82 protein-coding genes, 10 tRNA genes, 3 rRNA genes, 1 other RNA gene, 4 pseudogenes and 1 riboswitch (2 of these 101 cut by a window edge) are annotated in these 115,343 nt (G+C 69.9%); of the genes and pseudogenes, 50 read left to right on the forward strand and 50 right to left on the reverse strand.

Annotation, left to right across the window (positions count from 1 at the left end):
- From ACSMXV_RS20675 to pstB, 9 genes are all read left to right on the forward strand, one after another.
- Positions 1–507, forward strand: the 3' portion of a protein-coding gene (locus ACSMXV_RS20675) for an ABC transporter ATP-binding protein (protein WP_473172849.1). Its footprint begins 429 nt before the window's first position; 507 of the gene's 936 nt are visible here — the last part of the coding sequence; its start codon lies off the left edge, out of view; the stop codon is at positions 505–507.
- A complete protein-coding gene (locus ACSMXV_RS20680; protein ID WP_473172850.1) occupies positions 504–1,502 on the forward strand; it encodes an ABC transporter permease in 999 nt (332 codons plus the stop codon). Before ACSMXV_RS20675 ends, ACSMXV_RS20680 begins: the two co-directional genes overlap by 4 nt.
- 274 nt (positions 1,503–1,776) lie before the next feature.
- The gene (locus ACSMXV_RS20685; RefSeq protein WP_473172851.1) at positions 1,777–4,020 is read left to right on the forward strand and encodes an RNA degradosome polyphosphate kinase; all 2,244 of its coding nucleotides are present in this window, start codon (positions 1,777–1,779) and stop codon (positions 4,018–4,020) included.
- Complete coding sequence (locus ACSMXV_RS20690) at positions 3,998–5,227, forward strand: CHAD domain-containing protein (RefSeq protein ID WP_473172852.1); 1,230 nt, start codon at positions 3,998–4,000, stop codon at positions 5,225–5,227. The genes ACSMXV_RS20685 and ACSMXV_RS20690 overlap by 23 nt, the downstream gene beginning before the upstream one ends.
- Complete coding sequence (locus tag ACSMXV_RS20695; protein WP_473172853.1) at positions 5,224–5,637, forward strand: NUDIX hydrolase; 414 nt, start codon at positions 5,224–5,226, stop codon at positions 5,635–5,637. The genes ACSMXV_RS20690 and ACSMXV_RS20695 overlap by 4 nt, the downstream gene beginning before the upstream one ends.
- A 491-nt stretch (positions 5,638–6,128) precedes the next feature.
- On the forward strand, positions 6,129–7,262 hold the full coding sequence (gene pstS / locus ACSMXV_RS20700) for a phosphate ABC transporter substrate-binding protein PstS (RefSeq protein ID WP_473172854.1): 1,134 nt from the start codon (positions 6,129–6,131) through the stop codon (positions 7,260–7,262).
- A gap of 131 nt (positions 7,263–7,393) precedes the next feature.
- The gene (gene pstC / locus ACSMXV_RS20705) at positions 7,394–8,401 is read left to right on the forward strand and encodes a phosphate ABC transporter permease subunit PstC (protein ID WP_473172855.1); all 1,008 of its coding nucleotides are present in this window, start codon (positions 7,394–7,396) and stop codon (positions 8,399–8,401) included.
- Positions 8,398–9,456: a phosphate ABC transporter permease PstA gene (gene pstA / locus ACSMXV_RS20710; protein WP_473172856.1), complete on the forward strand. Its 1,059-nt coding sequence runs from the start codon at positions 8,398–8,400 to the stop codon at positions 9,454–9,456. Before pstC ends, pstA begins: the two co-directional genes overlap by 4 nt.
- A gap of 38 nt (positions 9,457–9,494) precedes the next feature.
- The gene (gene pstB / locus ACSMXV_RS20715; protein WP_181658273.1) at positions 9,495–10,271 is read left to right on the forward strand and encodes a phosphate ABC transporter ATP-binding protein PstB; all 777 of its coding nucleotides are present in this window, start codon (positions 9,495–9,497) and stop codon (positions 10,269–10,271) included.
- A gap of 102 nt (positions 10,272–10,373) precedes the next feature.
- Here the strand turns inward: pstB and ACSMXV_RS20720 are convergent, their stop codons facing one another.
- Entirely contained in the window at positions 10,374–11,372 is a 999-nt protein-coding gene (locus ACSMXV_RS20720; protein WP_181867055.1) for an inorganic phosphate transporter, read from the reverse strand.
- A gap of 6 nt (positions 11,373–11,378) precedes the next feature.
- A complete protein-coding gene (locus ACSMXV_RS20725; protein ID WP_181658275.1) occupies positions 11,379–11,999 on the reverse strand; it encodes a DUF47 domain-containing protein in 621 nt (206 codons plus the stop codon).
- Positions 12,000–12,220: 221 nt separating this feature from the next.
- On the opposite strand from ACSMXV_RS20725, the gene ACSMXV_RS20730 reads away from it, so the two are divergent.
- Entirely contained in the window at positions 12,221–12,631 is a 411-nt protein-coding gene (locus ACSMXV_RS20730; RefSeq protein ID WP_220136766.1) for a metal-sensitive transcriptional regulator, read from the forward strand.
- 68 nt (positions 12,632–12,699) lie between these two features.
- Here ACSMXV_RS20730 and ACSMXV_RS20735 read toward each other — a convergent pair whose 3' ends face one another.
- Positions 12,700–12,894 carry a hypothetical protein gene (locus tag ACSMXV_RS20735; RefSeq protein WP_473172857.1) on the reverse strand — a complete coding sequence of 65 codons (195 nt, stop codon included), beginning with the start codon at positions 12,892–12,894 and terminating at the stop codon, positions 12,700–12,702.
- A 180-nt stretch (positions 12,895–13,074) separates the two neighbouring features.
- A complete protein-coding gene (locus ACSMXV_RS20740; RefSeq protein WP_181867054.1) occupies positions 13,075–13,926 on the reverse strand; it encodes an SCO4651 family lipoprotein in 852 nt (283 codons plus the stop codon).
- 381 nt (positions 13,927–14,307) lie between these two features.
- Between ACSMXV_RS20740 and ACSMXV_RS20745 the strand changes: the two genes are divergently transcribed.
- Positions 14,308–15,885 carry an FAD-binding oxidoreductase gene (locus ACSMXV_RS20745; RefSeq protein WP_473172858.1) on the forward strand — a complete coding sequence of 526 codons (1,578 nt, stop codon included), beginning with the start codon at positions 14,308–14,310 and terminating at the stop codon, positions 15,883–15,885.
- A 39-nt stretch (positions 15,886–15,924) separates the two neighbouring features.
- Here ACSMXV_RS20745 and ACSMXV_RS20750 read toward each other — a convergent pair whose 3' ends face one another.
- From ACSMXV_RS20750 to ACSMXV_RS20775, 6 genes are all read right to left on the reverse strand, one after another.
- The gene (locus ACSMXV_RS20750) at positions 15,925–17,409 is read right to left on the reverse strand and encodes an FG-GAP-like repeat-containing protein (RefSeq protein ID WP_473172859.1); all 1,485 of its coding nucleotides are present in this window, start codon (positions 17,407–17,409) and stop codon (positions 15,925–15,927) included.
- A 103-nt stretch (positions 17,410–17,512) separates the two neighbouring features.
- Entirely contained in the window at positions 17,513–18,922 is a 1,410-nt protein-coding gene (locus tag ACSMXV_RS20755) for an FG-GAP-like repeat-containing protein (RefSeq protein WP_473172860.1), read from the reverse strand.
- Positions 18,923–19,405: 483 nt separating this feature from the next.
- On the reverse strand, positions 19,406–20,146 hold the full coding sequence (locus ACSMXV_RS20760; RefSeq protein WP_473172861.1) for a phosphatase PAP2 family protein: 741 nt from the start codon (positions 20,144–20,146) through the stop codon (positions 19,406–19,408).
- Positions 20,147–20,367: 221 nt separating this feature from the next.
- Entirely contained in the window at positions 20,368–21,378 is a 1,011-nt protein-coding gene (locus tag ACSMXV_RS20765) for a bifunctional lytic transglycosylase/C40 family peptidase (protein ID WP_473172862.1), read from the reverse strand.
- A 78-nt stretch (positions 21,379–21,456) separates the two neighbouring features.
- Complete coding sequence (locus tag ACSMXV_RS20770) at positions 21,457–22,092, reverse strand: Uma2 family endonuclease (protein ID WP_181867048.1); 636 nt, start codon at positions 22,090–22,092, stop codon at positions 21,457–21,459.
- Positions 22,093–22,250: 158 nt separating this feature from the next.
- Entirely contained in the window at positions 22,251–22,799 is a 549-nt protein-coding gene (locus tag ACSMXV_RS20775; protein WP_473172863.1) for an ATP-binding protein, read from the reverse strand.
- A 206-nt stretch (positions 22,800–23,005) separates the two neighbouring features.
- On the opposite strand from ACSMXV_RS20775, the gene ACSMXV_RS20780 reads away from it, so the two are divergent.
- The 9 genes from ACSMXV_RS20780 (at position 23,006) to ACSMXV_RS20820 (ending at position 32,035) form a co-directional block, all read left to right on the forward strand.
- Entirely contained in the window at positions 23,006–23,854 is an 849-nt protein-coding gene (locus ACSMXV_RS20780; protein WP_473172864.1) for a helix-turn-helix domain-containing protein, read from the forward strand.
- 10 nt (positions 23,855–23,864) lie between these two features.
- Positions 23,865–24,059, forward strand: a complete 195-nt coding sequence (locus ACSMXV_RS20785) for a DUF397 domain-containing protein (RefSeq protein WP_473172865.1) — start codon at positions 23,865–23,867, stop codon at positions 24,057–24,059.
- Positions 24,052–24,282 carry a DUF397 domain-containing protein gene (locus ACSMXV_RS20790; RefSeq protein ID WP_473172866.1) on the forward strand — a complete coding sequence of 77 codons (231 nt, stop codon included), beginning with the start codon at positions 24,052–24,054 and terminating at the stop codon, positions 24,280–24,282. The genes ACSMXV_RS20785 and ACSMXV_RS20790 overlap by 8 nt, the downstream gene beginning before the upstream one ends.
- Before the next feature lie 406 nt (positions 24,283–24,688).
- Entirely contained in the window at positions 24,689–24,997 is a 309-nt protein-coding gene (locus ACSMXV_RS20795) for a hypothetical protein (RefSeq protein ID WP_030689133.1), read from the forward strand.
- A gap of 247 nt (positions 24,998–25,244) precedes the next feature.
- Complete coding sequence (locus ACSMXV_RS20800) at positions 25,245–26,102, forward strand: DUF8175 domain-containg protein (RefSeq protein ID WP_473172867.1); 858 nt, start codon at positions 25,245–25,247, stop codon at positions 26,100–26,102.
- Entirely contained in the window at positions 26,092–27,444 is a 1,353-nt protein-coding gene (locus tag ACSMXV_RS20805; protein ID WP_473172868.1) for a hypothetical protein, read from the forward strand. The genes ACSMXV_RS20800 and ACSMXV_RS20805 overlap by 11 nt, the downstream gene beginning before the upstream one ends.
- Entirely contained in the window at positions 27,441–29,000 is a 1,560-nt protein-coding gene (locus tag ACSMXV_RS20810; protein ID WP_473172869.1) for an SCO6880 family protein, read from the forward strand. Before ACSMXV_RS20805 ends, ACSMXV_RS20810 begins: the two co-directional genes overlap by 4 nt.
- A gap of 10 nt (positions 29,001–29,010) precedes the next feature.
- The gene (locus ACSMXV_RS20815; protein WP_181658291.1) at positions 29,011–30,423 is read left to right on the forward strand and encodes an ATP-binding protein; all 1,413 of its coding nucleotides are present in this window, start codon (positions 29,011–29,013) and stop codon (positions 30,421–30,423) included.
- 118 nt (positions 30,424–30,541) lie between these two features.
- On the forward strand, positions 30,542–32,035 hold the full coding sequence (locus tag ACSMXV_RS20820) for a type IV secretory system conjugative DNA transfer family protein (RefSeq protein ID WP_473179010.1): 1,494 nt from the start codon (positions 30,542–30,544) through the stop codon (positions 32,033–32,035).
- A gap of 146 nt (positions 32,036–32,181) precedes the next feature.
- Here ACSMXV_RS20820 and ACSMXV_RS20825 read toward each other — a convergent pair whose 3' ends face one another.
- From ACSMXV_RS20825 to ACSMXV_RS20845, 5 genes are all read right to left on the reverse strand, one after another.
- Positions 32,182–32,724, reverse strand: coding sequence for a GNAT family N-acetyltransferase (locus ACSMXV_RS20825; RefSeq protein WP_473172870.1), 543 nt, complete (start codon positions 32,722–32,724; stop codon positions 32,182–32,184).
- A gap of 131 nt (positions 32,725–32,855) precedes the next feature.
- Positions 32,856–32,972: ribosomal RNA gene (rrf, locus tag ACSMXV_RS20830) — 5S ribosomal RNA — on the reverse strand.
- A gap of 91 nt (positions 32,973–33,063) precedes the next feature.
- Positions 33,064–36,186: ribosomal RNA gene (locus ACSMXV_RS20835) — 23S ribosomal RNA — on the reverse strand.
- A 319-nt stretch (positions 36,187–36,505) separates the two neighbouring features.
- A 16S ribosomal RNA gene (locus ACSMXV_RS20840) occupies positions 36,506–38,031 on the reverse strand.
- Together the 16S, 23S and 5S rRNA genes form the textbook arrangement of a ribosomal RNA operon.
- A 668-nt stretch (positions 38,032–38,699) precedes the next feature.
- Complete coding sequence (locus tag ACSMXV_RS20845) at positions 38,700–39,248, reverse strand: MarR family winged helix-turn-helix transcriptional regulator (RefSeq protein ID WP_181660959.1); 549 nt, start codon at positions 39,246–39,248, stop codon at positions 38,700–38,702.
- Positions 39,249–39,360: 112 nt separating this feature from the next.
- Between ACSMXV_RS20845 and ACSMXV_RS20850 the strand changes: the two genes are divergently transcribed.
- A complete protein-coding gene (locus ACSMXV_RS20850; protein WP_473179011.1) occupies positions 39,361–40,647 on the forward strand; it encodes an MFS transporter in 1,287 nt (428 codons plus the stop codon).
- 49 nt (positions 40,648–40,696) lie between these two features.
- Here the strand turns inward: ACSMXV_RS20850 and ACSMXV_RS20855 are convergent, their stop codons facing one another.
- The gene (locus tag ACSMXV_RS20855; RefSeq protein ID WP_473172871.1) at positions 40,697–42,352 is read right to left on the reverse strand and encodes an ATP-binding SpoIIE family protein phosphatase; all 1,656 of its coding nucleotides are present in this window, start codon (positions 42,350–42,352) and stop codon (positions 40,697–40,699) included.
- A 275-nt stretch (positions 42,353–42,627) separates the two neighbouring features.
- Positions 42,628–44,055, reverse strand: a complete 1,428-nt coding sequence (locus ACSMXV_RS20860; RefSeq protein ID WP_181660961.1) for an NAD(P)/FAD-dependent oxidoreductase — start codon at positions 44,053–44,055, stop codon at positions 42,628–42,630.
- A gap of 376 nt (positions 44,056–44,431) precedes the next feature.
- Between ACSMXV_RS20860 and ACSMXV_RS20865 the strand changes: the two genes are divergently transcribed.
- Positions 44,432–45,256: a TetR/AcrR family transcriptional regulator gene (locus tag ACSMXV_RS20865; RefSeq protein WP_473172872.1), complete on the forward strand. Its 825-nt coding sequence runs from the start codon at positions 44,432–44,434 to the stop codon at positions 45,254–45,256.
- 206 nt (positions 45,257–45,462) lie between these two features.
- On the opposite strand, the gene ACSMXV_RS20870 is transcribed toward ACSMXV_RS20865, so the two are convergent.
- Both ACSMXV_RS20870 and ACSMXV_RS20875 read right to left on the reverse strand, forming a co-directional pair.
- Entirely contained in the window at positions 45,463–49,680 is a 4,218-nt protein-coding gene (locus tag ACSMXV_RS20870; protein WP_473172873.1) for an AfsR/SARP family transcriptional regulator, read from the reverse strand.
- Positions 49,681–49,839: 159 nt separating this feature from the next.
- A complete protein-coding gene (locus tag ACSMXV_RS20875; protein ID WP_473172874.1) occupies positions 49,840–51,933 on the reverse strand; it encodes an asparagine synthase-related protein in 2,094 nt (697 codons plus the stop codon).
- A gap of 914 nt (positions 51,934–52,847) precedes the next feature.
- Between ACSMXV_RS20875 and ACSMXV_RS20880 the strand changes: the two genes are divergently transcribed.
- The 4 genes from ACSMXV_RS20880 to ACSMXV_RS20895 all read left to right on the forward strand — a co-directional run bounded on the left by ACSMXV_RS20880 (position 52,848) and on the right by ACSMXV_RS20895 (position 58,005).
- Positions 52,848–54,281, forward strand: coding sequence for an MFS transporter (locus ACSMXV_RS20880; RefSeq protein ID WP_181660965.1), 1,434 nt, complete (start codon positions 52,848–52,850; stop codon positions 54,279–54,281).
- Between the two features lie 90 nt (positions 54,282–54,371).
- Entirely contained in the window at positions 54,372–55,601 is a 1,230-nt protein-coding gene (lhgO, locus tag ACSMXV_RS20885) for an L-2-hydroxyglutarate oxidase (RefSeq protein WP_473172875.1), read from the forward strand.
- 131 nt (positions 55,602–55,732) lie between these two features.
- Positions 55,733–56,554 (forward strand): tRNA (guanosine(46)-N7)-methyltransferase TrmB, encoded by an 822-nt coding sequence (trmB, locus tag ACSMXV_RS20890; RefSeq protein ID WP_473179012.1) that lies wholly within the window; start codon positions 55,733–55,735, stop codon positions 56,552–56,554.
- A 101-nt stretch (positions 56,555–56,655) separates the two neighbouring features.
- The gene (locus ACSMXV_RS20895; protein ID WP_473172876.1) at positions 56,656–58,005 is read left to right on the forward strand and encodes a PrsW family intramembrane metalloprotease; all 1,350 of its coding nucleotides are present in this window, start codon (positions 56,656–56,658) and stop codon (positions 58,003–58,005) included.
- 86 nt (positions 58,006–58,091) lie between these two features.
- Here the strand turns inward: ACSMXV_RS20895 and ACSMXV_RS20900 are convergent, their stop codons facing one another.
- Complete coding sequence (locus ACSMXV_RS20900) at positions 58,092–59,231, reverse strand: M23 family metallopeptidase (RefSeq protein WP_473172877.1); 1,140 nt, start codon at positions 59,229–59,231, stop codon at positions 58,092–58,094.
- An 11-nt stretch (positions 59,232–59,242) separates the two neighbouring features.
- A riboswitch (cyclic di-AMP (ydaO/yuaA leader) is annotated at positions 59,243–59,387 on the reverse strand.
- Between the two features lie 942 nt (positions 59,388–60,329).
- Positions 60,330–60,403: transfer RNA gene (locus ACSMXV_RS20905), tRNA-Met, on the reverse strand.
- A 393-nt stretch (positions 60,404–60,796) separates the two neighbouring features.
- Here ACSMXV_RS20905 and ACSMXV_RS20910 point away from each other — a divergent pair.
- On the forward strand, positions 60,797–61,162 hold the full coding sequence (locus tag ACSMXV_RS20910) for a nuclear transport factor 2 family protein (protein WP_473172878.1): 366 nt from the start codon (positions 60,797–60,799) through the stop codon (positions 61,160–61,162).
- Here the strand turns inward: ACSMXV_RS20910 and ACSMXV_RS20915 are convergent.
- The 7 genes and pseudogenes from ACSMXV_RS20915 to ACSMXV_RS20945 form a co-directional block, all read right to left on the reverse strand.
- A pseudogene (locus tag ACSMXV_RS20915) lies at positions 61,155–61,291 on the reverse strand (subtype B tannase); the annotation flags it as partial. The gene ACSMXV_RS20910 and the pseudogene ACSMXV_RS20915 overlap by 8 nt on opposite strands.
- Before the next feature lie 90 nt (positions 61,292–61,381).
- Positions 61,382–61,660, reverse strand: coding sequence for a hypothetical protein (locus ACSMXV_RS20920; protein WP_473172879.1), 279 nt, complete (start codon positions 61,658–61,660; stop codon positions 61,382–61,384).
- Between the two features lie 306 nt (positions 61,661–61,966).
- Positions 61,967–62,039: transfer RNA gene (locus ACSMXV_RS20925), tRNA-Lys, on the reverse strand.
- Positions 62,040–62,265: 226 nt separating this feature from the next.
- Entirely contained in the window at positions 62,266–63,849 is a 1,584-nt protein-coding gene (locus tag ACSMXV_RS20930) for an amino acid permease (protein WP_473172880.1), read from the reverse strand.
- Between the two features lie 102 nt (positions 63,850–63,951).
- On the reverse strand, positions 63,952–64,419 hold the full coding sequence (locus ACSMXV_RS20935) for an FG-GAP repeat domain-containing protein (RefSeq protein ID WP_473172881.1): 468 nt from the start codon (positions 64,417–64,419) through the stop codon (positions 63,952–63,954).
- Complete coding sequence (locus ACSMXV_RS20940) at positions 64,346–66,091, reverse strand: FlgD immunoglobulin-like domain containing protein (RefSeq protein ID WP_473172882.1); 1,746 nt, start codon at positions 66,089–66,091, stop codon at positions 64,346–64,348. Before ACSMXV_RS20940 ends, ACSMXV_RS20935 begins: the two co-directional genes overlap by 74 nt.
- A gap of 223 nt (positions 66,092–66,314) precedes the next feature.
- Entirely contained in the window at positions 66,315–68,630 is a 2,316-nt protein-coding gene (locus tag ACSMXV_RS20945; protein ID WP_473172883.1) for a DEAD/DEAH box helicase, read from the reverse strand.
- A 476-nt stretch (positions 68,631–69,106) separates the two neighbouring features.
- Here ACSMXV_RS20945 and ACSMXV_RS20950 point away from each other — a divergent pair, with 476 nt between their 5' ends.
- Positions 69,107–69,433, forward strand: coding sequence for a hypothetical protein (locus tag ACSMXV_RS20950; protein ID WP_473172884.1), 327 nt, complete (start codon positions 69,107–69,109; stop codon positions 69,431–69,433).
- 362 nt (positions 69,434–69,795) lie between these two features.
- Here ACSMXV_RS20950 and ACSMXV_RS20955 read toward each other — a convergent pair whose 3' ends face one another.
- Positions 69,796–70,146 carry a metallopeptidase family protein gene (locus tag ACSMXV_RS20955; RefSeq protein WP_181660974.1) on the reverse strand — a complete coding sequence of 117 codons (351 nt, stop codon included), beginning with the start codon at positions 70,144–70,146 and terminating at the stop codon, positions 69,796–69,798.
- A gap of 112 nt (positions 70,147–70,258) precedes the next feature.
- Here ACSMXV_RS20955 and ACSMXV_RS20960 point away from each other — a divergent pair, with 112 nt between their 5' ends.
- The 4 genes from ACSMXV_RS20960 to ACSMXV_RS20975 all read left to right on the forward strand — a co-directional run bounded on the left by ACSMXV_RS20960 (position 70,259) and on the right by ACSMXV_RS20975 (position 72,422).
- Entirely contained in the window at positions 70,259–71,992 is a 1,734-nt protein-coding gene (locus ACSMXV_RS20960) for a metallophosphoesterase family protein (RefSeq protein WP_473172885.1), read from the forward strand.
- Between the two features lie 145 nt (positions 71,993–72,137).
- Positions 72,138–72,210: transfer RNA gene (locus tag ACSMXV_RS20965), tRNA-Glu, on the forward strand.
- 39 nt (positions 72,211–72,249) lie between these two features.
- Positions 72,250–72,324, forward strand: a tRNA-Asp gene (locus ACSMXV_RS20970).
- Between the two features lie 24 nt (positions 72,325–72,348).
- Positions 72,349–72,422: transfer RNA gene (locus ACSMXV_RS20975), tRNA-Phe, on the forward strand.
- Between the two features lie 205 nt (positions 72,423–72,627).
- Here ACSMXV_RS20975 and ACSMXV_RS20980 read toward each other — a convergent pair.
- The gene (locus ACSMXV_RS20980; protein ID WP_473172886.1) at positions 72,628–72,993 is read right to left on the reverse strand and encodes a hypothetical protein; all 366 of its coding nucleotides are present in this window, start codon (positions 72,991–72,993) and stop codon (positions 72,628–72,630) included.
- 549 nt (positions 72,994–73,542) lie between these two features.
- On the opposite strand from ACSMXV_RS20980, the gene ACSMXV_RS20985 reads away from it, so the two are divergent.
- From ACSMXV_RS20985 to ACSMXV_RS21005, 5 genes and pseudogenes are all read left to right on the forward strand, one after another.
- Complete coding sequence (locus ACSMXV_RS20985; protein WP_473172887.1) at positions 73,543–74,094, forward strand: hypothetical protein; 552 nt, start codon at positions 73,543–73,545, stop codon at positions 74,092–74,094.
- A 139-nt stretch (positions 74,095–74,233) separates the two neighbouring features.
- A complete protein-coding gene (locus ACSMXV_RS20990) occupies positions 74,234–74,524 on the forward strand; it encodes a hypothetical protein (RefSeq protein ID WP_473172888.1) in 291 nt (96 codons plus the stop codon).
- A gap of 312 nt (positions 74,525–74,836) precedes the next feature.
- Positions 74,837–78,816 (forward strand): annotated as a pseudogene (gene hrpA / locus ACSMXV_RS20995) (ATP-dependent RNA helicase HrpA).
- Positions 78,817–78,936: 120 nt separating this feature from the next.
- Positions 78,937–79,011 (forward strand) — tRNA-Asp (locus ACSMXV_RS21000).
- A gap of 311 nt (positions 79,012–79,322) precedes the next feature.
- Complete coding sequence (locus ACSMXV_RS21005; RefSeq protein WP_473172889.1) at positions 79,323–79,589, forward strand: DUF6274 family protein; 267 nt, start codon at positions 79,323–79,325, stop codon at positions 79,587–79,589.
- Positions 79,590–80,179: 590 nt separating this feature from the next.
- Here the strand turns inward: ACSMXV_RS21005 and bldC are convergent.
- Complete coding sequence (bldC, locus tag ACSMXV_RS21010; protein WP_003949541.1) at positions 80,180–80,386, reverse strand: developmental transcriptional regulator BldC; 207 nt, start codon at positions 80,384–80,386, stop codon at positions 80,180–80,182.
- 608 nt (positions 80,387–80,994) lie between these two features.
- A complete protein-coding gene (locus tag ACSMXV_RS21015) occupies positions 80,995–81,837 on the reverse strand; it encodes a DUF8083 family protein (protein WP_473172890.1) in 843 nt (280 codons plus the stop codon).
- Positions 81,838–82,025: 188 nt separating this feature from the next.
- On the opposite strand from ACSMXV_RS21015, the gene ACSMXV_RS21020 reads away from it, so the two are divergent.
- On the forward strand, positions 82,026–83,117 hold the full coding sequence (locus ACSMXV_RS21020) for a Leu/Phe/Val dehydrogenase (protein ID WP_473172891.1): 1,092 nt from the start codon (positions 82,026–82,028) through the stop codon (positions 83,115–83,117).
- A gap of 437 nt (positions 83,118–83,554) precedes the next feature.
- Positions 83,555–83,818, forward strand: coding sequence for a DUF3073 domain-containing protein (locus ACSMXV_RS21025; protein ID WP_181660988.1), 264 nt, complete (start codon positions 83,555–83,557; stop codon positions 83,816–83,818).
- Between the two features lie 224 nt (positions 83,819–84,042).
- Here the strand turns inward: ACSMXV_RS21025 and purM are convergent, their stop codons facing one another.
- The 7 genes from purM to purS all read right to left on the reverse strand — a co-directional run bounded on the left by purM (position 84,043) and on the right by purS (position 91,876).
- Positions 84,043–85,110: a phosphoribosylformylglycinamidine cyclo-ligase gene (gene purM, locus ACSMXV_RS21030; RefSeq protein WP_473172892.1), complete on the reverse strand. Its 1,068-nt coding sequence runs from the start codon at positions 85,108–85,110 to the stop codon at positions 84,043–84,045.
- 47 nt (positions 85,111–85,157) lie between these two features.
- Entirely contained in the window at positions 85,158–86,684 is a 1,527-nt protein-coding gene (purF, locus tag ACSMXV_RS21035; RefSeq protein WP_473172893.1) for an amidophosphoribosyltransferase, read from the reverse strand.
- Between the two features lie 80 nt (positions 86,685–86,764).
- On the reverse strand, positions 86,765–87,631 hold the full coding sequence (locus tag ACSMXV_RS21040; protein ID WP_473172894.1) for an META domain-containing protein: 867 nt from the start codon (positions 87,629–87,631) through the stop codon (positions 86,765–86,767).
- A gap of 56 nt (positions 87,632–87,687) precedes the next feature.
- The gene (locus tag ACSMXV_RS21045) at positions 87,688–88,488 is read right to left on the reverse strand and encodes a maleylpyruvate isomerase family mycothiol-dependent enzyme (RefSeq protein ID WP_473172895.1); all 801 of its coding nucleotides are present in this window, start codon (positions 88,486–88,488) and stop codon (positions 87,688–87,690) included.
- Positions 88,489–88,638: 150 nt separating this feature from the next.
- Complete coding sequence (gene purL, locus ACSMXV_RS21050; RefSeq protein WP_473172896.1) at positions 88,639–90,906, reverse strand: phosphoribosylformylglycinamidine synthase subunit PurL; 2,268 nt, start codon at positions 90,904–90,906, stop codon at positions 88,639–88,641.
- Positions 90,906–91,610, reverse strand: coding sequence for a phosphoribosylformylglycinamidine synthase subunit PurQ (gene purQ, locus ACSMXV_RS21055; protein ID WP_473172897.1), 705 nt, complete (start codon positions 91,608–91,610; stop codon positions 90,906–90,908). Before purQ ends, purL begins: the two co-directional genes overlap by 1 nt.
- Complete coding sequence (gene purS / locus ACSMXV_RS21060) at positions 91,607–91,876, reverse strand: phosphoribosylformylglycinamidine synthase subunit PurS (RefSeq protein WP_067273899.1); 270 nt, start codon at positions 91,874–91,876, stop codon at positions 91,607–91,609. Before purS ends, purQ begins: the two co-directional genes overlap by 4 nt.
- A gap of 363 nt (positions 91,877–92,239) precedes the next feature.
- Here purS and ACSMXV_RS21065 point away from each other — a divergent pair, with 363 nt between their 5' ends.
- The 8 genes from ACSMXV_RS21065 to ACSMXV_RS21100 all read left to right on the forward strand — a co-directional run bounded on the left by ACSMXV_RS21065 (position 92,240) and on the right by ACSMXV_RS21100 (position 97,126).
- On the forward strand, positions 92,240–92,590 hold the full coding sequence (locus tag ACSMXV_RS21065) for a histone-like nucleoid-structuring protein Lsr2 (protein WP_473179013.1): 351 nt from the start codon (positions 92,240–92,242) through the stop codon (positions 92,588–92,590).
- A 355-nt stretch (positions 92,591–92,945) separates the two neighbouring features.
- A tRNA-Gly gene (locus ACSMXV_RS21070) sits at positions 92,946–93,017 on the forward strand.
- Between the two features lie 106 nt (positions 93,018–93,123).
- Positions 93,124–93,199: transfer RNA gene (locus tag ACSMXV_RS21075), tRNA-Gly, on the forward strand.
- A gap of 158 nt (positions 93,200–93,357) precedes the next feature.
- Entirely contained in the window at positions 93,358–94,374 is a 1,017-nt protein-coding gene (locus ACSMXV_RS21080) for an ABC transporter ATP-binding protein (protein WP_473172898.1), read from the forward strand.
- The gene (locus ACSMXV_RS21085) at positions 94,371–95,141 is read left to right on the forward strand and encodes an ABC transporter permease (protein WP_473172899.1); all 771 of its coding nucleotides are present in this window, start codon (positions 94,371–94,373) and stop codon (positions 95,139–95,141) included. The genes ACSMXV_RS21080 and ACSMXV_RS21085 overlap by 4 nt, the downstream gene beginning before the upstream one ends.
- 45 nt (positions 95,142–95,186) lie before the next feature.
- Positions 95,187–96,413 carry a sensor histidine kinase gene (locus ACSMXV_RS21090; RefSeq protein ID WP_473172900.1) on the forward strand — a complete coding sequence of 409 codons (1,227 nt, stop codon included), beginning with the start codon at positions 95,187–95,189 and terminating at the stop codon, positions 96,411–96,413.
- Entirely contained in the window at positions 96,410–97,027 is a 618-nt protein-coding gene (locus tag ACSMXV_RS21095; protein WP_473172901.1) for a response regulator, read from the forward strand. The genes ACSMXV_RS21090 and ACSMXV_RS21095 overlap by 4 nt, the downstream gene beginning before the upstream one ends.
- Before the next feature lie 23 nt (positions 97,028–97,050).
- A tRNA-Gly gene (locus tag ACSMXV_RS21100) sits at positions 97,051–97,126 on the forward strand.
- Positions 97,127–97,202: 76 nt separating this feature from the next.
- Here the strand turns inward: ACSMXV_RS21100 and ACSMXV_RS21105 are convergent.
- The 6 genes from ACSMXV_RS21105 to ffs all read right to left on the reverse strand — a co-directional run bounded on the left by ACSMXV_RS21105 (position 97,203) and on the right by ffs (position 107,476).
- Entirely contained in the window at positions 97,203–98,102 is a 900-nt protein-coding gene (locus ACSMXV_RS21105) for a phosphoribosylaminoimidazolesuccinocarboxamide synthase (protein ID WP_473172902.1), read from the reverse strand.
- 156 nt (positions 98,103–98,258) lie between these two features.
- Entirely contained in the window at positions 98,259–99,728 is a 1,470-nt protein-coding gene (locus ACSMXV_RS21110; protein WP_181867471.1) for a N,N-dimethylformamidase beta subunit family domain-containing protein, read from the reverse strand.
- A gap of 795 nt (positions 99,729–100,523) precedes the next feature.
- A complete protein-coding gene (locus ACSMXV_RS21115) occupies positions 100,524–102,611 on the reverse strand; it encodes a hypothetical protein (RefSeq protein ID WP_473179014.1) in 2,088 nt (695 codons plus the stop codon).
- Positions 102,612–103,327: 716 nt separating this feature from the next.
- Complete coding sequence (purD, locus tag ACSMXV_RS21120) at positions 103,328–104,587, reverse strand: phosphoribosylamine--glycine ligase (RefSeq protein ID WP_473172903.1); 1,260 nt, start codon at positions 104,585–104,587, stop codon at positions 103,328–103,330.
- Positions 104,588–104,774: 187 nt separating this feature from the next.
- Positions 104,775–107,234 (reverse strand): DNA polymerase III subunit gamma and tau, encoded by a 2,460-nt coding sequence (locus ACSMXV_RS21125; RefSeq protein WP_473172904.1) that lies wholly within the window; start codon positions 107,232–107,234, stop codon positions 104,775–104,777.
- A gap of 147 nt (positions 107,235–107,381) precedes the next feature.
- An RNA gene (gene ffs, locus ACSMXV_RS21130) (signal recognition particle sRNA small type) lies at positions 107,382–107,476 on the reverse strand.
- Between the two features lie 72 nt (positions 107,477–107,548).
- Here ffs and ACSMXV_RS21135 point away from each other — a divergent pair.
- Positions 107,549–107,636, forward strand: a tRNA-Ser gene (locus ACSMXV_RS21135).
- A 109-nt stretch (positions 107,637–107,745) separates the two neighbouring features.
- On the opposite strand, the gene ACSMXV_RS21140 is transcribed toward ACSMXV_RS21135, so the two are convergent.
- The 3 genes and pseudogenes from ACSMXV_RS21140 to ACSMXV_RS21150 all read right to left on the reverse strand — a co-directional run bounded on the left by ACSMXV_RS21140 (position 107,746) and on the right by ACSMXV_RS21150 (position 111,405).
- Positions 107,746–108,723 (reverse strand): SMP-30/gluconolactonase/LRE family protein, encoded by a 978-nt coding sequence (locus ACSMXV_RS21140; protein WP_473172905.1) that lies wholly within the window; start codon positions 108,721–108,723, stop codon positions 107,746–107,748.
- A 622-nt stretch (positions 108,724–109,345) separates the two neighbouring features.
- A pseudogene (locus tag ACSMXV_RS21145) lies at positions 109,346–110,485 on the reverse strand (PP2C family protein-serine/threonine phosphatase); the annotation flags it as partial.
- Positions 110,486–110,646: 161 nt separating this feature from the next.
- Complete coding sequence (locus ACSMXV_RS21150; protein ID WP_473172906.1) at positions 110,647–111,405, reverse strand: IclR family transcriptional regulator; 759 nt, start codon at positions 111,403–111,405, stop codon at positions 110,647–110,649.
- Positions 111,406–111,971: 566 nt separating this feature from the next.
- Between ACSMXV_RS21150 and ACSMXV_RS21155 the strand changes: the two genes are divergently transcribed.
- Both ACSMXV_RS21155 and ACSMXV_RS21160 read left to right on the forward strand, forming a co-directional pair.
- Complete coding sequence (locus ACSMXV_RS21155; RefSeq protein ID WP_473172907.1) at positions 111,972–112,820, forward strand: CAP domain-containing protein; 849 nt, start codon at positions 111,972–111,974, stop codon at positions 112,818–112,820.
- A 129-nt stretch (positions 112,821–112,949) separates the two neighbouring features.
- Positions 112,950–113,921 carry a class I SAM-dependent methyltransferase gene (locus tag ACSMXV_RS21160; protein WP_473172908.1) on the forward strand — a complete coding sequence of 324 codons (972 nt, stop codon included), beginning with the start codon at positions 112,950–112,952 and terminating at the stop codon, positions 113,919–113,921.
- Between the two features lie 80 nt (positions 113,922–114,001).
- On the opposite strand, the gene ACSMXV_RS21165 is transcribed toward ACSMXV_RS21160, so the two are convergent.
- Together ACSMXV_RS21165 and ACSMXV_RS21170 are read right to left on the reverse strand one after the other, a co-directional pair.
- The gene (locus tag ACSMXV_RS21165; protein ID WP_473172909.1) at positions 114,002–114,889 is read right to left on the reverse strand and encodes an Fpg/Nei family DNA glycosylase; all 888 of its coding nucleotides are present in this window, start codon (positions 114,887–114,889) and stop codon (positions 114,002–114,004) included.
- Positions 114,890–114,978: 89 nt separating this feature from the next.
- Positions 114,979–115,343 (reverse strand): annotated as a pseudogene (locus ACSMXV_RS21170) (beta-galactosidase) (its annotated part continues 684 nt past the right edge of the window); the annotation flags it as partial.

A 115,343-nucleotide genomic window follows, 5' to 3' on the forward strand; every position in this document is an offset into this window, starting at 1 on the left:
CTCGCCCTGGCCCTCGGCAAACGGCCCGAACTCCTCCTGCTCGACGAGCCGATGGCCGACCTCGACCCCCTGGCCCGCCACCAGCTGATGGGCACACTCCTGGCGGAGGCCGCCGAGCACGGCACGACGGTGGTGATGTCGTCGCACATCCTCGGCGAGCTCGCGCACGCCTGCGACTTCCTGCTCCTCGTCGGCGACGGCCGCATCCGCCTCGGCGGCGCCATCGACGACCTGGTCGACGCGCACAGGCTGGTCACCGGCCGCGGTCCGCTCACCGACGCGCTCGCCCCGCACACCGTCATCGAGTCCCGGGCCACCGGCCGCGGCCTCACCGCCCTGATCCGCCCCGCGGGCCCGGTCGCCCCCGGCTGGGACACCGCGGAGCCATCCCTGGAGGACATCTTGCTCGCCCATCTGCGCTCACCGGACGCACCGGCCCTGCTCACGCCGAGCGCTTCCGTCCAGTCGTCCGCCTCTTCTGACATGTCCGCGGCGGTGGCCGGATGAGCGCGTCGGCAACCCTGCGGCGGAGCTCGGGTGGCCGCCTGCGCGGCCCGTACTGGACGACGGTCCGCCTCCACCGCGCCATCCTCTGGACGGCGCTCGGACTGGTGATCGCGGCGGCGGCCGTCGCGGTCTTCCTGCGCGTCTCGGCGGAGGTGTTCCCCGACCAGGATCAGGAGTGCATCGGCGCCTGCACCGACACATTCCTGGGATTCTCCAGCGCCCGGGACCTGCTGGGGATCACCGCCGATGAGTCCGCCACAGCCCTGCTGTTCCTGCCGTTCCTCATCGGCGCCGTCGTGGCCGGCCCGGTGATCGCCCGCGAGCTGGAGAGCGGCACGCACCGGCTCGCCTGGACCCAGTCGGTCTCCCCGGCGCGCTGGCTCGCCTCGAAACTGACGGTGGCCGCCGTCGCGACGACAGCCCTGGTACTCGCCCTGGTGGGGATCTTCCAGTTCCTCAGGGCACCCTTCACGGGCCCCGCAAACCCATACTGGGTGCGCCGGGGCGTCTTCGAGGCGTACGGCCCCGTCCTCATCGCGTACTGCCTGCTCGCCGTCGCCATAGGAGCGCTCGTCGGCCTGCTGGTGCGTCGCACGCTCCCTGCGATGGCGATCGCCGGAGTGGTCTCGCTGTCCATGCCGATGGCTGTCGGCACCGTGCGCTGGGACGTGTTCCCGGTACGCACGGTCACGGGCGCGGGCTCGGGCCTCTTCACAGGCCCGGGCCGGGCGGTCGACATCGGGCAGGGCTCCTTCCTCATGCAGTCCGGCTACGTCACCGCCTCCGGCAAGCGCCTCCCGTACAACGCCTGCTGGCAGCGCACCCACGACTTGGAAACGTGCCCCGCCGACCTCAACATCACCAGCTGGTACATCGACTTCCACCCCCACTCCCACTTCTGGTGGGTCACGTTCGCCGAGACCGCGATCATGCTCGCGCTGGCCGCCGCGGCCGCCTGGGCGGCCTTCCGCCTGCTGCGCCGCAGCGTCGTCTGACGTACTGCGCCGTACGGCCCCTGACGGGGCCGTCGGCACCCGGCCCGCACCCGGCCCCCGGCGCCCCAAGTCGCTCGGGGGCCTCCCGCCGCTAGCCCGCACGTCATGTCGCCGTAACCGACGATTCAGACGGGCTTGCGACGCTCGGTGAATGACGCCCGAGGTGCCCGACCCGCCCCCGAGCTCCCGGAACGGGAGGCTTCGCCTCACCTCCCCATTGGAGCCCGCACTCTCTGACGCGCCCGTAATGCTCTCGGCGCGGAACAATGGTTCCATGAACGAGCCCAACACACAGGTCGAGGTCCAGCACGCGCAGCCCTCCGTGGGCTCGATCGCCGCGCACCGTCCGCACACGCTCGCGGCTGCCGTCTCCGAACTGGAGCCGGACATCGACTCGGTCGACGCGGACCTGGATGCGTACATGCAGAAGGGTTTCGACGGCGCTGATCTGCCGGAGGGCCGGTTCCTCGACCGCGAACGCAGCTGGCTCGCGTTCAACGAACGCGTGCTGGAGCTCGCCGAGGACCCCCGCACGCCCCTCCTGGAGCGCGCCAACTTCCTCGCGATCTTCGCCAGCAACCTGGACGAGTTCTTCATGGTCCGGGTCGCCGGCCTGAAGCGCCGTATCGCGACCGGTGTCGCCACGCGGTCGGCCTCCGGCCTGCAGCCGCGCGAGGTGCTGGAGATGATCTGGGCCCGCTCGCGCGAGCTCATGGCCCGGCACGCCGCCTGCTACCAGGAGGACGTCGCCCCGGCGCTGGCCGAGGAGGGCATCCACCTGGTCCGCTGGAACGAGCTGACCGAGAAGGAGCAGGCCCGCCTGTTCACGCTCTTCCGGCACCAGATCTTCCCCGTGCTCACGCCGCTGGCCGTGGACCCTGCGCACCCGTTCCCCTATATCTCAGGTCTGTCGCTCAACCTCGCGGTCGTCGTGCGGAACCCGGTCTCGGGCCACCGCCACTTCGCGCGCGTCAAGGTGCCGCCGCTGCTGTCCCGCTTCCTGGAGGCGTCGCCGAACCGGTACGTCCCCATCGAGGACGTCATCGCCGCGCACCTCGAGGAGCTGTTCCCGGGCATGGAGGTGCTGGAGCACCACATGTTCCGCCTCACCAGGAACGAGGACCTCGAGGTCGAGGAGGACGACGCCGAGAACCTGCTCCAGGCCCTGGAGAAGGAGCTCATGCGGCGCCGCTTCGGGCCTCCGGTGCGCCTGGAGGTCGAGGAGTCGATCGACCGCTACGTACTGGACCTGCTCGTGCGCGAGCTGAAGATCAGCGAGGCCGAGGTGTACCCGCTGCCGGGGCCGCTCGACCTCACCGGCCTCTTCGGCATCGCCAAGCTCGACCGGTCCGAGCTGAAGTACCCGAAGTTCATCGCGGGCACCCACCGCGACCTCTCCGAGGTCGAGTCCGCGTCGGCGCCCGACATCTTCGCGGCGCTGCGCGACCGGGACGTGCTGCTGCACCACCCTTACGACTCGTTCTCCACCTCCGTCCAGGCGTTCCTGGAGCAGGCCGCGGGCGACCCGGACGTCCTCGCGATCAAGCAGACGCTGTACCGCACCTCCGGCGACTCGCCGATCGTCGACGCGCTGATAGACGCAGCCGAGTCGGGCAAGCAGGTGCTGGTCCTCGTCGAGATCAAGGCACGCTTCGACGAGCAGGCCAACATCAAGTGGGCCCGCAAGCTGGAGGAGGCGGGCTGCCATGTCGTGTACGGCCTGGTCGGCCTGAAGACCCACTGCAAGCTGTCGCTGGTGGTGCGCCAGGAGGGCGAGTCCCTCGTGCGCTACAGCCATGTCGGTACGGGCAACTACCACCCGAAGACCGCCCGGCTCTACGAGGACCTGGGGCTGCTCACCGCGGACCCGCAGGTAGGCGCGGACCTGTCGGACCTCTTCAACCGGCTGTCGGGCTACTCGCGCAGGGAGACATACCGCCGCCTCCTCGTCGCTCCGAAGTCGCTGCGCGACGGCCTGATCTCGCGGATCAACAAGGAGGCCCAGCACCACCGTGCCGGGCGCCCCGCCTACGTCCGCATCAAGGTCAACTCGATGGTCGACGAAGCGGTCATCGACGCCCTGTACCGCGCCTCACAGGCGGGTGTGCCGGTGGACGTGTGGGTGCGCGGCATCTGCGCGGTGCGGCCCGGAGTGCCCGGTCTGTCGGAGAACATCCGCGTACGGTCCATCCTCGGCCGCTTCCTCGAGCACTCCCGTGTCTTCGCCTTCGGCAACGGCGGCGAACCGGAGGTGTGGATCGGCAGCGCCGACATGATGCACCGCAACCTCGACCGCCGGATCGAGGCACTGGTCAGGGTCTCCGACCCGGCCCACCGGGCGGCCCTCAGCCGCCTGCTCGAAACCGGAATGTCCGACACCACGTCCTCCTGGCACCTCGGGCCCGAGGGTGACTGGGCCCGGCACTCGACCGACGGCGACGGTCAGGCCCTGCGGAACGTCCAGGAGATGCTCATAGACGCCCGGAGGCGCCGGCGTGGCACAGCAGCAACACCATGAGGGTGAGGCAGGGCCTGCGGGAGAGGTCCTTACGGCCTATCTGCAGGGCCAGGCAACCGAGTTCCTACGCTCCCTGCGGCTGCACAGGGAGAGCGGAGGCTCCAACGGGGGCTCCCATGGAGGCTCGAGCGGGGGATCCGGCGGGGTCTCGAAGGGGGGCGAGGAAACGGTCGACGCGGTGCGCGCACTGCGCCGCTCGGCCCGTCGCATCAGCGGCACCCTGCACACTTTCCGCCCGCTGCTCGACGTGGAATGGTCCGACGCCCTGCGCCCCGAACTGGCGTGGCTGTCAGGCACGCTGGCCCACGAACACGCCTACGCCTCCCGCCTGAACCGCTTGCTGGGCGCGCTGCAGCGCCTGTCGGGAGCATCACTCACAGCCACGGTGGTGGGCACCCGCGCCGCCGCTCCCGCTGTGGGCAGTCGACACGCGGGGGTGATCGGGATCCCCCCTGAACCGGAGGCTGTCGGCGGTTCTCGGGGGAGGGTGGGCACTGGGGGCACCACCCAGGCCCGTAAGGCACTGGGGCAGGAACCCGACGGCGTCGGCCCACGTATCCCACCTCCGAGCAGCCCGGACCGCGGAACGATGACCGTGGGCGCGGCCAAGGCAGGCGCCCTCCTGGAGCGCCAGCTCACGCTCGCCCGGACAAGGGCCCACTCGGCGGCCCTGGAAGCGCTGGGCTCCTCCCGCTTCCACGCGGTGGCGGACAGCGTCGCCGTACTGGCCAGCGAGGTGCCCCTCGCCCCCAGCGCGACCCGGACCGGCGCCCTCGAGTCGCTCGCCGGGGACGCGGAGGACCGCCTGCTCGAGGCGGTGAAGGGCCTGCCCCTGTACCGGGCCGGCCACCCCTACAACGCGGAGGCCCTGGTCCACGGCCTCGCGGCCGACCCGTCGCCGCAGCCCCAGGACGGCCCCTGGCACCAGGTCCGGCTGCTGCTGCGCCTGCACCGCTACGCACTCGAGGTGCTGCACGGCGAGGAGTGCGTCGACGTACGCCTCAGTGACGCCGGGCAGGCCCTGGACCAGCACCGGGACGCGGCGGAGGCGGCGGCGGCCGCGGCCGCGGCGGCACGGACTCCCCGGATCGCCCCGACGACGGCGTACGCGCTCGGGGTACTGCACGCAGATCAGCGACACGAGGTCGAGGCGGCCCGGTTCGCGTTCCAGCGGGTCTGGCTGCGGGAGGCGGTGAGCACCACGTGAGCAACGATGTCGTACAGGCGGCGGGCTGCGTCCTGTGGCGGCGCTCCCCCACCGACGGGGAGCCGGAGATCTGCCTGGTGCACAGGCCGAAGTACGACGACTGGTCGCATCCCAAGGGCAAGGTGAAGCGCGGCGAGGATCTGGCGGCGTGCGCGGTGCGGGAGGTCGCGGAGGAGACCGGCCACGAGTGCACCCTCGGCCCCCGCCTCGCCACCGTCCACTACATCGCAAACGGCCGCCCCAAGCAGGTCTCCTACTGGGCCGCAGAGGCGGGCCCCGGCCACTTCACCCCCACCCAAGAGGTGGACCAACTCCTCTGGCTCCCCCCACAACAGGCCCGCCCCCACCTCACCCAACCCCGCGACCAACAGCTACTGGACGACCTGCTGTCCGCACTACACCTGACCTAGCACGGACTGCCGGCACACCGCCGTCCCCGCTGTGGGCAATCGTTCCGCTGGGGCGGAAGGGGCGGGCACACCGCCGCTACTGCTGTGGGCAATCGTTCCGCTGGGGCGGAACGGGTGGGCACAGCCCACGACGCACGGCACCCTTCACACCGCGGTACGCACATCCCCTGGGGCGCCCTGAACACCAGGGCGCCCCAGACCCGCGGAGGCGCCCACGCCAGAAGCCGTAAGCATTCCGTGACCTCACCGCCCCGCCCACCGAGGTTCACCCTCCGTTCACTTACGCCCATCGGCCACGTCACCTCTTCTGCCTAATTTCGGCCGTACGCCGGTGCTTGCCGCTCATGCAAGCGGCAACCCGCACCGCAAAGCTGAACAGGACACTGCGCAGCACCCCGCTGCCGGCCCCACCGGGCCCCACCCCGGACCAGCCGCACACCCATATCGCACGCCGCCCCGGACGGGCGGCTCCTGGAAGGAACTCACCCAAAGTGAAGCTTCAGCGCAAGAACCGGCTTCGCGCCCTCTCCCTCGGTGCCGTCGCCGTCTCCGGCGCCCTGACCCTCACGGCGTGCGGCTCCGATGACACGGGCAACACCAGTGGCGGCAGCGGCTCGGAGACCACCGCAGCCAGCTCCAACATCAAGTGCGATGACGCCAAGGGCCAGCTGCTGGCCGACGGCTCCTCCGCGCAGAAGAACGCGATCGACGCCTGGGTCAAGGAGTTCACGGCCGCCTGCTCGGGCGTGCAGATCAACTACAAGGGTGGCGGCTCGGGCGCCGGTATCACGGCGTTCACCCAGGGCCAGGTGGCCTTCGCCGGTTCCGACTCCGCGCTGAAGCCCGAAGAGGTCACCGCCTCCAAGGAGGTCTGCTCCGGCGGCCAGGGCATCGACCTCCCGATGGTCGGCGGCCCGATCGCGGTCGGCTACAACGTCCCGGGTGTCGACAGCCTCGTCCTGGACGCCCCGACCCTCGCCAAGATCTTCGACAGCAAGATCACCAACTGGAACGACAAGGCGATCGCGAAGCTCAACCCCGAGGCCAAGCTGCCCGACCTCAAGATCCAGGCGTTCCACCGCTCGGACGAGTCCGGCACCACGGACAACTTCACCAAGTACCTGATCGCCGCGACCCCGGAGAACTGGAAGTACGAGGGCGGCAAGGCCTGGCAGGCCAAGGGCGGCCAGTCCGCCTCGGGCTCCTCCGGTGTCGCCCAGCAGGTCAAGCAGACCTCCGGCGCCATCAGCTACATGGAGCTGTCGTACGCCAAGGACGGCATCAACGCGGCCAGCCTCGACACGGGCGCCTCCGCCCCGGTCGAGGCCACCGTCGAGAACGCCACCAAGGCCATCGCGGACGCCAAGGTCGTCGGCACCGGCAAGGACCTGGCGCTGAAGCTGAACTACGAGACCAAGGCCGAGGGCGCCTATCCGCTCACCCTGGTCACGTACGAGATCGTCTGCGACAAGGGCAACAAGGCGGACACCCTGGCCACCACCAAGGCGTTCCTGACCTACATCGCCTCCGAGGAGGGTCAGAAGATCCTCACGGAGAACGACTACGCCCCGATGCCGGAAGACATCATCACCAAGGTCCGCACCACCATCGAGGGCCTGAGCTGACCTGAGTGTGCGGTCCGGTCCCACCGCGGGACCGGACCGCACCGTCCGGTGCACCGCCGCCATGAGCCGCACACCACGTACGGCTCCGCCGAGCCGCACTCCGCGTGCGGCTTCGCAGACCGGAGAACCCGATGGACATATCGACACAGAACACTCAAGCACCTCCCCCCACCACGCAGCCGACCGTCGCCGAGCAGAAGCGTGCGGCCCGCGGCGCCACCCGGCCCGGTGACCGGATCTTCCTCGGTCTCTCCCGCGGGTCGGGCATCTTCCTGCTGGTGATCATGGCCGCGATCGCGGTCTTCCTCACCTACCGCGCCTCCCTCGCCATCAGCAAGGACGAGGGCAACTTCCTCACCACCTTCGAGTGGAACACCAACCTCAACCCGCCGGTCTTCGGCATCGCCGTTCTGGCCTTCGGCACGGTGGTCTCCTCGATCGTCGCCATGGCCATCGCGGTCCCGATCGCGGTCGCCATCGCGCTGTTCCTCACGCACTACGCCCCGCGCAAGCTCAGCGGCCCCATCGCGTACGTGATCGACCTGCTCGCCGCCGTGCCGTCCATCGTCTACGGCCTGTGGGGCGCCCTCATCCTCGTACCGAACATGAACGGCCTCTTCGGCTGGCTGAACGAGTACCTCGGCTGGACGGGGATCTTCTCCTGGGAGGGTGGCCCCGCGCGCTCCATGCTCACCGTGGGCATCCTGCTCGCGATCATGATCCTGCCGATCATCACCAACGTGAGCCGCGAGGTCTTCCGCCAGGTCCCGCAGATGCACGAGGAGGCGGCCCTGGCCCTCGGCGCCACGCGCTGGGAGGTCATCCGCATGGCCGTGCTGCCCTTCGGCCGCTCCGGTGTGATCTCCGCGTCGATGCTCGGCCTCGGCCGCGCCCTCGGCGAGACGATGGCCGTCGCCACCGTGCTCTCGCCGACCTTCGACATCCAGGCCAGCCTCCTCAACCCGGGCGGCGGCACTTTCGCCCAGAACATCGCCAGCAAGTTCGGCGAGGCGGCGGAGTTCGGCCGTGACGCGCTCATCGCCTCCGGTCTGGTCCTGTTCATCATCACCCTGCTGGTCAACGGCGCGGCCCGCGCGATCATCGCCCGCCGCAAGGAGTACTCGGGGGCCAACGCATGAGCCACGCCGTCATCGCCGACAAGCGCCCCAGCACCCTGCGCGGCGCCCGCCTGCCGAAGTGGTCCCCGTGGGCCATCGCCGTGGGCTCCGTCGCCATCGCGGTCGCGATCGGCCTGGGCGCCGGCCTCGACAGCCGCATCCAGTGGGGCCTGATCGCCGCGATCGTCTTCGTCCTCGGTACGTACGGCGTCGCCGCCCGTGTGGAGGGCCGCCGCCAGGCCAAGGACCGGATCGCGACCTCCCTCGTCTGGGTCGCCTTCCTGCTCGCCGTGGTGCCGCTGGCCTCACTGGTCTGGGCGACCGTCCAGCGCGGTGTGAAGGTCCTCGACGTCTACTTCCTGACCCACTCGATGGGTGTGGTCGCCGACTCCGAGCCGGGCGGCGGCATCTACCACGCCATCCTCGGCAGCCTGGAGCAGGTCGGTCTCGCCACGGTGATCGCCGCTCCGATCGGTGTGCTCACCGCGATCTACCTCGTCGAGTACGGGCGCGGCAACCTCGCCCGCTCCGTCACCTTCTTCGTCGACGTGATGACCGGTATCCCGTCGATCGTCGCCGGTCTGTTCATCCTCAGCCTCATGCTGATGTTCGACATGCAGCCCTTCGGTTTCGCCGGCTCGCTCGCCCTGGCGATCCTGATGATGCCTGTGGTCGTCCGCTCCACGGAGGAGATGCTGAAGCTCGTTCCGAACGAGCTGCGCGAGGCCTCCCTGGCGCTCGGCGTGCCCAAGTGGCGCACGATCATGAAGGTGGTTCTGCCGACCTCGATCGGCGGCATCACGACCGGCATCATGCTGTCGGTCGCCCGTATCGCGGGTGAGACCGCGCCGGTGCTGCTGCTGGTGTTCGGCAACCCCTTCATCAACGCCAACCCGTTCGAGGGCGCGCAGTCATCGCTGCCGCTGTACATCTATCAGCAGTACCAGCAGAGTCAGTCCGAGGCGGCGTACGACCGCGCCTGGGCGGCGTCGCTCACGCTGATCGCCTTCGTGATGATCCTCAACCTGGTGGCCCGCGGCATCGCCCGCTGGAAGGCCCCGAAGACCGGTCGCTGACGCGACCCCACAGCGACTGATCTGGAAGTGAAGTAGTCATGGCCAAGCGAATCGACGTAAGCGGTCTCACCGCCTACTACGGGTCCCACAAGGCGATCGAGGACATCTCGATGACGGTCGAGCCCCGCTCGGTGACGGCCTTCATCGGCCCCTCCGGCTGCGGCAAGTCGACGTTCCTGCGCACGCTCAACCGCATGCACGAGGTGACGCCGGGCGGACGCGTCGAGGGCAAGGTGCTCCTGGACGACGAGGACCTGTACGGCACCGGCATAGACCCGGTGGCCGTGCGCCGCACGGTCGGCATGGTCTTCCAGCGCCCCAACCCGTTCCCGACGATGTCGATCTTCGACAACGTGGCGGCGGGCCTGCGCCTCAACGGCTCGTACAAGAAGAGCGAGCTGAACGACGTCGTCGAGAAGTCCCTGAAGGGCGCCAACCTCTGGAACGAGGTCAAGGACCGCCTGAACAAGCCCGGCTCGGGCCTCTCCGGCGGTCAGCAGCAGCGTCTCTGCATCGCCCGCGCGATCGCCGTCGAGCCGGACGTCCTGCTGATGGACGAGCCCTGCTCGGCTCTCGACCCGATCTCGACCCTCGCCATCGAGGACCTGATCGGCGAGCTGAAGGAGCGCTTCACGATCGTCATCGTGACGCACAACATGCAGCAGGCGGCCCGCGTCTCGGACCGCACCGCGTTCTTCAACCTCTCGGCGGTCGGCCAGCCCGGCAAGCTCATCGAGATCGACGACACGGAGCGGATCTTCTCCAACCCGTCCGTCCAGGCGACCGAGGACTACATCTCGGGCCGCTTCGGATAACCGACCCCTTGCGGTGCTGCATGGCGGTGCCACCGCAAGGAAAAGGGCCCGCCCCCTGGCTCCCGGGGGGCGGGCCCATTTACGTGCAAGCCGGCAGGGGGCTCACCCGAAGGCCAGCAGCACAACCCAATAGCTGAGCGCAGCGACAAGCGCAGCCGCAGGCATGGTGATGAACCACCCAAGAACGATGTTCTTGGCAACCCCCCACCGCACGGCATTGACCCGCTTCGTCGCCCCCACACCCATGATCGCCGACGTGATCACATGCGTGGTCGAAATAGGCGCATGAAAGAGGAACGCGGAGCCGAACATGATCGACGCCCCCGTCGTCTCCGCGGCAAACCCCTGCGGCGGATCCAGCTCGATGATCTTCCGCCCCAGCGTCCGCATGATGCGCCACCCACCCGCGTACGTCCCGAGCGAAAGCATCACCGCGCAGACGATCTTCACCCAGACCGGAATCGGGTCGCCGTAGTCCTCGACATCGGCGATGACCAGCGCCATCACCACGATGCCCATGGTCTTCTGCGCGTCCTGCAGACCGTGACCGAGCGCCATGCCGGCCGCCGAGACCGTCTGCGCTATACGGAACCCGCGCTTGGCCTTGCTCGGATTGGCCCTGCGGAAGATCCACATGATCGCGCACATCACGAGATAACCGGCAGTGAGCCCGACGAGCGGCGACACGAACATCGGAATGATGACCTTGTCGAGCACCCCGTTCCAGTACACGGTGATGCCACCCGCGAGCGCGGCGCCCACCATGCCGCCGAAGAGCGCATGCGACGAGGACGACGGCAGCCCGAAGTACCAGGTGATCAGGTTCCAGATGATCGCGCCGACGAGCGCGGCGAAGAGGATGCCCATCCCCTTGCTGCCCTCGGGCGTCGAGATCAGCCCCTCGCTGACGGTCTTGGCGACGCCGCTACCGAGGAACGCACCGGCAAGGTTCATGACAGCGGCCATCGCGAGCGCCGCCCGCGGGGTCAGCGCCCGCGTGGACACGGAGGTCGCGATCGCGTTGGCCGAGTCGTGGAAACCGTTCGTATACGTGAAAAAAAGCGCGACCCCAATGGTCACGACCAGCGCAAACGTCTCCACGAAGCCTCAGGACTCCTTGACCGCGATGGTCTCCACCGTGTTGGCCACATGCTCGAACGCGTCCGCCGCCTCTTCCAGCACATCCACGATCTGCTTGAGCTTCAGCACCTCGATGGCGTCGTACTTGCCGTTGAAGAGGTGGGCCAGCAGCTTGCGGTGGATCTGGTCGGCCTGGTTCTCGAGACGGTTGACCTCGATCCAGTACTCGGTGAGGTTCTCCAACGTCCGCAGGTGGGGCATGGCCTCCGCGGTGAGCTCCGCGGCACGCGCCAGGACCTCGATCTGCTGCTCGACACCCTTGGGGAGCTCCTCGACCTGGTACAGCACGACCAGGTCGACGGCCTCCTCCATGAAGTCCATGATGTCGTCGAGGGACGAAGCCAGGGTGTAGATGTCCTCCCGATCGAAAGGCGTGATGAAGGAGGAGTTCAGCTGGTGGAAGATCGCGTGAGTAGCGTCGTCTCCCGCGTGCTCCGCGGCCCTCATCCGCTCCGCGATCTCGGCCCGGGCGGAGGCGTCCGCCCCGAGCAGTTCCATCAGGAGCTTCGAGCCCGTGACGATGTTGTCCGCGGACGCGGCAAACATGTCATAGAAGCTCGTCTCCCTGGGGGTCAGACGAAAGCGCACGTGGGATCCTCGGGGTGCTTTGGTTTCGGGTCGGTGCTCTGTTGTCGGTCAGGGTGATGCTAGGCGCATCATCCGGCCACGGCGAACCGGCGTTTCCCAGTGTCGCCCATGAAGCACAGTGGTCAGCACGGGGTCCCGTCAACCGTTCAGTACCCATGAAAATTCGGTACCATATACCCAGTAGGGGTATACAGAACAAGCCGGACCAGCAGGAGGACGCGATGACGACCACCGACGCCGACGCGACGACCGGCGAAGCGGCCTCTGCGACCACCGCAGCCACTGGTGACCCGACCGTGACGGACGCGACAACGGCACCTGGCGAGATCGTGACGGATCACGACCGCGGCATCCACGGCTACCACAAGCAGAAGGAAGAGCACCTCAAGCGCCTGCGCCGCATCGAGGGCCAGATCCGCGGCCTGCAGCGCATGGTCGACGAGGACGTCTACTGCATCGACATACTCACCCAGGTCTCGGCGTCCACCAAGGCCCTGCAGTCCTTCGCCCTCCAGCTCCTCGAGGAACACCTCCGCCACTGCGTGGCCGACGCGGCCCTCAAGGGCGGCGAAGAAATCGACGCAAAGGTAGAAGAAGCCACAAAGGCAATCGCCCGCCTACTGCGGACCTGACCCGCTGCGCCCACGGCGCGCAGCGCCCTCAGACATTACGGCGCCCAGCAAAGAGCAGCGCCCGTGAGCTAGCAGCAATACTCAGTGGCGCCGAAGTCGGCATCCCGCTCAGCAACCCGCAAAACCTCATCAATGAGGTCAGAACTGAGCCGCTCCTCCCGAGAAGCGGACGCCGCGATGATGAGCTCGCCGCACAACTCGATCTCGGCAAGGGCAACGTGGTCCTGAACAGCCGTACCGCCCCGCACCGGAGCCACGTTCATCACCTCTTCCTGCGGCCCGCCGTCACCAACTCCCAAGAGTAGGGAGAGCCCTACGCACCGCGCATGGCACGGACGGACCATTTCCAGCCGCCCGGTCGGGGCCCCAGGGCCCCTCGGCCTGGACTGGCAGGCGCCGACGCCGTTCTCCGAGGACGGCCCCGCATCGCACCGCGGCCGACCCTACTCCTCGGCGATCTTCCCCGCGAAGATGTCCTCCGCGTCCGGCAACTCCACCCGCACAGGCGCCCCGAAGTCGTACAGCAGCGTGGTCGACGCCACATCGACGTCGCTTTTCCGCCCGCTGTCGCCCCCCTTGTTGGCGAAGCTGAACTGGTGCCGGACCTTCCGGACACGCCCCTGGTCATCGAGGTACGCATCGAACGGCACCTCGCCCTTGGGGAACCCTTTCGCCGCCGCCCGAAGCGCGTCACGGTGGCCGGCGGATGCCCGCTTCGCGGCCCGCGCCAGGTCAGCCGTGCCCCGGTAGTGCCGGACGGGAGTCCCGGCGACCTCCGACTCGCCCACATACGTCACGTCCTCCGCGCCACGCAGAAGTTCGGCGGCGGCAAGGGGATCGGTGGCACCGCCGGTGACAAGATTGCCGTCGGACAAAGTCGTGGTGTCCACGCGCACCCACTTGTCCGCGGGCACGCCCGCGCCCCGGTTCTTCATGTACAGCGCGCCGGGTGCGAGCAGTTCCGTGATGGGCCGGTGCTCGTCGACCCCCGCCGGGTCCTGCGGCAGCACCACCTTCAGCCGCCCCAGCCGCGCCCGGTAGTCGTAGACGCCCTCGCCCCGGATCGTGACGCGCGTTCCCCCGGTGGCCATCTCCATCGACGTACGCGCTTTGGAGGTGCGCTGCCGGACCAGGACGTCGGCGGCCTGGCGCATGGCGTCGACGGGATCCGTGGGGCGTTGGCTGTCGGCGGCGGCTCCGCCGCCGGAGCAGCCGGTGGCGCCGGACACCAGCCCCATCGCCGCGGCGGCCGCGGCGAAAGCCGTGCCCGTCCTCCTGTGCCGCTGCACCACCATCGCCCGCCGACCCCCAAGCCTGTCTCTGCGTGTCGGACCCCCTGTCGTTCCGCTTAACGACGGGTAGGGAAGGGCGTCACGCGCCTGGAGTGCACAGAACGCGCCAGATTCGCACGGGCGCTCGGTACCGTATAACCGTGGCGCAACAGCAACAGGCAGCCGAGCCCATATCGGACGAACATCGCACGACGACGGTCGAGAAAGGCCGTTTCTGCGTCGCGCACTGCACGTGCGGCTGGCGCGGCCCGGCCCGAAGAGCCCGCAGCCTGGCCCGCACTGACGCGGAGTCCCACCGGACCGCGCCCTGAACACATCGCCCGCCGTGGAACCCAGGGGTCTCAAGCCTCGTCTCGTTCCAAGGGAAGCCACGGGAGGGCGCTCATGCTGCGGCGTACGTTCATCACGGCGGTGCCGGCCGCGCTGGCCGCAGGAACCGCCACGGCATGCAGCGGCGTGAACGGCGACAGCAGCGACGGCGCCGCCTCCGCGCCCACGGGGTCCACGGGCACCGCGGGCGCCACCGCATCCGCCGCCGCGACAGCCGGATCCCCGGACGCCGGCTGGAAGGCGCTCGCCGAGGACCTCGACGGCCCGCTCGTCCGCCCGGGCGACTCCGCCTGGTCGACGGCCCGCCAGCTCTACAACACCCGCTTCGACACCCTGAAGCCCGCCGCCGTCGCCTACGTCTCCCACGCCGACGACATCCGCACGGTCCTCGCCTACGCCCGCGCCCGCAAGGTGCCCGTCGCCATCCGCAACGGCGGCCACTCCTACGCAGGCTGGTCCTCGGGCGACGGCCGCCTCATCCTCGACGTGTCGAAGCTCTCCACGGTGCGGGCCTCCGGCGGCGAGGCCGTCATCGGCGCCGGCGCCAAACTCATCGACGTCTATCGCGCGCTCGCGGCGCAGGGCCTGACGATTCCCGCCGGCTCCTGCCCCACCGTCGGCGTCTCGGGCCTCGCCCTCGGCGGCGGCCACGGCGTCGTCTCGCGTGCGTACGGCCTGACCTGCGACAGCCTCACCCAGGCCACGCTGATCACTGCCGATGGCAGGCAACTCACCGCGAACGACAAGGAGAACAGCGACCTCTTCTGGGCCCTTCGCGGCGCGGGCAACGGCAACTTCGGCGTCGTCACGGAGCTCCGCTTCCGTACGCACCCGGCGCCTCAGGCCGTGACCGCCCACATGTCCTGGCCGTGGTCGCGGGCCGCCGCGGTCCTGACGGCATGGCAGGAATGGGGTCCCGACCAGCCCGACGAGATCTGGTCGTCCTGCCATGTCGAGAACGCCGCGGGCGGCACCCCGGCCGTCTCCGTCAGAGCGGTCTCCCTCGGCACCTACGGCGAGCTGCAGAACGCCGTCGACCGGCTGGCCTCCGCGATCGGCGCCCCGGCGAGCAACGTCTCACTGAAGCGCCGGTCGTACGAGGAGTCGATGGAGGTCTACGCCGGCTGCTCCGCGTACCCGGAGGACGCGATGTGCCACCTGCCCGGCTCCACGCCCGGCCGGAGCCCGCAGGGCGCACTCGGCCGCGAGACGTACGCCGCCGCATCGGACTTCTTCGACAGGTCGATCTCCGAGGCCGGTGTCCGGACGCTGCTGAACCGGATCGGGTCCGTCAGCGGCGGCACCGGCAGCATCGCCCTCACCGCGCTCGGCGGCGCGGTGAACCGCGTAGACCCGACGGCCACCGCGTTCGTCCACCGCCGCTCGCGGATGCTCGCGCAGTACATCGCGGCATGGCGCCCCGGCACCTCGGGCACGGCCGCCCGCTCCTGGCTCGCCGAGACCCACCGCTCCCTGACCCGCCACGCCTCAGGAGCGGCCTACCAGAACTACACGGACCCCACCCTCACGAACTGGCGCAAGGCGTACTACGGCGAGGCGGCCCCCCGCCTCGCCAAGCTGAAGACCAAGTACGACCCGGACAGGTTCTTCACGTACCCCCAGGCGCTGTAGCCCTCGCCAGGTCCCCGCCGGAGGGCTACAGCGAGGCGCCTAGCTGAGCCCGATCACCAGCCCGTACTGCAGTGCGCTCGTCGACGACGGCAGCCCCAGGCTCCTCGGCGTCAGGGCCCTGGAGCCCGTCGCCGTCGGGCCCTGCGCGGTGCCAGGGAGGAGCCAGACGCCGCCCTTGGCGGAGTTCTCGCCGGGCGCGCCCGCCGCGAGGTCCGCGTAGCCGTCGCCGTCGTAGTCCTGCAAGCGGACAGAGGCGCCGAACCGGTCGCCCCACTCCGCGGTGCCCGGGACGCCGCTGCTGTTCTGGGTGAAGCCGAGACTCATCGCCGTACCGGCGGAGGTCAGCAGGCCGGTGGCGGTGCCGCGTACCAGCGTCACCATGCCCGCGTTCTGCTGCGAGCCGACCGCCTCGTACGCGTCGCCGATGGCGAGGTCGGCGTAGCCGTCGCCGTCGATGTCGCCCGCGGCGACCGCGGCGCCGAGGCGGTCCTCGGACTCGGCTGTGCCGGCGATGCCCTGGGTGTCCTGGTGGATCTCGTGGGTGCGGGCGCCGAAGCCGTTGGACTTCGAGCCGTACGCCACCTTCACAAGACCGCCCTTGAAGACCTCGGCACGGCCCGTGGAGTAGTCCGCGCAGTCCGGGGCGTCGGCCTCGTAGTTGGGGTAGCAGTAGCCGAGTGCCAGGTCGTCCGTGCCGTCCGCGTCGAAGTCGCCGGCCGCGAGGGAGGCGGCGGAGGCCGTGATGGTCCACAGGTGCACCGGGGCGCCGTCCTGCCAGCGGTAGATCCGGGTGAACCTGCTCTCCATCGCACTGACCGATACCGCGAGGTCGTCGTCGCCGTCGCCGTCGAAGTCGCCGGTGGTCAGGGCGCTCACGCCGCCGAAGTCCGCCCCGGCGAACTCCCCGGTCAGGGTGTCCGGGGAGTCGGCGGTGAGCGGGCCGGGACGCAGCACCGCGCCGCCGTGCTCCTCACCGTTCTGGTTGAGCGCCAGATCGGTGCGGCCATCACCGGTCACGTCCCCGGCGGCCAGTATCGCGCCGATCCGGGAGAACTCGTTCTCGCCCCGCGCGACCGTGTAGCCGCCGCTGGTGAAGCCGGAGGCGGAGCCGCGCAGCACGGTGACGGTGCCGTGTTCGGCGTACTTGTCGGAGGAGAGGGACTCGCTGGCGGCGCCCACGACCAGGTCGGCGTAGCGGTCACCGTCGACGTCCGCGGCGGTGACCGCGGAGCCGAAGAAGTCACCTGCCTCGGGGGTTCCCGGCACTCCGCTCGTGGCCTGGGTGATCCGTACGGAGCCGTGCTTGCCCGGGCCGGACGCACCGCCCCACAGGACGCTCACATAGCCGGCCTTGGCCTTGTCGCCGACCTGCGCGGAGGGCACGCCCACCGCCAGGTCCGGGTAGCCGTCGCCGTTGAAGTCGCCCGGCACGGCGGCCTCGGTGGCCTGAGCGGCGGTGGGCGCGGTCAGGCCCAGCAGGGTCGCCGCGCATATCGCCGCCGTGGAGAGGATCTTGTTGCGCATCGTTGTCGCGTCTCCTGTGACGTTCGAAGCAGTCGGTGTGAACCACCGTGGGTCAGCGGGCGCCGTGGGTCAGCGGGCGCCGTGGGTCAGCGGGCGCCGTGGGTCAGCGGGCGAAGACATCGGCGAACTTGCGGCCGTCGACGACCGGATAGCCGAAGTCCGTCGCGTTGAAGGCGGTCGCGTACGACGCCGTCAGGCCCGAGGTCGTGCCGCGCAGCACCCAGGCCGCCCCGTCGTCGTATCCGTCGGGCAGTACGTCCTCGCCGAACGCGCCGACCGCCAGGTCCGCCCTGCCGTTGCCGTTGATGTCGCGCAGCCGCAGCGAGGAGCCGAAGTGGTCGCCCGCCTCGGCGGCGCCCGGGACGCCCGGCGTGGCCTGGTGGAAGGACTGGGCCCCACTCGTGGTCAGCCCGCCGGAACCGCCCTTGAGGAACACGACGTTGCCGACGCTGCGGCGGCCGTCCACGGTCTCGTACGAGGCGCCGACCGCGACGTCCGCGTAGCCGTCGCCGGTCGCGTCGCCCACCGCGACGGCGGCGCCGAAGGAGTCGTAGTCCTCGTCGGTGCCCGGCACACCGGGGCTGGCCTGCGTGTACGTCGTGCCCGTGGCGGGCAGTCCGGCCGCCTTGCCGTACCGCACGGTGAACGAACCGCCCTTGGCGACCCTCGTGTTGCCGGTGACCAGGTCGTCGTATCCGTCGCCGTTGATGTCGCCGGCCGCGACGGCCCGATCCCAGGCGGCGCCGCCCGCGCCGCCCTCGGCAAGTACCGAGTAGGAGGAGCCGATGTCGCCGGGCCCGCCGCGCAGCAGGCCCACGTAATCGGCGGCGCTGTCCGTGCGGCTGCCGTACAGGACGTAGTCGCTGCCGTCGGTGCTGGAGAAGTGCCCGGCGACGACGCCGTCCAGGCGTACGTCCTCGGGCAGGAACCCCACCTCCGACGCCAGCGCCCCGTCCTGGGTGGGCTTCCCGTCGGCGTACCACCAGAAGGTGTTGGCCCCGACGACGACCAGATTGCCGGTGCCGTCCCCGTCGAGATCGGCGAAGGCGGTGCCCGTCCCGAACTGGAAGGCCTCGGCGCTCGGGGCGGTGAGCATGGAGCCGCCGGACGTGAACGGGTTCGCGCCGCCCCAGACGATGGTCACCGCGCCCCTCGGCTTACCCGTGATCTCCTCGTAGGGCGCACCGACGATCAGGTCGGCGTAGCCGTCGCCGTTGACGTCCCCGCTGGTGACGTTCTCACCGAACTGGTCGACGGACTCCGAGGTCCCGGGAACGCCCGGGGTGTTCTGAGTGACGTTCACCGACCGGGCGGGGCTGACCCCGGAGGCCGAGCCGAAGAGAACGGTGACCGTGCCACCGCTCGCCTTGGGCGTGCCGATGGCGAGATCGCGATACCCGTCACCGTTGAAGTCGTCCCACAGCCCGGAGGGCGCCGCCCCGGCACCGGGAGCACCAAGCCCTGCAACAGCAAGGGCAGCAGCCGCAGCAACGGCGAGGGTACGTACGCGCAAGGTCATGCTCCCGTCAGAGAACCGAGGCTTCAGTGACCTACGACACGCAAGGTGAACAAAGGGTTGTACACGACAAAGCACAGGGTGAACGCGCGCGGCTAATGCTCCCGCTGTGACCCCGAACAGTCCCCCGGACGGCCCCAACACCAACCCGTACGGCTCCCGAGCGAGCGCCCCCACTGGCCCGCCGCAGGCGAGTGTCGTGCGCTGAGTACATGGACTCCGCGAGGAAACCTCGAATAGCAGCGGCCCGAATAGCGACCGGCACCGCGGCAGCAGCAGCGACTCTGACACTGGCAGCAACAACCGCGGCCGCCCTGGAACAGGACGGCACCCCCCACCCCGAGTCAGGCCCCCTGGCCCTGACCTCCGCAGCCGTAGCAGCGGCAGCCGCCGCAGCCGGCCTGGCGCTGAGTCGCAGACAGCGCTGGGACCTCAGAGGGCGCGCACCCGAAGAGCGCGCCCAGGAAGAAGCCCCCGCGGCTACGCCGCAAGATCCCGGTCGGAAGCGGCATCCCGCACGTCCGGCCCCAGCCCCGGCTCAGTCCCCGACTCCGACTGCGCCTCACGAGTCCCCGCAGCCTCCCGCAGGGACCCCCGCTCCCGCACCAGCCACCCAACCCGCCCCGACCGCGCCATAGCCTTCGTCACCGGCGTGAGCAGCGCCATCGCCACCGGCGAGAGCAGCAACGCGACCGCCGTACCGAGCGCGAACCCGCCGATCACGTCCGTCGGGTAGTGGACCCCCATGTAGACCCGGCAGAACCCCTCGAGCACCGCCAGAGCTATCCCGGCGATGCCGAACTTCCGGTTGGCCACGAAGAGCGCAACCCCCATCGCCATGGCGAGCGTTGCGTGATCACTCACGAACGAGAAGTCGGTCTTGCCGTCGATGAGGACCTCGAGCCCTTCGTGATCGACGAAGGGCCGCGGTCGTTCGACGAACCCGCGTATAGGGATGTTGATGAGGACGGCGATACCCGCGGCCAGCGGCGCCCAGACGATCGCGGCCAGTGACGTGGCCGCGTCGTCGAGCGTCGCGGCCCGCTTCCGCATGGTCCACCAGCACCACAGCACCAGCAGCACCATGCCGAGCATCAGCCCGTACTCACCGACGAATTCCATGGTCCGGTCGAACCAGCCCGGGGCGTCGTCCGCCAGACCGTTGATGTCGTACAGCAGGCTGACGTCGGGGTTCGACCCGGATGTAGCGAGTCCAGCCATCGTGCCGCGGCCCCTTTGTCCTTTCCTGCGGGCGCACCCTTGCGTACGCCTCTCCACCAACCCCCGTGGTCGTCGATCCGCTTCAGGAACAGGAACGCACAGCCCCGTCGCATACGTTCCGCCCTCCACCGAATGATCACGCAGACGTTACCTAAGAGAGACCCATCATCGCAGCTCAGGGGCGGTTCCGACGGATAGTTCCAGCCAAGCCGGGACTTGGATCACACCTCCGGCGCCTGCGTCGGCAGCGCCTTCGCGCCCTCCTCCGTGACACGTGTCGCACCAAAGTAGTCCGGCGTGTCGACCGGGTCGAAGCGGATCACCGCACCCGGTCGTGGAGCGTCGATCATGTACCCGCCGCCCACATAGATTCCCACGTGCCGGATGGCCCGCGAATTGGTCAAGTCGTCCGAAAAGAACACGAGGTCTCCCGGCAGCAGCTCGTCCCGCGACGGATGCGGTCCGGCGTTGTACTGGTCGTTGGCGACCCGGGGCAGCTTGATCCCCACGGTCTCGTACGCCGCCTTGGTCAGCCCCGAGCAGTCGAAGCGCCCGCCCTCGGCGGCCGTCCCGTCCCCGCCCCACAGATACGGCGTACCGAGCTTCTTCTGCGCGAAGTAGATCGCCCCGGCCGCCTGCCGCGAGGGCGAGACCCGCCCGACGGGCCTCGCGAAGCTCTTCTGCAGGGTCGTGATCGTCTTCACGTAGTTCTGCGTCTCGCGGTACGGCGGCACGCCTCCGTACTTGATCACGGCATACGCGCCCGCGTTGTACGCGGCGAGCATGTTCTCGGTCGGGTCGCCCGGCGCGTCCTTCACATACGAGGCCAACTTGCAGTCGTACGAGGCCGCCGAAGGGATCGCGTCCGCCGGGTCCCAGATGTCCCGGTCGCCGTCGCCGTCCCCGTCGAGGCCGTGGGTGGCCCACGTGCCCGGGATGAACTGCGCTATGCCGCGCGCGTCGGCCGGGCTTTTCGCTTCCGGGTTGAATCCGCTCTCCTGGTACAACTGCGCGGCCAGCAGCGCCGGGTTGATGGCCCGGCAGAGATTGCCCCACTTCTGCACCAGCGCCTGATACGCGGCCGGCACGGCACCCTTGGCGAGCCCGACGGCCCCGCCGCCGATCCCGCTCGCCATGCTCCCCGCGGCCATGTACGTCCCGACGACAAGCAGCCCGACGAAGCTCAGACACAGCCCGATCCCGATCCCCGAGACCACCCAGACTTTGCGCACCCCCCAACTCTCCCCCATTGATGCCCTGTTCAAGGCCGTTTCGGCCGTATGACCGTTGCTCGAACACCGCTATTCGGCCTATTCGGCCTGGTCCTCCGTGCGGCCCTTGCGACGTGGAGTACGCGGCGGCGCCCCGTACAGCGGGAAGCGTGCTGTCTCGACTTCGAAGCCGAGAGGCGGCGGCAGCGGCACGGGTTCCCCGAACTTGCCGGGCAGCACGTCCTGATAACTGCCGTTGTCCGGGCGGGTGTGCAGCGCCCAGGTGCCCTTTCGGGGGTCGATGACCAGGAGGACAGCGACGCGTGCGACCGCGTACCAGTCGGCCTTGTCCCTGATCTCCCTGGACTTCTCGGAACCGGAGATCACCTCCGCCGCAAGCGCCACGTCCACGGGATCGGCGAGCCAGTCGTCGTCGTCCTCCCACTCGGTGGGCAGCACGATCAGATCCGGCGTCACATAGTCGTCCGGATCGTCGGGCAGTGCGATCGAGGACATCTCGTACGCTGCCAGTCCTTCCGGCAGGGCCTCTCCGAGCTGTCGGCGCAGCCGTACCACCACACCCGCGTGCTTTCCACGCGGCGTAGGGGACATCACGAGCTTTCCTCCCACGATCTGCACCCGCAGACCCGTCGCTTCCTCAAGCTTCTCGGCGACCTCGCGCAGGTTCCCCGGACGGGGACGCGGATACATACCGGAGCCGCGTGGCACGGTCATGGTTCGCGACCTCCGTTCCTCCGCCTCCGCCGCCTCTGCGGCCGCGCGAGCAGGTCGGGTGGGAGGACCCGTGTCCCGCTCGGCGTCGCCCTCACCGTACTGCTGCGCACCGTCCACGGTCTGCGCCCCACGCTGCGCCCCCGTGCACGAAGGCGCCTTCAGGCGCCGTTCGACCTCGACCACAACCGACCCCCTTTTTCGCGGTCCGAGCACACACCATTACGGTAAGTGACACCACTGACATCCTGCGTCGCCCCACCCGCCCGCGCCGCCTCCCGGCCGCACTCGGCCCACAGCAGCTTCCCGCCGCACGCGTTCGCCGCGTCGCCCAGCACGTACGCGCCCCACGCGTTCGCACACGCCCGCACGAGGTGCAGGCCGCGGCCGCATTCGGCGTCCTCGGGCGGTACGCCCCCGAGCGCGCCCGGCGGTCCGCCGAACCCCGGCGGGATCGTCGGGTCCGAGTCCCAAACGGCGACCCTGAGCCGGTCCGGTTCGGCCGAGCGCAGGCGGAGCGCGCACGGCCCTTGCGTATGGCGGTACGCGTTGGTGAGCAGCTCGACGGCGAGCAGCTCCGCGGTGGCGGTGAGCTCGGCGAGGCCGTGAACGGCCAGGACGGCGCGGAGGGTTGTACGGGCTACGCCTGGGGCGCGGGGGTCATGGGGAAGTTCGAGGGTGTAGGTCCATGGCGGGGATACGGTTGGCATCGGAAATCTCCGATCGACGAGGGGAGTTGGATGCGTGCGTTTCAGTGCCCAGTGACCACAGCCGCTCCGTCGAGCGGGGTACTTCTGAGCGGGGCGCCCAATAAGAAGGTACCCGTGTAGCGATAAGCTCTTAACTGATTCGCCGAAAAGTCCGGTACTGCCACCCGTGTGGGTGACCAGCCAGAACAAGGAGGGCGGGCTCGCCCATGAGGACCAACCCAACGGGTCGTCAACTCCGACTGGGCACAGAGCTGCGCAAACTTCGAGAGCGCGCGGGACTGACCTCCACCCAGGCCAGTCAACTTCTGGGCGTCAAGCAGCAGAACCAGATCAGCAACATGGAATCCGGACGGCTCGGTGTGAGCCCTGAGCGGGTGCATACGCTGGCCTGCCACTACGACTGCTCGGACAAGGCCCTCGTCGCAGCTCTCGCCGAGATGGCCAACGGCCGCAAGCGCGGCTGGTGGGAGGAGTACCGGGAGATCCTTCCCGCAGCCCTTCTGGACTTGGCCGAGGTCGAGCACCATGCCACGCTTTTGCGCTCAGCCGTCACCGTGCACATCCCCGGCCTCTTCCAGACCACGGACTACGCACGGGAGATCTTCCGCCAGGACGTACCGGAGCTCTCACCTCCGGACGTCGAGCACCGGGTGTCGTTCCGGATCAAGCGGCAGGCCGTTCTGTTCAAGGACTCCCCGACACCGCACCAGGCGATCGTCCACGAGGCCGCCCTGCGGATGCAGTTCGGCGGTCCTGCCGTGACCCGGGCGCAGCTCAAGCACCTGCTGGACATGAGCGAACGGGACCACATCACGTTCCACGTCATCCCGTTCAGTGCCGGAACTTTCCCCGGCTCAGGGCAATCGATCTACTACGCCAAGGGTCCGGTGCCGCAACTGGACACCGTCAACCTCGACCAGTCCCACGGCCCCGTCTTCCTCGATGCCGAGGCCCAGCTCGACAAGTACCGCGTGCTACTCGACCGCATGGCGGCCACGGCACTGTCACCCGAGGAGTCGCGGGACTTCATCCACAAAGTCATTCAGGACCTGTGAGGAAACCAGGATGCCCAAGCTGACTTGGCAGAAGTCGTCGTACTGCGCTCAGGGCAATTCCTGCGTGCACGTCGCCGCAAGCGCAGGAACGGTCCATATAACCGAAAGCAGCGACCCGAGCCGATCCATACTCGCGGCCACCCCTCGCGCCTTCGGCGCCCTCATCCATACCCTCAAGCTGAAGGAGACCCGAAACCGTGGCTGACATCCCCCCGAACCTCGACTGGGTCCGTGCCGCCCCCGAGGACGCCGTCGGCCCCGGCCCCTGGATCGAGATCGCCTTCGGCGAGGACGACGCGGTCTACATCCGGGAGACCAGCGACCCGGACAACGTCGTGACGACGACCCAGAAGAAGTGGGACGCGTTCGTACTCGGCGTCCAGGCAGGCGAGTTCGACCACTTCGTGGAGGACGCCCTGAACGATTGACGGCCCCCCGTCTCGGCTGACAATCTCACTGGCTCGGCCTGGGCTACGCCGTTCCGCCGGACGCCCGCGCGGCCCACTCCGCCATGCCCCGCGCAGCCCACTCCGCCCTGCCTCCTTGCGCCCCTGGACGCCCCCGGGGCGCCCGGGCTGTGATGAGGTGCCACGCCTGGCCATCATTGCCCGAGGTCACCCCTCGTGATACACAGAGTGACCATACGTACCTTCGTATACCGCCCCACGCCCCCACGAGGGGCCGTCACGGGCCGGCAGCCGAGGATCCGTACGAAACCCGCCAATCAATGGCGCCAAGTCGACAACCGACAGCGCCATCGTCGGCAAGAATGAGGGCTGACCTCTGCGCGCATGGCAGGGGGTGCGGAACAACCCATTAGGGGCGGTGAGTTACATGCTTATGGCAGCCGAAAAGGGCGACATCACCACCATCATCGGCGGGATCGCTCCGGACTGGGGGCCCTTCGGGAGCCTGGGCAACGAAGCGCGGGTGATGATCGAGGTCGTGATGGCGGTCGCCATCCTGCTCTGCCTCGGCATCGCGATCTGGGGCGCTGCCAAGCAGAGAATCGGCGCCACGGCCCTCCGCGACACCTTCAGCGCGGAACAGGGCAAGGGGCTCATCATCGCGGGTCTGACCGGCGTCTTCATCATCGGATCGCTCGGCACGCTCTTCACCATCGTGTACGGCATGGCCGTCTAGCTGCGGCCGCGGCCGGACCCGACCGGCACCGCGGCCCCCAACGCTCCGTCAGTCGTCCGGGAGCGCCCGGCTCCGTCCTCCTAGCCCACCCGTCCGTCGCGCCCACCGGCTGAGGTTGCGTTTCCCTGATGTCCCCGATGTCCCAGGCATCCCTGATGTCGAGTCACCACACCGCGTCCGCGCGGCAACCAGCACGGCTACCGTCGTACTACGCGGTTCAGCACGAGCTTGAGGGGGCTTACGCGGCATGAGTCTCGGCGACGAGCACCATTACGACGACTTCGGACGCTCCGGACGCACGGACGACGACTTCGGCGGCTCGGGCCAGACCCGGACCCGGCTCCCCGAGCGGCGCGGCGACATCTACGGCGGCGCGCGACGCCCCGGCCGCTCCTCGTCGCGGAGCCTGGTCACGGTGGTCGGCGTGGTGGTCCTCCTGATCGCAGCGATCGCTTTCGCGAACCGTGGCGAAGACGGGGGCGACTCCTCTGCGGGGAGCGGGGAGAGAGCGGACGCGGCGCCTACGGCGGCGTCCGGGGAGCGGCCGGTCAGCGCCAAGGACGGGGGGATTCCTTCGGGGTTTGGGCGGGATCGGGAGGGGGCGCAGTCGGCGGCGGCGAATTATGCGGTGGCGCTGGGGTCAACCAGCATGTTCAAGAAGGGCAACCGCCACGACATCGTCGACGCCATTTACACCTCCGCCGCCGCGGACAAGCTTCAGGGTCCGATGGACAAGGCGTACTCGGCAGACTTCCTCAAGAAGCTGGGACTCGACGCCGACGGCAACGCGCCCCAGGGCAGTACCTTCGTCTCGCGCACGATCCCCGTTGGCACCAAGGTCCAGCAGTACAGCGGCAACAGCGCCAAAGTGGCGGTCTGGTACATGGGGCTCATCGGGATGTCCGGGCAGAGCTCGACCGACCCGGTCCGCTCGACCTGGAAGACGTGGACCTTTGATCTCCAGTGGGCGAACGGCGACTGGAAGATCACTGCGGACTCGCAGAAGGACGGCCCCGCACCGGTCCCCGGCGACGACACGGCCGCTACCTCCGAAGAGATCAGCAAGGCCATCGAGGAGTACGGAGGGTTCACATATGCCCGATAACCCGCGTCGCGTACTCAAGATCTCCGCTCTCGTAGCCGCCGTACAAACCACTGCCGTTCTGCTGGCTGGCCGTGCCTTCGCCGCGCCGACCCCAGAGCCCTCGGACGATCCGTGCGACCTGCTGATCGGCCCCGCCAAGCAGTACTGCGAACGCGACGAAGGCTCCGGCGGCGGAGGCGGCGGCTCGACATCCGACCCCCTGACCTCCACCCTCGACCCCCTCTCCTCCCTCGCAAAGGGCTGCGCTGACGCCGCATCCTGGACCGTCGAGAAGCTGTCCGACGCCGTCAAGGAGACCGCCGAGGTCGACTTCACGAACCCGACGTTCCTCCAGCAGTACGCCGTCGTCTTCGCGGCCTCGACCGTCCTGACCCTGCTGCTCTGGCTGCTGGCCGTGGCCAAGCGGGCCGTCCGGGGCGTGCCGCTCGCGACCGCGATCGGTGAGGCCGTCGGGTTCCTCTGGCTCACCGTCCTGGCGTCGGCCTTCACGCCGCTGATCCTCTACACGGTCGTATCGGCGACCGACGGCGTCACGGACGTGCTGGCGAAGGCGACCGGCGACCAGACGGACACGTTCTTCGGAACCTTCTCCGGCGCGCTGGAGAAGGGCGAGGACATCGGCGGCGGACCGATCATGCTGATCGTCGTGTCCCTCGTGTCGATCCTGGCGGCCGGAGTCCTGTGGCTGGAGCTGGTCCTGCGGGCCGCGCTGCTGTACGTGGGGGCGCTGCTCGGGACCGTCGTGTACGCGGGGCTCGTCGACAAGAACCTGTGGGGGCACGTCCGCCGCTGGGCGGGCATCATGATCGCCGTCATCCTCGTCAAACCGGTGATCGTCATCGTGCTGGGCCTGGCCGGGGCGCTCTCCGCGGAAGACGGGCCGAACGCGTTCTCGGCGGTCGTGTCCGGCCTTGCCATCATCCTGCTCGCCATCTTCGCGAGCGCGATGATCTACCGGTTCGTACCGGGCTTCGGCGACGAGATCGCGAACTCCCGCAACAACCGCATCATGCGAGGTGCCGAGAACAAGGCGGCCGCTGTCATCAGCTCCCCTGCCGCCCTTGTGTCCCAGGGCATCAAGACCCACAGCGCCCGCGGCCGGGTGGACGACGGCGGCGGCGGCAACCAGTCGCGGCCCGCGAACCCGGCGAGTGGAGGGGTGGCCGCACACGGCACGCGTGGGGCGGCCACCGGTACGGGCGGCGGCGGATCTGTCCCCTCCGCCGCACCCCCGCCCCGTACCAGCCCCGTCAACACGCCGCACGCGAGCAACGCCCGCACCGCCGGAGCTGCCCCGAGCAGCGCCGGACGTACCAACCGCACGGGAGGTGAAGGGCGTTGACGACCGAGTCCCATCTGTCCCATCCGGTCACGCCCCGCCGTACATATCTGATCGGCCGCGCCCGGCCGAACGCGATCGTCGGCCGGAACCGTGAGACGGGCGAGATCGCGCTGATCATCGCGGGGGCCTTCCTCGGGATGATGTGCGGACTCCTCGTCCCGGTCCTCAGCATGCGGATCGTGCTGCTGCTGGGCTTCCCGCTGCTGGCGCTCGCCGCGGTGTACGTCCCGTACAGGCGGCGCACGTTCTACAAGTGGTTCGAGATCAACCGCAGTTACAAGCGCGCGCTGCGGCAGGGCACCGCCTACCGGTCGGGGGCCATGGAGGCCGGCATCCGGCTGGACGGCCGGGAGGTCGAGGTCGGGCCGCCGCCAGGGATCGGCCGCATCTCCTGGCTGGCCGCGCCCTTCGGGCCGGACGAGATCGCCGTACTGCTGCACGCCGACCGGCGTACGGTCACGGCCGCCATCGAGATCGAGGGCCCGGGCGTAGGCCTGCGGGACAGCGAGGACCAGGAGGCGTTGGTCGACCGGTTCGGGACGCTGCTGAAGCACGTCGCGAACGGCGACGGCTTCGTCACGCGGCTCCAGATGCTGGCCCGTACGCTCCCCGCCGACCCGGACGCGCACGCCAAGGACGTCGCGGTGCGCGGCGACGACCGGGCGCCGGGCTGGCTGCAGGCGTCGTACGACCAGCTGCAGTCCATGGTGTCGACGAGCAGCGAGCAGCACCGGGCGTATCTGGTGGCCTGTATGCACTACACCCGGGAGCTCGCCGCCGAGGCGCAGGCCATGGCGCGCGCCGCCCGTCCGGGGGGCGGCAGGAAGCTCGACCGGGACGCCGGACTCGCGGTGGTCATGGCGCGCGAGCTGACGGACATCTGCTCGCGGCTCCAGGAGGCCGACATCCGGGTGCGCCAGCCGCTCGGCCAGGGCCGGCTCGCCTCGCTCATCCACTCCATGTACGACCCGGACCATCCGATCGACCACATCCAGGCGATGACGCAACGCAATGCCTGGCCGGCCGAGCTGGACGCGATGGAGGCGACGTATCTGCAGGCCAAGACGCGGGAGTCGGCGAGCCGCGCGCCCTGGTGCCATGCCACGGCGTGGGTGAAGGAGTGGCCGATGACGCCGGTGGGCGTCAACTTCCTGGCCCCGCTGCTCGTCCACACCCCGGACGTGATCCGGACCGTGGCCGTCACGATGGACCTGGAGCCCACCGAGGTGGCCATCGAGCGAATGCTGACCGAGAAGACCAACGACGAGGCGGAGGCCAGCCGCGCCGCCAAGATGAACCGGACCGTGGACCCGCGCGACATCGCCGCCCACTCCCGCCTCGACCAGCGCGGCGAAGACCTGGCGAGCGGCGCGGCGGGCGTCAACCTCGTCGGCTACATCACCGTGTCCGCCCGCACGCCGGAGGCTCTGGCGCGCGACAAGCGGACCATCCGGGCCTCGGCCGGGAAGTCGTATCTGAAGCTGGAGTGGTGCGACCGCGAGCACCACAGGGCCTTCGTCAACACGCTCCCGTTCGCGACCGGTATCCGAAGGTAGGGCTGAACTGATGCGGGATCCGCTGTCCGTCCTCACCGAAGCCTTCACGTCCTTCCTCTTCGGGAAGGTCGAGACGACCCGGCTGCCCGTCCGTACGTCGACCGGTCAGGCCCAGGCGGTCTACCTGCCGACGGCCGCACCCGGCCTCGGCGACTCCGGCGTGATCATCGGCCGCGAGGTCTACTCGGGCAAGGGCTACATCTACGACCCCTTCCAGCTGTACGGGCAGCAGCTGCCGGCCCCGCACTGGCTGGTGCTCGGCGAGTCGGGCAACGGCAAGTCCGCGCTGGAGAAGACGTATGTGCTTCGGCAGCTGAGGTTCCGCGACCGGCAGGTCGTGGTGCTGGACGCGCAGGGCGAGGACGGCGTGGGCGAATGGAACCTCATCGCCCAGGAGCTGGGGATAACTCCCATCCGGCTCGACCCCATGGCGGCCCTGGACACCGGAATCCGCCTGAACCCGCTGGACCCGTCGATCACGACCACCGGGCAGCTGGCCCTGCTCAGGACGATCATCGAGGTCGCGATGGGGCACGGGCTCGACGAGCGGTCCGGCTTCGCGCTCAAGGTCGCGCACGCGTACGTCAACGAGACGATCGTCGAGCGGCAACCCGTCCTGACGGACATCGTCGAGCAGCTCCGCCACCCCGAGCCGGAGTCGGCGGAGGCGATGAACGTCGCCATAGACGACGTACGGGCATGGGGCCTGGACGTGGCCCTGGTACTGGACCGGCTGGTGGACGGCGACCTGCGGGGCATGTTCGACGGCCCGACGACGGTCGGGATCGACCTCGACGCCCCGCTGATCGTCTTCGACCTGTCCCACATCGACCGCAACTCGATCGCCATGCCGATCCTGATGGCGATCGTGGGCGTGTGGCTGGAGCACACCTGGATCCGCCCGGACCGAAAGAAGCGCATCTTCCTGGTCGAAGAGGCCTGGCACATCATCGCCTCGCCCTTCGTGGCCCAGCTGTTCCAGCGCCTGCTGAAGTTCGGGCGGCGGCTCGGCCTGTCGTTCGTGGCGGTCGTGCACCACCTGAGCGACGTGGTGGACGGCGCGGCCGCCAAGGAGGCGGCGGCGATCCTGAAGATGGCGTCGACGAGGACGGTCTACGCCCAGAAGGCGGACGAGGCGAGGGCGACGGGCCGCGTGCTGGGCCTGCCGCGCTGGGCTGTGGAGATCATCCCGACCCTGTCGCCGGGCATCGCGGTCTGGGACGTCAACGGCAACGTCCAGGTCGTCAAACACCTGGTCACGGAGATGGAACGCCCGCTGGTCTTCACGGACCGCGCGATGACCGAGTCGTCCGCCGACGTGCCGGACGACGACGCCCTGCGCGCAGCCGAACTGGAGGCGGAGGAGCGGGCCGCGTTCATGGAGCAGCAGATGAAACAGATGAACGACTCCACGGTGGCGTGACGTGGGGGCGGGACAGAAGTACGGCGGCAGAGGCCGGGAGGACTGGGAGGGCCCGGAGGGTCGGGCCCGCTGGGAGGGCCGGGGCGGCCGGCCGGAGGAACGCGGTGTCCCCGACGGCCTGCTGATAGGGGTCCTCGTCTTCCTCCTGGGCATGACGCTGCTGGTGTGGTCGGCGACGGGCCTCGCGGCCTTCTTCGCCCACGGCTCCTGGCCCGGCAACGTGACGGTCGCCCACACCCCCTTGGCGATGCGCCACCTGATCGCCCAGCCGCACGACGTAACGGGCGCCTGGCCGGCCACACCACCGCAACAGCTGTCCGGCTACGGCCTGTTCTGGGGCCTGCTGATCGGCCAACTGATGGTGCTGGTGGTGGTGACGGTGGCGGTGATGGGGATGGTGGCGCGCTGGAAGGCGGGCCGCGCTGCCGCTGACGCTGTGGGCAGTCGTTCCGCTGAGGCGGAACGGGTGCCCGAGTCCAGCACCTCCGCCGCTGTGGGCAGTCGTTCCGCTGGGGCGGAACGGGTGCCCGAGTCCAGCACCTCCGCCGCTGTGGGCAGTCGTTCCGCTGGGGCGGAACGGGTGGGCACAGCGGAACCCGCACCGGCACCGGCACCGGAACCCTCATCCGCACCCGCACCGGCACCGGCACCGGCACCGGCACCACAGCCACCCACCCCCCAGGGCCCCCTACTGTTCGGCCCCGCCGAAACCAGACGTGGCCCCGCCGCCCAGGCGGTACGAGACGCCGAGGGCGCAGCCCTCGTCGTCACCTCGAACCCCGCCCTATGGGCGGAAACAAAGGACGCCCGAGCGAAGCTCGGCCCCGTCCTGCTCTACGACCCCTCGCACCTGTGCGACACCCCAGCCCGCCTCCACTGGTCCCCCAGCACCGGCTGCGAGAACAAAACAATCGCGGCCCAACGCGCAGCCGCCCTGCTCGCCCCGATCCGCCCCGCCTCAAAACTCGACGCAGCGGTCGCAGACACCGCGGAAACGCTACTGCGCAGCTACCTGCATGCCGCCGCCGTGGACGGCCGCCAGTTCCGGCAGGTGCACCGCTGGGCGCAGGGCTCCCAGGTCCAGGAGGCGGTACGGATACTGCGTACGAACCCCAAATCGGCACCGGGCACAGCGGGCGAACTGGAGGCAGCCCTGACCTCGCACCCGGAACGCCGGGACATCGCCCAGGAATTGACGGCCAGAGCCCTCTCCGCCCTCTTCACGGTCAACGTCCGCGAGTCCTGCACCCAAAACCGAACTGATGCCCTTGCCTTGGATTCCTTCATGAACGAAGGGGGCACGCTTTACGTGGTGGGTGAATCAATCGAGGATCCGAAGACGAATCCGGGAGCGATGCCGCTCCTCACCGCCCTGACCTCAAGCGTGGTCGAGCACGGCCGGCGCATGGCCGAACGGTCATCCTCCGGTCGGCTCGACCCACCACTCACCCTGGTCCTGGACGACATCGCCGCGGTGGCCCCCCTGCCGCAGCTGCCGGACCTCCTGACAACGGGCCCGTCCCAGGGCCTGCCCACCCTGGCCCTCCTCCGCTCCCGCGAACAGGCCCGCGCCAGATGGCCACAGCACGAACTGCCTGGCCGGCCGGCCTAGCGCCACACGCTCAGTCCGCAGTCCGCAGTCCACTCCGCGGGGATCTACAGCTCCGCGTCCGCCTGTGCCGCGTCCTGCGACAACCGGGTGCGCAGCATCGCGGGTCGTCGCCGATGCCGGACAGCAAACGGTCCGCAGCGGTACAGCTAGTGACGCTCGATGACGAACTCCACCTCCACGGCGGACGGATCGACCGGAACCGGCACGGTCTTACCCGTCGGCACAAAGCCGGCCTTGCGGTAGAACCCCTCGGCGCGAGCATTTCGCGCATGAACAAACAACCGCACGTGCTTGAGCCCCACGCCCCAGGCCCACTCCAATGCGGCATCGAAGAGGGCCTTGCTCACGCCACTCCCCCGGTACTCGGGCCGCACATACACCCCAACCAGATGGCCCTGCCGCCGCTCGACCACGCCCCCGAACGCTTCCGTCCCGGCCTCTTCGACCAGCACGACCACCGACCCGATCCACTGCCCGTCCGGCGCCTCGGCGATGAATTGCTGAGCCCCGGTGGCCCCTTCGGCAACCCGTGCCGTCCGGTCCTGCCAGAAGGAGTCTGGCTGGGCGGCTGCGTGCTCGTACGTCTCGAGGAAGGCAATGGACGCGGCAGGGTCCTGGAGCGCAGCGAGCCGGAGCTCCCTGGCCGCGGGCCACTCGTCGGGGCGTATGGATCGGATGACAGGGCTCATGCCCTGATGGTCGGCGAGGTGACTCGCCCCCTGCAAGGCAATAAGAAGTCCGTGCAACGCGGACAGGTCAGAAATGCAGAAAGCCCCCGTACCAGGAATTTCTTCCCGGTACGGGGGCTTTCTCAAGAATTGTTCGGCGGCGTCCTACTCTCCCACAGGGTCCCCCCTGCAGTACCATCGGCGCTGTGAGGCTTAGCTTCCGGGTTCGGAATGTAACCGGGCGTTTCCCTCACGCTATGACCACCGAAACACTATGAAACTCTCAACCGCACCACGCTGCGGCAACGCAACGCGGGGTTGTTCGTGGTTTCAGAACCAACACAGTGGACGCGAGCAACTGAGGACAAGCCCTCGGCCTATTAGTACCAGTCAACTCCACCCATTACTGGGCTTCCATATCTGGCCTATCAACCCAGTCGTCTACTGGGAGCCTTACCCCATCAAGTGGGTGGGAGTCCTCATCTCGAAGCAGGCTTCCCGCTTAGATGCTTTCAGCGGTTATCCCTCCCGAACGTAGCCAACCAGCCATGCCCTTGGCAGAACAACTGGCACACCAGAGGTTCGTCCGTCCCGGTCCTCTCGTACTAGGGACAGCCCTTCTCAAGACTCCTACGCGCACAGCGGATAGGGACCGAACTGTCTCACGACGTTCTAAACCCAGCTCGCGTACCGCTTTAATGGGCGAACAGCCCAACCCTTGGGACCGACTCCAGCCCCAGGATGCGACGAGCCGACATCGAGGTGCCAAACCATCCCGTCGATATGGACTCTTGGGGAAGATCAGCCTGTTATCCCCGGGGTACCTTTTATCCGTTGAGCGACGGCGCTTCCACAAGCCACCGCCGGATCACTAGTCCCGACTTTCGTCCCTGCTCGACCCGTCGGTCTCACAGTCAAGCTCCCTTGTGCACTTACACTCAACACCTGATTGCCAACCAGGCTGAGGGAACCTTTGGGCGCCTCCGTTACTCTTTAGGAGGCAACCGCCCCAGTTAAACTACCCATCAGACACTGTCCCTGATCCGGATCACGGACCCAGGTTAGACATCCAGCACGACCAGACTGGTATTTCAACGACGACTCCACCCGAACTGGCGTCCGAGTATCAAAGTCTCCCAGCTATCCTACACAAGCCGAACCGAACACCAATATCAAACTGTAGTAAAGGTCCCGGGGTCTTTCCGTCCTGCTGCGCGAAACGAGCATCTTTACTCGTAGTGCAATTTCACCGGGCCTATGGTTGAGACAGTCGAGAAGTCGTTACGCCATTCGTGCAGGTCGGAACTTACCCGACAAGGAATTTCGCTACCTTAGGATGGTTATAGTTACCACCGCCGTTTACTGGCGCTTAAGTTCTCAGCTTCGCCATGACGAATCATGACTAACCGGTCCCCTTAACGTTCCAGCACCGGGCAGGCGTCAGTCCGTATACATCGCCTTACGGCTTCGCACGGACCTGTGTTTTTAGTAAACAGTCGCTTCTCGCTGGTCTCTGCGGCCACCCCCAGCTCACCAAGTAAATTGGATCACCAAGTGTGGCCCCCCTTCTCCCGAAGTTACGGGGGCATTTTGCCGAGTTCCTTAACCATAGTTCACCCGAACGCCTCGGTATTCTCTACCTGACCACCTGAGTCGGTTTAGGGTACGGGCCGCCATGAAACTCGCTAGAGGCTTTTCTCGACAGCATAGGATCATCCACTTCACCACAATCGGCTCGGCATCAGGTCTCAGCCTTGATGAGCGGCGGATTTACCTACCACTCGGCCTACACCCTTACCCCGGGACAACCACCGCCCGGGATGGACTACCTTCCTGCGTCACCCCATCACTCACCTACTACCAGCTCGGGTCACCGGCTCCACCACTCCCCTCAACTCCGAAGAGATCAGGGCGGCTTCACGGGCTTAGCATCACTGGATTCGATGTTTGACGCTTCACAGCGGGTACCGGAATATCAACCGGTTATCCATCGACTACGCCTGTCGGCCTCGCCTTAGGTCCCGACTTACCCTGGGCAGATCAGCTTGACCCAGGAACCCTTAGTCAATCGGCGCACACGTTTCCCACGTGTGTATCGCTACTCATGCCTGCATTCTCACTCGTGAACCGTCCACCACTGCCTTCCGGCGCGGCTTCACCCGGCACACGACGCTCCCCTACCCATCACAGTCCCCGTTGGGGGTATGTACTGCAATGACACGACTTCGGCGGTACGCTTGAGCCCCGCTACATTGTCGGCGCGGAATCACTAGACCAGTGAGCTATTACGCACTCTTTCAAGGGTGGCTGCTTCTAAGCCAACCTCCTGGTTGTCTCTGCGACTCCACATCCTTTCCCACTTAGCGTACGCTTAGGGGCCTTAGTCGATGCTCTGGGCTGTTTCCCTCTCGACCATGGAGCTTATCCCCCACAGTCTCACTGCCGCGCTCTCACTTACCGGCATTCGGAGTTTGGCTAAGGTCAGTAACCCGGTAGGGCCCATCGCCTATCCAGTGCTCTACCTCCGGCAAGAAACACACGACGCTGCACCTAAATGCATTTCGGGGAGAACCAGCTATCACGGAGTTTGATTGGCCTTTCACCCCTAACCACAGGTCATCCCCCAGGTTTTCAACCCTGGTGGGTTCGGTCCTCCACGACCTCTTACAGCCGCTTCAACCTGCCCATGGCTAGATCACTCCGCTTCGGGTCTTGAGCGCGCTACTAAACCGCCCTATTCGGACTCGCTTTCGCTACGGCTTCCCCACACGGGTTAACCTCGCAACACACCGCAAACTCGCAGGCTCATTCTTCAAAAGGCACGCAGTCACGAGACAAGCACAAGTGCTTGCCCGACGCTCCCACGGCTTGTAGGCACACGGTTTCAGGTACTATTTCACTCCCCTCCCGGGGTACTTTTCACCATTCCCTCACGGTACTATCCGCTATCGGTCACCAGGGAATATTTAGGCTTAGCGGGTGGTCCCGCCAGATTCACACGGGATTTCTCGGGCCCCGTGCTACTTGGGTGTCTCTCAAACGAGCCGCTGATGTTTCGACTACGGGGGTCTTACCCTCTACGCCGGACCTTTCGCATGTCCTTCGCCTACATCAACGGTTTCTGACTCGTCCCACGGCCGGCAGACCGTAGAAAAGAGATCCCACAACCCCCTGCATGCAACCCCTGCCGGGTCTCACACATACAAGGTTTAGCCTCATCCAGTTTCGCTCGCCACTACTCCCGGAATCACGGTTGTTTTCTCTTCCTGCGGGTACTGAGATGTTTCACTTCCCCGCGTTCCCTCCACATGCCCTATGTGTTCAGGCATGGGTGACAGCCCATGACGACTGCCGGGTTTCCCCATTCGGAAACCCCCGGATCAAAGTCTGGTTGACGACTCCCCGGGGACTATCGTGGCCTCCCACGTCCTTCATCGGTTCCTGGTGCCAAGGCATCCACCGTGCGCCCTTAAAAACTTGGCCACAGATGCTCGCGTCCACTGTGCAGTTCTCAAACAACGACCAACCACCCATCACCCCGAACCAGCGGCTCGAGTGCACTGGGGCCGGCATACCGAAGGAACGAGCGTTCAGCCCGTGCCCTCAGACACCCAACAGCGTGCCCGACACACTCGCCGCTCCCCTCAACGTTCCACGCTCAAAGAGCAGTACTGGAAGGAGAAGACGATCAAGTGTGCCGAATAATCAACGTTCCACCCATGAGCAACCAGCATCAGACGTTCGCTGATGTTCTGGCCTCTGACCAAGTCCCCGAAGAGGCCTGGTGAGAAGTGCTCCTTAGAAAGGAGGTGATCCAGCCGCACCTTCCGGTACGGCTACCTTGTTACGACTTCGTCCCAATCGCCAGTCCCACCTTCGACAGCTCCCTCCCACAAGGGGTTGGGCCACCGGCTTCGGGTGTTACCGACTTTCGTGACGTGACGGGCGGTGTGTACAAGGCCCGGGAACGTATTCACCGCAGCAATGCTGATCTGCGATTACTAGCAACTCCGACTTCATGGGGTCGAGTTGCAGACCCCAATCCGAACTGAGACAGGCTTTTTGAGATTCGCTCCACCTCACGGTTTCGCAGCTCATTGTACCTGCCATTGTAGCACGTGTGCAGCCCAAGACATAAGGGGCATGATGACTTGACGTCGTCCCCACCTTCCTCCGAGTTGACCCCGGCAGTCTCCTGTGAGTCCCCATCACCCCGAAGGGCATGCTGGCAACACAGAACAAGGGTTGCGCTCGTTGCGGGACTTAACCCAACATCTCACGACACGAGCTGACGACAGCCATGCACCACCTGTATACCGACCACAAGGGGGCGACCATCTCTGGCCGTTTCCGGTATATGTCAAGCCTTGGTAAGGTTCTTCGCGTTGCGTCGAATTAAGCCACATGCTCCGCTGCTTGTGCGGGCCCCCGTCAATTCCTTTGAGTTTTAGCCTTGCGGCCGTACTCCCCAGGCGGGGAACTTAATGCGTTAGCTGCGGCACCGACGACGTGGAATGTCGCCAACACCTAGTTCCCACCGTTTACGGCGTGGACTACCAGGGTATCTAATCCTGTTCGCTCCCCACGCTTTCGCTCCTCAGCGTCAGTAATGGCCCAGAGATCCGCCTTCGCCACCGGTGTTCCTCCTGATATCTGCGCATTTCACCGCTACACCAGGAATTCCGATCTCCCCTACCACACTCTAGTCTGCCCGTATCGAATGCAGACCCGGGGTTAAGCCCCGGGCTTTCACATCCGACGTGACAGACCGCCTACGAGCTCTTTACGCCCAATAATTCCGGACAACGCTTGCGCCCTACGTATTACCGCGGCTGCTGGCACGTAGTTAGCCGGCGCTTCTTCTGCAGGTACCGTCACTTTCGCTTCTTCCCTGCTGAAAGAGGTTTACAACCCGAAGGCCGTCATCCCTCACGCGGCGTCGCTGCATCAGGCTTTCGCCCATTGTGCAATATTCCCCACTGCTGCCTCCCGTAGGAGTCTGGGCCGTGTCTCAGTCCCAGTGTGGCCGGTCGCCCTCTCAGGCCGGCTACCCGTCGTCGCCTTGGTGAGCCACTACCTCACCAACAAGCTGATAGGCCGCGGGCTCATCCTGCACCGCCGGAGCTTTCAACCCTCACAGATGCCCGTGAGAGTGTTATCCGGTATTAGACCCCGTTTCCAGGGCTTGTCCCAGAGTGCAGGGCAGATTGCCCACGTGTTACTCACCCGTTCGCCACTAATCCACCCCGAAGGGCTTCATCGTTCGACTTGCATGTGTTAAGCACGCCGCCAGCGTTCGTCCTGAGCCAGGATCAAACTCTCCGTGAATGTTTTCCCGACTGCGCCTAATTAAAGACTGCGGGCCGACACCACGAGAGCGGAACAGCCAGGCGGAATAAGCCCGGCCGTTCACAGCGTCCTCGCTGTGTTATTTCAAAGGAACCTCGCCCCAGCCGAACCGGCCGGAGACGGGGTATCAACATATCTGGCGTTGATTTTTGGCACGCTGTTGAGTTCTCAAGGAACGGACGCTTCCTTTGTACTCACCCGAGAGACTCTCTCAGGCTTTCCTCCGGGCGCTTCCCTTCGGTCTTGCGTTTCCGACTCTATCAGATCGTTTTCCGATCCGATTTCCTCGGTGCTTTCCAGGTTCACGCTTTCGCGTTTCCCTTTCCGGCGGTTCCGACTCTATCAGATCCTTTCGGGCCTGATTCCCAGTCAGAATGGGTTGTCTTCCCGGCTGTTGGGCCGTTCCGACGTCCTAAACCTTAGCGGATTCTCCCGGCGACTCATAATCGAGCCGTGGAATTGAATTCGGGCGTGCCGAAATCAGTCCCGCTGGGAGTTCGTGCTGATGGTTTGGGGTGCCGCGTGAGCGGCGAAGGTGTCACCGGAGAACCGTTACGTCTCCTGGCAACCCGAAGAACCTTACGGATCGCCCATGGTGATGTCAACCGCCGCCGTCAAGATTTTTTCGGCGAGGCCGGCCAGGGGCATCAGTCCAGGTCACTGAGGCGTCCGCCGGCGTCAGGCTGAGCGTGCTCCACGCGTCGCAGGAGCCGGGTCAGCACCTCGCCGAGGGTGGAGCGCTCCTCCGGGGATAGGTCCTGGAGGAGATCTTCCTCGAAGACCGAGGCGAGCCGCATGGCCTCGAGCCACTTCTCGCGCCCCTCCGCCGTGAGCTCGACGATGACGCGTACGCGGTTGGACTCGTCCCGCTCACGCGTGACCAGCCCCTCGCCCACCATGCGGTCGATCCGATGGGTCATCGCGGCGGGCGTGAGGCCGAGCCGCTTGGCGAGGTCTCCCGGACCCATGCGGTACGGGGCGCCGGAGAGGACGAGTGCCTTCAGTACTTCCCACTCGGCGTTGCTGATGCCGAGCGTTGCCGTCTGGCGGCCGTAGGCGACGTTCATACGGCGGTTCAGGCGGCCCAGGGCCGAGACGATCTTCTCCACCTGCGGGTCGAGGTCCTGGAATTCGCGCTGGTAGGCGGCGATCTGTTCTTCGAGGGTCGGCTCGGTGACGCCGTGAGTGTCGCCCATGGTCCGCAGTATGGCACGACCTTGCTTGGCATTGAAGTTCTTCAGCCTGTACTGTTTAGCCTCGAAATTTATGTTCGAAGTCTTCAGGGTTGAGGTGAAAGTGACCAGGGCGATGGGCGCAGCGATGCGCCGGATCCAGATCGGCAGCGCGCTGAGCGCGTTCGGTGTCGGCTTCACGGTTCCGTTTCTCTACGTCTATGTGGCGCAGGTGCGGGGCCTCGGGGCCAGTACGGCAGGCGTCGTGCTCGCCGCCTTTGCCGTCGCCGCCCTGGTCGTCCTGCCCTTCACCGGGCGTGCTCTCGACCGGCGCGGGCCGCTTCCGGTCCTGGTGGGCGCCGCGCTGATCGCTTCCGCCGGTGCCCTGGCGCTGGGACTCGCGCGCGGCGAGGTGGCGGTGATCGTGGCAGCCGCGGTGCTCGGTGCGGGCACCGCGGTGATGCAGCCGGCGCTCGCGACGCTGGTCGTGTGGTGCGCGGACACGAACACGCGCACGCGCGCCTTCGCCACGCAGTTCTTCCTGCAGAACCTGGGGCTCGGTATCGGCGGACTGATCGGCGGCCAGATCGTCGACGAGCACCGGCCCTCCAGCTTCACGCTGCTGTTCTCGATCGAGGCCGTGATGTTCCTGGTGCTGGCAGCGATTGCCGCCACAGTGCGGATGCCGCAATCGCCGGCTCTGCGCGGTTCCGTGCCCCGGGACGAGTCCCCGGCCGGCCGGAACGGTCTACGGGCGCTGCTGCGGCACCGGGCGATGGTGCAGCTGTGTGTGCTCGGGTTCGTACTTTTCTTCGCCTGCTACGGGCAGTTCGAGTCGGGCCTCTCCGCGTACGGCGTGGAGGCCGCGGGAGTCTCTGCGTCGACGCTGGGGATCGCTCTGGCGGCGAACACGGCGATGATCGTGGTCGCGCAGTTCGCGGTGCTGAGGTTCGTCGAGCGGCGCAGGCGGTCCCGAGTGATCGCCTCCGTGGGGCTCCTGTGGGCGCTCGCGTGGGCGGTCGCCGGGTATGCGGGTCTCGGGCACGGCAGCCAGGCCATGGCGACGGCCGCGTTCGTCTCGACGTACGCCCTGTTCGGACTGGGCGAGGCGATGCTGTCGCCGACCCTCGCGCCGCTGGTGGCGGATCTGGCGCCGACGGGCATGGTCGGTCAGTACAACTCCGCCTTCGCCCTGGTGAAGCAGCTGGCGCTGGCGGTCGGCCCGGCCGTCGGCGGTCCGATGGGGGCTGCGCTGCACGCGCCGTACATCGTGACGTTTCTGCTCTTCTCGCTCGGCATCACGGTGCTGGCGCTGCGACTGGGCCGCCGGCTCGCCCCGGGGCAGGACCAGCCGTCACTCGCCAGGGCCCGCGTGGTGGCGCAGGGCGGTGCACCGGCCGAACCGGTGCCGTCCGGCGCCTGACGCGACGGGGGCCCGGGCCGTCCGGCGCCTGACGCGGGTACGACGCGTACTAGGGCAGTGCGAACTCGCACCAGACCGCCTTGCCGCCCCCGGGTGCGCGGCGCGAGCCCCAGTTCGAGGCGATCGTGGCGACGATGGCGATGCCGCGGCCCGTTTCGTCGGCGGGCTCGGCGCGGCGGCGGCGCGGCAGGTGGTCGTTGCCGTCCGTCACCTCGATGATCAGACGGCGATCGGTGCGGCGCAGACGCAGACGCATCGGCGGGGTGCCGTGCTGGAGCGAGTTGGCGACGAGTTCGCTGGCGGCCAGGACGCCCAGGTCGTGCAGCTCGCGCGGGAAGCGCCAGCTGGTGAGGACGCCGGAGGCGAAGGCACGCGCGCGTGGAGCGGCTTCCACGCCGCCGAGCAGTTCGAGCGCGGCGTTACGGAAGAGCTCCTCGTCCGGGCCGCTGCGTGCGGGGTGCTGCAGGACGAGTACGGCCACGTCGTCGTCGTGGTCCGCGGTGACGCCCGCCGCGCGGATAAGGCGGTCGCACACCACCTGTGGCGTGCCGGTCGCTCCGGCGAGGGCGTTCTCCAGGGCGGCGACGCCTTCGTCGATGTCCTCGCCGCGCCGCTCGACGAGGCCGTCGGTGTAGAGCACGGCGGTCGAGCCGGGGCCGAGCGGGACGGAGCCGGAGGCGTGCATCCAGCCGCCGGTGCCGAGCGGAGGGCCGGTGGGTTCCTCTGCGCGGTGGATGGTGCCCTTCTCGTCGCGTACGAGGATCGGGAGATGGCCCGCCGAGGCGTACACGAGCTTGCCCTCGTTGGGGTCGTGCACGGCGTATGCGCAGGTGGCGATCTGGTTCGGGTCGATCTCGGCGGCGAGGCCGTCGAGCAGCTGCAGGACCTCGTGCGGAGGCAGGTCCAGGCGGGCGTACGCCCTGACGGCCGTGCGCAGCTGGCCCATGACGGCCGCCGCGCGCACGCCGCGGCCCATCACGTCGCCGATCACGAGGGCGGTGCGGCCGCCGCCGAGCGTGATCACGTCGTACCAGTCGCCGCCCACGGCGGCGTCGGTGCCGCCCGGCTGGTACGTGGCGGCGATGCGCAGGTCGTCGGGCTCCTCCAACTCCTGGGGGAGCAGCGACCTTTGCAGCGTGACGGCGGTTTCGCGCTGTCGGCGCTCGCTGGCGCGCAGCCGTTCGGCGGCCTCGGCGTGGTCGGTGACGTCGGCGGCGAAGATCAGGACGCCTCCGCCTTCGGGGGTTGCCAGGGTGTCGACGGGCGTGCAGGTGAACGTGTACGAGCGGCCGTCGGGGGCCTTGCGGGACTTGACGGTGCGGGGTCTGGAGCTGCGCAGCACCTGGTCGAGGAGCGGCAGCAGGCCGATTTCGTCGAGCTCGGGGAGCGCCTCGGCCGCGGGTTCGCCGACGGGGCGAGGGCCGAACGCCGCCGCGTACGCGTCGTTGACGTAGGCGATGCGGTGCTCCGGGCCGTGGACGAGCGCGACGAGGGCCGGGATGCGGTCGAGGACCTCGCGGACCGGGAGGTCGTCCACGGCGGGCGTGGCGCAGGGCTCGTCCGTGTCGGTCGGCTTTTCTGCGCGTGCCTGGGGAACGGCGCCCGCTCCGTCCACGGGCGGTGCCGGGGAGATCGCCTCATCGGCCCGCGCTGCCGCGCGGCGCTGCGTTCCGGGGAGCCGGGCGCTCCAGCGCGTGAAGTTCACCGATTCATGCCTCGTGTCGTCGTCTTCGGCCCGCTCCTGAACGGCCGGGGGTCCGGACCGCCGCGCAGCCGCGGTCGGGGGCTGCGTACTCCGGACAGATACAGCACTGGGGAAAGCCTCAAGATGTCTGGGTGATGTCAAGGTGATGTCGAGTGCGGGCGAGGGAACGACCGTCCGGCATCGTCATGGTCATGGTCGCGAATCAGGGACCAGTCTGGCCGACGGGACTGACATCCGTCAGACGCCCGTCAAGTGGGTGGAGTTCCTTACTCCGTTCAGGACGACCCCTTCGGGTTGTCCTGAGGCTTCCCACCGGCCGCGAGTTCGAACTCAGCCCGGGGATGTTCGAGCGATCCCAGCGACACGATCTCCCGCTTGAAGAGCCCAGAGAGGGTCCACTCGGCGAGGACGCGGGCCTTGCGGTTGAAGGTGGGCACCCTGCTGAGGTGGTAGACGCGGTGCATGAACCAGGCAGGGTAGCCCTTCAGCTTGCGTCCGTAGACGTGCGCAACGCCCTTGTGCAGCCCCAGCGACGCCACCGATCCGGCGTATTTGTGCGCGTACTCCTGGAGGGGCTCGCCGCGCAGTGAGGCGGCGATGTTGTCGCCGAGGACCCTCGCCTGGCGCACCGCGTGCTGGGCGTTGGGGGCGCACTCCTTGCCCGGTTCGTCGGCGGTGACGTCGGGGACGGCCGCGGCGTCTCCGGCCGCCCACGCGTGCGTGACGCCCTCGACGGTCAGCTGGGCGGTGCACTTGAGGCGGCCCCGGCCGTTCTTCGGCAGGTCGGTGGCGGCCAGGATCGGGTGCGGTTTGACGCCGGCGGTCCACACGACCGTACGCGTCGGGAAGCGCGCGCCGTCGCTGAGCACGGCGACCCGGTCCTCGCACGAGTCGAGGCGGGTCTCCAGGCGTACGTCGATGTTGCGGCGCCGCAGCTCACGGACGGCGTACTTGCCCATCTCCTCGCCGACTTCGGGGAGGATGCGGTTCGTCGCCTCGACGAGGATCCACTTCATGTCCTCGGGCTTGACGTTGTGGTAGTACCGCGCGGTGTAGCGGGCCATGTCCTCGAGTTCGGCGAGGGCCTCCACGCCCGCGTACCCGCCGCCGACGAAGACGAAGGTGAGCGCCGCATCGCGGATCGCCGGGTCGCGTGTGGAGGAGGCGATGTCCAACTGCTCGATGACGTGGTTGCGCAGGCCGATGGCCTCCTCGACGGTCTTGAAGCCGATGCCGTGATCCGCCAGGCCGGGGACCGGGAGGGTGCGCGACACGGAGCCGGGGGCCAGGACCAGCTCGTCGTAGGTGAGGGTGACGGCGCCCGTGCCCTCCTCGTCACTCGCGAGGGTGGTGAGGGTCGCGGTGCGCTTGGCGTGGTCGATCGACCGGGCCTCGCCGACGACGACACGGCAGCCGTCGAGGACGCGACGCAGCGGCACCACCACGTGCCGGGGCGAGATGGAGCCCGCGGCCGCCTCGGGCAGGAAGGGCTGGTACGTCATATAGGGGTCGGGCGTGACGACGACGATCTCGACCTCGCCCCGCTGGAGCTCGGGTTTCAGCTTCCGCTGCAGACGCAGAGCCGTGTACATCCCGACGTAGCCGCCGCCGACGACGAGAATGCGCTTGTGCACGGGGGGTTCGGCCCGCCGCTCAGCGGCCGACGGGTCCGGTGTCTCCTCATTGATCGCAGCGTTCACCATCCCATGACGCACCCGTCCCCGCCGTTTGTCCACAGTCCCGGCAATTTATGTGACCGGTCGCGCCGGGCGGTCGCTGTTGGGCGATTTGCCGGAGTCCCCAGAAGATGCCCAGGTCAGCGGGTAGGCGCTACGAGGAGCCCGGGGGTGCAATCAGGGTTGAAACGGTGCGTACTCCGATCGTGGCACGCGCCGCGCGGAACGTCCCTCTTCTGAATTGACTCGGGCTCAACTATGTTCGTGTGTCGTCGGAGTGTGGGGGGATGCTCTCGGCGGGCCCGCCGAGCGGGCTCGTGGGACCACGCGTGTGCCTGTGCGCTCCGGCTGCCAATGACGGGGAGAGTCTCCGGGGGGAGACGTCATTACCGGGGGAACAAACATGCATATTCAGGACTCTCATTGGTCGTCCGCATCCGCCTACGCAGCGGCGGGATCGCACGGCGCGCATGGAGCACACGGCTCGCACGGCTCGCACGGCGGAAACGGTCGTGCGGTGGGCGACGGAGGCCGCACGACGCCGCTGCGTGTGGACGCTCAGCGCAATCTGGAGCATGTGCTGCGCGCGGCGCGCGAGGTCTTCGGCGAGCTGGGGTACGGCGCGCCGATGGAGGACGTGGCGCGGCGGGCCCGGGTCGGTGTCGGCACGGTCTACCGGCGCTTCCCGAGCAAGGACGTCCTGGTACGGCGCATAGCCGAGGAGGAGACCTCCCGGCTCACCGAGCAGGCGCGCGCGGCCCTCGGCCAGGAGAACGAGCCGTGGTCGGCGCTGTCGCGCTTCCTGCGGACCTCCGTGGCCTCGGGCGCGGGCCGGCTGCTGCCGCCGCAGGTGCTGCGGGTGGGCGTCGCCGAGGACGGGTCCGCGGCGAGTGACGGTACGGCTGCGGGTGCGGGGCTCGACGAGACGCGCGTGCCGCAGCAGCGCTCCTCCCAGCCCGCGCAGCCCGACCTGCGGCTGGTCGAGCAGCGGACGGCACGGGCCGACGAGCAGGGCGACGCGGGGGCGGCGGAGCTGCTCGACGTCGTCGGCCGACTGGTGGACCGGGCGCGTGCGGCGGGCGAACTGCGGGCGGACGTGACCGTGGCGGACGTACTGCTGGTGATAGCCACGGCCGCACCCGCCCTGCCGGACGCGGCCCAACAGGCGGCGGCTTCCGCGCGGCTGTTGGACATCCTGCTGGAGGGATTGCGGTCGCGACCGGCGTGACAAGAATTGGCCCGTCTGGGGGCACCTCCCAGCGGTAGCTGGGGGAGATTGAGGACGAGTCCGAAGGGCGATCCGGGGTCTGGGGCGGAGTCCCCCCACGCGGCGGAGCCGCACATCGATACAGCCGGGAATGGGCGGGGTAGGGGAATCAGCACGCTCGGTCCGGAATCAGCACGCTCGGTCCGGACGTACGGGTCGGTTCGGGCCTACGAACCCATGGCTGCCGCCAGTTCGGCGAGCACGCCGTCGGCCGTGAGGCCCGCGCCCGCCGCGTACTCGACGTCGTAGCGCCGCCGGCCCAGCCCGGCGAGGGCATCGGCGGCAACCGCTTCGGCCTCGGCGCGGTCCGGCATCGGACGCGGGTGGGCACCGCGCCAGTGTGCCCCGGCGGCGAGCAGCCGGGTCGCCCGTACGTGGTCGCCGAGCCGTCCCAGGAGGGCGGCCGCGCTGTCCACGAGCGCCGCCGTCACCACCTCCGCGCACCCGCTCGCGACCGCCTCTCGCAGGGTCTCGGCCATCCGCGGCAGCGCGGCGGCGGGGCCCGACTCGACGGCTACGATCCGGGCGTCGACAGCCGCCATGCCGGCGATGAACTGCGGCGGTGGTGTGCCCCGTGTGGCTTCCTCACGGGCCGCGTCGCACAGCGTGCGGGCCCGCACGACGTCGCCGTCCTCCAGCGTGATCATGGCGGCGAGCAGCCGCACGAAGGCCCGCGAGTCCGTCACACCGTGTCGGTCCGCTTCGGCGCTCGCCTCGTCCAGCGCCTTCGCGGCCGTCTCCCGGTCACCCGAGCGGTAGGCGATCTCCGCCAGACGTGCGATCAAGAAGGGCGTCTCCGCGTAGGCGCCCACCTCGTAGGCGAGCCGCAGTGCCTCCTCGTACTCCTTCTTGGCCTCGTCGAAGCGGCTGCGGGCCATCGCGGCCTCGGCCGCCGCGCTGGACACCTGGGCGCGCAACCAGCGGTCGCCCACGCGGCGGCTCAGGATCCGCAGCTCCGCCAGGTCGTCGTCGACGGCGTCCACGCCGCCGGCTGAGTCGACGGCCGTGTGCGTACGGAACATCAACAGGACCGCGACCTCCCAGTCCCCGCCGAACCGGCGGCAGTTGGCGATCGCCGCGTCCAGGGGTTTGTGGACGTCCGGGCGCTCACCGAAGAAGTAGGAGGCGAAGGGCCAGATCAGGCCGGGAAAGCTGGCCGCGGCGGGCACGGGCTGCTCGAAGGGGTGCTGGACCTGCGTGATGTACTCACGCACCCGCTCACTGGTCAGCACGGCGGCGGGCTTGGACTCCGCCACCAAGAAGAGATGCAGGATGCGGAGGCTCATCCGCGGCCAGTAGAGGGCGTCGTTCTGCTCGTCGATCGCGGGGGCGGCCTGCGCTTCGGGCGCGGGGCGGGCGTGCGCTTCGATCGCGGGGCCGGCGTGCGCTTCGGGCGCGGGGCCGGCGTGCGCTTCGGGGGCGGGGCCAGGCGGGAGTTCGGCCCACCACGGAGCGCTCGCGGTCCCCTCCTCGGGAGCAGTGGCAGTGCTGCAGGCGTCGCCGTCCGCGGTCGCGCTCATGCGGAGGACGCGCTCGACCCACTCAATGCCCTCCCGCCGGTAGTTGCGCAGCCACCAGAACCAGGCCGTGCCCAGGGCAAGCGCGCAGGCCTGTTCCTCGTCGCCGGTCGCGATGGCCCGGTAGAGGGCCGCGCGGATGTTGTCGAGCTCGGTCTCGATACGCCGGATCCAGGGCAGTTGTTCGGCGGAGCGCAGCAGGGGATCGGCCTTGTCGACGAGCGCGCGGAAGTACGCGAAGTGGCGGCGCTCTGCGGCGGCGCGCAGCTCCTGGGCTTCGGCGGCGCGCTCGGCCGCGTACTCGTGGATGGTTTCGAGCATGCGGTACCGCATGCCGTCCTCGACCCTCGCGCAGGGCGTGGCGACGACGAGGGACTTGTCGACGAGCGCGCCGACGATGTCCGCGGCGGGCCCTGTGCAGACGGCGTCGGCGGCCCCGAGGTCCCAGCCGCCGGCGAAGACGGACACCTCCCGCAGGACCGTCCGCTCACGCTCGTCGAGCAGGTCCCAGGACCAGTCGACGACCGCCCGCAGGGTCTGCTGACGAGGCAGGGCGGTACGGCTTCCGCTGGTGAGGAGGCGGAAGCGGTCGTCGAGGCGGTCGGCGATCTGCCGTGGGGTGAGCATCCGCAGCCGGGCGGCGGCCAGCTCGATGGCGAGCGGCAACCCGTCGAGACGGCGACAGATCTCGGCGACGGCCTCGGCGTCGGCTTCAGCGGTGGCGGCGAAACCGGGACGCACCGCCGTGGCGCGCTCTGTGAAGAGGCGGTACGCCGGGTCCGGCGGGAGGGGCTCGACGGGGCGCACGGATTCACCGGGTACGCCCAGGGGCTCGCGGCTGGTGGCCAGCACCGTGAGGTCCGGGCAGCGGGTGAGCAGGGTCTCGGCGAGCCGGGCAGCGGCGTCGATCACATGTTCGCAATTGTCAAGGATCAGGAGCAGTCCTCGCGGGCCGCAGTACTCGACGAGCAGGGCGACGGGGTCGTCCTGCGGCGCCGTCAGCTCGCTAGTCATCAGCACCGTCTCGCGCAGGCCGAGCGCGCTGACGACGGCACCCGGGACCGCCTCGGGATGGTCGAGCGGGGCCAGCTCGACCAGCCATGCGTCGGGATGCCCGGCGGCGGCTTCCTCGGCGAGACGGGTCTTGCCCGAGCCGCCGGGTCCGGTGAGGGTGACCAGGCGTGCTCTCTGCAAGTCCGAACGGATGGCGCCGAGTTCGGGTTCCCGGCCGACGAACGAATTCAGCCGCGGCCGGAGGTTGCCCTTGCGCTCGGGGCGGCGGGAGGCGGCGGCGGGGGCGGGCTGCAGGGGTTCGCCGGGAGTGGGCTGCGCGGGGTCGCCGGGCGCGGCCCCTGGGAACTCACCCGGCCCGGCATCGGTGGGCTCGCCGGGTGAGGGCCGCGCGGCGTCGCCGGGCGCGGCGCCCTCTGAGTACTCCCCCGGCCCGGCTTCGGCGGGCTCGCTTCGCGCGGCGCCCGCCGCCTCTCCCGGCCCGGCATCGGTGAGGTTGGTGCGCGCGGCCTGCGCGGAGTCGCCGGGCGCGGCGAACCCGGAGTCGCCAGGTGCGGCATTGCCGGACTCCCGGGACACGGCGGGTGCCGAGTCGCCTGGCGCGGCGTGCGCTGGCCCGACCGACCAGGACCCACCGGGCACTGCCGACCCGGATTCCCCGCGTCCGACATGCGAGGATTCCCCGGGCGCGGAGCGCGCGGACTCGCCTGGCGCCGGCGCTCCGGGATCGGCTTTCTTCGCCGCGGACGACGCGGCAGGCGCATGAGCACCAGGCCCGGCCCGCTCACCCGATCCAAGCCCGGCCTGCGCGGCGGACCCCGAACGCGCGGACCGCTCACCCGATCCAGGTCCGGCCTGCTCGCCCTGTACGGCCCCGGCCCGCTCACCCGATCCACGTCCGGCCTGCCCGGCGGACCCCAAAGGCCCGGCCCTCTCACCCGATCCAAGCCCGGCCTGCCCGGCGGCCTCCAAAGTCCCTGCACGCGCAGCGGACGTACCAGGCCCGCCCTGCGCCACGAACCCCGAACGCCCGGCCTGCTCGTCGAATACACCAGGCCCGGCCCCCGTGGCCCCCGTCCCGACCGCATGGCCCGGAACCCCGGCCACGGCGCCCGCCCCGCCCCCAGGCCGCCCCACCCCCTCCGGCGCCAGCAACTCCGCATGCAGAGCCCGTAGTTCCGGACCCGGATCGGTGCCGAGGCCGTCCGCCAGGATGCGGCGGGCGTCCTCGTACGCGGCGAGAGCGTCCGCCCGGCGCCCCGCCTCGCGTAGCGCGCGGATGAGGAGCGCGTGGAGCGGCTCGTCGTACGGGTGCGCGGTGACGAGCTCCCTCAGCTCGGGTACGAGCCCGGAAACGTGGCCCAGCAACAGGTCAGCGTGCGCCCGCGCGCGCGTGGCCTCCAGGTGCTGCGCCTCGAGGCGCGTTGCGGCGCTGCGGTCCGGCAGATCGGCGAGCACGGGGCCGCGCCAGAGGGCCAGCGCCTCGCGCAGGACGCGGCCGGCGGACACCGCGTCGCGCGCGTGGAGCGCCGCAGTGCCCTCGCCTACCAGGCGTTCGAATCTGTGCAGGTCGATGTCGTCGGCGGTCGCGGTGAGGCGGTAGCCGCCCGTCTCGGAGGCGACGGCTTCCCGGCCCAGCGCCCGGCGCAGACGGCCGACGAGCGCCTGCAGAGCTGCCGGGGCGTCGTACGGCGGATCGTCGGCCCACACCTCGTCGATGAGTACGTCGACGGGGACGGGGCGGCCCGCACGGAGGGCCAGTGCGGCGAGAAGCGCCCGGAGGCGCGGACCGCCTATGGGTACGGGGGCGCCCTCTTCGGTCTGCGCCTCTGTGACGCCCAGGATTCGGTACCGCACCGGCCCATTCTCGCCCCGCACGTCGGGACGGTCCTGCGGTTTACCGTTCGCTGGTGCGCCCCACCGGGTTTGACCTGAATCGACCGGTGTGTCCGCCATACGTGGGCCCGCCGTGCGGGTAGGCCCTACCGCAGCCACCCCAGCGGCGCCGACCGATCGCTACGGCCTCCCCGCCGCCCCCAACGCCCCCCTCTGCGGCCGCACCGTCCCCGTCGGCACCGCCCGCTGCCGCGCCGGCGTCCCCGTCCAGCAGGTGCCCCGGCGAGCCACGATGCGGCGCAGCCACAGTTCCAGGGAGACCAGGTCGGCCAGGCCGTCCAGGGGGAGGGGTTCGCCCTGGGCGGCGGCGCGCAGGGCCTTGCGTACGACGCGGGCCTCGACCAGGCCTGCCTGGGCGAGGAGCGGCGTGTCGAAGAGGGCGATCAGATCGTCGACGGCGACGCGCAGGCCGATACGGGCGGCGGCGGCGGACGACGCGTGCGAGGGGGCGCCCCAGCCGGGCGGCAGATCGGAGACTCCGGCGCCCTCCAGGACCGTACGGAGGATCGAGGCGCGTGCGCCCGGCTGGACGCGCAGGGCCTCGGGCAGGGCCCGGCACGCGCGGACGACCTGGTTGTCGAGGAAGGGCGCGTGGAGGCGCTGGAAGCGGATCTCCGCCGCCTGCTCCAGAATCCGGAGGTCGGCGGCGTGGCGGGCGAGCGCGGCGCGGGCACGGACGTCGCCCGGGCGCTGTCCGGGCCCGGCCCCCGGGCGGATCACCGTGTCCTGAAGACGAACCGATACTTCAGCGAGCGCCTCACCGGTCAGCCAGCGCGCGGCCGGCCCGGGTCTGCCCCAGGCGAGCGCGGCGAGCGAGGCGCCCACGGCGCCTCCGGGTTCATCGAACCTGCGGTGCAGGAGCCGGTCGGCGAGTCCTTCGACGCCCGCGCGGTAGGGCGTACGGGCGAGCCGCCGTGCCGCGGCGTACACGCGCGCGGGGACCATCACAGACCCGTCGGCCTTGGTCAGCGCGGCCACCGGCTTCACCAGATGGCGGCGCTTGCGGTCCATGAGGAGGTCGGCGAGGCGGGCCGGGTGGGCGTCCATGACCTGGCGGGCACCGTAGCCCGTGAGGTGGTCGGCGCTGCCGGAGGCGAGCCGCGCGCGGTGGCGGGCGGCCGTCACCAGCGAGGGCCCCGGCTCGTCGGTCAGCGGGGCGTCCAAGTCGACGTAAGGGAGGGTCTCTTCGCCGCCGGTGACGACGACGTGGTGCAGGCGCGGATTGGCGGCGATAGCCCCGGCGCGCTCCAGCTCGGCCTCGCGGCCGCCCGTCGCCAGGTCGTTGAAGGTGACGGCCAGCAGCCGCTCCCCCGCGCCGGTGCCGTGGCCGAGGACGGTGCCGGGCATGCCGGGCAGGCCTGCGGCGAGCAGGGCGAGGGTTCCGGACGCGGGTCCTCCGGAGAGGTCGGCGCCGATGCCGGGCACGGGCATGCCGCGGGCCGCGCGCCGCTCGGCGGGGCCCATGCCGGGCACGGGACCGGGGTCGATGTCCGCTCCGGGCACATGGCGCGGGGCGGTGAGGCGGGTGCGTACGGCTTCCACGAGGGCGTCGCGGACGCCGTCCACCGCGCTGGCCGCGTCGGCGGCGGGCGCCGCGACGGCGAGCGAGGCCACGGGCTCGTACCCGGCGATCTCCCGTGCGCCGTTGCGCAGGATCAGCGCATGGCCGGGCGGAATGCGCCGTACGCCCTGATACGGCGTCGAGTCGTGCAGTGCCTCCGGTACGTCGGGGGCGGCGAGCAGGGCCGCGAGGTGGCCGATGTCGAGATGGGCCTCGATGAGGTCGGCGAGCGGCAGGGCCGCCGTCGCGTACGCCGTGCCTCTCGCCCATGGCGTGTAGAAGACGGGGCGCACGCCCGCGAGATCACCCGCGATGGTGACGCGCCGGCCGACCTGGACGACCGCCGTGTAGCTGCCGGACCAAGCGGTCAGATGCCGGAGTGCGCCGCCGCGCGCGGCGAACAGGGCCACCTTGAGCTGCTCGTCGGACGCCCCGCAGGTGCCGAGGACCGCGATCCGGGTCTGGGCGTCGGCCTTGACGACGCGCACCTCGTCCGGCCGCCAGTCGCCCACGGCCCACAGCGGGTCGGGGTCGCCCCACAGCAGTTGGGAGCCCACGGGGTGAACGGTCTCCCCGTCGATCCCGGTGGCCCCGGCGGAACCCGCACCGGCGGACCCAGCGGCGGCACTGCTCCACCCCACCAACCACCGCATCGCCGCCTCCACAGGCTGTGGACAACCAGTGCACCGTACGAACTGGCCGAGTGAGTCCGAGGTCGCGCCGTCCGCCCGAAGGGCGGGCCCCGCGGCGTCCGGTGCGTGCGATCGCAAGGCGCCGAAACGTCCTCGTAGCGGAGCTACTAGGGCGTTTCGGCAACGCTGCGAGCGTGCGTGCCGGGCGTCGCGGGGCAGGCGCGACCTCGGACTCACTCGGCCAGGCACCATGCTGCCACGAAGGAGGCGCACAAAGGGGGCTACGCGCGCGCTTGAGCCCCCGTGCATGCGCCCCTGGCAAGCCCCGACCGAGGCTCCCTGTGGCTGGAGTTGAAGGATGAAGCTGCAGGCCCGCGCGGGGCGCATGTGCAGCATGAACAAGGAACGCGCAGGGGCGACGCGCAGACGAGATTCGGCCAAATCGGCCTGGGATGTTCACAACTCCCCACTATGGGACACAACGCACGGTCCGGGAGGCGGAGTTCGCCTCCCGGACCGGTCCGCCACCCGCGGGGATGAAGGCGGCGGTGTCCCCCAGCCCGCTGGATCCAGTACAGCGGGCCGACCCACGCACGACCCATGGAAGCGCTCCCGCCATGGCCGGAGAAGAGCGCACGGACGGGCGCACGGCCACACGGCCGGAGCACGCGGAGGACGGCCTGTTCCCCGTTCGCGCGGGCCGTAATCTCGCCATCCGGACCTATGCCTCTTAACGCTTGGGATGCAGCGAACTACGCTGTGTGTGTCTGTGTTTTCGCGGGAGGCATATTCCTCGGGGCCCGGCCACACGCTCATGCGGCCGGATCCGAGGCTCGCGGTGGGAGCCGCCGCGGGTGCGCCCCCTGGGAGGACGCAGCACGAATGCCGCGTGCCAATGCCCGGCGCGGCAGCCGTCTTGTGTCGAGGGGTGGCGCATGTCCAGGGAGCAACGCGGGCCGAACGAAAAGCTCGGCGCCGTTCTCGCCCTCGCGGGAATCAGCAACGCGGGACTGGCGCGGAGGGTCAACGACCTCGGCGCCCAACGCGGTCTGACACTTCGCTACGACAAGACGTCGGTGGCCCGGTGGGTGTCGAAGGGCATGGTGCCGCAGGGCGCCGCCCCGCATCTGATCGCCGCTGCCATCGGCCAGAAGCTCGGCCGCCCGGTGCCGCTCCAGGAGATCGGCCTGGCGGACGCGGACCCCGCGCCGGAGGTGGGTCTCGCCTTCCCGCGCGACGTAGGGGCCGCCGTCAGGTCGGCGACCGAGCTGTACCGGCTCGACCTCGCGGGCCGGCGGGCCGGCAGCGGCGGCATCTGGCAGTCGCTCGCGGGCTCCTTCGCCGTGAGCGCGTACGCGACGCCCGCGTCCCGCTGGCTGATCACCCCCGCAGACTCCTCCGTCGCGCGCGAGGCGAACACGGCCGAAGGCGCCGAGAGCAGCGGCACACCGCTCAAGGTCGGCCACAGCGACGTGCAGAAGCTCCGCGAGGCCGCCGAGGACGCACGCCGCTGGGACTCCAAGTACGGCGGCGGGGACTGGCGTTCGTCGATGGTCCCCGAATGTCTTCGGGTGGAGGCGGCGCCCCTGCTGCTCGGCTCGTACTCGGACGAGGTCGGCCGCGCCCTGTTCGGGGCATCGGCCGAACTGACGCGCCTGGCGGGCTGGATGGCGTTCGACACCGGCCAGCAGGAGGCCGCACAGCGCTACTACATCCAGGCCTTACGCCTCGCCCGCGCGGCAGCGGACGTGCCGCTCGGCGGCTACGTACTGGCGTCGATGTCCCTCCAGGCCACCTACCGCGGCTTCGGCGACGAGGGCGTCGACCTCGCGCAGGCCGCTCTGGAGCGCAACCGCGGCCTGGCAACGGCCCGCACGATGAGCTTCTTCCGGCTGGTCGAGGCACGCGCGCACGCACGCGCCGGTGACGCACAGGCCGCCGGGGCCTCGCTGAAGGCGGCCGAGGGCTGGCTGGAACGGGCCCGTGACGGCGACAACGATCCCGGCTGGCTCGGTTTCTACTCCTACGACCGGTTCGCGGCCGACGCCGCCGAGTGCTACCGCGACCTGAAGGCGCCCCGCCAGGTGCGCCGCTTCACGGAGCAGGCCCTGTCGCGTCCCACGGAGGAGTTCGTCCGCTCGCACGGGCTTCGCCTCGTCGTGTCGGCCGTGGCCGAGCTGGAGTCCGGCAACCTGGACGCGGCCTGCGAGCAGGGCGTACGCGCGGTGGAGGTCGCGGGACGCATATCGTCGGCCCGGACGACGGAGTACGTGAAGGACCTGCTGCACCGGCTGGAGCCGTACGGGGACGAGCCCCGGGTCGTGGAGCTGCGGGAGCGGGCCCGGCCGCTGCTGATGGCCCCCGCCTAGCGCCACGGCGCGCCACCCTCGGTGGCCGCCGCCTCACCTCCGGGGTTTGAGCGCATTGTCAGTGGCGCAGTGCACTATCGGGGGCAGGAGGTGAGGGACGTGGTGACGGCGGGCAGGCGCGTGGCGCTCGACTGTGACGTGCTGGTGATCGGCGGCGGGATCGTCGGCCTGTCGACGGCGTACGCGATCACGCGCGCCGCACCGGGGACACGTGTCACGGTGCTGGAGAAGGAACCGGGCCCGGCCCGGCACCAGACGGGGCGCAACAGCGGCGTGATCCACAGCGGGATCTACTACCGCCCGGGCTCGCTGAAGGCGCGGTATGCGGTCAAGGGCGCCGCCGAGATGGTCAAGTTCTGCGCCGAGTACGACATCGCGCACGCCGTGACCGGGAAGCTGATCGTGGCCACCGACCGGGCGGAGCTGCCCCGGCTGCACGCGCTGGTGCAGCGGGGGCGGGAGAACGGCATTCCGGTGCACGAGCTGGGCCCGGCCCAGATCGCCGAGCTGGAGCCCGAGGTGCGGGGCCTCGCCGCGATCCATGTCGGCACGACGGGCGTCTGCGACTTCACGGCGGTCGCACAGCGGCTCGCGGAGGCCTCCGGGGCGGAGATCCGGTACGGCGTGGAGGTCACGGGCATCGACCGCCGGGCCGACCTCGGGGTGGCCGTCCGGGCGGCCGACGGCGCGGTGGTCCGCGGGCGGATGCTGGTGAACTGCGCGGGACTCCACTGCGACGAGGTGGCGCGGCTCGCGGGCGACGATCCGGGGATGCGGATCATCCCGTTCCGCGGCGAGTACTACGAGCTGGCGCGGCCCGAGCTCGTGCAGGGCCTGGTCTATCCGGTGCCCGACCCGGCGTTCCCCTTCCTCGGAGTACACCTCACTCGCGGCATCGACGGTGGCGTGCACATCGGGCCGAACGCGGTGCCCGCGCTGGCCCGCGAGGGGTACGACTGGGGCACGGTGCGCCCCCGGGAGCTGGGGGCGACGCTCACCTGGCCCGGATCATGGCGCATAGCGCGCCGGCACTGGCGGTACGGGGCGGGGGAGCTGCGGCGCTCGGTGTCGAAGTCCGCGTTCACCACCGCGGTGCGGCGGCTGCTGCCCGCAGTCACCGAGGACGATCTGGTGCCGGCGCCCAGCGGGGTGCGGGCGCAGGCCGTCCTGCGGGACGGGGCGCTGGTGGACGACTTCCTCATCCGGGAAGGGGCGCGGGCGGTGCATGTGCTCAATGCGCCGTCTCCTGCGGCTACGGCTTCGCTGCCGATCGGGCGGGAGGTGGCCCGGCGGGCGCTTGCGGCGTTGGCGCGCGGCTGACGTACCGGCGATGGTGCGTACCGGCCCCGCCGTCATGACCGCCGAACCTCCGTAGAATCGATCCCACTGTGTACGAGTACGACGAGAAGCACCAGGCAGGCGCCCCCGAACGCCGGCGCCCCGGGAAGCGCATGTTCCCCGAGGGGACCGGCCCCGCGCCCGACCCCGCCGGCTCCCACTTCGAGCGGCGGATCCGCAGCTTCCAGCCCCGTCGGAGCAGAGTCACCAGCGGCCAGGCAGACGCCCTGAAGCGGCTCTGGCCCACGTGGGGCCTGGACATCGACGGGCAGCGCACCCTCGACCTCACCGACCTCTTCGGCAGCGACTGCCCCGTCGTACTGGAGATCGGCTTCGGCATGGGCGAGGCCACCGCGCAGATGGCCGCCGCCGACCCCGGCACCGGGATCCTCGCCGTGGACGTGCACACGCCCGGCCAGGGCAATCTGCTCAATCTCGCCGACCGGAACGGCCTGTCCAACATCCGGGTGGCCAACGGCGACGCGATCATCCTGCTCCGCGAGATGCTGCCGCCCGCGTGCCTCGACGGGCTGCGCGTCTACTTCCCCGACCCCTGGCCGAAGAAGCGGCACCACAAGCGCCGCCTCATCCAGCCGGAGTTCCTCACGCTCGCCGCGACCCGCCTCAAGCCGGGCGCGCTGATCCACTGCGCGACCGACTGGGAGCCGTACGCCGAGCAGATGCTCGAGGTACTGACGGCGCACCCCGACTTCGAGAACACCCAGGAGGACGGCGGCTACGCGCCCCGCCCCGCCTTCCGCCCCCTGACCCGCTTCGAAGGACAGGGTCTTGACAAGGGCCATGTCGTCCACGACCTGCTGTTCCGCCGCACGGAGACCACGAAATCCGCCGGATCCGGAGGAACTGAACGACCCGAAGGGCAGACGGGACCCTCGAAGTCCGCCGGACCCAACCCACCGCCCAGAGCCCTCTGACGCACCGTCGCGGCCACCGGCCATCCCTCGTTAGGGTCGATGACGTGGCCGCCAACTGCCCCCCGCAACCCTCGCATCCGCCGTCCCCCACATACCCCGCCATGCCCCCCGGCCCCGGCACCGGCGCCCCCGTCCCGGGCACCGGCACCGCGCTGCGGCATGCGCACTGGTGGCAGCGGCGGGTGGTGCGCGCAGGGGCGCTCATCACCTTGCTCGCGCTCTCCGGGCTCGTCATCCTGGCCCTCGTCCGCGAACAGACCGGCACCGAGGGGTTCCTGGCCGGCCTCGGCCTCGCCGTGCTCCCGGTGCCGCTGCTCATAGCCGCGTTCCGCTGGCTGGACCGGGTGGAACCGGGCCCCTGGCGGAACCTGCTCTTCTCCTTCGCCTGGGGAGCATGTGCGGCCGCGCTGATCGCGATCGTCGCGAACAGCTTCGCGACCCGCTGGATAGCCGTCGCGACCGCCGACCCCAGCAGCGCCGACACACTGGGCGCCACCGTCATAGCGCCCGTCGTCGAGGAGTCCGCGAAGGCGGCAGCGGTCCTGCTGATCTTCCTCTTCCGCCGACGGGACTTCACCGGAATCGTCGACGGTGTCGTCATCGCCGGCGTCACCGCCACCGGCTTCGCGTTCACCGAGAACATCCTCTATCTCGGCACGGCCTTCGGCACCGACCAGCTCAGCGGCCAGAGCGGCCTGACCTCCGTCACCGCGGCGACGTTCTTCGTCCGCATCGTGATGTCGCCGTTCGCGCATCCACTGTTCACGGTGCTCACCGGCATCGGCTTCGGCATCGCGGCACTGTCCGCCGAGCGCCACCGCGTACGCCGGGTCCTCCTGCCGATCGCGGGCCTGCTCCTCGCGATGGGCATGCACGCCGCCTGGAACGGCTCGTCGAGCTTCGGCCCGTACGGGTTCTTCGCCGTCTACGCCGCGTTCATGGTGCCCGCGTTCGGGCTGCTCACCTGGCTGGTGATCTGGACGAGGCAGCGTGAGCTGGGCACCATCCGCCGTGAGCTGCCCGCGTACGCGGCCGCCGGCTGGCTGACGCCGCCCGAGCCGCTCGTCCTGGGCTCGATGCGCGCACGCCGCCTCGCCCGCGAGTACGCGGATCGCCATCTGGGCAAGCCCGCGGCGCGGGCGGTCGCGGAGTACGAGGCGTATGCGACGTCTCTGGCGTTCCTGCGTCACCGGGGGCGCCGTGGCCGCGCGGGATCCGATTTCGTCGTACGGGAACGGGAGCTGCTGCACGAGCTGTGGCGGCGCAAGGACGTGGCACGGCCCGCGCTGGCCCACGCGGCCGCGGCGACGGCGCCGGAGGTGGTCCCGCCGTACGTTCTCCCGTACGGGCATCCGCAGGGGCAGGTCCCGTACGGCGCGATGCCGCCGTACGGACAGGTTCCGTACGGCGGCATCGCGCCATATCCCGCGTACAACCCCTACCGTTCCTGACGCGCCTTATCAGGTCCGTTGGGAGTTGGGCCCGTTCCCGTCAGGGATTCAGGCCCATTCCCGTCAGGGATTCAGGCCCATTCCCGTCAGGGGGTCAGGCCCTTGCTGCGCAGCCAGGCGAGCGGGTCGACCCCGTCGCCTCCGCCCGGGTGGATCTCGAGGTGCAGATGCGCGCCGGTGACGTTGCCGGTGGCGCCCACGCGGCCGATGACGTCGCCCGTGGTGACCTTCTGGCCGACGCTCACGCTGATCGAGGACTGGTGGCAGTACCAGATCTCCGTGCCGTCCTCGAGCTCCAGCACCGTGCGGTAGCCGTACGAGCCGGACCAGCCGGCCTCCTTCACCGTGCCGGTGTGGACGGCCTTGAGCGGCGTCCCCGTGGGGGCCGCGAAGTCAACGCCGGTGTGGTAGCCGGAGGACCACAGCGAACCCGCGTCGCCGAACTGCGAGGTCAGAGTGTACGAGGACGTGGGGAGGGCGTAGCTCGCGGCGAGCTTGGCGAGGCGCTCCGCCTCGGCCTTGCGCCTGGCCTCCTCCTCCGCCGCCTTCTTCTCGGCGGCGGCCTTGGCCTCGGCCGCTTCCCGCTCCTTGGCCGCTTCTTCGGCGGCCTGCTTGGCGGCGGCCTCCTCGGCGGCCTTCGCGGCCGCGCTCTCCGCCTGGTCCTGCTGCTGCTCGGCCTGCTGCATGATGCGGGCGCGCAGTGCCTCACCGGCGTCCGTGGTGCCCTGCTCCGCGTCGGTGGCGGTGACGCCGGCTCCGGTGAGGGGCGCGACGGCGTTGGTGCCGGAGTCCGACGAGTCGGACACCAGGGAACTCACGCCGGGCAGGGACTCGGTGACCGACGACAGGTCGGGCATCGATATCTGCACCGGCGGCTTGCCGCCCTGCGCGGTGGCGATGCCGCCCGCGCCGACGGCGGCGATGACTCCCACACCGAGAACCGTGGAGCTGCGCGCGAGGCCTCCGCCGCGCTGCTTGATGACACGGTGCCGACCGCGGACGGGCCGGACGGACTCCTCAGTGGGGTTCCATTCCTCCCAGGGCCCCTCGCCCTGGCGGAAGCCGGGGCCGAAGCCGGTGCCCGTGTCGAAGCCGCTGCCGGTTCCTCTGTCGAATCCGGTGCTGGTTGCTGTGTCGAAGCCCGTGCCGGTTCCGGTGTCGAAGCCGGCGCCGTCAGGGTCGTACGGCGCGAACGGGGGTTGCGGGGCAGGCGGGTTGGACGCCACTGGGGCGCGCTCCTTTCCTTCCTTCTCGCCTACCGGGTTAGCTGACGGGTTCGGAGCAGGAAGGTCTCCTACGAACGCCTTTTGCGGTAAAGGCGCCCGATTCACCCCAAGTTGGTGGTTCCCCGGTTCCCTTACGGGATTCGGCGCGTGCGCACGGAGCCGCCTCTTGTGACGGCTGGGACGACCGCGCTGCGTTATCGAACGTTAATAGACGGGGGTACTGAATTCCAAGCCGTTCCGGCTGATCGTTAACGCTTTGGTCTGGACTTAACAGGGCGGGACCGGGCGGAATCGGGCGAGTTGACCGCCCGGCCGCATCGGGCACTTACTTGACGGTGTGTCAGTTGTTATGCGGAGGGGGGTCGTTCGGTCACGGAAGGTGATGTGGTCGGCCCGCTCCCAGACGCCGTACCGCTCACGGACGCCGCACCGCTCACCGACACCGCGATGCTCACCGACACCGCGATGCTCACGGGCGCCGTACCGCCAGCAGCACCATGTCGTCCCCCATCCCGCCACCGCTGTGCCGGCGCACCTCCGCCGCGAGGGAGGCCAGCATGGCGTGCGGACCCTCGAAGAAGCGCCGGGGTGCAGGCGCACGGCGAGCACGGCGACGAGCGAGGCGCTCCCCGCCACCACCGTGCCGCGGAGCGAGTAGAGAGCGGCGGCGACCAGCGGGGCTGCGGTCAAGAGGGGCGCCCCCGTGAAGGCCGACGGCATGAGGACGTCGTAGAGGGTCCCGGCGACGATGAGCAACGCGGGCAGGAACCGCACGAAGGTCCGGACGATCGCAAACGCCCGCCGCTCGTCGTCCCGCCCCGCCCCTACGCCCTCTCCGGCGTCCCAGCCGTCTGCCCAGCCACGTTCCCGGTCGGGCTCGCCGCCGTGCTCCCCTGCGTCGCGCCCTCCTCGCTTCCGCACCGCTCGTCTCCTGCCGCGTCCACGTCCGCGCCCGTCGCCGCGTCCCACTCACGGCATTCCCGCCGCGGCACGGGTGGCGACCTGTGGTGGGCCGCCGGAGTGAGCACCGCGGCTCAATGCGCCTGCAACACGCCGAGGGGCCGGAACCACATCTGGTTCCGGCCCCTCGGGCTTCAGTAGCGGGGACAGGATTTGAACCTGCGACCTCTGGGTTATGAGCCCAGCGAGCTACCGAGCTGCTCCACCCCGCGTCGGTAAGTACAAGTGTACGCCATGCGCGGGACACCTTTGACCAGCCCGGTTCGCGCCCCGTGTGAACCGCGCACTCACGCCGGTTCCACTCGCACGCTCCCGGCGCGCAAACGGCGGCGGTCCACTGACGGCGGACCCGCACAACGCAGGCGCACCGGTCGTGCACCGGGCCGCGCACCGGTTGTGCGGGAGGGGCCGCCGGCCTTCCCCTGCCCTCGGCCGGCGGCCCCGCGGAGGCCGGGCGAAGGCCCCGCGGCGGCCGGGCGGGCGGATATGGCCACGCGAAGGCCGGGCGAGCGGTTGTGGCACCGGCACCGGTTGCCGTGGCCCATCCCGCGGAGGAGCCTCGAAGGAGGGGTCAGAAGGGTCAGAAGGGTCAGAAGGAGGTCACCATGGGCACCTCGGCGAGCCCCGCCTTCGACACCGAAATCCTGCGCCAGGGCATCGAAGGCCACAACGCGGACACGCTCCTGTCGCTCTACGCGGACGATGCGGAAGTCCGCGTCGTCGACCGCAACACGCAGCCCAGCCACCCACTGATCAAGCACGGCCGCAACCAGATCAGCGAGATGCTGAACGACATCTACGGCCGCGAGATGACCCACAAGCTGGAACAGTGCGTGGTCCAGGGCGACCACGTCGCCTTCACCGAGTCCTGCGAGTACCCGGACGGCGTCAAGGTGCTGGCCAGCTCCATGATGTCGCTACGAGACGGCAAGATCGTCGATCAGACGCTGATCCAGGCGTGGGACGAGTAGGACGGCCGGGGATACGGCCCTTGTTGGCTCGCAGTACCGGACGGCGGCCTTCAGGTCGACTATGGCGGCCGGGGCCCTGCGGTAGTAGGTGCCGTCCGAGCCGGTGAGGGTCCGGCCGTGCGCGCCCGGCTACCGACGACGCGTAACCCCCCGCGCGCGCAGCGTCAACATACGCGACAGCGCCCGAGCCGGCCAAAGCCGACCCGGGCGCGGCCCCTGCTAGCCCACGACGATGATCACGAAGCCGTGATCGAAGCGGTGGTCGAAGCGATGATCGAATCGGTGGTCGAATCGGTGATCGCGGTGATCGCGGTGATCGCGGTGATCGAAGCAGCGTCCGCCCCAGTAACCGCGATCGCAGTGGTTGGTGGTCACATGAGTGTCCACGGCAGGGGTTGCTGCTGCGGCCGTGCCTGCTGCGCTGATCGCAGCGCTGCCGGCCATCAGAACGCTGGCCGCGGACACTGCGACGAGACGCCTCGCGCGTTGTGCTCGCATGGTGAATGCTCCTCTCCTTCCATCATCCCGCGCTCTCAGCGGCACGAGATGGGTGGCCGCAGCCGCAAGGGAGGAGCGGCGCGGTCGCCGGCGTCGCCCGGCGCATACGAGGAGCACGTCTCTGTATCCGAGGTCCCCGCTGGACGCGAACCAGCCGACCGGGGGCGTGCCCCCAGGGTTGCGACCCTGCTTGTAGTACGTCGGCGGCGCCCTTTTGGATTGGCGCTTCCGGGCGTCTGGGCCCGAAAAGCACTGAAGAAGCACTGAAGGCCCAGATCAGATCTCCTCTGACCTGGGCCTTCCTCGTAGGCCGTGTGGGACTCGAACCCACAACCAATGGATTAAAAGTCCACTGCTCTGCCAATTGAGCTAACGGCCCGCGTTACTGCATCCCCGAGCATAGCCGGACGAGCCCGCGTCTCCGATCGGGTATCGGTGGACCGCGTCTTTCCGACCGCCGAAGACGGCACATCGGCCGCCGAAGACGGCACATCGGTCACGGAAGACGGCATATCGGCCGCCGAAGACCGCACACCGGCCGTGGAAGACGGGCACGGAGCTCGAGGCCCCGCCGACACCCGGTCGGCGGAGCCAGGCCCTCGACCTCACGGGTCCAGAGGTTCCAACGCCCCCTCCCGTGCCGCCTCTCGGGCGAGCGTGCGTGCGTGTTCCGGGTTGAGGAACCAGTGGCGGGCCGAGGCCAGCCACCAGGCTGCCGCGAAGCCCAGCACGGCCAGGACGGCGATCGGCGCGTAGTTGAAGGTCTCCCAGGTCACCGGGGCCACCTGCGGCAGCATGAACAGGATCGTGATGACGCCGACCCACACCACGGCGACGATCCCGATGGGCCGTGACCACGCGCCGAGATGCCATGGACCGCGCTCGAAGGCGTCGCCCTTCCACAGGCGCAGCATGGTCGGCACGACGTAAGCGATGTAGAGGCCGATGACCGCGATCGAGGTCACGGCCGCGTACGCCGTGACGTTGATCAGATACGGCAGGCCTAGCACCAGCGCGCCACCCGCGGCGAGCCAGACCGCCGCGACCGGGGTGCGGGTGCGCGGGCTGACCGTGTGCCAGACGTGGGAGAGCGGGAGAGCGCCGTCGCGCGAAAAGGCGTAGATCATGCGGCTGTTGGCGGTGACGGAGGCCATGCCGCAGAACAGCTGTGCACCGATGACGACGAGCAGCAGCAGCTTGCCGGCCGTCGCCCCGAGCGCGTCGAGCAGGATCTGCGCGGGCGGTACGCCGGTCGGGGACGCCAGCGCCTTGTCGTACGACTGGATGGCGAAGGTGAAGCCGAGCAGCAGGACGAAGCCCGCGATCCACGACGTCCAGATCGACTGAACGATTCCTCTCGGACCCGCCGTCGAGGCGTCGTGGGTCTCCTCGGTCATGTGCGCGGAGGCGTCGTACCCGGTGAAGGTGTACTGCGCCATCAGCAGACCGAGCAGCACCACGTACAGGCCGCTGCCCCAGCCCGTGTTGTTGACGAACTCCGTGAAGACGAAGCCCGCCGACTGGTGGCTGTCCGGTACGAAGGTGAGCGCCCCGACGATCACGGCGACGCCGATGACGTGCCACCACACGCTGACGCTGTTGAGCAGACCGACGATGCGTACGCCGAACGTGTTCAGCAGGCCGTGCAGCAGCAGGATCCCTGCGAAGAGCAGGATCGTACGGCCGGGCGTCACCTCGAAGCCGAACTGAAGATTGAGGTAGGCGCCCAGGAACGAGGCCGCGCCGAAGTCGATGCCGGCCGTCACCGCGACCTGGCCGAGGACGTTGAACCAGCCCGTGAACCAGGCCCACGCGGCCGCGCTCCGCGACGGCGCCAGCCGGTACGCCCAGTAGTAGAGCCCGGCCGACGTCGGGTACGCCGAGCAGATCTCCGCCATCGCAAGACCGACGAACAGCGTCATCAGGCCGACGCCGACCCAGCCCCAGGTGATCACGGCGGGCCCGCCCGTGTTCATGCCGAAGAGGTACAGGGTCAGGCAGCCGGAGAGGACCGAGATGATCGTGAAGGAGACCGCGTAGTTCGAGAACGCGGACATGCTGCGCGCGAGGACCTGCGTATAGCCCAGTTGGGCCAGCCGCTCCTCGTCCGTCAAGTGCGCGGCGCCGGACGCGTCCGGCGCCGGCTTTCCGGTGGTTTCAGCGGCACCACCGACCGCCTCATCTGTCATGCCCCCAGCGATTCCCTCGCTGGGGGCATGACATGCGCCACAGAACGGCCGAAACCCGACCGTGACCGGCCCGACGCGGGCGGGCCCCGGGTCGAAGCGTGGCTAGAAGAGGCCCTTGTACCCCTGCCAGCCGCTCGCGATCTTCACCCGCGGTGCGAACAAACCGTTCCCATAGCCGGCGTTCCGGTACAGGCCGCCCGCGGTGTCCCGCACAACCAGGTCGTTCTTCCCGTCACCGGTGATGTCCCCGACCCCGACGATCGCGTTGTACGACGCGCCCCAGTTCGTGTACATCTTCACGCGGTCCTTCAACAGCCCGTTCCCCAGGCCGTCGTAGCGGTAGAGCGTGCCGTCCTTGTGGCGCGCGAGAACGTCGCCGAACCCGTCGCCGTTGAGGTCCCCGGCGCCGACGATCTTCGTGTAGGCGGTCCAGGCCGAACGGATCTTCTTGCCCGCCGCCAGCTTGCCGTGCCCGTCGTTGGCGAAGACGTAGATGTCACCGGTCGACGCCTTGCGGGCCAGCAGGTCGGTACGCCCGTCGCCGGTGAGGTCGCCGGGCGCGACCAGCACGTTGTACGCGTTCCAGCCAGTACCGAGCCGAGGTGTGGCTGCTGCCCGGCGAGTACGAACTGCCGCAGCGGCCCGGGTACCGGCGCAGCTCGCCGTTCGGCATCCGCACCAGCATCTCGGAGCAGCGGTCGCTGCCCATGTCGCCGAAGGGGACGGCGAGCGTGCCCGCCGGCCAGCCTGACGCGGACCGCTTCGAGTCGAAGGTGCCCTTGCCGCTGGTGTAGTGGAGGGTCAGGCCACCGGAGGAGTTGAGCGTGGCCAGCTCGCCAAACGCGTACCCGCCCTGGTCGTGGAAGCCCTGGCGGCCACCGCCGACCGAGATCTTGCCACTCGTGGTGTACGTTCCCGCACCCTCCGCCGCCGTGGCGGTCAGCGTCCAGGAGTACACGCCGCTGTAGACGTAGGTGCCCGCGTTGGTCTTGCCGTCCCAGATCAGGTCGACCTCGGTGTCCGGGCCGCCCTTGATGGTGCGGGCCGTGCGCCCGAGCGCGTCCTTGACCGTGAACGTCCAGTTCGCGGGCTTGTTGAGCTGCCAGGTGCTCGACCAGACCTGCCCGCCCGTCGTGTCCTTGAGGTCGAGGAGGCCGTCGTCGAACTCGGACTCGGTCTTCGCCAGGGACGCCGACGGTACGCCGCTGGGGACGATGCGGATCGCGTTGTCCTGCCCGACGTACGCGATGTCGCCGCCGAACCGGTCCACGGCCCAGGTGAGCCGCCGCTGGTCGGCGGTGTTCCCGGCCGGAAGATCGGCGATCTCGCGCGGCGCCGCGGCCGAACCGGTGTGGAAGTCGGTGAGCAGCAGCTTGCCCCCGGTCCGGTCGTGCCGGACGAGATAGCCGTCGCCGACGAGTGCGAGACCGGACGGGACGGTGATCTTCGTCTTCGTGGAGCGGTCGTAGACGCCCGCGGCGCCGGTCGGGCCGCAGTTCCAGTAGATCCAGCGGCGGACCGCCTGAAGTTCCTTGACCGTGCAGGGCGCCCCGGTGGCGAGGGTCTCGATGACCTTCTTCTGCTCCAGGTCGTACGAGGTGACCGAGCCGGTGGTGGAGCCCGGCGTGTACAGCCTGCTGCCCCAGATCGAGGCGGCGGTGATGGAGCGGGTCATCCGCACGGACGTGGTGCGGTACACCTCCACGTCGTCGACGTACTGCTTACCGGTCGAGGTCGCGTTGTAGGCGTAGTAGCGGCCGCTGACGTCCACGAACTGGGCGCCCGTGACGCCGGGTTCCTCCACCGAGTGGTAGCCGTCCGGGCTGGTGTGGATCTGGGCGTACTCCTTGCCGTCCTCGACGAAGAAGTGGCCGACGTTCCCGTTGCCCGAGGCACGCAGCACCACACAGGAACCGGCGTCGCACGGCACCTCCTTGAGGTGCTGGCCGTACGCGTATGTGCCGGCGTAACCCCAGCTCGTCCGGGCGCTCGCCGACAGCCCGTCCGGCGACACCTGGCGGGCGAAGACGAACCGCTCGCCGGACGCCGCGCGTTCGACCGTGTTCAGGGTGCCGCCCGCGAAATCGATCCCCCAGACGCCGTCGGTCTGGATGGGCGTCGGCGCGTCGGCGGCGCCCGCGGAGGTCGCCGCGTTGAGCCCCGCGACGACAGCCGCGACAGCGGCGAGCGCAGCGCCTCCGCGTCTGAGCGCACGACGGCGTCCGAAGGTGTGGCGAGCCATGGATCCCCCTCAGCCCCGCGGGCTGCAAGTGTGCTGTGCGCGAGAAGTGCGCGAGATGTGCGCGCCCTGAGCAGGGCAACGGGAGCGTACCAGGGGGCACTTGTGGGTCAGAAGTGGTTTCTTGGTTGCCTCATGACGAACGCCGAAGGGCCCGGACGACCGAAGTCGTCCGGGCCCTTCAGGGTTCGTTGTCCCGGGCCCTCCAGGGTCCGGTCAGGCAGGGTCAGCCGTTGCGCTTCCAGCGCGGCTTGTCCTCGCGGCGGCCGAACGAGCCGGTCCCGCGGTGGTCGTCACGGCGCCCGGACGGGCGGTCGTGGCCGGAGCGGAAGCCGCCGCCGGAAGGCCGGTCGTCGCGGCGATCGCGGTTGAAGGGCCGGTCGCTGCGGTGGCCGCCGGACGGGCGGTCGTCGCGGCGCTCGAAGGAACGGCCGCCACGGTCGTCGCGGCGGAAACCACCGCGGTCGTCACGACGCTCGAAGGAACGCCCGCCACGGTGGCCGTCGCCCCGGTCGTCCCGGCGGAAGCCGCCCGACGGACGGTCGTCGCGGCGCTCGAAGGAACGCCCACCGCGGTCGCCGTCACGGCGATCGCGGTCGAAGCCACGGTCATTGTCGCGACGGTCGCGGTTGAAGCCACCGCGGTCGTTGTCCCGGCGGAAGCCGCCCGAGGAGCGGTCGTCACCGCGGAAACCGCCGCGGTCGTTGTCCCGGCGGAAGCCGCCCGACGAACGGTCGTCACGGCGCTCGAACGAACGGCCACCACGGTCACCGTCACGGCGGTCACGGTCGCCACGGTCCCGGTTGAACCCACGGTCACGGTCCCGGTCGCGGCCACCGAAGCCACCCCGGTCACGGTCGCGGTCGTTGTCCCGGCGGTCACGACGCTCGTAGTTGCCCCGCTCGTCACGGCGCTGACGCGGCTCGTACGCCGGACGCTCCTCGTACGCAGGACGCTCGGCCCGCTCCACGCGCTCGGCGCGCTCGCCCACCGGCTGCTCGGGCACCGAAACGGCCGCCTCGACCGCGGCCTCCGCGAGCGCCTCCTCCGCGGCGGAGACGGTGGCCTCGGCCACCGCGGCAGCCGGGTCCTCGCCCCGCTCACGAGCCGCACGGGCGGTCAGCCTGTCGGCCTCCTCACGGAGTTCGGCGGCACGGCGCTCGGCGCGCTCCAGCTGCTTGGCGAGGTCCTTGACCTCGTGCTCCGCCTGCCGGGCCGCGTTGCCCGCGGACTCGGCCTGCACCTCGGTCATCGACCGGGCGCCGGTGATCTCGGCGACCTCGGGGTCGAACGCGGCGCCGCCCTGGATGATGTGGCGCGAGGCGTCGACGCCCGCGTCCTCCATGAGCCGGAAGATCTGGCGGCGCTGGTGCGGCAGCGACAGCGACACGACGGTCCCGCTGCGGCCCGCACGCGCCGTACGACCCGAGCGGTGCAGGTAGTCCTTGTGGTCGCCGGCCGGGTCCACGTTCAGAACCAGGTCGATGCCGTCGACGTGGATGCCGCGGGCCGCGACGTCCGTCGCGACGAGCACGTTGACGTACCCGTCCTTGAAGTCGGCCAGGGTGCGGGTGCGCGCGCCCTGCGTCATGCCGCCGTGCAGCGCGTCGGCCTTCACACCGGCGTCGCACAACTGCTCCGCGACACGGTCGGCGCCGAGCTGGGTGCGGACGAAGATGATGGTGCGGCCCTTGCGCGCGGCGATCGCGGCGGTGACCGGCGCCTTGTCCTTGGGCTTCACGATCAGGATGTGGTGCGACATGGTCGTCACGGCGCCCTGCGCGGCGTCGACCTCGTGGCTGACCGGGTTGTTCAGGTAGCGCTTGACCAGGGTCGCGATCTCGTTCTCCATCGTCGCGGAGAAGAGCATGCGCTGACCGCCCGCCGGCACCTGGTCGAGGAGCTCGGTGACCTCGGGCAGGAAGCCCAGGTCGGACATCTGGTCGGCCTCGTCGAGGACCGCGATCTGCACGCTGTCGAGCGAGCAGGCGCCGCGGTTGATGATGTCGCGCAGCCGGCCCGGCGTGGCGACGAGGATGTCGACGCCGCGCTCGAGGGCGTAGATCTGGTTGCCCATCGACGTACCGCCGCAGACGACCTTCATCTTCAGGCCGAGGACGTCCCCGTACGGCTGCAGCGCGTCCGCGACCTGCATCGCGAGCTCACGGGTCGGGGTGAGGATGATGCCTCGGGGGTGCTTCTTCTCGGTGTGGCCGCCGGCCAGCGTGGCGAGCAGCGGCAGGCCGAAGGAGAGGGTCTTGCCGGAGCCGGTGCGGCCACGGCCGAGGATGTCCTTGCCGGCCAGGGCGTCCGGGATGGTCGCGGCCTGGATCGGGAAGGGCGTGGTGACCCCGTTCTGCGCGAGCTTGCGGACGACGCCCTCGGGCAGGCCGAGGTCGGCGAAGGTGAGCTCGGGCTCGGCGTCGGTGGAGGCCTCGGGCGCCTCGTCGGCGGCGTTCTCGGCGGCGGCCGCTGCGGCGACCTCCGCGATCTCGATCTCGTTCTCGGGCAGGACGGAACGGTCAGTACTGGAAACGGACATGCGAAATGCGAAACCTTCCGGAGTCTCGGCACGCGCCCAAACTCCGTGAATTCGCAATCGACCGCCTCAATGCGGTCCGGCCACGGCAAGGGAGAGTACGCGCCACACGCGGCGCGTCATTCATGGCGCCGGGCAAATGGGATCAAACGATCTGCCACCATACGCACCCTCCACCCCCGAGCGCAAACCGAACCCCATACGCGCAGCTCACGGCGGTGCGGCAGACAGGCGCCGCCCCTCCCCAAGGCCTGCGCCGACTTCCGCAGAGCCCGGCGACGCCCCTCCCGGAGCCCGGCGAAGCGGGGTGATGCCGCAGACGTAGATACGGGCGACGGGACCGGGGCCCCTCCCGGAGCTGCGCCGCCTCCTCCCGGCAGCCGTCCGAGCCGTCCCGGAGCCGGCCGCCCGGCTCTCTCCGGGAGTATGCCGCCGCCTACACCGGCCGCCCCGCCTCCGGCGAAGGCTCCAGCGGAGAAATGTCCGCCGCCGCACCCTGCGCCGCCATCTGCTCGTGGGCCGACGACGACGGTTCCGCGGTCGGGGAGGGCTCAGTGCTCGGGGTCGGCGACGGGTCCACCGGTGACGGGTCCGGGGTCGTGGGCGTCTCAGTCGGCTTGGGCTTGGGCCTGGGCTTCCTGCTGGGCTTCGACTTCGTCGGCGACGCCTGCGGGGACCCGGGCTTCTCGCTCTTCGCCGGCCCGGACGAACCCTCACCGGAGGCCGACTCCGAGGGCAGGGCCGACTCGGACGCGGACCCCCTGGGGTGCGGCGCTCCCTTCCCACCGTCGCGCCCGTTCCCGTAACCGGAGCCATTGCCGGCCGACGCCGCCCCGCCCCCGTCGGGAGCGGCGGCGCCGCGCGGCCCTACCGACTGGGCGGGGGCCTGCCCCGTCCCGTCGTCGCTCACACTCATGCAGCCTGCGGTCGCCGCGACGGCCACCACCACGGCAGCCCAACGGACGGATACGAAAAAGTGGCGCACGGGCGGGCACCTCCGGGGCGCGGCACGCAGAAATCAGTGCAGGGGGCTGACATCGGTGCAGGGGACGGGATCCCACTGCCCAACTCCCGGAGCCCACAAGAAGACACGGAACCCGGACCGGACACCCGGCGAACGGCCCCGTCACCGGCACCCGTCTCGCGCCCTTCCGCCCGATGCCCCAGCTCAGCCGTATCCCAGCGCATGCAGCCGCGCATCGTCGATCCCGAAGTGATGCGCGATCTCGTGCACCACGGTGACCTCGGTCTCGACCACCACGTCCTCGCGCGACTCGCACATACGCAGCGTCGGCCCCCGGTAGATCGTGATGCGGTCCGGCAGCACCCCCGCGTACCACTCACCGCGATCGGTCAGCGGCGTCCCCTCGTAGAGCCCGAGCAGCTCGGGATCGTCGGCCGGCGGTTCGTCCTCGACGAACACCGCCACGTTGTCCATCAGCCGCGTCAGTTCCGGCGGGATCCGGTCCAACGCCTCGGCGACCAGTTCCTCGAACTCCTCGCGCGTCATCTCCAGCACACGGCCATTGTCGGCCACGACACCGCGTATCCACCGGCGCACAAGAGAAAGCCGCACATCCGCCGTTCGCGGCAGGGGCATACGGTGCGGCGCACTTGGGCATACGGGACCAATGGTCCGCGTCCTCGCCCGCATCCTGGAGCGTGTCCCGCACATCGTGCCGCGCCGCGTGCCGCTGTACGTACGGAGTGCGCCCGCCGCGCTCGTACGCCACGTCCCCGCGGCCTTCTTACGCCACTACCGGTCCCGTCACTCCGGTCCCGTCGGCGAACTGGTCCATCCCCCGCATCCCTACGCCCGCGCGCTCGGCCTCGTCGCGGTCGTGCTGCTCGGGGCCTGGCTGGGCCTGCTCATCGTGGGCAGCGTCCGTGCCCCGGTCGGGCCTGTGGACACCCGGATGGCTCTGCGGCCGTCCCTCACCGGCGGCACGAAGATCAACATCTCCCCGCTCGGCGACCTGGAGCTCCGCTCCCACATCGCACCCATTCGCCTGGACGTGGACGTCGACCGACTCGACCCGGTGCGCGCCGAGGCTCTGGTCCGGCATCCGGAACGGCTGTCCGGCCTGCAGGACGAGGTGACCCGCGACGTCGAGGACGGCACGCGCGACCTGGCCGTACGCTCCTGCGTCGCCGTCGTCTCTGGCGCCACCGCCCTCGGGCTCGCCGTCTACCGCCGCCCCCGCCGCGCTCTCGCGGCCGGCGGCCTCGCCCTCACGCTGCTCGCCGCCTCCGCCGGCACGGCCTTCGTCACCTGGAACCCGAACTCGGTCCTCGAGCCGAAGTTCTCCGGCCTGCTCACCAGCGCCCCGTCCGCCGTCGGCAACGCACGCAGCATCGTCACCGAATTCGACGTCTACCAGAAGGAGTTGGCGCGCCTGGTGACCAACGTGACCAAGCTGTACGACGTGACGTCCACGCTCCCCGCGTACGCACCAGACCCCTCCACCATCCGGGTGCTGCACGTCTCGGACATCCACCTCAATCCGGCGAGCTGGCACATCATTTCCTCGCTCGTCGAGCAGTACGAGATCGATGTCATCGTCGACTCCGGCGACACCATGGACCACGGCACGGCCGCCGAGAACGCGTTCCTGGACCCGATCGAGGACCTCGGCGCGCCCTACGTCTGGGTGCGCGGCAACCACGACTCGCTCACCACCCAGCGCTATCTGGAGGACATGAAGAACGTCCACGTGCTGGACGAGGGCAGGGCGGTCTCCGTCGGCGGCCTGCGGTTCGCCGGGACGGGCGACCCGCAGTACACGCCCGACCGCTCGGTCAAGGCCGAGGGCGATCCGGCCGAGCGCATGGCGGGCATCCGGCTCGCCTCGGCCCTGCGCGACCAGCAGGCGGCCGGCACGCCGGTCGACATCGCGATCGCCCACAACCCGGTGGCGGCCCAGGAGACGGACGGCGAGGTGCCGCTCGTCCTCGCGGGCCACATCCACCACCAGGAGATGGAGGTCCTGAAGCTCGGCACCCGGCTGAGGATCGAGGGGTCGACGGGCGGGAGCGGGCTGCGAGCGGTCGAGGGCAAGAACCCCGATCCGGTGGAGGCGTCGGTCCTCTATCTGGACCGCGACACCAAGCGCCTCCAGGCCTGGGACGAGATCAGGCTGGGCGGCCTGGGCCTGACGACGGCCGAGGTCAGCCGCCACCTCCCGGAGGAGAACCAGCCGGGAGCCTCGCCGACACCGACGCCGTCCGCGCCCTCACCGGACACGCCCCCGGCGCCCTCACCGGGCACGCGCTCGACGACCTCACAAGCCACGTCCCCGGCGCCCTCGCCCGGCACCTCCTCGGCGTCCCCGTCCGCGCCGTCGCCGGGCCGCTCCGGCCCGTAACCCCCCGTCGGCCCCTGACCAGCGACTGCGCGCTCCCGACGCACCACCGCACCACCCCGCCGTAAACCGTTTTGGCGATAGCTCCCCGCATCCCATATGCTTCTCACGTCCCCGACGCGCTGCGAAGCGCCCAGGCGGGCCCTTAGCCCTCATCGTCTAGTGGCCCAGGACGCCGCCCTTTCAAGGCGGTAGCACGGGTTCGAATCCCGTTGGGGGCACGTAACACCGTGTGCGACACTGTTCGTACACAACAGCTTGGTCCTGTGGAGCAGTTTGGAGTGCTCGCCACCCTGTCAAGGTGGAGGCCGCGGGTTCAAATCCCGTCAGGACCGCTGCGATCCCCTCGCGGATCGCGTGGCTGGGTAGCTCAGTTGGTACGAGCGTCCGCCTGAAAAGCGGAAGGTCGCCGGTTCGACCCCGGCCCCAGCCACCGCCGCAAGGCCCCGTCCCCAGGACGGGGCCTTCTCGTTTTTCATGAGCCCTCGCTCCAGGGCCCGCTTCACTCCGCCCCACAGGTCACTCTGGCCCCACGACCACAGCTCACCTGGCCAGTGGAGGCCGCGCCCACCTGGGCAAACGCCCCCGCCGAAGATCTTCGGCGGGGGCGTTTCGTTTCGCTCGGGCCGGCGGCCGGGTCAGTCTGTCGACCAGACCTTGATGCGGTAGGCCGGTACGTCCGTGTTCAGCATGGCGCGCTCGCCGGGCGAGAGCTGGGCGACCGGGGTGGCGAAGCAGTTGTTGGTGAAGACCTGGACGATCGTGTCGGTGGCGTTGTCGACCGGGTAGTTCGGGTCCGCCGGCGGCACCAGCTCGATACAGGCGCCCATCGGGTCCTCCATGACGTGGGACTCGCCGTCCTCGTCGTACCAGACGAAGGCACCGGACTGGGCCGAGGCGGGGGCCGAGGCGACCGTGGTGGCCAGGACCGCCGCACCGAAAGCGGCGACGGCCGTACGGGCCGTCGTGCGGAACAGACGGCGGACAGAAGCAGGTGCGCTCATATGCACTCCTGTGAGGCGCAGCGAATATGACGCCTCAAGATTGATGGGCGACATCGCTTAACGGAAGCCCATTCCGATTGATTCCCCTGAACAGCGGGAGCCCGAATGACCGCACAATGCGCGGGCGGCTTCGAGATGTGCTCCAATGCGCCGATGCATTCCGTGCGATGATTCTTCCGCACCTGCTCCGACGTACCTGAATTCATATCGACGGCTCTTCTGGACTGCAGGGCGGACGTACGACGCATCTGCTTTCGACGGACGCCGGACTCGCACTGCTCACCACGCTTCCGGGGGCTTCCCCCCAGCGGGACGGGCAGCGGATGGAATGGGCCCGGGCCTGCGTGCGCCATTCGCCGCGACTCCGTGCGGCGAATGGCGGCCCATCCCTGCCCAATGGGATGAACACGCCGTACGCAATTCACCCGGGCGGCGAGACCATCCGATTTCCGGGCTGATCAGCAGGTTATTGCTTCCCGCATGGCGACGAATAAAAGAGTCACTGGAATTCGGGGATCCCGGCTACGGCTGGTTGCCTATGTGGTGCCCGTGCCGCTCGGCCTGGTCCTCAGCGGCGGTCTGGTCTGGCATGCCTCCCATGCCGCTTTTTCGGGACGCACGACCAACTCCGGAACCTCCTGGACGGCGGGCTCGGTCAATCTGACCAACGACAGCGACGGTCAGCCCATGTTCAACCTCACGAACATCACGCCGGGCGACACGGGGACCAGATGTATCGCCATCACGTCCCAGGCCACGGTCCCGACGAACATCAAGCTCTACACATCCACGGCCAACCCCCCGGCCAACGACATCAGCCCGTACATCAACGTCACCGTCGAGGACGGCACCGGCGGCTCGTTCGACTCCTGCGACGGCTTCACGCCCGCCGGCGCCGTCGACTACGACGACACCCTCGAGAACCTCACCACCACGCGCACCAACTACGCCAACGGCATCGGCCCCTGGGCGCTGACCGGGAACCCGCCCGAGACCAAGACCTACCGCGTCACCTGGACCTTCAGCGCCACCGCCCCCGACTCCACCCAGGGCGGCTCGACGCCCAACGTGAACTTCACGTGGGAAGCCCAAACCGCATAGATGTCCCTCAGGGCCTGGGAGCGACTGCTCACGGTGATCGCGGCGCGCATCGGGCTCAGCATGGCCGCAGGCCCGCTGATCTGGGCATGCGCCCGCGCTCGTACTCGGCTGGCACGCCGCCGTCGTCCTCGGCGACTCCATGCGCCCGCATCTGAGGCCGGGAGACGTCGTACTCCCGTCGGACGTCCTCGCCCTCGGGCGGCTGCGCGTCCCCGGGCTCGGACTGCCCGTCGCCTTCTGGCGGGGCCGCGACTACGCCCTGACCGCCGTCTTGCTCCTCGCTCTGGCCGTTACGACCCGGCGGGCGACGAGCCCCGTACGACCGGCGAGCGGGGGCGACCCGCCCGAGCCGCACGCGTCCGACGGCTCGGCGTGGCCGACCGCCCAGGGCCCTGCGCGCCCCGCTGTCGGATTCGGCAGCCCCTCATGAATGGCCGGACCGGCCCCGCGCGTCCGCCCCAAAAGTCGCCGGCTGCCTGCTCCGAACCCGTCTCCACCAATCCGTTCTCCACATATCCCGGCACCGCGCCCGCCCGCCCAGCCGACGTCCGCCCAGCCGACGTCCGCCACCCAGTCGGCGCGCCCTCGCACCCCGCCCCCGCCCGCCACCCAGTCGGCCCCCTCACCTGGCCCCCGCCTGACCAACCCACCGAGCCGCCGCCTCGCCAAGCCGCCACTTCCCCGAGCCGCGCCCGGAATAGGTTGGCCGCACCCACACCCCGGATGCGATCCTGGTCCCCGTATGTCTACGCACCCTGCCTCCGCCTCCGCTCCCGCCGCCTTCGCCGATCTCGGCTCCCGGCTGGCCGAGCTGTCCCTGCGCGACGCGCAGCGGCTCGGGCGCCGGCTCGACGGGGCCCGTCGCATCCGCAAGCCGGAGGCGCGGGCCGCGGTGCTGGCCGAGATCGAAGGGGAGATCGACAAGGCCGCCGACCGGCTGGCCGGGCGGGCGGCGCGCCTGCCGGAGATCACCTACCCCGAGTCCCTTCCGGTCAGCCAGAAGCGGGACGCGATCCTCGAGGCGATCCGCGACCACCAGGTGGTGATCGTCGCGGGCGAGACCGGCTCCGGCAAGACCACGCAGATCCCCAAGATCTGCCTGGAGCTGGGCCGCGGCGTGCGCGGCATGATCGGTCATACGCAGCCGCGCCGCATCGCCGCCCGCACGGTCGCGGAGCGCGTGGCCGAGGAGCTGAAGACTCCGCTCGGCGAGGCGGTCGGCTGGAAGGTCCGCTTCACCGACCAGGTGGATCAGGACGCGACGTTCATCAAGCTGATGACGGACGGCATCCTGCTCGCGGAGATCCAGACGGACCGCGAGCTGCGCGCGTACGACACGATCATCATCGACGAGGCCCACGAGCGGTCCCTCAACATCGACTTCCTGCTGGGCTATCTGGCCCAGCTGCTCCCCCGCCGCCCGGACCTCAAGGTCGTCATCACCTCGGCGACCATCGACCCCGAGCGCTTCTCGCGCCACTTCGGGGACGCCCCGATCGTCGAGGTCTCCGGGCGTACGTACCCGGTCGAGGTGCGTTACCGCCCGCTCCTCGAAGAGGACTCGGAGGACGCCGACCGCGACCAGATCACGGCGATCACGGACGCGGTCGAGGAGCTGATGGCCGAGGGCCGCGGCGACATCCTGGTCTTCCTCTCCGGCGAGCGGGAGATCCGCGACACGGCCGACGCCCTGAACAAGAAGTACGCCCGCGCCGGAGGCGCTATTGGGCAGAGCACCGAGGTCCTGCCGCTCTACGCCCGCCTCTCGCACGCCGAGCAGCACCGCGTCTTCCAGCCGCACACCGGTCGCAGGATCGTTCTGGCAACGAACGTCGCCGAGACGTCCCTCACCGTCCCCGGCATCAAATACGTGATCGACCCGGGCACGGCCCGCATCTCGCGATACAGCCACCGCACGAAGGTGCAGCGCCTGCCCATCGAGGCGATCAGCCAGGCCAGCGCCAACCAGCGTAAAGGCCGCTGCGGCCGTACGAGTGACGGCATCTGCATCCGGCTGTACTCCGAGGACGACTTCCTCGCCCGCCCGGAGTTCACGGACGCCGAGATCCTCCGTACGAACCTCGCCTCCGTCATCCTCCAGATGACCGCGGCCGGCCTCGGCGACATCGCGAAGTTCCCGTTCATCGACCCGCCGGACCACCGCAACATCCGCGACGGCGTTCAGCTCCTCGAGGAACTGGGCGCGCTCGACCCCGCCCAGAAGGACGTACGCAAGCGCCTGACCCAGACCGGCCGCAAGCTCGCGCAACTGCCGGTCGACCCCCGGCTGGCCCGAATGGTCCTGGAGGCGGACAAGAACGGCTGCGTACGCGAGGTCATGGTGATCGCGGCCGCGCTGTCCATCCAGGACCCGCGCGAGCGCCCCGTCGACAAGCAGGCGCAGGCCGACCAGCAGCATGCCCGCTTCAGGGACGAGACGAGCGACTTCCTCACATATCTGAACCTCTGGCGCTATCTGCGGGAGCAGCAGAAGACGCTCGGCTCGTCCGCCTTCCGCCGGATGTGCAAGACGGAGTACCTCAACTACCTGCGCATCCGCGAATGGCAGGACATCTATACGCAGCTGCGGACCGTCGCCAAGCAGATGGGGATCCATCTGAACGAGGAGGACGCGAGCGAGCAGGCCGTCCATGTGTCGCTGCTGGCGGGACTGCTGTCCCACATCGGCATGAAGGACATCAAGGACGGCGCGAAGAACGAGTACCTGGGCGCGCGGAGTGCGAAGTTCGCGGTCTTCCGGGTTCGGCGCTGTTCAAGAAGCCGCCGCGCTTCCTCATGTCCGCGGAGCTGGTGGAGACGTCCCGCCTGTGGGCCCGCGTCAACGCGAAGATCGAACCCGAGTGGGTCGAGCCGCTGGCGCAGCACCTGCTGAAACGCACCTACAGCGAACCGCACTGGGAGAAGGACCAGGCGGCGGTGATGGCGTACGAGAAGGTGACGCTGTACGGCGTGCCGATCATCGCCCAGCGGAAGGTCAACTACGGGCGGATCGACCCCGAGGTCTCCCGCGAGCTTTTCATTCGCAACGCCCTGGTCGAGGGCGACTGGCGTACGCACCACAAGTTCTTCGCCGACAACCGCAAGCTGCTCACCGAGGTCGAGGAGCTGGAGCACCGGGCGCGGCGCCGCGACATCCTCGTCGACGACGAGACGCTGTTCGACTTCTACGACCAGCGGGTGCCCGAACACGTCGTGTCCGGCGCGCACTTCGACTCGTGGTGGAAGCGCAAGCGTCACGAGGAGCCGGACCTGCTCGACTTCGAGCGGTCGATGCTCATCAACGAGCGCGCCGGTGACGTGTCGAAGGACGACTATCCGGACAGCTGGCGCCAGGGACGGCTCAAGTTCAACGTGACGTACCAGTTCGAGCCGGGCGCGGACGCGGACGGCGTGACCGTCCACATCCCGCTCCACGTGCTCAACCAGGTCACCCCCGAGGGCTTCGACTGGCAGATCCCCGGCCTGCGCGAAGAGGTGGTCACGGAGCTGATCCGCTCCCTGCCCAAGCCGATCCGGCGCCACTACGTGCCCGCGCCGAACTACGCGAAGGCGTTCCTGGAGCGGGCCGAACCCCTGCAGGAGCCGCTGCCTGTCACGCTCGCCCGTGAGCTGAAGCGCATGGTCGGCGTCCCGGTCACGGCCGACGACTTCGACTGGGCGAAGGTCCCGGACCATCTGCGCATAACGTTCCGGATCACCGACGAGCGGCGCCGCAAGCTCGCCGAGGACAAGGACCTGGAGGCGCTGAAGCTCCAGCTGAAGCCGAAGGCGCGCGAGGCCCTGTCCCAGGCGGCGGCCGCCACGGCGGAGCGCTCAGGCGGCAGCTCGCTCGAGCAGACGGGCCTCACGGACTGGACGATCGGCTCGCTCACCCGCGTCTTCGAGACGCGCCGCGCGGGCCAGCCCGTGAAGGCGTATCCGGCGCTCGTCGACGACGGCGACACGGTCTCCGTACGCCTCTTCGACACCGAGGCCGAGCAGCAGCAGGCGATGTGGAAGGGCACCCGTCGCCTCATCCTGCGCAACATCCCTGTGAACCCTGCGAAGTTCGCATCCGAGAAGCTCTCCAACCCACAGAAGCTCGCCCTGTCCGCCAACCCGCACGGCTCGATCCAGGCGCTCTTCGACGACTGCGCCATGGCCGCCGCGGACAAGCTGATCGCCGACTTCGGCGGTCCGGCCTGGGACGAGGAGTCGTACCGCAAGCTCTACGACAAGGTGCGCGCCGACATAGTCGACACGACGGTGCGGACGGTCGGCCAGGTGCAGCAGGTGCTGGCGGCGTGGCAGGCCTGTGAGCGCCGCCTGAAGTCCACGACCAGCCCGGCGCTGCTGGCCAACGTCACGGACGTACGGAAGCAGCTCTCCGCCCTCGTCAGGCCCGGCTTCGTGACGGAGACGGGACTGCGCCGGCTGCCGGATCTGATGCGCTATCTGGTCGCGACGGACCGCCGGCTCCAGCAGATGCCGACGAACGTCCAGCGGGACACCACGCGCATGGAGAAGGTCCAGGAGATGCAGGACGAGTACGCCTGGCTCCTGGAGCAGATGCCGCAGGGACGGCCTGTGCCGCAGGAGGTCCTGGACATCCGCTGGATGATCGAGGAGCTGCGGGTGAGCTACTTCGCGCATGCGCTGGGCACCGCGTACCCGGTGTCGGACAAGCGCATCGTGAAGGCGATCGATGCGGCGGTCCCGTAGCGGCCATGCCGCCACCAGGGGTGTGACAGCCACGTCGCCCTGCGTGAGTTCGACCGTCGGCCGTGCACTGCTGTACAGTCTCTTCTCGCAGCACAGCGCAGGAAAGTGACTGCGAGACCTGGTCCTGTGGAGCAGTTTGGAGTGCTCGCCACCCTGTCAAGGTGGAGGCCGCGGGTTCAAATCCCGTCAGGACCGCAGTATGAAAGGCCGCAACCCGATGGTTGCGGCCTTTCGGCATTCCCGCCACCCACACCCCCCGCCGAACGCCCCGCCAAGGCGGAGGCCGCGCCCGCGGCGCAGCCGCAATCAGACACAGCAAATCCCGTCAGGACCGCATCACGAAGGGCCGCAATCCGACGGTTGCGGCCCTTCGGTTTGCCTGCCCGTCGCGGCCCCTTGGCCCTTGCCCGCCTGTTGCGGCCCCTCGGTCTATCCGCCCGCGTCTTGACTGCGTCACATTCCGCCGGTACCCAGACAACAGGGGCCGTGACCACAGGAGGTGGCGCATGCCGGTGTCTGCCAGGCACGAGACGCGCGCTCTGTTGCGCGCCCATCTGTCGGCCGCCTCCAGCTACCGCCATCTGACGCGCCATTGCCCGGTCTGCCATCAGCTCCTGCGGCTGGCGATGGAGCCCACAGCACGCCCCTCGGAGGGCGATGGGGGCAGCCGCGCGACCGACTCGGGTACGACGGAACTACGGCCCGAGGAGCCCGGCGGCGGCGGTGAGAGCCGGCCCGAGTCCGATGAGGACCAAAGTCTCCCCAAGACATGACCAACGTCGGCCGACGCGCCGCTCGTGGAGTGGGAGGCTGGAGGCATGTCTCCAGCGGCGGATTCAATAGCTCAGGTGACACACCATCAGCAAGAGGTGGCGTGTGTGACGGGTGTCACCAAATGAGTTTTGGGAACACCCTTACTTACACCCCGTCTACAACGGCTCAATTTAATATGTGCAATTGCACTACAGGGTGAAGGGTCGCCCGGCCCCTCAGAGAGCCGTCGCCAAGGCTTCTCACAGTCACCCCGACAGGGCACCTCAGGGGGCGGAGAGGCCGCCCACAGAGCCCCTGAGTGCACACGTCGCACCGAGTCGGCCGCAGCGCCCTCATGGCCACCGAACGGCTGACCCACAGACGACTCGCGGACGAGGCGGCGACGCCACGAGCCACACCACCCCCCGGCGCAACGCGCACAAAAAGATCGCGCTGGACCCGGCGGAGTCCAGCGCGATCAACGACGCACCCTGGGGGTGAACTTGGGCGTGGGTCCCGTTGGGGCAGGTCCCGCGTCGCATGGAGCTGTGTGTCTCAGGCGCCCGGCCAGGTTGGGGGACCCGACCAGAATGCCCGCTATTCGGTTGTTTCAGGCCTCGCTGCGCTGCTGCGGAATGCCCGCGAGCAGAGCGCGGACCTCGGCCTCGCGGTAGCGGCGGTGCCCGCCGAGCGTACGAATCGACGTGAGCTTGCCAGCCTTGGCCCAGCGCGTGACCGTCTTGGGGTCGACGCGGAACATCGTGGCGACCTCAGCCGGGGTCAGCAGCGGCTCGGCATCAGGGGTGCGAGCGGTCATGAGCGGCCTCCTCGGGAGAACCGAATCCATCTCGGTTCTTTCCTCTAAATTCTGCACCTTGACCCGCGTTGCCCGAAATGAGCGGACGCGAGTCGAGTCGGTTATAGGACGAACGGCTTGTCCTCGGCACTACAACTACACCATCTGTCCAGCCGCGTCGGCCAAACCGATGGAATTGCCCTCCCAGGTGTTCATCAGCGACGGAAGCCGATGGACCATGCCATAGCGGACAGTCACACCCCTGTGACGATCAGTCACAGGGCGATCAGGAGGCACCAGGTCCCCCCAAAACATGCAATGCCCGGCATTTGGCGCATAGTTGGACGTAAGGAGCCCTCCCCGGACTCCTTGTCCTATTTTGGCACGAGGAGGACCGATGGACGCAAGGGACCGGTTAGTGTGCTCCGTCACGCTTGGGGCCAAAGTCCCGGATCGAAACCTACGTCCGCAGTCTGTCCACCGACTCGTCAGACCCCGTCCGTGACCCAGACCACTTCCGGGGACCCGTACCGTCGCCCTCCGCACGTCGCCGCCGTCCGCACCGTCCGGCCCGAACACCGCCGTCGCCGCCCACGCCCGCCGCCGCAACCGCCGCGGCCGACACCGCGTCAGTTTGCCGACTGCAGGTCCCGAACCGCCCGCCAGCGCTCGACCAGTCGCGCGTACGCCTCGCCGGCGGCGGCGCCGTCGCCGCCCCGCAGCGCGTCGATGCCCTCGGCCACGTCGGCCGCCGAGTGATCCCCGTCGAGGTGCTCCTCCGGCAGGGCGTGCACCAGGCCGCCGTAGTCGAGCTCGACGAGCGAGCGCGGATGGAACTCTTCGAGCCATCGCCCAACATCTACCAGGCCGTCGATCATCGGCCCCTCGTCGATGGCGTCCTTGAGTGCCTTGAGGCCGCGCGCGACACGCCGGCGCGCCTGCACCATCGGCGTCCGGTAGCGCAGCACCGGGGGTGCCTCACCGGAGCCCTTCTCGTACTCGCGCTCCTCGTCCGAGACGAGCACGAACCAGTTCAGGGGGACCTGCCACCTCGCGGTACGGATCCAGGGGCGGGCGTCCGGATTGCGCTCCAGCCACCGCTCGTAGTCCGCGACCGTCTGGCGGCGCACCACCGGCGGCAGCACCGCGTCGAGGACCGGCGCGGGCAGCTCTCCGGCCAGCTCGCCCATCGCCTGCCAGGCGCGCAGCCGGGTGCGCCACGGACAGACGCAGAGCACCCCGTCGATGTCCGCGACGAAGGCGTCGTCACTCTCGTGCACCGGCACCGCGACGGGCGGGGTGGGCAGCAGATCGGCCAGCGAACGGCGCAGTTCGTCCTGGTACGAGGGGTGCTCGGGGCGCCGGGCATAGCGTGCCCAGTGGGTGCGCTCCGGCTCGGGGAAGGCGGCGAGCGGTTCGTAGACACGCAGGTAGCACGTGTACGGAACGATCATCGACGACACCTTGGGCACAGCAGCTCCCTCCCCCGCGGGCAGGCGGGAAAACACTGCAAATCGTCCCATGCCCATACTCCAGGAGAGGGTGATCCTCGGCACTGCGCCCATGGCCGGCGCGCACGCGCTCTAGGCTCATGTCACGGACCCGCCACCCACACGGGACCGGCACTCCAACCGCCGCTACTTACCCAGGAGTCACCACAGTGACCGACGTAACCGACGGCGTCCTGCACACCCTGTTCCGGACGGACCAGGGAGGCCATGAGCAGGTCGTGCTCTGCCAGGACCGCGCCAGCGGCCTCAAGGCCGTGATCGCCATCCACTCGACCGCCCTGGGCCCCGCGCTCGGCGGCACCCGCTTCTACCCGTACGCGAGCGAGGAGGAGGCCGTCGCCGACGCGCTGAACCTCTCGCGCGGCATGTCGTACAAGAACGCCATGGCCGGGCTCGACCACGGCGGCGGCAAGGCGGTGATCATCGGCGACCCCGAGCAGATCAAGACCGAGCAGCTGCTGCTGGCGTACGGCCGGTTCGTCGCCTCGCTCGGCGGTCGGTACGTCACAGCCTGTGACGTCGGCACTTACGTCCAGGACATGGACGTGGTGGCGCGCGAGTGCCCCTGGACGACCGGCCGCTCCCCCGAGAAGGGCGGCGCCGGCGACTCGTCGGTGCTGACGGCGTACGGCGTGTTCCAGGGCATGCGGGCCTCGGCCCAGCACCTGTGGGGCGATCCGACGCTGCGCGGCCGGAAGATCGGCATCGCGGGCGTCGGCAAGGTGGGGCACCACCTCGTGGAGCATCTGCTGGAGGACGGCGCCGAGGTCGTGATCACGGACGTCCGGGATGAGTCCGTACGCCGTGTGCTCGACAAGCACCCTGGCGGACGCGTCACGGCCGTGGCAGACACGGACGCGCTGATCAGGACCGAGGGCCTCGACATCTACGCGCCGTGTGCGCTGGGCGGGGCGCTGAACGACGAGAGCGTGCCGGTCCTCACGGCCCGCGTCGTGTGCGGTGCGGCCAACAACCAGCTCGCCCATCCGGGCGTCGAGAAGGACCTCGCCGACCGCGGGATCCTCTACGCGCCGGACTACGTGGTGAACGCCGGTGGCGTCATCCAGGTCGCCGACGAACTGCACGGCTTCGACTTCGACCGCTGCCGGGCGAAGGCCGCCAAGATCTTCGACACCACGCTGGCGATATTCGCACGTGCGAAGACGGACGGTATTCCGCCGGCCGCCGCGGCCGACCGGATCGCCGAGCAGCGGATGGCGGAGGCGCGCACGGCACGCTGACGATCCAAGCCACGGGCCCGGCACGCCCGAGGTTGGATACTGCACGCAGCGAGTGAGCCGAAGGGGCGCGACGGTGTCGAGAGACCATGGGGGGTCCCCCTGCTCTGGGGCTACCTCCCAGGCCCTCAAAGGCACTGAGGGAGAAGCCGAGAGCTTGGGGGAGCCCCGGAGGTGAACCGAGCTCTAAAGAGAGGAGTCTCACGCTGTCGGCGGGTCGTGCGCCAGGAAGAGGTTAAAATCGCAGTTGACCAGCGAGGACGGGGCGCCTCGCGGGTCCTGCACCGAGGCACGTGCTGCGGGCGACGTACCGTATGGCCGCGGAAGCAGGTACCGTTGAAGCCCTACGGACGGGTCTCTCCATGGAGAGCCCGTTCCAGATCATGAACGCGTGTCAAGACTCTGGGGCCGTCGAGCCCCGTCACCGAGGGGGTCGAGCCATGGGGCGCGGCCGGGCCAAGGCCAAGCAGACGAAGGTCGCCCGCCAGCTGAAGTACAACAGCGGCGGGACTGACCTGTCGCGTCTGGCCAACGAGCTGGGCGCATCGACTTCGAGTCCGATTTCGAGCCAGCCGCCGAACGGCGAGCCGTTCGAGGACGACGAGGACGACGACCCGTACGCACGGTACGCGGATCTCTACAACGACGACGAAGAGGATGAGGACGAAGAGTCCGATCCGTCGTCGCAGCGCCGCGGCGCTTGACCGCGCAGCATCCGCAGTTCTCGTAGCAACTGCACTTCACCCGGTCCGGGGCCGTAGCGCCGGACCGGGTTTCGTGCTGCCTGCCGCTGCCGCGGAGCTGCCCGCCGGCGCCCCGGGGGGTGCCGGGCGGTCGACGACCGCCGGACCGCCACACCGGTCGCCGTTCCACCGGGCTGTGTCCCTCGGGCTCCACCGGGCAGCGTCACTCGGTCGGCTCAGAAGGCTCAGACCGCGTAGTCCCCGACAAGCGCGGCGCCCGTCGTGTGGTCGCCGCGGTCCGTGATCGAGCCGGCGACCCAGGCGTCCACGCCGCGGTCGGCGAGGGTGGTGAGCGCCACGTCGACCGATTCCTCGGGGACGATCGCCATCATGCCCACGCCCATGTTCAGCGTCTTCTCGAGCTCGAGCCGCTCGACGTCGCCCGCCTTGCCGACCAGGTCGAAGACCGGGGCCGGGGTCCAGGTGGTGCGGTCGACCACGGCGTGCAGCCCGTCCGGGATGACCCGGGCCAGATTGGCCGCGAGCCCGCCGCCGGTGATGTGGCTGAAGGCGTGGACGTCGGTGGTGCGGGTGAGGGCCAGGCAGTCCAGCGAGTAGATCTTGGTGGGCTCCAGGAGCTCCTCGCCGAGGGTCCGGCCGAACTCCTCGACCTGCTGGTCCAGGCGCATGTTCGCCCGGTCGAAGAGCACGTGGCGGACGAGCGAGTACCCGTTCGAGTGAAGACCCGAGGAGGCCATGGCGATGACGGCGTCACCCTTGCGGATGCGATCGGGGCCGAGGAGGCGGTCCGCCTCGACGACGCCCGTGCCGGCACCCGCGACGTCGAAGTCGTCCGGGCCGAGCAGCCCGGGGTGCTCGGCGGTCTCGCCGCCGACGAGGGCGCAGCCGGCCAGCACACAGCCCTCGGCGATGCCCTTGACGATCGCGGCGACCCGCTCGGGGTGGACCTTGCCGACACAGATGTAGTCGGTCATGAACAGAGGTTCGGCGCCGCACACCACGATGTCGTCCATGACCATCGCGACGAGGTCGTGGCCGATCGTGTCGTAAACGCCGAGCTGGCGGGCCAGGTCGACCTTCGTGCCGACGCCGTCCGTGGCGGAGGCCAGGAGGGGCCGCTCGTACTTCTTGAGGGCGGAGGCGTCGAAGAGGCCGGCGAAGCCGCCGAGGCCGCCGAGGACCTCGGGGCGCTGCGTCTTCTTCACCCACTCCTTCATGAGCTCGACGGCGCGGTCGCCCGCCTCGATGTCGACGCCCGCGGCTGCGTAGCTGGCACCAGTTGTCTCAGACATGAGAAATGAAGGCTTTCGTGTCGTACAGCTGTCGTGCGCTGCGTGGGTTACGGGCGGCGGATCGCGTCGGTCGCGGCGGTGGCCGCCGGGCCCGCGGCCAGCTCGGTCTCCAGAAGCTGCTTCCCGAGCAGCTCGGGGTCGGGCAGCTCCATCGGGTACTCGCCGTCGAAGCAGGCGCGGCACAGGTTCGGCTTGGCGATGGTGGTCGCCTCGATCATGCCGTCAAGCGAGATGTACGCGAGGGAGTCGGCGCCGAGCGACTTGCCGATCTCGTCGACCGTCATGCCGTTGGCGATGAGCTCGGCGCGGGTTGCGAAGTCGATGCCGAAGAAGCACGGCCACTTCACGGGCGGGGACGAGATGCGGATGTGCACCTCGGCGGCGCCCGCCTCGCGGAGCATGCGGACCAGGGCGCGCTGGGTGTTGCCGCGGACGATCGAGTCGTCGACGACGACCAGCCGCTTGCCCTTGATGACTTCCTTGAGGGGGTTCAGCTTCAGGCGGATGCCGAGCTGGCGGATCGTCTGCGAGGGCTGGATGAACGTACGTCCGACGTACGCGTTCTTCACCAGGCCGCTGCCGAAGGGGATGCCGGACGCCTCGGCGTATCCGATGGCAGCCGGGGTGCCGGACTCCGGCGTGGCTATCACCAGGTCGGCCTCGGCCGGGGCCTCCTTGGCGAGCCTGCGGCCCATCTCGACCCGGGAGAGGTGGACGTTCCGGCCGGCGATGTCGGTGTCGGGGCGTGCCAGGTACACGTACTCGAAGACACAGCCCTTGGGCTTCGCTTCCGCGAATCGGGACGTTCGCAGTCCGTTCTCGTCGATGGCGACGAACTCGCCCGGCTCGATCTCGCGGACGAAGCTGGCGCCGCAGATGTCCAGGGCGGCGGTCTCGGACGCGACGACCCAGCCGCGCTCCAGGCGGCCGAGCACCAGCGGGCGAATGCCCTGCGGATCGCGGGCCGCGTACAGCGTGTGCTCGTCCATGAAGACGAGCGAGAAGGCGCCCCTGACCTGAGGTAGGACCTTGGTGGCGGCCTCTTCGACGGTCAGCGGCTTGCCGTCGTCGTCGGTCTGGCCGGCGAGCAGCGCGGTGACCAGGTCGGTGTCGTTGGTCGCGGCGACCTGGGTGGCGCGGCCGTTCTCCTTGGGGAGGGCGGCGACCAGTTCGGCGAGCTCCGCCGTGTTCACCAGGTTGCCGTTGTGGCCCAGGGCGATGGAGCCGTGCGCGGTGGCACGGAACGTCGGCTGCGCGTTCTCCCACACCGAGGCGCCGGTGGTGGAGTAGCGGGCGTGGCCCACGGCGATGTGGCCCTGGAGCGAGCTGAGAGAGGTCTCGTCGAAGACCTGGGACACGAGGCCCATGTCCTTGAAGACGAGGATCTGGGAGCCGTTGCTGACCGCGATTCCCGCGGATTCCTGACCCCGATGCTGGAGGGCGTAGAGCCCGAAGTAAGTGAGCTTGGCGACCTCTTCACCCGGAGCCCAGACACCGAAGACGCCGCAAGCGTCCTGGGGGCCTTTCTCACCGGGGAGCAGATCATGATTGAGTCGACCGTCACCACGTGGCACGCCACCGAGTGTAGGCGAGATCGACCACTGGTCCGAATTCGCGGACAGTGGGACTTCTTACTCTGCCTTCTCCGCCGCGGTCACTCCTCCTTCTCCGCCCTGGTGGTGAGGCCCTTGCCGGAGTCCGCGGTCAGGGTCAGGACGTCGTGTTCCTTCTCGTATGCGACCTTCCCGTCCAGTATTTCCTTGATCGCGTTCTCTGTCCTCATGACGGGGGCCGAGCACAGCTTGCGGGTGGTCGCCAGACGGCCGAACTCGATCGTGCCCTGGGCGCCGTCCTTCACGGTGGCCTTGCCGGAGAAGGTGTTGCAGCCCAGGCTGCCGCGCACCGTGCCGTCCTTGGAGAGGACCAGATACGCCCTGCCGCGGGCGGCCTTCGGCAGGGACTCGGCGGTGCCCTCGGCGCCCTTCCCTGTGAGCGCGTCGACCGTCCACTTGGTGCCCTTCAGTGGCGGGGCGGCCTCCGAGCGGAGGGTCATGCTGTCGCCGTTGCTGCTGGTCAGCGTGAGGGTCTTGGGCTTGCCCTCCCGTTCCGTGACCGTGGCGTTGAGATCGCCGCTGAAGATACGGGTGAACCTCTCCTCGAAGTCCTGGACAGGGCCGGGACAGCCCATCGCGGTGCTCGCGAGGTCGGAGACGCGGACGATGTCGCCCTCGACCTCCACGTCGGCGCCGATCCTGTTACAGCCCACGGAGCCCCCGGACTGGCCACCGCCCTCGCCCGGCTTCGCGGCGCCGGGCTTGAACGTCACATGTGCGTTGTGTGCCTCCTCCGGCAGGGGGATGTCCTTACCGTCGACAGTGACCTTCTCCGGTACCCAGCGCGTGTCGGCAACCTGCACGTCGCCACCGACCTGGCCGCTGCCGGGCTGGTTGCCGCAGGCGGTCAGGGCGGCGGTGCCGAGCAGGGCCACGGCCGCGTACGTCATGTTCATCACTCGCTTCACGGCGATGTGACGTATGCGACACCGAGCGGGTTCCCTGTCGCACGGCATGAGATGCGTCATCCCATGAGGGGCAGGAGCGCGGAGAGATCGGCCCGCTCGCCGCTCGCCGAGACATGGGCGGCAGCCAGCTCGGCTTCCCAGGTCGTACGGCCCGTCGCCAGCCGGATCCAGGTCAGCGGATCCGTCTCGACGACGTTCGGCGGGGTGCCGCGGGTGTGCCGGGGTCCCTCGATGCACTGCACCACCGCGAAGGGCGGGACGCGCACCTCGGTCGAGGCGCCGGGCGCCCTGAGAGCGAGCGCGTCGGCCAGCAGCCGGGTGCAGGCGGCGAGCGCCTGTCGGTCGTACGGGATGGCGAGCCCGGCGGCGCGGTTGAGGTCGTCGGTGTGGACGACGAGTTCCACGGTGCGGGTCACCAGGTAGTCACCGAGGCTGATGGCCCCGACGGGCGTGGCCAGCAGCCGGGTGTCGGGGGTGGCGGCCAGGTGCCCGGCGATGCGCTGCTCGGTGCGCGAGTAGAGCGCGTCGAGGTCCGGATTGCCGCGGGCGAGTTCCCGGACCCCCACGGCGATGTCGTCGGCGCGTGAGGCGGACGCGGAGAGCAGGTCCACCAGGTCCAGGTCGGCCTTCGCCGGTGCGTCCCGCTCGATGTTCCGGCTGACGCTCTCTACGGTCATGGCGATATGTGCGGCCAGCTCCCGGACGGTCCAGTCGCCGAGGTGCGTGGGAAGCGCCAGCTGCTCGTCGGTGAGGGCGCGTACGGCCTCTCGTACGGAGCCGAACTGGGTGAGGACGGCGGCGCGGATCTTCGCGGAGTCGTAGGAGCGGGTGCGGGTGCGCTTCTTGGCCGGCGGCATGGGGCGAGGCTAATCGGTCGGGGTGACAGCGGGCGCGGGCCCGGCGGAAGACCAAAGCCGGGACAGCCCCCGCCCAAAGCCGGGACAGCCCCCGCCCGAAGCCGGGCGGGGGCTGTTCAGCGCGTGTCCTGCACGTGTCCTGGGCGTGGGTCAGACCAGCAGCGCCGGGATCGTCTCCTCGTGCGCCGTGCGCAGCTCGGCCAGCGACAGAGCGAACTCGCCCTGGACGTCGACCACTGCAGGCGAATCAGACTCAGCGCCGTCGACGACACCGATACGGGTCACGGGCAGCCCGCGCGCCCCGCACATGTCGGTGAAGCGGAGCTCCTCGGAGCGCGGCACGGCCACCACTGCGCGGCCCGCCGACTCGGAGAAGAGGAACGTGAAGGCGTCCAGGCCGTCCGGGACGACAAGGCGCGCGCCCGTGCCGCCGCGCAGGCAGGACTCCACCACGGCCTGGATCAGACCGCCGTCGGACAGGTCGTGCGCGGCGTCGATCATGCCGTCGCGGGAGGCCGAGATCAGGATCTCGGCGAGCAGCCGCTCCCGCTCCAGGTCCACGGCCGGCGGGAGACCGCCGAGGTGGCCGTGGATCACCTGGGACCACGCCGAGCCGCCGAACTCCTCCTTGGTGTCGCCCAGCAGGTAGAGGAGCTGGCCCTCTTCCTTGAAGGCGACCGGCGTGCGGCGGGTCACGTCGTCGATGACGCCGAGGACCGCCACGACCGGGGTCGGGTGGATCGCCGTCTCGCCGGTCTGGTTGTAGAGCGAGACGTTGCCGCCGGTCACCGGGGTGCCGAGCGTCTGGCAGGCGTCCGCGAGACCACGGGTGGCCTCGGCGAACTGCCACATGACCGCCGGGTCCTCGGGCGAGCCGAAGTTGAGGCAGTCGGAGACGGCGAGCGGCTTCGCGCCGGTCGTCGCCACGTTCCGGTAGGCCTCGGCGAGCGCGAGCTGCGCGCCCGCGTACGGGTCGAGCTTCGCGTACCGGCCGTTGCCGTCCGTCGCGACGGCGACACCCAGGTTCGTGTCCGCGTCGATCCGGATCATGCCGGAGTCCTCGGGCTGGGCGAGCACGGTGTTGCCCTGCACGAAGCGGTCGTACTGGTCGGTGATCCAGGACTTCGATGCCTGGTTCGGGGACGCGACGAGCTTGAGCACCTGCTCCTTGAGCTCGGCGCCGGACGTGGGCCGCGGCAGCTTGTTCGCGTCGTCGGCCTGCAGGGCGTCCTGCCAGGACGGGCGCTCGTACGGCCGGTTGTACACCGGGCCCTCGTGGGCGACGGTCCGCGGCGGTACGTCGACGATCTGCTCGCCGTGCCAGAAGATCTCCAGCCGGTCGCCTTCGGTGACCTCACCGATGACGGTGGCGATGACGTCCCACTTCTCGCAGATCTCCAGGAAGCGGTCGACCTTGCCGGGCTCGACGATCGCGCACATGCGTTCCTGCGACTCGCTCATGAGGATCTCCTCGGGCGAGAGCGTCGCGTCACGCAGCGGCACGGTGTCCAGCTCGACGCGCATACCGCCGGAGCCGGCGGATGCCAGCTCGGAGGTGGCGCAGGACAGGCCGGCACCGCCGAGGTCCTGGATGCCCGCGACCAGGTTCTCCTTGAAGATCTCGAGCGTGCACTCGATGAGGAGCTTCTCCTGGAAGGGGTCGCCGACCTGGACGGCCGGGCGCTTGGCCGGGCCGGTCGACTCGAAGGTCTCGGAGGCCAGCACGGACACACCGCCGATGCCGTCGCCGCCGGTCCGGGCCCCGTACAGGATGACCTTGTTACCGGCGCCGGACGCCTTCGCGAGGTGGATGTCCTCGTGCTTCATGACGCCCACACACAGGGCGTTGACCAGCGGGTTTCCCTGGTAGCACTCGTCGAAGACGACCTCGCCGCCGATGTTGGGCAGACCCAGGCAGTTGCCGTAGCCGCCGATGCCCGCGACGACGCCCGGCAGGACGCGCTTGGTGTCGGGGTGGTCGGCCGCGCCGAACCGCAGCGGGTCCATGACGGCGACCGGGCGGGCGCCCATGGCGAGGATGTCGCGGACGATGCCGCCGACGCCGGTGGCCGCGCCCTGGTACGGCTCGATGTAACTGGGGTGGTTGTGCGACTCGACCTTGAAGGTGACCGCGTAGCCCTGGCCGACATCGACGACGCCGGCGTTCTCGCCGATGCCGACGAGCAGTGCGTCGTTCTCCGGGGCCTTGTCGCCGAACTGCTTCAGATGGACCTTGCTGCTCTTGTACGAGCAGTGCTCGGACCACATCACCGAGTACATGGCGAGCTCTGCGCCGGTGGGACGGCGGCCGAGGATCTCGCGGATGCGCTCGTACTCGTCCTGCTTCAGGCCCAGTTCGGACCAGGGCTGCTCGACGTCGGGCGTTTCGGTGGCGTGCTTGACGGTGTCGAGAGTCATCAGACGTTGACCAGCTTCTTCAGGATCGAGGTGAAGAATCCGAGGCCGTCGGTGCGGCCGGTCCCGATCCCCGGCTCCACGGCGTGCTCGGGGTGCGGCATGAGGCCGACGACGTTGCCCGCCTCGTTGGTGATGCCGGCGATGTCGCGCAGCGACCCGTTCGGATTTCCGTATCCATCAGCGGCTTCGCCGCGGGCGACGTACCGGAAGGCGACCCGGCCCTCCGCCTCCAGCATGTCCAGCGTCCGCTCGTCGGCTACATAGCGGCCGTCGATGTTCTTGAGCGGAATGGAGATCTCCTGGCCGGCGGTGTAGTCGGCGGTCCAGGCGGTACGGTCGCTCTCCACGCGCAGCTTCTGGTCGCGGCAGATGAAGTGCAGATGGTTGTTCCGCAGCATCGCACCGGGAAGGAGGTGGCTTTCGGTGAGCACCTGGAAGCCGTTGCAGATGCCGAGCACCGGCATTCCGGACTTCGCCTGGTCGATGACCGTCTCCATCAGCGGCGAGAAGCGCGAGATGGCTCCGGCACGCAGATAGTCGCCGTACGAGAATCCGCCCGGCAGAACCACCGCGTCGACCTGCTGGAGGTCCTTGTCGCGGTGCCACAGCGGCACCGGCTCAGCACCGGCAAGCCGGACCGCGCGCTGGGTGTCACGGTCGTCGAGCGTGCCCGGGAAAGTGACGACTCCAATACGAGCGGTCACGACTCCACCTTTACGGCTTCGGCCTCTTCGACCTTTACGACGAAGTCTTCGATCACGGTGTTGGCGAGGAAGGTCTCCGCCATCTCGTGAATACGGGCGAGGGCGGCTTCGTCGAGCGGCCCGTCCACCTCGAGTTCGAAGCGCTTTCCCTGACGAACGTCGGAGATGCCCTCGAAGCCGAGGCGCGGCAGTGCACGCTGCACCGCCTGTCCCTGGGGGTCGAGGATCTCCGGCTTGAGCATGACGTCGACTACGACGCGTGCCACTGGCACTCCCGGTGTGTGGTGCGTGAGCAAGTGTCTTCAGACTACCCGGCCCCGATTTCTACTCGCGTAGATATGGCGGAACCTACGTGACCGCGATCACGATCCGGTATCGACCGGGACGTCTTCACGGAAAATTCAGGGAAAAAACCGCGGGGTCGCATTGCACCTACGCTCCCCTACCGCCACCCTCACTCCGATACCGGACACGCGGACGTATTCAGTCGGGCTTCACAATGCAATGCCAAGCCCTGTACAAAGGAATTGGCAATAGCCGATACTTGCCCCGTACTTTGCTGAAAACTGCTGATCAGTCGCCATCACCGCACGTCAACGCAGTGATGTCGCATGAAGGGACCGATATTCGTGGCGCAACGTGTCGTGGTCACCCTCTATGACGACATCGACGGCGGAGAAGCGGCGGAAACGATCGCCTTCGGGCTGGACGGCAGGTCGTACGAGATCGACCTCAATCCCGCCAATGCCAGGAAACTGCGTAAGGCGCTGGCTCCCTACATGCAGGCCGGCCGCAAGCGGACGGCCGCCGGGAAGTCCACCGGCGGGACCGCGGGCAAGCCGACCGGCGACTACACGCACACCGCCGTCGCCGCGTCCCCCGCGGCGGTCCGCGCCTGGGCCCGCTCGAACAAGATGGACGTACCGCCGCGCGGCCGGATCCCGAAGAAGGTGTACGAGGCGTTCGACGCGGCGAACTGAGGGCGCGGGCGGGGGTGGCTTCGCCGGCGCCGGAGGGCGAGGCGTCCCGGATGCCGGACCGACCGGGGCATGGACCCGGGGACGGGCCGGACGGGGAAGGGCCGCCCCGAATGCCGGAGGGCGGGTCGCCCCCGAATGCCGGAGGGCAGGTAGCCCCGGGTGCCCGGAGGGCGGGATCGCGTGACGGGAGGCAGGGTCGCCTCAGCCCGGTGGGAGGCAACGCACCCGGTGCCGTATGGCGGCCAGGCCCCATCCCGCCCTCCCTCGAACCGACTTGCGCGGCACCCCCGCTGATCAGTTAGAGTCTGGATCACGCCGAGGGGCAAGGCCGAAAAGCCACACCTCACGGGGTCTTGCGGGTGTAGTTCAGTAGCAGAACACCCCCTTTCCAAGGGGGAGGCGCAGTGTGCGATTCCTGTCACCCGCTCTGCATCGCTTACCGACCACGGTTTGCCGACCCGGTTTACCGAGCACGGTTGTGGATCAGGTAGGCTGGTGCTCGCACCGGTCAGTGAAAGCTGATCGGGGGCAATGCGGACGTAGCTCAGTTGGTAGAGCGCAACCTTGCCAAGGTTGAGGTCGCGAGTTCGAGCCTCGTCGTCCGCTCCAGGAGGAGAGGCCCCGGTCATCGACCGGGGCCTCTCCTTTTGTCTTCATCTGGCTGTCCTCAGTCGGCTGCCCATCCGGCGATTTCTCTGACATTTGTCATGCGGAGTGATGACAGCGCGCACTGCTGCCGGCGCTTGATCACTGGGACGCTGTTGGTCATGGACACGAACGAACACGAGCACGTGATCGAGGTCACCGACCTGAGGCGTGTGTACGGGGGCGGGTTCGAGGCTGTGCGCGGCATCACGTTCCGTGTGGGCCGCGGGGAGATCTTCGCGCTGCTGGGCACCAACGGCGCCGGCAAGACCTCCACCGTCGAACTGCTGGAGGGGCTCGCGGAGCCGGCCGGAGGCCAGGTGCGCGTGCTGGGCCGGGACCCGTACGCCGAGCGGGCCGCCGTACGGCCGCGGACCGGGGTGATGTTGCAGGAGGGCGGCCTTCCGTCGGAGCTGACCGTCGCGGAGACCGTGCGGATGTGGGCGGGCTGCACGAGCGGGGCGAAGAGGGGTGCGCGGCGCAGCCGCTCGTTGGAGGAGTGGCGGCGGGAGACGGGCGGGACCGTGGGTGAGGCGCTGGAGCTCGTCGGGCTCGGGCCGCGGTCCGGCGTACGGGTTAAGCAGCTGTCCGGGGGTGAGCGGCGGCGCCTGGACCTTGCGCTCGCGCTGCTCGGCGATCCCGAGGTGCTGTTCCTGGACGAGCCGACGACCGGGCTGGACGCCGAAGGGCGGCGGGACACCTGGGAGTTGATCGGGCGGCTGCGGGACACGGGGACGACCGTGCTGCTGACCACGCACTACCTGGAGGAGGCGGAGAGGCTGGCCGACCGGCTGGCGATCCTGCACGAGGGGCGGATCGCGGCGACCGGGACTCCGGCTGAGGTGACGGCGTCCCAGCCGGCAGGGATCTCCTTCGAACTGCCTGAGGGCTACTTCCTGGCGGATCTCCCGGCGCTGGGCGAGCTGGGCGTCGTCGGCCACGCGGTGGAGGGCCGGGTCGTACGGCTGCGGACGCATGAGTTGCAGCGGTCGGCCACCGGGCTCCTGGTGTGGGCGCGGGACGCGGGGGTCGAGCTGCTGCGGCTGGACGTGCGGTCGGCCTCGCTGGAGGAGGCGTTTCTGGGGATGGCCGGGCGCACGGCGGGTGCCGCGGCGCAGAAGGAGGGAGTGGCCGTATGACCACGACTGCTGTCGCGGGGCGGATGAGTGCGCTGGCGCGGGCGGAGCTGACCCTACTGGGACGCAGCCGGGCCACGCTCGTCACGGCGGTGGCCGTACCGCTGTTGCTGCCGCTCAGCGTGCGGTCCGCGGTCGACGAGATGGACCTGGCGGACGCCGGGCTCACGGTCGGCACGGTCATGTTGCCGGCCGCGATCGGCTTCTCCCTGCTCTTCGCGGTCTACGCCGCGCTCACCAGCGCCTACGTCGTCCGCCGCGAGGAGCTGGTGCTGAAACGGCTGCGCACCGGCGAGCTGCGCGACCGGGAGATCCTCGTCGGGGCTGCGCTGCCGGCCTCCGGGATCGGGCTGGTGCAGTGCGTGCTGCTGGCGGTCGGTTGCACGGCCGTGCTCGATCTCGGGGCGCCGCCGGCTCCTCATCTCGCCGTCGTGGGCGTGCTGTCGGGGCTGGTGCTGTGCGGCGCGCTGGCGGCGGTGACGGCCGCGTTCACCAGGACCGCCGAGAGTGCTCAGGTGACCAGTCTGCCGATGCTGTTCGTTTCCATGCTCGGTTCGGGTGTGGCCATCCCGCTGGAACTGCTGCCCGACCGGGTGGCCTCGGTGTGCGAATTGCTGCCGCTGACGCCGGTGATCACGCTGGTGCGCGGGGGGTGGACCGGGGACCTGTCGGCGTACGAGGCCCTGGGCGCCGTGGCGACCGCGCTGGCCTGGACGGTGATCGCGCTGTTCGCTGTGCGACGGTGGTTCAGGTGGGAGCCGCGGCGCTGACGCACTGGGGGCGGGGACGGATGACGTAGGGAGGGGAGCGGCAAGTTGCGCAGGCCGGGCAGATGGTGGCGGGGGAAGAGCACGCCGGCGAAGGTCGAGACGTACACCCGGTGGTCGTTCCACTTCTTCGCGGTGATCGAGTTGGCCACGGCCGGGCTCCCGGCCGTCGGCCATGTGGGGCCGCGGCTCGGGGGCTTGCTCATGCTGATGACGAGCGTGCATGCCGCGACCTGCGCCGTGACCGCCTCGCGGGCGCTGGACTGGACCCGCGGCAGCCGCGAGCAGCCCGTCCGGCTGCTGTGGACGCTCGCCGTGGTCACCGCGGTGATCGCCGTCGCCGCGATCGCGATCGCGGCGCGCGGCCCGGACCGGGACGGCGTGGAGCCCACGGCGGGCTCGGTCTTCGGGGTCGTCCTGATCTTCGGGGCCGGCATTCTCGCGCTCGGCGTCCGCAGCCGGCGGCATGTGTTCGCGCTCGTCGGGGGCTTCGCGGCGGGCGCCGGACTCGTGTCGTTCTCACTGGGCGTCTCCGGGGTGTCCGCCGTGGTCACGGCGTTCGTGGTGCTGCTCGGCGCCGGGTTCGTCGCTTTCACCTGCGTCTTCTCCGTCTGGCTGCTCAACGCCGTCTACGAACTCGACGCCGCTCGCGAGACCCGGGCACGGCTCGCCGTCGCGGAGGAGCGGCTGCGGTTCGGGCGGGACCTGCACGACGTCATGGGGCGCAACCTCGCCGTGATCGCGCTGAAGAGCGAGCTGGCCGTGCAGTTGGCGCGCCGGGGACATGCCGAGGCGGTAGAGCAGATGGTGGAAGTGCAGCGGATCGCACAGGAGTCGCAACGCGAGGTGCGGGATGTCGTACGGGGATATCGGGAGGCCGACCTCGGGGTCGAACTCACGGGCGCACAGGGTGTGCTGACGGCGGCCGGGATCGCGTGCGAGGTGTCCGGGGAGGCCGCGGCCGCGGGGCTGCCGGGTGAAGTGCAGTCGGCGCTCGGGTGGGTGGTGCGGGAGGCCACGACGAACGTGCTGCGGCACGGGGACGCCAGACGGTGTGCGGTGCGGCTGCGGGTGATGGAGGGGCATGTGGTGCTGACGGTGAAGAACGATGGAGCGGCTCCTTCCATGGGGGAGGGAGGCTCGGGGCTCGCCGGTTTGCGCGAACGGCTGGCCGTGGTGGGCGGGACGCTGGCGGCGGGGCCGGCCGAGGGGAGCGTGTTCCGGCTGGTGGCGGAGGTGCCACTGGCGGTGGCCGACTGCGAGAGCGCATCGTGACGTCTCCGGTGGTGCGCGTGCTGCTCGCCGACGACGAGCACCTCATCCGCGGGGCCCTCGCCGCGCTGCTGTCGCTGGAGGACGACCTCGTGGTCGTCGCCGAGGCGGCCACCGGTCCGGAGGCACTGGCGATGGCGCGGGCGCACGCGCCCGACGTGGCCGTGCTCGATCTGCAGATGCCCGGCGCGGACGGTGTGAAGGTCGCCACATCCCTGCGCTCCGAACTGCCCTCCTGCCAGGTGCTGATCGTCACCAGTCACGGACGGCCGGGGCATCTGAAGCGGGCGCTCGCGGCCGGTGTGCGCGGATTCGTCCCGAAGACCGTCAGCGCGCAACGGCTCGCGGAGATCATCCGCACGGTGCATGCCGGAAACCGGTACGTCGACCCCGAATTGGCCGCGGACGCGATCTCCGCCGGGGACTCGCCGCTGACCGCCCGCGAGGCCGAGGTGCTGGAGCTGGCCGCCGACGGGGCGCCGGTCTCGGAGATCGCCGAGCGGGCCGCGCTGTCGCAGGGGACCGTACGGAACTATCTGTCGTCGGCCGTGTCCAAGCTCGGGGTGGAGAACCGTCATGCGGCTGTGCGTCTCGCTCGCGAGCGGGGTTGGGTATAGTAGCTCTCGCGCAACAGCGCAATGCGGACGTAGCTCAGTTGGTAGAGCGCAACCTTGCCAAGGTTGAGGTCGCGAGTTCGAGCCTCGTCGTCCGCTCCAGAACGAAGCCCCCGGCGGTCAGACCGCCGGGGGCTTCGTCGTTTCCGTGTGCCTGTCGGGCCTACGGCTCTCGGGACTACGACCAGGTGGTGCCGGTCAGCAGCTCGTACGCCTCCGCGTACTTCGCCCGCGTCGCCTCCACGATGTGCTCCGGAAGCGCCGGCGGCGGCTGCTCGCTCTTACGGTCCCAGCCGGACTCGGCCGACGTCAGCCAGTCCCGTACGAACTGCTTGTCGTACGACGGCTGGGCCTGCCCCGGCTGCCAAGCATCGGCGGGCCAGAAGCGGGAGGAGTCGGGGGTCAGCACCTCGTCGGCGAGCACGAGCGCCTCGCCGTCGAAACCGAACTCGAACTTCGTGTCGGCCAGGATGATCCCGCGCTCCCTGGCGATGTCACGGGCACGGGCGTAGACGGCGAGGGTCACCTGCCGCAACTGGGCGGCGGTGTCGGCGCCCACCTGGCGTGCGACCTCCTCGTACGACACGTTCTCGTCGTGTTCGCCGACCGCTGCCTTCGTCGCGGGCGTGAAGATGGGCGCGGGCAGCTCCGAGCCGTCGACGAGTCCCTCGGGGAGCGCGAGACCGCACACGGTGCGCGACTGCTCGTACTCGACGAGGCCCGAACCCGTCAGATAGCCGCGCGCCACGCACTCGACCGGGACCATCCGCAGCGACTTGCAGATCAGCGTGCGGCCCTCCCAGTCGGCCGGCGCGCCCTGGGGCAGCTCGGTGCTCAGCACATGGTTCGGGGCCAGGTCGGCGAGCTGGTCGAACCACCACAGCGACAGCTGGGTGAGGATGCGGCCCTTCTCGGGGATCTCCGTGGGGAGCACCCAGTCGTAGGCGGAGAGGCGGTCGCTGGCGACCATGACGAGGTCGCCGGCCTCGTTCTGGTACAGATCGCGCACCTTGCCGGTGTGCAGATGCACCAGGCCCGGAACCTCGATCGGTTCGGGCTTCTCGACGAATCCGGACACGGTTCCTCCCCGTGGTTCTGTCTGAATTGCTGCCTCGATTCTCCCGTATGCGTGCGGTGGCCCTGGCCAGGGGTCGACCGCGGCACTCAGGCGGTGGCCCGGTCAGGCGTGTGGGGAGGGTGGTCGAGGAGGGCGCGCGGGGCCGTGGGGGTCGCGTCAGGCGCGTTTGCAGATGCGGTCCAGGAGGTTGGCCGTGGCTCGCTGGATGCGTTCGTCGACGTGGCCAGGGCGGTCCAGCGCCGGGGACCAGGCGAAGGTGCCGGACGCGAAGACGAGCGCGCCGGACGGGGCGCGGTACAGGGACGTCTCCTGGTGGCGCTGCACGCCCTCGCCGTCCTGGTACGGGGAGTGGGCCAGCAGGATGCGCCGCCGGTGCTCGGGGAGCACGGTACGCGGGAAGTAGCGGTCGGCCTCGCCCGCGACCAGGCCGTCGATCTCGTCGCCCTCATGCGCGCCGGTCGACTCCCAGAGCCAGTGTTCGGCGTTGCGGACGACCAGGGGGTGCGGCTCCGGTACGCGGCCCGCGTACTGGATGCCCATCAGCTGCTGCTCGGGCCGGTCGACCTCGCGCCAGAGCGCGGGCTTTCCCGGGCCTCTGCGCTTGCGGCAGGTCAGCAGGCGGTCCGGTGCGCCGGAGGGGGACGGGCCGAGCTCGACCTGCCAGTACATGGTGTTGGCGGACAGGAAGACGAGCGAGGTGCCGTGCTCGCGGGCGAGCTCGGTCACGCGGCGCATCGGGACCGACCAGTACTCGTCGTGTCCCGGGAAGACCAGGCCGCGGTAGCGGGTGGGGTCGACACGGCCCGCGTGCAGATCGCGGGTGTCGGCGTACGCGAGGTCGTATCCGTACCGCTCGGCCCAGCGGATGAAGTCGTACGCATGACCGACGTGGAGAGGCAGCCCCGCACCCGCGTACGGGCGGTCGAAGGAGACCGTCACGGCGGCCTCGCTCTCGCCGAGCAGCCGGCCGTTCTCGTCCCACGCGTGGTAGAGGCTGGCGCCGGTGTGGCCGTCCTCCGGGTAGAGGTTGTACGCCTGCCAGGTGATGTCGGGCAGGAGGAGGAGCAGATCGGCGGGCTTGTGGTCGCGGACGGTGAAGGGGACGTGGGAGCGGTAGCCGTCTGCGGTGGTCAGGACGGCGACGTATGCCCCGATGTTCCAGTACGACGGGATCTGCAGGCGCCAGGACAGCCACCAGTGATGACAGGAGACCGTGCGGTCGGCGGTGAGCGGGGGTGGCTGGACGATGCCGGAGAGACGGGGGCTCGTGGTGATCTTCGCGGCGCCGTCGCCTTCGTAGTGCCCGATCCGGTAGATGTCGACGCTGAACTGCTGCGGCGGGTCGACGGTGACGTGGAAGTCGATCGCCTCGCCGGGGGCGGCCGCGCCGGTGGACGTGAATCCCTTGATCTGGCGGTGCACGTCGTCCGCGGTGCGGGGGCCGCCCGTACGGGGGGCCGGGATCCGTGCGGCGCCGGGGGCCGGTGCGTGGTCGACGTACCACGGGACCACCTGGCCGGTGTCGTCGAAGTAGTGCTCGCTGCCGCGGAGCCAGGGCAGGGGGCCCTGGCCGAAGGGGTCGGTCACGGCGTGCGCGAGGGCACCGGATTCCCAGCGGCGGATCACGGGCTGGGAGGAGCTCGTCGGGGACTGAGGCGGAGCCGGTGGTGGCTGGGGTGAGGCTGGCGGGGGCTGGGGCGAGGCGGCCGGAGGCTGCTGTGAGGCCGGCGAGGGCTGGTCTGGCTGGGGTGAGGCCGGCGAGGGCTGGGGTGAGGCGGCAGGGGGGTGGGGTGAGGCCGGCGAGCGCTGCTGTGAGGCGGCCGGAAGCTGCTGTGAGGCGGCCGGGGGCTGGGGTGCCATCGGGGGGAGTGGGTGGGCTTCGGCTTCTGACATCTGCGGGGGCACGGTCGGTACCGGCCCAGCCCCCGTCGAGGGGCCGGTCGACTTCGGAGGAGCGGTCGGATGCGGCCGCTCAGTCGGCTGCGTTTGTGCCGCCGGCCGCGGCTCTGCCTGCGGCTGCGACTGCGCCGACGGCTGCGTCGGCGGCTGCGACTGCGTCGACGGCTGCGGCTGCGGTCGTTCGGTCCGCTTCGGCCGCTGCTCCGTCTCCTCCGGCCTTGTGCCCTGCTCGCCACGATCCGGCCCCATTGCCTGCTCCCCTCCCTCATGTCCCGGAGTCCTTGTCCTTGCGTGCGCCGTATCCCGGAGAACTTGTGGATCGGACGCCATACGGCCGCGCATCAGTCGGCCGATCCCCAGCACATCACATTACGCACTCACTCCGTCACCGTTCGTTGTGAATTGACTCGATCCGGATGGACGGCCTCCAGGTCGGCCGGCGAGGGACGGAGCGCCGCCAGACGAGCACTGCTATGCCCGGCCGTCGACCCACGGCGGCTGTCCGCCGCCAGAACGGGCAGGTCAGACCAGCCGTACCGGCTTCTCCGGGCGGACGCCCAGGCGCGCGAGCCAGCCACGCAACGGCTCCGGATCGCCGTCTTCCACGAGTCTCAGAACCAGCGGCGTAAGGTCCGCCGCGCGTTCGCCGCCGACCAGGAGCGCCGGCCCGTCGAGCCAGTCGAGGCCGGGAGCGGCCCCGGCGGTGTCCACGGCGGCGCAGCACACCATCGCCGTGACATGGTCGGTCAGCAGCTCACGTCCGGTACGCGGCGGCTGTGACGGGAAGAGCGGCAGCATGCCGTCGTCCCACAGGGCATCGCCGCCTCCCGTACCGGCGCCAGGCGTACTACCGGAACGATCCGCCGCAGCAGAGCGCGTGTCCGGGGACGCGGACTCCTCGCGGGCCAGCTCCGCGCTGAGACACGCCGCGAGGGCTTCGCCCCGCCCGTGTTCGCCATGCGTGGGTATGCCGGGGGCGGCCATGTCGGTGCGGGCCGCGTCGGAGTCGGCCATGTCGGTGCAGGCCGTGTCGGTGTCGGTGCAGGCCGCGTCGGAGTCGGTGTTCGCGGGGGCCTCCGAGCGGGCGCCTCCGTCTGCACCGGCCTCGGCATCGGCACCGACACCGGCCTCGGCACCCGCATCGGCGCCGACTGCGCGGGTCACGGGCGAAGTGGCAGCGGGTGCCGGCTTGGGCGTCGGGCCGTACGTCGGCGCGGTGGGAGCAGCCGGGGACGGGGAGCCTGGAGCTGCGGTGCGTGGTGAAGCTGCGGCGGGTGCTGCAGCTGTCGGGCTTGCCGACGGGCCGGTGCCGCGGACGCTGAGGTGGTCCATCACTCGCGCCAGGGTCGGAGCCTCCGAGTGGGGCGCCGCGGCGTGTCCGGCCGTGCGGGGCAGAGGCCACAGGGCGTCCAGTACGCGATGCAGGCGCGCCGCATCCGTACGCCACTTGCGGTCGACCACCTCGTCCGGATATTCCTGCCAGCTCACCGGCGCCCAGTCGGGCCCCCGCTCCGCGGGCCCGCCGTGGAAGAGGTGGGCGGCGAGCAGCGACGCCGCCTCGTCCACCACGCCCGGCTCCTCCAGCAGATCGCAGGCCGGCCGCTCCCCGAGCCGGGAGGCGAAGCCCTCGGCGAGGCGGTCGCGGCGCGAGAGCTCGGTGAGGGCGGCCACCACACCCGCGTCGAGCCGGGACGGCCAGCGCCCCATCCGCCATGCCGGCAGCGCGACCCGTGTCAGGAGCCGGTCCCATCCGGCGTACGCCAGGCCCACCTGTTCCTGAGCGACGATCCGCAGGCCGTAGTCCACAGCCTGTGCACGCTCGGCGGCCGCTGCCGCCACACCCCGCTCCATCTCGGCCGCATGCCCGCGACAGCTACGCAGCAGGAGCCGGGCCACCCACCCGACGGACGCGAGAACCGCCCGGGACAGCGGCCCCCTCCTGGGTACGGACGTCACCGCGACCGCCGCGTCCAGCCCTCGTACGAAGCGTCGGGCCGCGGATATGTCGGGGTGCGCGGAAGGCCCCGTACCAGCGACGACCGGGGCGAGCACCGCCCGCAGTTCACCGACGCGCATCCACCACAGGAACGGGGATCCGATGACCAGGACCGGCGCCGCCGTGCCCCGGCGCGACCGGGCCGATGCCGTCCGCACGCCGCGTATCGCGCCACGTATGTCGTCTTTGCCTTCGCCAGCAGGCGGGCCGTGCGCCGGGTGGGTGCGGTCCTCGAGCCAGCTGTCGCAGTCCGGGGTCAGCGCTATCGCCGAGGGTGCGGGCACGTCGAGCCGGTCCGCGAGGTCCCTCACCATCCGGTAGAGGTCGGGAGCGGACGCCTCCGGGATCGACACTGTGGGGCTCACCGCCGGTCTGGAGCGGGCTATGACGAGAGCAACGCCCGCAGCGGCGACCAGCACGGCGACGGCGAGCAACGTCACGATCCACCGGAGGGCGTCCCAGCCACGGCCGCCCATATGCCCGGTGGCGCCGCCGGCCAGCAGTACGACGGCGACGGCGGCGGGCAGCAGAGCAACGGCCAGCGCCCTGCTGCGGATGCGCAGCACGGCGAGGGCCCGGGAGCGCGCGGCCTGCGCGCCCACCTCCACAGCCATACCGGACACGACCGGATGTCACCCCCTAGTGCCCGCCCGGCGCGTGCTCTGCCAGCCACCGCCGTCGGACGTCCTTGGCGTTGCTCACTCCCCCACTGTGGCACCCACCACTGACATCGCAATGCCGGTGGGCCAAGTGCCGGAACGCTTGCGCCGCACCCTAGTTGGGGCTCCCGCCCGCGTCAGCCGGATGGGTCAGCGCTCACTCGATGGAGGGGCTTTGGGTAGAGGTGGATGACAGGTGGGTGAGGCTTGCAGGTGGGTGAGGCTTGGGCCCTGAATCGGAGGGGAGCCGGGGGTCGACGCTGTGGGCTGGGCGCCGGAAGTCTCGGTGGCCGGGGCCGACGGCCCGGGGCTGTGGCCCCACGGCCGGATTCTCCAGTGCAGGCCGACGGCCCGGGGTTGGCCGGAGCCCGGACTCTCCGAGTCCGAGGCCGACCGACCAGAGGTGAGGCCGAGGCCGGAATCTCCGAGCCCTGGCCAGCGGTCCGGGACCTGTGGTTATGGCAGGGCAGGAATCTCCGAGCCCGAGGCCAGCGGCCCCGGACTGTGGCAGAGGCAGCAATCTCCCAGCCCGAGGCCAGCGGCCCCGGACCGTGGCAGAGGCAGCAATCCCCAGCCCGAGGCCATGGCCGGCATCCCGGTGCTGTGGCCGGGGCCGGATGCACCGGTCCGGGGCCCAGGGCTCAGGCATGCCGGCACCCGGACTCGGAGCTTCAGTCCCCGGCGGCCTCCGCCGCCTTCGCGGCGATGTCCGTGCGGTGCTGGGAGCCTTCCAGCCGGATGCGGGACAGCGCCGTGTACGCGCGCTCGCGCGCCTGCGTGAGGTCCGCGCCAGTCGCCGTCACGGACAGGACACGCCCGCCCGCGCTCACGACGGCGTGGCCGTCCTGCTTCGTGCCGGCATGCAGCACGTACGCGTGGGGGGCGTCCTGCGCCGCCACCTCGTCGAGGCCCTCGATGGCGTCACCGGTGCGCGGCGTGCCCGGGTAGTTGTGCGAGGCGACGACCACCGTCACGGCGGCGTCGTCGCTCCAGCGCAGCGGCTCCAGATCGGCCAGCGTGCCGTTTGCGGCGGCCAGGAGCACCCCGGCGAGCGGCGTCTTCAGACGGGCCAGCACCACCTGCGTCTCGGGGTCGCCGAAGCGGGCGTTGAACTCGATGACCCGTACGCCGCGCGAGGTGATCGCCAGACCGGCGTAGAGGAGACCGGAGAACGGCGTACCGCGCCGCCGCAGCTCGTCCACCGTCGGCTGCAGGACGGTCTGGAGCACCTCGTCGACCAGCTTCGGGTCGGCCCACGGCAGCGGCGAGTACGCGCCCATGCCGCCGGTGTTGGGGCCCTCGTCGTTGTCGAGGGCGCGCTTGAAGTCCTGCGCGGGCTGCAGCGGAACGACGGTCGTACCGTCGGTGATCGCGAAGAGCGAGACCTCCGGGCCGTCCAGGTACTCCTCGATGACCACGCGGTCGCACGCGTTCGCGTGGGCCCTCGCGGCCTCGATGTGGCCCGTGACGACGACGCCCTTGCCTGCGGCGAGGCCGTCGTCCTTGACGACGTACGGGGCGCCGAACGCGTCGAGCGCCTCGTCCACCTCGTCCGGCGTGGTGCACACGTAGCTGCGGGCGGTGGGGACTCCGGCCGCGGCCATGACCTCCTTGGCGAAGGCCTTGGATCCCTCCAGTTGCGCGGCCTCCTTCGAGGGGCCGAAGCAGGGGATGCCCGCCTCGCGCACGGCGTCCGCGACGCCGGCCACGAGCGGCGCCTCGGGGCCGACCACGACCAGGTCGGCCTCCACTTCCGTGGCCAGGGCGGCGACGGCCGCGCCGTCGAGGGCGTCGACCGCGTGCAGCTCGGCCACCTCGGCGATGCCCGCGTTACCGGGAGCGCAGTGCAGGGCGGAGACGTCGGGGTCGAGGGACAGAGAGCGGCACAGGGCGTGTTCGCGGGCGCCGCTGCCGATGACGAGGACCTTCACGGCAGCCAGCCTAACCGCCGACGGCGTATGCGCTTGTACGGGCTTCCGAAGGTGGGGGTGAGGAGCGTTTGTGCGTTCCTCCAGCCTGGCCGCCCCGGCCGGTGCGCTCAAACGTTGGAGCTCGCCCTATTCGCTGAGTACTCCGGTGTTCGCTGGAGTACTCCCCCTACTCGCTGGAGTACTCCGCCTACTCGCTGGAGTACTCCTCCACGACCGTCGCGCCCAGCTCCCGGACGATCAGGTCATGGCCGGACAGGGCCGACTCGTCGAGATCCGGGTCGTCGGCCTCGGGAACGTCGTCCTCGGGGGCGACATGGCGCCTCTCCGCCTCGTGGGGATCCGGCTCGGAGGGCGAGGACTGCGGCGGCCCTGGCCGCGCCGGCGCCGCCGAAGCAGGGGACTGGGGCTGGGCATGGGCGTGGGCCTGGGCCGAGGGAGCGGCCGGTCGCGGAGCGGAGGCCGGTGGCTGCTGAGCGACCGGGCGCGGCGTGGCCGGTCCACCGCCACCCGCGGCGAAACCGCTGTTGAACCCCGCGCCGGAGGCGGGCGGCGATGCGGCACCGCCACCCGACGGGTCGACGATCGCCTCGACCTTCCACTGCACGTTGAACTGCTCGGCCAGCGCCTGACGCAGTACGTCCTCGCTGCCGCTGCTCGCGAAGTTGTCCCGGGCACCGGCATTGACGAAGCCGAGCTGCAGGGTCGTCCCGTCGAACCCTGCCACCTGTGCGTTCTGGCTGAGCAGGATCCAGGTGAAGCGCCTGCGGTTCTTCACCGCCTCGAGGATGTTCGGCCACAGGGCGCGCGGGTCGAGGCCTCCGGAGGCGGGCTGCTGCGCGGACGATGCCGGCGGCTGCGGTGCCTGCGGCGGCTGCGCGGGCCGTGCCGAGGGCGCATACGGCTGTGGACCCGACTGGGCAGACGCGGTCACCGATGGCGTGGAGCCGCCGGACGAGGTGTCACTGGTCGCGGCCGCGCCCGCCGGGCCGGTTCCGCCACCCGCCGCTGCCGCCGTGGGCCAGCCGCCCGGACGCCGCCCGCTGCCCGCCCCTGCTGCGGCCGCCGTCGGCCAGGCCCCAGGTGCGGACCCTGAAGACGCGGAAGGTGCGGAAGGCGCTGAGGGACCGGAAGCCGCAGAGGGTGCGGAAGGCGCTGAGGGACCGGAAGACGCTGAAGGCCCGGAAGACGCTGAAGACCCGGTAGGCCCAGAGAACCCGGACGGGCCGGAAGGGGCCTCCGCCGGGTTCGAGGACGGGGCGTCCGCTCGGGGCGCGGCGGCATCATGCTGAGCCGCGGGCGCGCCCGCGGGCGCCGGAGAAGCCTGCGCGGGAGTCCCCTCTCCGCCGGCACCCCCGCGTACCGCCGCCCGTGCCGCAGCGGGCCCCCCGCCAGGAGGGACAGCCGGTCCGGCGGCCGGCGCCATCGGGGCATGGGCTTCGGGCCCGGGAACGTAGCCCATCGCCGGCCCGGCCCCGCCCGGTACGAAGTTCCCTCCGCGCTCGAGCCGGTCGAGGCGGGCCAGCACGGAACGCTCGTCGTCGTATGCGGCGGGCAGCAGGACGCGCGCGCAGATCAGCTCGAGCTGGAGGCGTGGCGATGTCGCGCCGCGCATCTCCGTAAGCCCCTCGTTGACGATGTCGGCGGCACGGCTGAGCTCGGCGCCGCCGAAGACACCGGCCTGCGCCTGCATGCGCTCCACGAGGTCGGCGGGGCCGTCGATGAGTCCCTTCTCCGCGGCATCGGGCACCGCGGCCAGAATGACGAGGTCGCGCAGCCGCTCCAGAAGATCGGCGGCGAACCGCCGCGGGTCGTTGCCCCCCTCGATGACGCGGTCCACGATCTCGAAGGCCGCCGCTCCGTCACCGGAGGCGAAGGCGTCCACGACCGAGTCGAGCAGGGACCCGTCGGTGTACCCGAGGAGGGCCGTCGCCATGGCGTACGTCACACCCTCCTCGCCGGCACCGGCGAGCAGCTGGTCCATGACGGACATGGAGTCACGCACGGATCCGGCACCGGCGCGCACGACAAGCGGAATCACCCCGTCCTCGACGGGGATGTTCTCCTTCCCGCAGACCTCGGCCAGATACTCCCGCAGGGTCCCCGGCGGGACGAGCCGGAAGGGGTAGTGGTGCGTCCTCGACCGGATCGTCCCGATGACCTTCTCGGGCTCGGTCGTGGCGAAGATGAACTTGAGGTGCTCCGGCGGCTCCTCGACCACCTTCAGCAGGGCGTTGAACCCCGCCGAGGTGACCATGTGCGCCTCGTCGATGATGTAGATCTTGTAACGGCTGGCAGCCGGCCCGAAGAACGCCTTCTCTCGCAGGTCACGGGCGTCGTCCACGCCACCGTGCGACGCGGCGTCGATCTCGATGACGTCGATCGAACCCGGCCCGTTCCGCGCCAGGTCCCGGCACGACTGGCACTCGCCGCAGGGCGTCGGTGTGGGCCCCTGCTCGCAGTTCAGACACCGCGCGAGGATCCGGGCACTGGTCGTCTTGCCACAGCCGCGCGGCCCGCTGAACAGGTACGCGTGATTGACCCGGTTGTTCCGCAGCGCCTGCTGCAGCGGGCCGGTGACATGCTCCTGCCCGATGACCTCGGCGAACGACTCCGGGCGATAGCGGCGGTACAGCGCGAGAGACGACACGCATACGAGGTTATAGGCGCCCACTGACAACACGGACTGCGCGCGGACGGCTTCGAGAACCCTTCCGGCCTCGTCAGAGCGGCTCCGGCAATGCGCGTGGCCGCCTGTCGCCAGGTGTCCGTCACAATGAGTCACACGGTGCAGACGCAAAGCGCCCCCCACGCACCCGCCAGAGCCAACCTACCCTTGCTGCCTTCCGGCCCTGGGGGAGTTCAGTCAGATAGCGCCACGTGAGGGGCTCTGCACAGGGTACCCGATTCCACGGGCGCGAACGAGTTCGCGAGCACCGCTCGCCGTCATGTAATGTTTCCGGCGGAGGATTCGCCTAGAGGCCTAGGGCGCACGCTTGGAAAGCGTGTTGGGGGCAACCCCTCACGAGTTCGAATCTCGTATCCTCCGCCAGTGCCTCACCGGGCACGATGTCGAAGGGCCCCACCGTTCGCGGTGGGGCCCTTCGACGTTGTCCGTCTCAGTTTCCGTCTCAGATAGAGACCGAGGGCGAAGACCCGCGTCAGATGGAGACCGCGACGCCGTTGAACGTCGTGTCCGGGGTCTGGGGGCTGGTGAAGCGGGCGTTGACCAGGTAGAGACGGTCGCCCCAGCGGGCGGCTGTGGTGGGGACGTCGAACCGGGGGTCCGTGATCGTGCGGCGCAGGGTGGCCGAGCTGATCTTGGCGTCGAGGTCGAACACGCTGATGAGGTTCTGGCGGTTCTGCACCACGTACAGCGCCTGGCCGATGCGGAAGAGGCCGTCGCCGTTGGCGACGTCGGCCGCGCCGTTCAGCACGATCTCGGTGGCGTGACCGGTCTTGAGCTCCACGTGGTAGAGCTTGCCGGGCGAGCTGCTGACGACGATCAGCCCTCGGCCGTCGGGGGTGCCGACGATGCCGTTGGCGTTGTTCACATTGGGCGTCTGCACCCAGTCGCCGCTGAGCGGCAGGGCCCGGATCTCTCCTTCGCGGCCGCGCGGCAGGCCGTAGAGCACGCTGTCGCGGGAGTCGGTGAACCAGGCGCGGTCGCCGAGCAGGATGACGTCGTTGATGAAGTGGCCGGTCGCGTCCGTCAGTTGGTACGTGGTCAGGAGCCTGCCGGTGCGGCTGTCGACGACCCTCGCCGTTCCTCCGCCGCCTCCGGCGACGTAGAGCAGGCCGTCGCGGTCCAGCTTCAGCCCGATGGCGGCCGTGCCCGTGGCGCCCTCGTAGAGGAAACCGCCTTCGCCGGTGCGCAGATCGGTGCGGTAGACGGCGCCGTTTGCGCGGGAGCCCATATAGGCGTAGGGCTTTCCGCCGATGGTGATCCCCTCGGGGAGGAAACCGTTGGGGAGCGCGAACTCGGTCGGCCACGCGGCAGCCGTGGCGGCGGAAGCGGCGCTCGCCGTGCCGGCGGAAGCGGCGTTCGCCGTGCCGGCGCCGGTCGCCACTGCGAGCGCGGCGACGGCGGCACCGCCGAGGACCGTGCGCCGGGACGGCTGGGGGTGGTTCCGGGTCATGGTTCCTTGCCTCCGTGATGAGTGGGGTGGGGCTGCGAACTCAGTACCTCAGCGGACTCTCAGTACCTCAGCGAACTCTGCGAACTTTATGAACCTGGCGCGCTCGGTGCACTCGGCTTCAATCCGGTTTCAACTTCCGTTCGTTCGTAACGGGCCGCGGTACGCGGGAGTTCCCCCGGCGCCCCCATCCCCGGGCTCGGCTCGCTGCCCCTCTCGGATGACCATCGAGCTGCGAGCCGGGCCATCAAAGGCCCCCGGCTCTCAAGGGCCGTCCCCCGGCTCTCAAGGCCCTCGGCTCTCAAAGACAAAAGGCCCCCGGCCCTCAAAGACAAGGCGTACGCGGCAGCCGAGGCAGCCACTGATCTCCGCCATCGCCCTCGGCGGCCCCGACCCCGAATACGTCGGGCCCAGCCCCGAACCCTGCGGCGTTCACCCCGAATCCGGCGGCGGCCCCTGCATCGAACTCCTGGGGCCCCACGCCGTAACCGAAAGCCCTGCCCCGGGCACCACCCTCCCGGGACCAGGCGACGCCCGCCCCGGAGCCGACCGTCCCCTCGCCGGAGCCGACCGTCCCCTCTCCGGACGTCCCCTCCCCGGACGTCCCCTCTCCTGCCGCGGAGTCCGCCGCCCAGGCCGCCCCGGATCCCACCGGCTTCCGCAGCATGATCAGCGCCGCGTCGTCGTGCAGGCGGCCGCCCACATGCGTCAGGAGTTCCTCGTGGAGTGCGGCGACGGTATGGGACGGATCGTCGGCGACATGCCGCGCGAGCCGCTCACTGAGCGGATAGAACTCGCGGCCGTGGTCGCGGGCCTCGGTGACCCCGTCGGTGTAGAGCAGAAGCTGGTCCCCGTCGTCGAAAGGCAGTATGTGGAGGGCCGGGGTCTCGCCGCCGAGGGCCCCCAGCCCCAGCGGCGGGGCCGGACGGGACGGCTCGACGGCTGTGACCTCGGAGTCGCGCACCAGCAGCGGCGGGGCGTGCCCGCAGTTCACCAGCTCCATGCGCCCGTCCTTCGGGTATCCCGCGACCACGGCGGTGACGAAGTCGTCGGCCGCGAGGTTGCGCGCCAGGCTCCGTTCGATCCTGGCGACGACGTCGAGGAGGTCGGGCTCGTCGTACGCCGCCTCGCGGAAGACACCGAGCACCAGCGCGGCGGTGCTCACCGCGGGCAGGCCCTTGCCGCGCACATCGCCGACGATCAGCCGGACCCCGTACGGCGTGGGCACCAGCGCGTAGAGGTCGCCGCCGATCCGGGCCTCCGCCGCGGCGGCGCTGTAGCGGACCGCCACCTGGAACGGGCCGACGGCCGCGGGCACGGGCCTCAGCAGCGCGTGCTGGGCGGCCTCGGCAACCGAACGTACGGCTGCCAGAACCCGTTCGCGGCGCCCGCGCAGTGCGCTGGCCAGGCCACTCGCGAGGGTGACGGCCACCACGGTGGCCAGCACGACCGCCAGGTCGCAGGCCGACATGCCGTCCAGGGTTCCGAGCAGGGCTCCCAGGGCGGAGGCGAGGAATCCGACGCACACGACGGCCCGCGGCCGGCTGATGGCGGCGGCCAGCGCGGGACCGACGGGTAGCACCGGCAGCCACAGCCGGGCGCCGCCGACGAAGCAGAGGATCACGACGGCGAAGACGATCAGTACGGGCGCACCGGCGGCGACGAGTGCCCCCGAGCCGCCGCCGGGGCGCCGCCCGCGGCCGGCCGGTCGCTTCGTGAACAACCACGCCGGCCGACGATCACGCTGATGATCCGCCTGGCTCATGCCCCTCCGAAAATCGTCACCTGCTGGAGTGCCTCACCGACGGAATGCCCGCCGGCCGCGGTTCGCGCCCGACGGAATCCTCGTCCGGTGGCGACAACACACACGAATGTCCGTTTCATCCAGAAAACAAGGTCTTCGTGCCCTGCCACAAGCGAGATTTTTCAGATAGTGAGCGACAGGCCCCGCGTCACACGGCCTGCCGCCGGGATCAGACGCTCCCGCACCCGGTCGATGCGAGAGAGACGGTCCGCCCGAACGGAGACACCGAGCGAGCCGAGCGTGTTCCCGCTGTAGACGGGCACCGCGACGCAGACCGTACCGAGGGTGTACTCCTCCAGGTCCATGACCGTGGGAGTGGCCGGATCCGAGTCGAGCCTGCGGAGCAGTTCGGCACGCTGGGTGATGGTGCGCGGGGTGAGGTCGGCGAGAGGGTGCCGGGACAGGTAGTCGTTGCGGGACTCCTCGTCCAGCTCGCGCAGCACGGACTTGCCCAGCGCGGTGGCGTGACCCGCGTCCTCGAACCCCACCCAGAGATCGACCCGCGGCGCCCTGGGGCTGTCGACGATCTCGGCGACGCGGATCTCGCCCTCCTCGTAGAAGGTCAGATAGGTGGCGGCCGACAGCTGGTCCCGCAGTGCGGTGAGGGTCGGGCGGATACGGCTGAGCAGCGCCTGGCCGCGGCTTCCCGTCTGCAGTCCGTGCAGCCTGTCGCCGAGTACGAACCCGCCGTCGTCGAGCTTCTGCACATACCCGTCGTGCGCCAGAGTGCGCAGGAGGTGGTACGTGGTGGCGATGGGCATGCCGGTCTCGCGTGCCAGCTGCTTCGCCGGGGCGCCGCCCTCGTGCGCGCCGACCGCCTCCAGCAGACGGAAGGCCCGCTGCACGGACGTGATGAGCGTAGGGCCGCCTTCAGCACCCATGTCACCAGCCTGCGACGCGAGCGTCGCGCCAGCAAGGTCACACAGCACGGGAAAACCACCGAAAAGACCGGAAAGCACGCGGGCGACCCCGCCGTCGCCGATGCCGACGCCGGCGGCCGGTGGGCACGACCTGGCGCCCGACGCACAAGCGGAATCCATGGTTCCGTGACATCCGTCATACCGGCTTCCGGCACTAAGCGTGCCCATTAGTAGATGCCGCTCTGCCGACATATGGGATTTGTCCGTCTTGGCATGAGTGCATATCGCACCGGGCCGCCCGGCATTCCACCCGCTCGACACTTTCGCCCGTTTACAGAACATAAAGGCTTTCTGACGGACCGCCAGAATTCCGGGAAGCGTCCGCATCTCCGGCCAGCACGCCCGTACGCCCATGGCAAGCGCCGTCAAAGGCTACGAAGCCAGGTAGTACGAGAGCCCTTTGCCCTGTATTGGCAGCGGTCCTAAGAATGACGACTCCGCAGTACGTCTCCGCAGTTCAGGAGCGGAGTCTGCGCAGAGCACCAGCCGCACAAGGGGCGCTTTGCGATTACCGAGTGAGGTCACCCATGGGGAAGCACCGCAAGAAGAACTACTACCGGCGGATAACCGTCGCTGCCGTCGCGATCGGCGCCGTGGGGGTGCCGTCCGTCGCCATGGCCTGTACCGAATGGCCGGACGGACGCGACGGTCAGTTCCACAGCGCCGAGAAGACCGCGTCCCTCCAGCAGCGTGGGTCGGAGGCCGACTGGCAGCGCTGGGCCCGCAACTGGGACCGTGAGAACACTTCGACGGAGTCGAAGACCCGCACCGCGCCTCCCAGCACAGCGAAGCCCTCTGCCCCGAAGACCTCTGTCCCGAAGACCTCCGCACCGAAGTCTCCGGCCACGACGTCTCCGAGCACTCCGAAGACGACCGCGCCGAAGCCCGAGACCACCTCGTCTCCCGGTACGCCGAGCACGGCCGGTACTCCGAAGACCACGGAGCCCACCTCCGCGACGCCCGCGTCTCCGAGCACCCCGACCGCGCCCGCCTCGGCCTCCGGGTCCGTCGCTCGCATCGTGGAACTCGTCAACAACGAGCGCAGCAAGGCCGGATGCTCCCCCGTGACCCTGAACGCGACCCTTTCCAAGGCCGCTCAGGCTCACAGCGAGGACATGGCCGAACACCAGAACATGTCGCACACCGGCTCCGACGGGTCCTCCCCCGGCGACCGGATCACGCGTGCCGGCTACAGCTTCAGCACGTACGGCGAGAACGTCGCCTACGGATACGCCTCTCCCGAGCAGGTCATGGCGGGCTGGATGTCCAGCCCCGGCCACAAGGCCAACATCCTCAACTGCTCGTTCAAGGAGATCGGCGTCGGTCTCGCCCAGCCCAACGACTACTGGACCCAGGACTTCGGTACGGCCCGGTAGACAGCAGGAGGGGACGGCTCTCGGCGTACGCACAGTGATACGCCGAGAGCCGTACGTGTTCGGGCGGTCACAGAACACTCACAGGGATGACCTCTTGGCGTCGCCTTCCGCCCCCTAGCGTGGCTCCCCATGACGGCATCCTCCGCGTCCCCGCCCGTACAGCGCCCACGCAGCCTCCACGAGGTGAAGGGCTGGTTCCCGAGCCTGGACCAAGTGCTCTTCGACCGCTTCCTCTCCCGCCAGGAGCGGCTCGGGGAGCGCGGAGACCTGCTGGAGATGGGCGTCTACATGGGCAAGAGCGCCATCTTCACCGGCGGCTGTCTGCGGCCCGGTGAGCGCTTCACGGTCTGCGATCTCTTCGACGCCGAGGACGCGCCGGACAGCGACAACGCGGCGGAGGCACGGAAGTCGTACGCGACGCTGACCCGTGCCGCCTTCGAGCAGAACTACCTGGCCTTCCACGACAAGCTGCCCGATGTCGTACAGGGCCCCACGTCGCTGGTCCCCGGGGTGGTGGAGGCCGACACCTGCAGGTTCGTGCACGTCGACGCGTCGCATCTGTACGAGCACGTGGCGATGGACATCGGCACCGCTCGCAGTGTCCTGCTGCCGACCGGTGTGGTCGTCCTGGACGACTTCCGCTCCGAGCACACGCCGGGCGTGGCCGCGGCCACCTGGGAGGCGGTCTTCAACAGCGGGCTGCGGCCCATCTGCCTCACCACACAGAAGTTCTACGGCACATGGGGCGACCCGGAACCGTTCCTGGAGGACCTGCTCGGGGACAGGAAGTGGCGCACGGACATCAAGATGAGCCGGCAGCAGATAGCCGGGCAGCACGTCCTGCGCTTCTCGGGCCGCCCGCCGCACCCGGCCGCTCCCAGGTCCCGCTACGCGAACGAGCCCCTGGACGGCGAGGAGGCCGCCACTCCGGCCGCCGGTCCCGGGAGGATCCCCGGCCCTCGATCCTCCGCATCCGTGGCCGCCGCGTCTCCGGCCACCACGCCCCGGCGGTCCGCGCCCGTCCGCCGGATCGCGGCCGACATCCTCCCGCCGGTCGTCACGCGCGCCATCCGCCGTCGGCGGCGGCTTCGTCGGTCGTAAGAAGTCGGTCGCAAGAAGCCCGTCGTTAGAAGTCCGTCGTAAGGACTGGACGCGCAGGGACGTAAGGCGCGCAGGCAGGGTCAGGCGGCATCCGGCTGGCACCGCGGGCACCAGACCGTGCCGCGCCCCCCGATGCGGTCCCGGCGCAGTGGCTCACCGCATCGCGGGCAGGCGGCATCGCTGTCGTCACGGTGGCCCGTGAGCCAGGACCTGCGGGGCGGTACGCAGCCGGCGCTGATGGAGGACCGCAGGGTGCGGCGCATGTCCTTGTACAGCCGGCCGCGCTGGGCGTCGGTGAGGGCGGCGGCCGGGATCGCGGGGTGCAGCCCCGCGCGCCACAGGATCTCGTCGGCCAGCAGATTGCCGAGACCGGCCAGTACCGACTGATCGGTGAGCACGGCTTTGACGCGGCCGCGCCGCCCGGAGAGCACGGTGTCGAACGCGTCGCGGTCCACCGCCATCGCGTCGGGCCCCTGCCGGTCCAGGACCCGCGCCACGCCGGTGTCGTCGGCCAGCCACAGTCCCTGGAGTTTGCGCTGGTCTCGGTAGCGGAGCTGGCGGTCGCCGCCCACGCCGTCGCGGTCCGCGCCGTCACGGTCCGCGCCGTCACGGTCCGCGCCGTCGCGGCCCACGGTGAAGAGCACCCGGTCATGAGGATGCGGCGCGTCGTCGGGGTCACAGCAGACCAGCTGCCCGGTCATGCCGAAGTGCAGCATGACGGTGGGCCCTCCCCCAAGCTCTCGGCTTCGCTCGGGCAGGGGGGACCCCCAGTCGGTGCGGGCGAGCAGCCATTTTCCGTGCCGCTCGGGCTCGGCGAACCTCCGGCCTTCCAGCTCGCGGCGCAGCTTCCGCGCGCTGACCCCGTGCAGGACGCCCGGGTCGCGCACGTCGACCCGCTCGATCCGCCTCCCCTTCGCGCAGGAGGCGAGAACCTCCCGGAACGCCTCGACATCCGGCAGCTCAGGCATGCCGTCCACCGCCATCCGCGCACTCGGCCGGCCGGACCCCGCGATCCCCGCGAGATCCACTGCGGCCGAGTACCCCCAGGCGCCCAGGTTCAGGAGTGCGGCTCCCGTACGACGGCGATGTCTCCGGGCGGGACGGTGACCGCTCCGGCGGTCGGCTTGCCGGTCAGCAGCTCGGTGGCGTCGGGCGCGACCGGGACATCCGCGCCGTCACCGGCGTGGTCGATCAGGAAGAGGTAGTCGGCGTCCGTGCCGCGCCGCCGGACCGCCTCGACGCCGGGCGGGACGGCCGTACGAAGGACCGGCTGGACCCCCGCCTCGTCGCGGATGCGGTCGAGGAGGGCGGCGAGCGTGGCCGGGTCCGGGCGCGTGGCCACGTACCAGGCCGTACCCGCCCCGTGTGCATGCCGCGTCGGGACCCCGGCCAGCTGCCCCTCCGCGTACGACGCCACCGCCT

It is taken from the genome of Streptomyces sp. DSM 42067, from assembly GCF_055792885.1.

Coding starts and splice junctions, on each gene's coding strand:
- ACSMXV_RS20680 (WP_473172850.1), top strand. CDS start 504: ATGAGCGCGTCGGCAACCCTGCGGCGGAGCTCGGGTGGCCGCCTGCGC.
- ACSMXV_RS20685 (WP_473172851.1), top strand. CDS start 1,777: ATGAACGAGCCCAACACACAGGTCGAGGTCCAGCACGCGCAGCCCTCC.
- pstC (WP_473172855.1), top strand. CDS start 7,394: ATGGACATATCGACACAGAACACTCAAGCACCTCCCCCCACCACGCAG.
- pstA (WP_473172856.1), top strand. CDS start 8,398: ATGAGCCACGCCGTCATCGCCGACAAGCGCCCCAGCACCCTGCGCGGC.
- pstB (WP_181658273.1), top strand. CDS start 9,495: ATGGCCAAGCGAATCGACGTAAGCGGTCTCACCGCCTACTACGGGTCC.
- ACSMXV_RS20730 (WP_220136766.1), top strand. CDS start 12,221: ATGACGACCACCGACGCCGACGCGACGACCGGCGAAGCGGCCTCTGCG.
- ACSMXV_RS20735 (WP_473172857.1), bottom strand. CDS start 12,894: ATGAACGTGGCTCCGGTGCGGGGCGGTACGGCTGTTCAGGACCACGTT.
- ACSMXV_RS20740 (WP_181867054.1), bottom strand. CDS start 13,926: ATGGTGGTGCAGCGGCACAGGAGGACGGGCACGGCTTTCGCCGCGGCC.
- ACSMXV_RS20745 (WP_473172858.1), top strand. CDS start 14,308: ATGCTGCGGCGTACGTTCATCACGGCGGTGCCGGCCGCGCTGGCCGCA.
- ACSMXV_RS20750 (WP_473172859.1), bottom strand. CDS start 17,409: ATGCGCAACAAGATCCTCTCCACGGCGGCGATATGCGCGGCGACCCTG.
- ACSMXV_RS20760 (WP_473172861.1), bottom strand. CDS start 20,146: ATGGCTGGACTCGCTACATCCGGGTCGAACCCCGACGTCAGCCTGCTG.
- ACSMXV_RS20770 (WP_181867048.1), bottom strand. CDS start 22,092: ATGACCGTGCCACGCGGCTCCGGTATGTATCCGCGTCCCCGTCCGGGG.
- ACSMXV_RS20775 (WP_473172863.1), bottom strand. CDS start 22,799: ATGCCAACCGTATCCCCGCCATGGACCTACACCCTCGAACTTCCCCAT.
- ACSMXV_RS20780 (WP_473172864.1), top strand. CDS start 23,006: ATGAGGACCAACCCAACGGGTCGTCAACTCCGACTGGGCACAGAGCTG.
- ACSMXV_RS20785 (WP_473172865.1), top strand. CDS start 23,865: ATGCCCAAGCTGACTTGGCAGAAGTCGTCGTACTGCGCTCAGGGCAAT.
- ACSMXV_RS20795 (WP_030689133.1), top strand. CDS start 24,689: ATGCTTATGGCAGCCGAAAAGGGCGACATCACCACCATCATCGGCGGG.
- ACSMXV_RS20800 (WP_473172867.1), top strand. CDS start 25,245: ATGAGTCTCGGCGACGAGCACCATTACGACGACTTCGGACGCTCCGGA.
- ACSMXV_RS20805 (WP_473172868.1), top strand. CDS start 26,092: ATGCCCGATAACCCGCGTCGCGTACTCAAGATCTCCGCTCTCGTAGCC.
- ACSMXV_RS20815 (WP_181658291.1), top strand. CDS start 29,011: ATGCGGGATCCGCTGTCCGTCCTCACCGAAGCCTTCACGTCCTTCCTC.
- ACSMXV_RS20825 (WP_473172870.1), bottom strand. CDS start 32,724: ATGAGCCCTGTCATCCGATCCATACGCCCCGACGAGTGGCCCGCGGCC.
- ACSMXV_RS20845 (WP_181660959.1), bottom strand. CDS start 39,248: ATGGGCGACACTCACGGCGTCACCGAGCCGACCCTCGAAGAACAGATC.
- ACSMXV_RS20850 (WP_473179011.1), top strand. CDS start 39,361: ATGGGCGCAGCGATGCGCCGGATCCAGATCGGCAGCGCGCTGAGCGCG.
- ACSMXV_RS20860 (WP_181660961.1), bottom strand. CDS start 44,055: ATGGTGAACGCTGCGATCAATGAGGAGACACCGGACCCGTCGGCCGCT.
- ACSMXV_RS20865 (WP_473172872.1), top strand. CDS start 44,432: ATGCATATTCAGGACTCTCATTGGTCGTCCGCATCCGCCTACGCAGCG.
- ACSMXV_RS20875 (WP_473172874.1), bottom strand. CDS start 51,933: ATGCGGTGGTTGGTGGGGTGGAGCAGTGCCGCCGCTGGGTCCGCCGGT.
- ACSMXV_RS20880 (WP_181660965.1), top strand. CDS start 52,848: ATGTCCAGGGAGCAACGCGGGCCGAACGAAAAGCTCGGCGCCGTTCTC.
- trmB (WP_473179012.1), top strand. CDS start 55,733: ATGTTCCCCGAGGGGACCGGCCCCGCGCCCGACCCCGCCGGCTCCCAC.
- ACSMXV_RS20895 (WP_473172876.1), top strand. CDS start 56,656: ATGCCCCCCGGCCCCGGCACCGGCGCCCCCGTCCCGGGCACCGGCACC.
- ACSMXV_RS20910 (WP_473172878.1), top strand. CDS start 60,797: ATGGGCACCTCGGCGAGCCCCGCCTTCGACACCGAAATCCTGCGCCAG.
- ACSMXV_RS20920 (WP_473172879.1), bottom strand. CDS start 61,660: ATGCGAGCACAACGCGCGAGGCGTCTCGTCGCAGTGTCCGCGGCCAGC.
- ACSMXV_RS20930 (WP_473172880.1), bottom strand. CDS start 63,849: ATGACAGATGAGGCGGTCGGTGGTGCCGCTGAAACCACCGGAAAGCCG.
- ACSMXV_RS20940 (WP_473172882.1), bottom strand. CDS start 66,091: ATGGCTCGCCACACCTTCGGACGCCGTCGTGCGCTCAGACGCGGAGGC.
- ACSMXV_RS20945 (WP_473172883.1), bottom strand. CDS start 68,630: ATGTCCGTTTCCAGTACTGACCGTTCCGTCCTGCCCGAGAACGAGATC.
- ACSMXV_RS20950 (WP_473172884.1), top strand. CDS start 69,107: ATGTCCGCCGCCGCACCCTGCGCCGCCATCTGCTCGTGGGCCGACGAC.
- ACSMXV_RS20960 (WP_473172885.1), top strand. CDS start 70,259: ATGGTCCGCGTCCTCGCCCGCATCCTGGAGCGTGTCCCGCACATCGTG.
- ACSMXV_RS20980 (WP_473172886.1), bottom strand. CDS start 72,993: ATGAGCGCACCTGCTTCTGTCCGCCGTCTGTTCCGCACGACGGCCCGT.
- ACSMXV_RS20990 (WP_473172888.1), top strand. CDS start 74,234: ATGCGCCCGCATCTGAGGCCGGGAGACGTCGTACTCCCGTCGGACGTC.
- ACSMXV_RS21005 (WP_473172889.1), top strand. CDS start 79,323: ATGCCGGTGTCTGCCAGGCACGAGACGCGCGCTCTGTTGCGCGCCCAT.
- bldC (WP_003949541.1), bottom strand. CDS start 80,386: ATGACCGCTCGCACCCCTGATGCCGAGCCGCTGCTGACCCCGGCTGAG.
- ACSMXV_RS21025 (WP_181660988.1), top strand. CDS start 83,555: ATGGGGCGCGGCCGGGCCAAGGCCAAGCAGACGAAGGTCGCCCGCCAG.
- purM (WP_473172892.1), bottom strand. CDS start 85,110: ATGTCTGAGACAACTGGTGCCAGCTACGCAGCCGCGGGCGTCGACATC.
- ACSMXV_RS21045 (WP_473172895.1), bottom strand. CDS start 88,488: ATGCCGCCGGCCAAGAAGCGCACCCGCACCCGCTCCTACGACTCCGCG.
- purL (WP_473172896.1), bottom strand. CDS start 90,906: ATGACTCTCGACACCGTCAAGCACGCCACCGAAACGCCCGACGTCGAG.
- ACSMXV_RS21080 (WP_473172898.1), top strand. CDS start 93,358: ATGGACACGAACGAACACGAGCACGTGATCGAGGTCACCGACCTGAGG.
- ACSMXV_RS21085 (WP_473172899.1), top strand. CDS start 94,371: ATGACCACGACTGCTGTCGCGGGGCGGATGAGTGCGCTGGCGCGGGCG.
- ACSMXV_RS21115 (WP_473179014.1), bottom strand. CDS start 102,611: ATGGCTGTGGAGGTGGGCGCGCAGGCCGCGCGCTCCCGGGCCCTCGCC.
- ACSMXV_RS21140 (WP_473172905.1), bottom strand. CDS start 108,723: ATGACCCGGAACCACCCCCAGCCGTCCCGGCGCACGGTCCTCGGCGGT.
- ACSMXV_RS21150 (WP_473172906.1), bottom strand. CDS start 111,405: ATGGGTGCTGAAGGCGGCCCTACGCTCATCACGTCCGTGCAGCGGGCC.
- ACSMXV_RS21155 (WP_473172907.1), top strand. CDS start 111,972: ATGGGGAAGCACCGCAAGAAGAACTACTACCGGCGGATAACCGTCGCT.
- ACSMXV_RS21160 (WP_473172908.1), top strand. CDS start 112,950: ATGACGGCATCCTCCGCGTCCCCGCCCGTACAGCGCCCACGCAGCCTC.
- ACSMXV_RS21165 (WP_473172909.1), bottom strand. CDS start 114,889: ATGCCTGAGCTGCCGGATGTCGAGGCGTTCCGGGAGGTTCTCGCCTCC.